Origin of the sequence: Nisaea sp. (genome assembly GCF_017640745.1) — a bacterium.
Taxonomy (GTDB): Bacteria; Pseudomonadota; Alphaproteobacteria; order Thalassobaculales; family Thalassobaculaceae; genus Nisaea.
Genome location: NZ_JAEPQA010000007.1, coordinates 57,672 through 139,411, shown reverse-complemented (window position 1 = coordinate 139,411; position 81,740 = coordinate 57,672). Strand labels below are relative to the sequence as shown.

The window sequence follows — 81,740 nt, the reverse complement described above, 5'->3', positions numbered from 1 at the left end:
CATGCAGCTCTCGATCAACGGATCCCGCGCCTGCTCGCCCTGCGGCAGGCGATCGTAGAGACAGCCCTCGCGCAGACCGAACGACGAGAAGACGACCTGCCTTGCACGTCCAAGCTCGATCAGCCGCTTCAGCACCAGCGCCGTGATCGGCAGCTTGTCGACGCGCCGCTTGGAGATCGCGTTCAATGCGCGCATGTCCTTGCGGCCCATCTTGGTGATTTCCTCGAGGAACCTGGAGGCCTCGCCCGCGCCGATCGCGTAATTGTGGATCACCTCAAGCGGGTAATCGGTCAGCTCCATATGAGCCCGCGCCAGACTCCGCCAGGCGCCCCCGACGGCATAGAGATCCCGCCCTTCCAGGGCCCCCAGCCACTCGACGCCCTTCAGGATTTGGTCGATCCGGTCGGCCATCGCATCCTGCGTCTGGGCCGTCAGTTCTCCGAGACGGAGCGGCCCGAGAGGGGTCGTCTCGAAGCGGCGCGCCTGCCCGTTCTGCACATCGACCAGTTCGAGACTGCCGCCGCCGAGATCCCCGACCACGCCGTCCGCCTGCGGAAAGGCGCTGATGACGCCCAGCGCGGAGAGCCGCGCCTCCTCGTCACCGGAGAGCACCGTCACCCGGTGCCCAAACCGCTCCTCGATATCGGAAACAAACTCGTCGCCGTTGGTCGCGTCCCGGACGGCGGCGGTGGCGAGTACGCTGATGTCCTCCACGCCCATACCGCGGGCGATGGTGAAGTAGCGCTCAAGGTTTTCCATCGCCGAGCGGACGCCCGGTTCCGAAAGATGTCCCGTTTCCTGCAGACCGGCTCCCAGACCGCAGAGGGCCTTCTCGTTGAAGAGCGGGATCGGCATGCGCCCGTCGGCCTCGAAAACCACGAGCCGGACCGAGTTCGATCCAATGTCGAGAACGCCGACAAGGCCGGGATGATCGATATGGATCCCGGCTTTCCACTCAGGGGAGAATGTCTCTGACAAACGTTATTCCGCGCCGCTCAGCTTCTTGGGCATCTCGTTTGACCGCTTCAGGGCACTGCCGCGGCCGGACAGGCTCGGATTGGTCATGAAGTAATTGTGTGCCGAGAAGGCGCCCGCATCCGCCGCCACGCGGACATAGCGTCCATCCGGCTGCGCGATCCAGGAATTCGTCTCGTCCTTCAGGTTCGCGACCATGATCTGGTCGAGCACCTGCCGGTGCACCGTCCGGTTCTCGATCGGGACGAAATGCTCGACCCGCCGGTCCAGGTTGCGGGGCATCCAGTCGGCGGAGGAGATGTACACTTTCGCCTGATCCGAGGGAAGCTTCCGTCCGTTGCCGAAGCAGAAAATCCGGGAATGCTCGAGGAAGCGCCCGACGATGCTGCGGACCTGGATATTCTCCGACAGCCCCGGCAGTCCGGGTCTGAGGCAGCAGATGCCGCGGATCACCAGATCGATCTTCACCCCGGCACTGGAGGCCTTGTAGAGCATGTCGATCATGTCCGGATCGACCAGCGAGTTCATCTTGCCCCAGATCGCAGCCGGCTTGCCTTCCTGTGCGAAAGCGATCTCCGCTTCGATCAGGTCGTGCAGCTTCTGGCGCATGGTCAGCGGCGAGAGCGCCAGCTTGTCCATTTGCTGCGGCGTCGCGTAACCGGTCATGTAGTTGAACATGCGCGCGGCGTCGCGGCAGAGCACCGGATCGCAGGTGAAGAAGGAGAGGTCCGTGTAGATCTTCGCCGTGATCGGATGGTAGTTGCCGGTTCCGAAATGCACGTAGTTGCGGAGCCCGTTGCCTTCGCGGCGGACCACCAGCGAGATCTTCGCGTGGGTCTTGAGATCAACGAAACCGTAGACCACCTGGACGCCGGCCCGCTCCAGATCGCGCGCGAGACGGATATTCGCCTCCTCGTCGAACCGGGCCTTCAGCTCGACCATCGCGGTCACGGTCTTGCCGGATTCCGCAGCCTCGATCAGCGCACTGACGATCGGGCTCCCCTTCGAGGTGCGGTACAGCGTCTGCTTGATCGAGACCACCGCCGGATCGGCCGCCGCCTGACGCAGGAACTGCACGACGACGTCGAAACTCTCATAGGGATGATGGACGACGATGTCCTTGGCACGGATCGCCGCCAGGCAATCCCCGCCGAAATCGCGGATCCGTTCCGGGAAACGCGGGTTGAACGGCTTCCAGAGCAGGTCCGGCCGTTCGCCGACGATGAGCTGGGAGAGATCCGCCAGCCCGACCATCTCGTCCAGCGTGAAGAGATCCTCCGGCGCGACTTTCATTTCCTCGATGACGAAATCGCGCAGGAAATCGGGCATGTCCCGGTTCATCGAGAGCCTGATGACGTTGCCTCTCCGGCGCCGCTTCAGGGCGGATTCGAAGGACAGCACAAGATCTTCGGCCTCTTCGTCGATCTCCATCTCGCTGTCGCGCAACACGCGGAAGATACCGTGGCCGGAGACCTCGAAATTCGGGAACAGCTGATCGGTGTATTTGATGATCACCTGTTCGATTGCGATGAAGCGGATATCGTCGCCCGGAAGCCGCACGAACCTGTTGACCTGGGCTGGCAGCGGCAGCAGCGCTTCCATGTCGATCCCGTTCGACGGGTTGGTCAGCTGCAGCGCGAGACAGACGCCGCCGTTTGGCAGGAACGGAAACGGATGCGCAGGGTCGATGGCGAGCGGCGTCAGAAGCGGGAAGATATGGTCGATAAAATGTGTATCGAGCCATTTGGTGTCCGCCGCCGTCAGATCGTCGGCGCCAATCAGGTGAAAGCCCGCCTGCCGCAGTTCGCCGAGCAGCTTGGTGAGATACTTCTGCTGCACGGCGATGAGTTCGGCGGCCTTTTCCGCGATTGCTATGAGCTGGTTGCCCGGCGACAGACCGTCGGCGCTCGTGGTCGCTACACCGGCATTCACCATGCCCTTCAGACCGGCGACACGGACCGTATAGAACTCGTCCAGGTTCGACGCGGAGATCGAGACGAAACGCAGGCGTTCAAGCAGCGGGTGGGCCGGATTGTCGGCCTCCTCGAGCACACGATGATTGAAGCCCAGCCACGAGAGTTCCCGATTGAAGAAACGCTCGGGCGACGCGGCATCGACAGGCACAATGTTTTCCGGCTGACTCTCGCTCACGAAATCGCCTCCTGGTCTTCACAGCCTCGCGGGACCTGACAGCGCAAGCAGCGCTTCAATGCTGTCTTAACACAGGTCGGCCCGGGATATGGAATATCCCGGGCCGGAAACTAGTCACGTCATGTTGCAGTTCGATGACGGTTTTCCCCTTCTCCCGGGGAAAGCCGCCCCGCTCCTAGAGCGTGCTGCGGAAGGCGCCGCCGTCCATCAGCAGGTTCTGACCGTTGATGTAGCCGGCATGGGCGCTGCAGAGGAAGGCGCAGGTCTGGCCGAACTCTTCCGGCGTACCGAACCGGCCCGCGGTGTGCTGGGCCGCCTGCTCTGCATAGAAGGACTCGAAATCCTTGCCGGCCTTCTCTGCCTGCAGCTTCATGTTGCCCCGCAGCCGGTCGGTGTCGAACGGGCCCGGCAGCAGGCCGTTGATCGTGACCCCGTCCTTCGCGACCTCACGGGCGATGCCGGCACAGAAGCCGGTCAGGCCGGCGCGGGCGCCGTTGGAGAGGCCGAGGATCGCGATCGGCGACTTCACGGCACCGGAAGTGATGTTCACGATGCGGCCGAACTTGCGCTCGATCATGCCGTCGACCGTCGCCTTGATCAGCTCGATCGCCGTGAGCATGTTGGCATCGACCGCCTTGATCCAGTCGTCGCGGGTCCAGTCGCGGAAATTGCCCGGCGGGGGACCGCCCGCATTGTTCACCAGGATGTCGAGCTGCGCGTTGAACGGCGCCAGCGCCTTCTCGCGGCCTTCCGGTGTGGTGATGTCGCAGGCCACCGCATGCACGGTGACACCGGTCGCAGAACGGATCTCGTCCGCCGCGGCCTCGATCGCTTCCGGCGTGCGCGAACAGATGGTGAGGTCCACCCCGTTCTCAGCCAGCGCCATCGCCGACGCCTTGCCGAGACCTTTGCTCGACGCGCAGACGAGCGCTTTCTTCCCTTTGATTCCCAGATCCATGGATAGTGCTCCGTTTTGAGTGTTTTTCTTGTTCCCGTCGGGCGCTAGCGCGCTCCCCGAGCCTCCAGAACCCGGCGCGCGAGCGGCAGCGTGATCCGGCGTCCTTCGGCAAGCGACATGGCATCGATGGCTTCCACCATCGCCTGCGCCTCGAGGAATGATCGTTCCATGCGCCCGACCAAAAAGGCCAGAACCTCTTCAGCAACGAACAATTGCCTGTCACGAAAGAGTTTGTCCATCACGCCGGTGATCAGCGCATCGTCCGGATCGCTGATCGCGACTGCCGGCAGGGCGGCGAAACGCGACTTCACGTCCGGCGGCGTCAGTGCCATCCGGGACACCGGCGTGCGGGACAGCACGAGCAGGGCGCCGCGGCGCTCCACGATCATGTTGTAGAGGTGGAACGCCGGCACGCCGGGCAAGCTCTCATCCACATTGTCGAGCACGGCATAGCGGTTGTCGCCCAGCAGCGCAGGCAGCACGGCGACATCGAGATCGGATGGCCGCAGCATCACGGCTTCCGCCTTGCGCGCCCAGACCTCTGCAAGGTGCGATTTTCCGCAGGCCGCCGGACCGTGGACATTCAACCCCCAGGTGGCGTCGGGCCAGGCCGGCCAGGAATCGATCCAGGCCGTCGCCGCCTCGTTACAGCTCGAGACGAGATACTCCCCCCGGTCATAGGCCGGGCGATGCTCGAGCGTCAGCGGCAGCTGTCCGCCCTCGCCGCCCACGAGGCGCGATATTTGATTCCGTTCCGTCATTCTGTCCCGCTGGTCCGGTCAGTGGCCGTCGTTGCCGGTGTCGTCATCCGCCGGCGGTATGCCATGTAGATGGAGTGGACTGGTGAGATATCTAGAGAGCGCGAACCGGGTCAGCACCCCGATGACCGCCGCGACAGGCACCGCGATCAGCACGCCGAGGAAGCCGAAGAGCGCCCCGCCGGCAAGCAGAGCGAACATCACCCAGACGGGATGAAGGCCGACCGCGTCGCCGACAAGATTCGGGGTAAGGAAATTTCCTTCGATCGCCTGTCCGATTACGAAAACCCCCGCGACGATGGCGACCGGCGTCAGGCTGTCGAACTGCAGCGCCGCGAGACCGATGCTCAGAAGCCCGCCGAAAATCGATCCGACGAACGGAACGAAGGAGATCAGTCCGGCGAAGAGGCCGATGATCACACCGAAATCGAGCCCCGCGACCGTCAGGCCGACCGCATAGAAGCCGCCGAGGATCAGGCAGACCGAGCCTTGCCCCCGCACAAAGGAGGCCAGCGTCCGGTCGATGATGCTTGCCTGCTCCCGGATCGTTTGCGCCTGCGCCCGCGGAAGCCAGCCGTCGACCGCCGCCACGATGTGATCCCAGTCCCGGAGCAGATAGAAGGCGACGATCGGGGTGATGACCAGAAGCGACAGCAGGTTGGCGACAGCTGCGCCGCCGCTGAGCAACTGCCCCGCGAAACTCAGCATCCATTTCCCCGCCTGAGCCGCGATCGCCGGCAGATCGAGGCTGTCCGCCCCGCCATTGCCGAGCCAGGCCCGCGCCATGTTGAGCAGAGGTTCCGCGGTAACGGAGAGCCGTTCGAGATAGTTCGGAAGGGTCTTCGCGAGTTGCACCGCCTGGGCCTGGATCAGCGGGATCAACAGAAGCAGAAGCCCTGTACCGGCGAAAAAGAAGCCGAGCAGGACGACGGCGGTGCCGACTGTCCGCGACATCTTCAGCCGTTCGCACCGGTCCACCAGAGGATCCAGAAAATAGGCGATCGCCATGCCCGCCGCGAACGGCACCAGCACACTCTTCAGAAAGTAGATCGCCAGCAGAAAGGCGGCGAGCAGGCCTGCCCAGAAGGTGAGCCGTTCACGCTGGGTCATGGCGCGTTCCGATGCGGCAGGAAGGAATACCGGGCGAGAGACAGGGCATCACTGCACCAGAGGCGGGAGAATGAGCGGTTGCGCCGGAGCGGGCGCCGGCTCGGGGGACGGCGGCAGAACCGGCTGCAGCTGTTGCGCCGGGCGGTATTTCTCCGGCAACTCCGTTCCTTCCTTATAGAGGATCCAGTTGTCGCTTATTTCCTCGAGTGCAAAGCCTCTCTGCTTGAGGGCCAGTGCCAGCTGGTCCGCGTCGCCATTGATCCAGACGTCGATCAGGGCTTCCGTGCGGGATATCCGGAGCATTTCGCGGCGCGAGATCGAGGAGACACCGTCCAGCCCCTTGCGGACCTCCAGCCAGTAGTCGAAAGACGACACCGGAACCAGCACCGTCACCCGTGTCTCCAGACCCGGACTAATGAGGTTCTCGGTTTTCCAGGCTTCCTGAATTTCCGACGCGGCAGCCTTCGCGGCAGCCGACAGAAGATCCGACCCGGCAGCACCCGCATCCGGCGCAACGGTGCGGATCAGCGACTGACCGTCCGCAACTCCGCCGACATAGATCAGGTTCAGCTCAACCGCCTGGGCGCCTGCATCCGTGGTCACGGTCCTCGCATTGGCGATAACCGCCTGCGCCGCACCATAGCGAGCCCCAATGGTCTGGATTGCTTCCCGGTCGACAAGCACGGCCTGCACCGCCGAAATGTCCCTGATGTCGGCGAGATCGCCGTAGGGGACGGTGATCGGAACCAGGCCGTCCCCGCTTCCCCGGTCGAGCCAGGCGGCAAGCCAGGGGCTTTCCTCTTCCCAAAGCAGCGGCTTGCGGCCGTCGTTATAGACCGGAAGGATCAGTACCGGACGTGAGGCAACCTCCGCATAGGCGATGCCCCGCGCCGCGAAAAACTGCCGCACGGCGACCGGGTTGAAGCGGAAATTGAGCGATCCGAGATAGCGCACGTCTGACGTGCGTTCCCGCGCGACCTCATAGCCCACCGTAAGCCCGAGAAGCTCCTCGTCCGACAGGACCGGAAGCTGAGCGGCATTGCTCTTCGGAACGAGGCGGTCCACCAGCCGCCGCCAGGCATCCCGGCGGCCCTGGATGATCGCCTGTGCCTGGGCATCGGCAGCCGTCGCGGCCTGGACATCGACGGCGACACCGCGCACTTCGAAGACCCTGTCGTCATCCGACTGCGCCCGCGCCCCGGCCACTGCTCCACTCACCAGGAGCGCTGCCAACGCCAGCATCCCGATACATCGCCGCGTGGCCTCGCCCGCTCCCGCCGGAAGCCGGCGCCAGTGCATATTCGTGATCAGCTCAAACATCCCTGAACTCTCTGGCCTGCAGCCAAATCCGCTTGCGGTCCAAGCGCCCCCGTCATAAACCCTCACCCGGGCAGAAAAATGGCACCCGGCACTGCCCGAGTCTTATACCGGATGGCTGAGGAGGAGACCATAACAGGCCTCGACAGATCCAACCGCCCCCTGACCTACAAGGATGCGGGCGTCGACATCGATGCGGCGGACCGGCTCATCGACTTCATCAAGCCGCTGACGAAATCCACGCGACGGCCCGGCGCGGACGGATCGATCGGCGGATTCGGCGGTGTGTTCGATCCGAAGGCCGCCGGCTTCAAGGATCCGGTCTTCGTCGCCGCCACCGACGGCGTCGGAACGAAGCTTCGTCTCGCGATCGACACCGGAATCCATTCCGGCGTCGGCATCGACCTCGTCGCCATGTGCGTGAACGATCTCGTCGTGCAGGGCGCTGAACCGCTGTTCTTCCTCGACTATTACGCCACCGGCAAGCTGGACGTCGAGGCGGCGCGCGCCGTGGTCGCCGGCATCGCCGAGGGCTGCCGCGAGTCAGGGTGCGCGCTGATCGGCGGCGAGACCGCCGAGATGCCCGGCATGTACGAGGACGGCGATTTCGATCTCGCCGGATTCGCCGTCGGCGCCGCCGAACGCGAAAACCTGATCCTGGAGCCGCGTGCGGAAGCCGGCGACATCATGCTCGGACTCGCCTCCTCCGGCGTGCATTCGAACGGCTTCTCTCTTGTACGCCGCATCGTCGAGCGCTCCGGCCTTGTATGGTCCGACCCGGCGCCGTTCGATAAAGCACGCTCGCTCGGCGAAGCGCTGCTCGAGCCGACCCGGATCTATGTGAAATCCTGCCTCGCGGCCCTGAAGGCCGGCGGCGTCACGGGTTTCGCCCATATCACCGGCGGCGGCCTGCTGGAAAACCCGCCGCGCTCCTATTCCGAGGCCATCGCCGCCGAGATCGACGTGACGGCCTGGGACCTGCCCCCGGTCTTCCGCTGGCTGGCCAAAACCGGCGGCGTCCCCGCCGCGGAACTCGCCCGGACCTTCAATTGCGGGATCGGCATGACTATCACCGTCTCGCCGGACAAGGTGGACGCCGTGACCGAGGCCCTGACCTCAAATGGCGAGACCGTCTACCGGATCGGCCGCCTGGTCGAGCGGGCGGAAGGCACGCCGCCCGTCGCCATCGCCGGTCTCGGAACCTGGCCCGCGTGAGCAAGGCGCGGCTCAGGGTCGGCGTTCTCGTATCGGGCAGCGGCAGCAACCTGCAGGCGCTGATCGATTCCTGCGCCGCCCCGGACCATCCGGCGGAGATCGTCACGGTGATCTCGAACCGGCCGGGCGTGAAGGCAATCGACCGGGCCGAAGCGGCCGGCATCGAAGCGGTGACCGTCGATCACAAGGCCTATCCGGACCGCGAGAGCTTCGATGCCGAAATGCAGCGCGCGCTGGATGCCGCCGGAGTCGAGTTCGTCTGCCTCGCCGGATTCATGCGGCTGCTGACGACCGGCTTCGTCGAGCACTGGGCCGGCCGGATGATCAACATCCATCCCTCCCTGCTGCCGTCCTTCAAGGGACTGAACGTACAGCAGCGGGCGATCGATGCGGGCGCGCGCTTTTCCGGCTGCACCGTGCATTTCGTGACCCCGGAAATGGATGTCGGCCCAATCATCCAGCAGGCGGTCGTGCCGATCCATCAGGACGACAGCGCAGAGAGCCTTTCGGCGCGCATTCTGGAACAGGAACACCGGATCTATCCGGCCAGTCTGCGCTGGATCGCGGAAGGCCGGATCCGGATCGAGGGCGAGCGGGTGCTGCTCGACGGCGCCGCGCATCCGGCCTCATCGATGCTCAACCCGGCGCCGGAGACTGCAAGATAGGGCCTTGGCGCTCACGGCGCGGTGATTTATACAAATTTCTGAACAAGCGAACCGGGCCACGTGCCCGGCCGGGTATCCCAACGGAGGTAACATGGCTGGAAGCAACGCGCAGTCCGATGGCGACTACATCGAACACAAGCAGAATTACGAAGGTTTCATCACCCTGCTGAAATGGTCGACCGTCAGCGTCGTCATTCTGCTGATCCTGATGGCGATCTTCCTCGTCTGAGGAAACTTCCTGCCGAATCAAAAAGGGCCGGTCGAACTGACCGGCCCTTTTCGTTTGCCTGATACCAGGATCAGCCGACGATTTCGTTGCCGCTGAAGAACTGGGCGATCTCGATCGCGGCGGTTTCCGCGGCGTCGGAGCCGTGCACGCTGTTCTCGCCGATGGACTTCGCATAGGCCTTACGGATGGTGCCTTCGGCGGCTTCCGCCGGGTTGGTCGCGCCCATCACTTCACGGTACTTGGCGATCGCATTCTCGCCTTCGAGCACCTGCACGACGACCGGACCGGAGGTCATGAACTCGACGAGCTCGCCGAAGAACGGACGCTCCTTGTGCACCGCATAGAAGGTCTCGGCCTGATCCTGGGTCATCCGGATTCGCTTCTGCGCGACGATGCGCAGGCCGGCTTCTTCGATCATTTTGTTCACGCCGCCGGTCAGGTTCCGCTCGGTGGCGTCCGGCTTGATGATGGAGAAAGTGCGCTGAATGGCCATCGTGTCTCTCTTCTGGTTCCGCCGGGAGGCCGGAGCCGCCCGCGAGATGCGATTGAATAAGCTAAACGGGCGCAAAGGCGCCCGGCGCGCGCCTTATAGCGGGCCCGGCGAAACGGGGCAAGCCGGGCGATGGCCCGCCTCCCCCCGGAAATGCCGATTATTTGCGGCGTTTCGCGACCGCGCGCTCGATACGTTCCAGCGCTTCGGTGAGGATGGACCGCGGGCAGGCGATGTTGATGCGCTCGAAGCCGTCGCCTTCGGAACCGAAGACATAACCCTCGTCGAAGAGGACTTTCACTTCCTCGTGCATCATTGCTTCCAGCTCGAGCTTGTCGAGCCCGAGGCCACGGCAGTCGAGCCAGACAAGATAGGTCCCTTCCGGATGGATCACCTTGATCTCGGGGATGCGCTCGGCGACGAAGCTCTCAAGGAAGTTCGCGTTCCCGCTCAGATAGTCGAGCACCTGGGAAAGCCATTCCTCGCCCTCGTTGTAGGCGGCCTTGGTCGCCTCCAGGCCGAAGGTGTTCATGCCGCCGATACCCGACGCCCCGATCTCCTTTACCAGCGCTTTGCGGTGCGCCTCGTTGGAGACGATCATGTTGGAAGTGTGCAGGCCGGCGAGGTTGAAGGTCTTGGACGGCGCGGTGCAGATCACCGAATTGTCCATGAACGCGCGGCCGAGCTTGCCGTAAGGCACGAAAGTCGAGCCGTTGAGCATCAGGTCGCCGTGGATCTCGTCGGCGATGACCACCACGCCGTGCCTGTTGCAGATCTCGCCGAGGCGCCGCAGCTCCTCTTCGGTCCAGACCCGCCCGACCGGGTTATGCGGGCTGCAGAGGATGAGGAGTTTGGTCTTCGGATCTGCCGCCTTCGCCTCCAGATCGGCGAAATCCATGCGGTAGACGCCGTTCTCCATCACCAGCGAGTTGGAGACGACCTCGCGGCCGTTGTTCTCGATCGCATAGGTGAAGGGATAATAGACCGGACGCTGGATCAGCACCTTTTCGCCGGGCGCGCTGAGCGCGCGAACAAGCAGGTTCAGTGCCGGCACCACGCCCGGCGTGTTGACGATCCAGTCAGGATCGACCTTCCAGCCGTGCCGGCGTTCCATCCAGCCGGTCACCGCCTCGTTGTAGTCCGGGGTGCGGACGACATAGCCGAAGATCGGATGGTCGATGCGCTTGCGCATGGCGTCGAGGATCGGCTGGGCGACCGGGAAGTCCATGTCGGCAACCCACATCGGCAGGGTGCGGTCGTCGCCGAGGGACGGGTCGGTGCCCTCCCAGAGCTCGCGCTTGTCGCCGCGCCAGTAGATCTGCCATTTGACCGAATGAGTACCGGTCCGCCGGATTTCCTGATCGAAATCGTATTTCACCTGTTGCTCCAGGGTTTCTGGTTGTCGTTTCTGCCGGCGGTCAGCCGGCCTTTTCCCATCCGCCGGCATCCGTCTGCCGCCAGTAGGCAAGCGTGTGACCGGAATCCTTGTAACTCTTCCAGCGCGTGCGCGCCGCCGCGACCGCCTCGTCGTTGCGGCCGTCGAAAAGTTCGAACACGCGCTCGAAATTCCCGACATGGCCCGACGTTGCCCCATCGGTCAGGAAGAGGAACCGGGCGCCGTTCGGATTTTCGTCCTCGACGGTCAGCCAGACCGGCTGGTCCGCGGCATGGCCGTCCTTCTCGCTGCCATGCGGCAGCCAGCTGTCCGGATCGTAGGACCAGAGATGGGCATTCAGATCGGCGACCCGTTCCTCGCTCGAGGCCATCACGACGACGCGCGCCTCTGCCTGAAGCGACTTTTCGAGCAGCTTCGGCAGAGCCCATTCAAGGGGACGCGCGGTCAGATGGTAGAAATTGATGTCCGTCATCGGAGCAAGGATCGAAGCCGTCAGGCCTCGTAATTCGCCCGGACCATTTCGTCCAGCAGACGGACGCCCCAGCCGGTGCCGCCTTTCGGGACGGTCGGGGAATCCTTCTGGGACCAGGCCATGCCCGCGATATCCATATGGACCCAAGGCAGATCGTTGACGAAGCGCTCGAGGAAACAGGCGGCGGTGATGCTGCCGCCCCAGCGCGCGCCGGCGTTCTTCACGTCGGCGATGTCGCTGTCCATCATCTTGTTGTATTCCTCGCCGAGCGGCATCCGCCAGATCTTCTCGCCAGAGGCTTTCGACGCGGCCTCGAGCTTCGCGACCAGTTCGTCATTGTTCGAGAAATAGCCGCAATTGACCTGCCCGAGCGCAACCATCATGGCGCCGGTCAGGGTGGCGAGATCGAGCATGAACTGCGGCTTGAAGCGATCCTGCGTGTACCAGAGCGCGTCGGCCAGCACGAGGCGGCCTTCCGCGTCGGTGTTGATGATCTCGATGGTCTGGCCGGACATGGAGGTCACCACGTCACCCGGACGCTGCGCGTTGCCGTCCGGCATGTTCTCGACCAGTCCGACGACGCCGATGACGTTCGCTTTCGCCTTGCGGCCGGCGAGCGCCTTCATCAGGCCTACGACGGTGGCCGAGCCGCCCATGTCCCACTTCATGTCTTCCATGCCGCCGGCCGGCTTCAGCGAGATACCGCCGGTATCGAAGCAGACACCCTTGCCGACGAACGCGATCGGCTGCTGCTTCTTCGGCCCGCCTTCCCAGCGCATGACAACGAGACGGCTCTCGCGCTCGGAGCCCTGACCGACGCCGAGCAGCGCGCCCATGCCGAGCTTGGCCATCTGCTTCTCGTCCAGCACCTCGACCTTCACGCCGAGCTCTTTCAGTTCCTCGCAGCGCTTGGCATAGGAAACCGGATAGAGGACGTTCGGCGGCTCGCTGACGAGATCGCGGGCGAGGAACACACCCTCGGCGATCGCTTCCAGAGCTTCGGCGGCTTTTTTCGCCTCAGCGGCCTGATTGGTCAGCACCGTCAGCTTCTGCAGGACCGGCTTGTCTTCCTTCTTCAGCTTGGTCTTGTACTTGTCGAACCGGTAGGTCCGCAGCAGGCCGCCGAAGGCGAGACGGGCGGCACGGTCCGCGGCCTTCTCATCCGCCTTGCCGTCCGCGGTGTGCGGTTCGAACAGCACCGAGACTTCCTTGTCTCCGGCGGCGAGGATCGCCGCGACGATGGCGCCGCCCGCATTCTCGCACCAGAGCTCGTCGATGCCGCTGCCGTCGCCGAGACCGTAGAGCAGGACGGTGCCGTTCTCCCCGAAAACCGAGAGCGTCTGCTTCGCCTTGCCGGTGAATTTGTTGGCCTTCATCGCGCGGGACAGAAGCCCGCCAAGCTGCTCATCGAGCTCCGCGCCGAGCGGCAGGAGCTTGCCGCCTTCCATGACTCCGGCGACGACAGCGCCCTTTTTCGGCAGTGCCAGTTTCTGAAACCCGATCTTCATTCCGATTCTCTCCCGGCCAGGTCAGCCTCCCGAACAGTGCCCTCCGGTCTCCGACCGGGGCAGAAGGCCGCCGCAATCACAATGTCGCCGCGAAACCCTGCATGCTCGGGAACAAGCCTGTGCTGCTTCACATCCTGAATAAGTTGGTGATTGGAAACACTTGAAACATCGCTATCATGCGCCTTTAAACGCGGGTTGCGCAAGGACCCGCCGGAGCGGCTCCGGCCAAACGGAACAATCCAGTCGAACGGGACCATGAGGATCGACCGCTACGTCATTCGCCAGATTTTGGCCGCGATGATCATCGTGGTGGTGTCGCTGACCTGCGTCATCTGGCTGAGCCAATCCCTGCGCTTCATCGACATGATCGTGAACCGCGGACTGCCGCTCGCGACCTTCATCTATTTCACCGTTCTGCTGATGCCGACCTGGCTGTCGCTCGTGCTGCCGATCGCATGTTTCGCGGCGACCATGTTCGTCTACAGCCGGATGTCGAGCGACCGCGAACTCGTGGTCCTGACCGCATCCGGCCTCGGACCTATGGGGCTCGCCCGCCCGGCCCTGATCGTGGCGCTCGGCGTGACCCTGCTCGGCTACCTGCTCAGTCTCTATCTCGTCCCCGTCTCCTACCGCGGCTTCAAGGAGCTGCAGTTCCAGATCCGGCACAATTACACCAACGTGCTGTTGCGCGAGGGCGTGTTCAATTCGATGGGGGACGACGTGACCGTCTTCGTCCGGGCACGGCAGCCGAGCGGAGAGCTGTCGGGGATCATCGTCCAGGACGACCGGGAGAATGACGAGTCGGTCACTCTGCTGGCGGAGAGCGGCGCCCTGATCCTCGACGACACCAGCCCGAAGGTCCTCATGGTCAACGGCAACCGGCAGGCTCGAAACACCGAAACCGGCCGCATCAGCATCCTCTATTTCGATCGCTACACAGTCGATCTCGGAGGCTTGCAGGAAGCCGTGCAGCGGACCACGCGCGACCAGAACGAACTTTTTATCGACGAACTCCTGAATCCGACCGAACAGATCACGCAACCGAGGAATTTCGGCAAGTACATGGCCGAGGGCCATAGCCGGCTGGTAACCCCGCTGCTTGGCCTCGCCCTCCCGCTGATCGGCCTCGTCGTGGTGCTGCGCGGAGAATTCAGCCGCCGTGGACGGAGCAGCCGGCTGGTGGCCGCCGTGCTTCTGGTCGGTCTCGTCCAGGCCGCGGTCCTCGGTTCGAAGTACCTTGCGGCGAAAGAGCTCGGTCTGATGCCGATAATGTATGCCTCGGCCATTGGCCCGATCCTGCTTTGCCTCCTCCTGCTCGCACGGCAGAAGATGCGGCGTCCGAAACCCGGAACTCTTCCGGCCGAGGGGACCCCGGCATGAAGCTTTCCGGAACCCTCTCGCTCTATTTCGGAAAGCAGTTCCTGCTCTGGGTGCTCGGCACTTTCCTCGCGATCATGGCCATCGTGTTCCTGCTCGATTCCATCGAACTGCTGCGCCGGGGTGCCGACAGGGAAGACGCGACGCTCAGCCTGATGCTGCAGATGGCGGCATTGAAGGCACCACAGATGGGCCAGACCATCCTGCCTTTCGCGACCCTCTTCGGCGCCATGCTCGCTTTCACCCGCATGACCCGGACGAACGAACTCGTGGTGGCCCGCGCCGCCGGGGTCTCTGTCTGGCAGTTCCTGCTGCCGGCCATCACCATCGCCTTCCTCATCGGCATCTTCAAGATCGCGGTCTTCAATCCGGTGGCCTCGGTGATGACGGCAAAGTACGAGGCGCTGGAAAACCGCGTATTGCGCGACAAGGGCAATTTCCTCGCCCTGACCGACGGCGGTCTCTGGCTCCGGGAGCAGACGAGCACCGGTCACTTCGTGCTGCATGCCACCGGTGTAGCAGCCGACGGCGCGAGCCTCTCCGGTCTCACCATCCTCTTCTTCCTCGGCGAGGACCGCTTCGAAGCCCGCGTCGACGCCGAGGAAGCCATGTTGCGGTCAGGCTTCTGGGAAATGCAGAACGCCGTACTCACGACAAAGAACGCAATTCCCGAAGTCCGCGAGATCTATCGTTTGCCGACCGCCCTTACCCTCGACAACATTCAGGACAGCTTCTCGCCGCCCGAGACCATGTCGTTCTGGGAGCTGCCGAAATTCATCGCGATCCTCGAGAGCGCGGGTTTCTCCGCGGTTCGGCACCGGCTTTACTGGCACGCTCTGCTGGCCTCGCCGCTGCTGCTCTGTGCGATGGTTCTGATAGCCGCCACCTTCTCCCTCCGGCTCACACGGCGCGGTGGAACCCTGGTCTGGGTCAGCGCCGGACTGTTCTCTGGCTTCTTCCTCTATTTCGCGTCCGACCTCGTCTTCGCGCTTGGCCTTTCGGCCCGTATTCCCGAGGTACTCGCCGCCTGGACACCGGCGACCGTCACGGCACTGCTCGGATGTGCCAGCCTGCTGCATCTTGAGGATGGCTAACAGATGAAATCAGGTCGCAATTCATGGAGGCGGGCAGAAGGCCGGCAAGCGGGGACCGCCTGGAAAGTCCTGATAGCCCTGGCCGCGGGAATTGCCTGCCTGCTGACCTCCGCCGAGCCTTCCGACGCCCAGGAACGCGGGATCAGCGACGAGCCGGTCCTGATGGTCGCGGACCAACTGGTGCATGACGAGACCCTGGGCACGATCACCGCACGCGGCTCCGTCGAACTCTCCCAGGGCGAACGCACGCTGCTTGCCGACAGCGTGACATACAACCAGCGCGAAGATACCGTGATCGCCGCCGGAAACATTTCCCTGCTGGAGCCCACCGGCGAAGTGATCTTCAGTGACTATGTCGAGCTCCATAACGAGTTGAAGACCGGTTTCATCGACAATCTCCGCCTGCGCATGACCGACGGCTCCCGCCTCGCGGCAAATCGCGGCCTGCGGACCGAGGACAACCGGAAGATCCTGTCCCGCGCCGTCTTTACACCTTGCGACAGCTGCAAGGAAGATCCGAACCGCCCGCCGCTCTGGCAGCTGAAGGCCCGCAAGATCGTCCATGACGAGAAGGCCAGGGACATCATCTACAACGATGCGACGCTGGAGATGTTCGGGGTTCCGGTTCTCTATACGCCGTACCTTTCCCATCCGGATCCGACCGTCGACCGGCGCAGCGGTTTCCTCGCGCCGACGATCGGATACTCCGACGAACTCGGCGCCATTTACGGCCAGCCTTATTACCAGGTCATCGACGAGTCCCGCGATCTCGAGGTCATGCCGATCGTTTATTCCTCCGACGGCGGTATCCTCAAGGGTCGCTACCGGCAGCACTTCACGCAGGGCAAAATAGACTTTCAGGGAACCGCCGGCGTGCTCGACCAGCGCGAGAACGACCGCGAAACCGGCGACAAGGATTTCGAAGGCAGTGTCGACCTCGAAGCCCGGTTCGATTTCGACCGCACCTGGCGCGGCGGATTGGATTTCGAGCAGGCAAGCGCACGGACCTATTTGCGCCGGTACCGTCTCGACAGCCGGGAAGTCCTGACGACCCGGGCCTTCACAGAAGGCTTCCGCAGCCGCAACTACGCTTCGGTCGAAGCCCTGAAGTTCCAAGGCCTGAACCCCGGTGACTCCCGGGACAAGTCCCCGACGGTCGCGCCGTTGATGGAGTACAGTTTCGTCGGAGAGCCGGACCGCGCCGGGGGCCGCTTCCAGATCGACTCGTCGGTCATGTCGCTGACCCGCCAGACGGGGGCCGACAGCAAGAAAATCGCGGTCCGAAGCGGTTGGTCTCTACCTTACACCGCTCCCGCCGGCGACATTTATACACTCAACGCAACGCTCGATACCGACTACTTCCACAGCGATGGCCTGGAGAGCGGCAACAACGGAGACACCGGCCGGGTCTTTCCCCAGCTAGGTCTGAACTGGCGCTATCCGTTCGCGCGCGCGGGTGAGAACTACCACCAGATGGTCGAGCCGATCGTGAACGTGGTACTCGCCCCGGACTGGGGCAACCCGGACGAGATTTCCAACGAGGACAGCCAGTCCTTCCTGTTCGACGATACCAACCTTTTCCGGATGAACCGCTTCACCGGCAGTGACCGGGTGACCAGCGGCAGCCGTGTCGACTACGGTTTCAAGACCGGGGTTTACGGGAACGGCGGCGGGTCCTCCAGCCTGCTGTTCGGACAGAGTTTCCGGTTCTACGGGGACGGTCCCTTCGAGAAAGGATCCGGTCTGGAGGACGATCTATCGGATTATGTCGGACGTGTGAGCGTCAGCCCGAACGACAACCTCGATTTCCTCTTCCGCTTCCGGCTCGACAAGGACGATTTCACCCCCCGGCGGAGCGAAATCGGGATGCGCTATTTCCACCCGCGCTTTTCGCTTATCGCCGATTATGTACTGCTCGACGATCAGACGAATTCGGATAACATCGCCGGTGCAGCATCATTCCTCGAACGGGAGCAGCTCGATCTCTCGGGAAGCGTCAATCTGAGCGAGTTCTGGAGCGTCAACGGGCGGGTCGTTCAGGATTTCTCCGACGATGCGAACCGCACGCTGATCGCGTCGACCGGGCTGGTCTATTCCGATGAATGCTTCACTTTCGGTCTCGTCTATGAAAGAAGCGAGCTCGAAGATGACGACATTGAACCGGAGCAACGCGTCATGCTGCAGATCGCCTTCAAGCATCTCGGCGGATTTGCGAGCAACTAGCGGGCTACGCTTTCAAGGCATATATGTAGGCTTATGGCGAGATCTCGATTGAGTTCCATCAAATTGCACTTCCCGGTCCTGCTGCGGGTGGGCTTGGCGCTGTGCATCCTGACGATCTGGACAGCCGGAACGCCCCACCGCGCGGATGCTCAGAACGCTCTTCGCATCGCGGCCATCGTGAATGACGACGTCATCACGGTGCGCGATCTGGATGCCCGCGTGCGCATGGTGGTCCTGTCCTCGAATCTGCCGCGCAATCAGCAGACCTATCAGCGCGTCTGGCCGCAGGTCCTAAGGGGGCTCATCGACGAGCAGTTGAAACTCCAGGAAGCCGAACGGCTCTCGATAGAGGTTACCGATGACGACCTCAATCGGGCGAAGCGGAGCATGGAGCAGCGCAACAAGATGCAGCCGGGAAGCTTCGACCGCCAGCTTGAAAAGGAAGGCATCCCGCTGGAAACCGTGATCCGTCAGATCCGCGCCGATATCGCCTGGGCGAAACTCGTCCGCCGCCGCTTCCAGAGCACGGTCGAGGTGACGATCGACGAGATCGACGATGCGCTGGACCGGCTGGAGCGGAACAAGGGCGCGCCGCAGTACCGTCTGAGGGAAATCGTCATCGACTCGGACGATCCGGCTGCGGATGAGGAGGAAATCGCGAAGCGGCTGGTGCAGCAATTGCGTTCCGGCGCCCAGTTCGATGCTATCGCCCGCGAATTTTCCCAGGGAGCGACGGCGGCGACCGGCGGAGATATCGGCTGGACCACGAAGGAACAGCTCACCCCGGAAGTCGCCGAACTGGTCGACCGGATGCAGCCGGGCGACATCAGCGATCCGATCAAGACAATCTTCGGCTACCAGATCATCCAGTTGAGCGATCGGCAGATCCTCAGCGGTCCCGACCCGCTGAAATCCGAAGTCACCCTGAAGCAGGTCTTTCTCCCGGTGCCGCCCGATGCCGGAGCGGATGCCGAAAGCAGCCAGAAAAGCATCGCCACGGCGGTATCGGAAACGGCGCAGAGCTGCGATGACATGGACGTTCTCGCATCAGAGCTGAACTCGCCGGCAGGAACCGACCTGGGCACCCTCAAGATCGGCGAGCTATCGCAGCAGCTGCAAGAAGCTGTGGCCGGCCTGAACGAGGGCGAACTGACAAAACCCATCCGCCTGCCCTCCGGGTTCAGCACCATCATGGTCTGCAAGAAGGTCGAACCCGAGAGCGACCTTCCGGGACGCGAGGAGATTGCCGAGCGGCTGCGCGCGATCAAGTTCGAGACCTTCGCTCAGCGCTATCTGCGGGATATCCGCCGGGATGCCTTCATAGACACGCGCATCTGAGGCATTGGAGAGATGTCCGACAGCGCCGCCGCGCCCCTTGTCCTGACGCCGGGAGAACCAGCCGGAGCGGGAGCCGAGATCGCTCTCAAGGCCTGGGCCACCGCGCATAACCGGCTACCGCCGTTCTTCCTGTTGGAAGAACCTGACCGTCTGACCGGCCTCGCCAGCCGGCTCGGCATCGATACCCCGATCATCGAGATCAGCGCCCCCGAAGCGGCCCGCGATGCGTTCGAAAACGGCCTCCCGGTCCTGCCGATTTCCTATGCCGTCCCGCCCGAAGCCGGCCGGCTGGATCCGGCAAACAGCCCTGCGGTAATCGACGCGATCGAACGCGCGGTCCGAATGACGGCAGAAGGGAGCGCCTCTGCGGTCGTCACTCTGCCGATCCAGAAAAGCGTGCTCTACGAAGCAGGGTTCCGTTATCCGGGACACACCGAGTTCCTCGCCGCCCTCGCGGGCCCTGACGTCACGCCCGTGATGATGCTGGCCGCCCCGGAGCTTCGGGTCGTGCCCGTCACCATTCACATTCCGCTGAAGCGGGTGCCGGACGTGCTGACGACGGAGATGATCGTCGCAAAGGCGCGGATCACGGCGGAGGCGCTGAAGCGGGACTTCGGCTGCGCGCGGCCGCGGCTCGCCCTCGCCGGCCTCAACCCGCATGCAGGAGAGGACGGCACAATCGGGACCGAAGACCGGGATATCGTCGCCCCTGCCGTTGCCGCGCTCCGCGCCGAGGGGGTCGATGCGGTCGGACCGCTTTCCGCCGACACCATGTTCCACGCGGAAGCGCGCAAGAGCTACGACGCGGCGATCTGCATGTATCACGACCAGGCGCTGATCCCGATCAAGACGGTCAATTTCTGGGGCGGTGTGAACGTGACCCTCGGCCTGCCTTTCATTCGGACTTCGCCGGATCACGGAACCGCGCTCGAGCTCGCCGGAACCGGCAGGGCCCATGCGGACAGCCTGATTGCCGCCCTCGTCATGGCCGGCGAGATGGCGAAGGCGCGGGCCCGCGCATGACCGATCCGGTGATCCAGGCGATCGAGGCTCTGCCGCCGCTGCGCGATGTGATCGGCCGCTACCAGCTCTCGGCCAAGAAATCCCTCGGCCAGAACTTCCTGTTCGATCTGAACCTGACCCGGCGCATCGCCCGGTCGGCAGGCAACCTCGCCAACGGAACCTGCATCGAGGTCGGACCGGGTCCCGGCGGCCTGACCCGCGCGCTGCTGCTGGAAGGCGCCCGAAAGGTGATCGCCATCGAACGCGACCGCCGGGCGATCGAAGCCATTCAGGACCTCGTTGATGCCGCCGATGGCCGGCTGGAGATCATCGAGGCGGACGCCCTCGACATCGATCTCGCCAGTCTCGGGGATGCTCCCCGGCGGGTGGTCGCGAACCTGCCTTACAATGTCGGCACACCGATGCTGCTTTCCTGGTTGAAGCAAGCCGAGGCGTTCGAGAGCTTCACGCTGATGTTCCAGAAGGAAGTGGCCGAGCGGATCGCCGCCTCACCCGGAACGGAGCATTACGGCCGGCTCAGTATTGCGGCCCGCTGGCGGGTGGAAATCTTCCCGCTTTTCGACATCCCTCCGCGCGCCTTTACGCCGCCGCCGAAGGTCACGTCTCAGGTGATCCAGCTCCGTCCGCGGTCAGAGCCGCTTGCCGAAGCCGATCCGGACGTGCTGGAAAAAATCACCGCGGCCGCCTTCTCCCAGCGCCGCAAGATGCTGCGCGCCTCGCTGAAGAGCTTCGGCGGGGTCGAGTTCCTCGAAGCCGCAGGGATCGATCCGACGGCGCGGCCGGAAACCCTGAGCGTCGAGCAGTTCTGCGCCCTCGCCCGGGCCGTGGCCCGTAAGTAGCGCCTCAAACGAAACGGGGCGGCTGACGCCACCCCGCTCTCTCAAAATAAGCCCTGGACCATCAGGACGGGATCAGCCGGTTCCACCAGCCGCCGCGGCGCGGTTTGTCCCCCGTCGGCTTGTCGTCGACATTGACCACTGTCTCGCCAGCACTTTCGGCGGGGCTGACCGGAGCCGGTTCCTCGACCTTGTCCGCAGCACTGCCGGACGATACCGGCTGCGGCGCGCTTTCGGCCGCCGCTGCGGCTTCCGGTGCAGCCTCCTCGGCCGGAGCCGCGGGCTCGGTCGTGGCGGTTTCCGGTTCGGCCTTGGGTTCGGCTTTCTTCGCACGGCTGCGGCGGCGCGGCTTCGGCGCAGGCGCCTCTTCCTTTGCTTCCGCACTGTCGGCTACCGCCTCTTCAGTGGCAGGAGCTTCCGCCTCGGCGTCGGCTGCCTTCTTGCGCCGGGTGCGCGGCTTGCGCTTCGGCTTGGCCTCTTCGGCAGCCGCCTCTTCGGGCTGAGCTTCCGCCGGCGTTTCGGCGGTCACAGGTTCCTCGGCAGGCGTGGAGCTTTCACCCCCCACATCCTCATCCGACGCGGCAGCCTGGTCGGCCGGCTGCTCGGCGTCGTCCGCATTTTCCTGCGCCGCTGCACCTTCCTCGCCATTTCCGCGCCGCGAGCGGCGCCGTCCACCGCGCTTGCCGCGCCGGCGACGCTTCCGGGCACCGTCTTCGTCCTCGCCGCCTGCGGGTGCGTTCTCGCCGCCCGCAGCCTCAGCCGCGGCCTCATCGCCGGTCTCGGCGTCCTCGGAGACACTGTCGCCCTGATCCTGCTGCTCCGCGGCGCGCTTGTCGCCGCCACGGCGGCGGCGGCGGCGGGAACGCTTGGAACGGCGTTCGTCGTCCCGCTCCTCGGAAACCTCGTCCTCGTCCTCATCGTAAGTCGGCGCAGCCGTAATCGGCGCCGCGAGGTCGAGCTTTTCGCTGGCCGGTTTCGGGATCATCCGCTCGATCCGCATGTCCGGCGGGATCAGAGTGTCGTCGGCCTCGAGGAAGACCCGGAAACCGTAGCGCAGCTCGATCGCCGCCAGTGCGTCGCGCTTCTTGTTCAGGATGTAGAAACCGACCTCGGACGGCACGAAGACAGCGATCTCGTTCGATTTCTGCTTGATGCCCTCTTCCTCGATCGCGCGCAGGACATGCAGCGCCGTCGAGTCGGTGGAGCGGACGCGGCCGCTGCCGCTGCACTGCGAGCAGACCTGGGTCGAGGCCTCAAACACGCTCGGACGCAGCCGCTGGCGCGACAGTTCCATCAGGCCGAAATGGCTGATCCGGCCGAGCTGGATGCGCGCCCGGTCGTTCTTCATCGCCTCTTTCATGCGACGTTCGACGGCATGCTGGTTGCGCGACTCGTCCATATCGATGAAGTCGATGACGACCAGACCGGCCATATCGCGCAGCCGGAGCTGGCGGGCGACCTCGTCGGCGGCCTCGAGATTGGTCTTGAGCGCCGTCTCCTCGATATTGCGCTCGCGCGTCGCGCGGCCGGAGTTGACGTCGATGGCGACCAGCGCCTCGGTCTGGTTCATCACCAGATAACCGCCGGACTTCAGCTGCACGACCGGATTGTGAATCGCGTCGAGCTGCCCCTCGATCTGGTAGCGGTGGAACAGCGGAACCGTCTGTTCCTTGTAGGGCTGCACCCGCTTGGCATGGCTCGGCACCAGCGTGCGCATGAAATCCTTGGCGATCCGGTAGCCGTCCTCGCCCTCGACCAGCACTTCGCCGATATCGCTCGTATAGAGATCACGGATCGAGCGCTTGATCAGGTTCGCTTCCTCGTGGATCAGGCACGGGGCCGACGAGGTCAGCGTCTTCTCGCGGATCTGGCTCCAGAGCCGGAGCAGATATTCGTAGTCGCGCTTGATCTCGGTCTTGGTGCGCTGGCTCCCCGCCGTGCGCACGATGACCGCCATGCCTTCCGGCACGTCCAGCCCCTCGACCACCTGCTTCAGACGCTTGCGGTCGGCGACATTGGTGATCTTGCGGGACACCCCGCCGCCCCGCGCCGTGTTCGGCATCAGCACGCAATAGCGGCCGGCGAGAGAGAGATAGGTCGTGAGGGCCGCGCCCTTGTTGCCGCGCTCCTCCTTTACGACCTGCACCAGCATGATCTGGCGCCGGGTGATGACTTCCTGGATCTTGTAGCGCCGGGAAAGGTTCTTCCGCGGGCGTTCGTCCTCGGCGTCGTCGGTATCGTCGCCGCCGACGCTTTCCGGCGGAGGTGCCGGCGGGGCGTCTTCGTCATCGTCGTCGCCGGCGGCGTCGACCGGAACGTCGGGAACCTCGGCAACGGACTCGTCGGAAGGCTCCTCGGCAGGCGCACCGCCTTCCCGCTCCTCGGCGAGCAGGGCTTCGCGGTCCTCGACCGGGATCCGATAATAGTCGGGATGGATTTCGCTGAAGGCCAGGAAACCGTGACGGTTTCCGCCATATTCAACGAAGGCCGCCTGCAGCGAAGGCTCTACCCGGGTGACCCGGGCGAGATAGATATTTCCCTTAAGCTGCTTGCGTGATTCGGTCTCGAAGTCGAAGTCTTCGACACGATTGCCACTGAGAAGGACCACCCGGGTCTCTTCCTCTTGGGTGGCATCGATCAACATGCGTTTGGACATTAAAAGGTGACTCCTGGGCCACGCGGGTCGCGCGCCGCATCGCGAGATTCACTCTCCCGATCGATACCGGCGCCGCGTTCGCGGGCATGTTCTGTGAGGGCGAAACGTGCTGGGGAGCAAGTGAGGCTCCGGCATCGCGTTTCCGTTCGGTGGTCGAGATCCTGACCGTCCGGCCCAGTCCGTCATCCTCGCGCCCGCCGTCACCCGGCAATGCCGCAGCGCGGCACCGAGCAGGAACGGACAGATTTGAGCGAGTGTGGATCACGGTCGGAACAGGTCCCGTTGTGTAGAATAAGGCGCAATCCCGCGCCAAATGGGGAGCCTCATATCCGCGTTTCCGAAGTATCTGAGGCGGAAATCCGCGCTGACCGCAACGGTCCAGCACTCGCGTAACATAGTCACTTTGTATTTTCGGAACAATCATTTCCTGCAGGCACGGCCAAATTCATGTGACGCTCAAAAACCATGCTGCAATTGTCTGATTCGCCGGGATATTATTGCAATCTCGTTCGTCCGCCGCTAAAAATAGTGGGAATTGCGGCATCGACGCTCAGCGGCAGCGACGCGTCAACCGGGTGTAGCTCGTGATACAACGCCTGTTCATCCTCCTGACGCTCCTGCTCGGCGCCATTGCGGCGCCGCAGCATGCAATGGCCGTCGACGGCGCGGTGCGGGACATCCGAATCGGCCAGCATCCGGACAAGATCCGCTTCGTGATGGATCTCTCGCAGGATCTGGATTTTACCGTCTTCAGCCTTGCCGACCCCTATCGCGTGGTGATCGATCTACCGGAAGTGAAGTTCGAGCCGGGCGCCGGGCCGGACAAGACACGTCCGGCCGAAATAAAGGGATTTCGTTTCGGCCTGTTCCGTCCGGGAACGTCGCGTCTGGTAATCGATACCGCAAAACCGTTCTCCGTTGCCTCCGCCTTCAAGCTGCCCGCCAAAGAGGGGTACGGTCCGCGGATCGTGATCGATCTGAAGCCGACAACGCGGGCCGCCTTCCTCGAGGAGTCGCAGAAGTCGGTCGCCGCCTTCCAGGCGAAGAGACAGCCGCGGCTCACGGCGCCGGAGTCTGCCGCACCGCCATTGCTGACACGGCCGCCACGCCTTGTGAACGAGAAGATCATCGTCGCCATCGATGCCGGACATGGCGGCGTCGACCCCGGCGCCATCGGCGTTTCCGGGATCTATGAAAAGGAAATCGTGCTGAATGCCGCCCGCGTGCTGAAGAGCGAGCTGGAGCGGACCGGGCGCTACGAGGTTGTTCTGACCCGCGACCGGGACGTCTTCCTGCAACTGCGCGAGCGTATCGCCATCGCCCGCCGGGAAGGCGCCGACCTGTTCCTCTCGCTCCATGCCGATTCAATTCCGAACCGCAACCTGCGGGGCGCCTCCGTCTACACCCTGTCCGAAACCGCCTCGGACAAGGAAGCGGATCTGCTGGCGCAGAACGAAAACAAGTCGGACATCATCGCCGGCATGGATTTCGGCACCGAAACTCCGGAGGTCACCAGCATCCTGATCGATCTCGCCCAGCGCGAGACGATGAACCATTCGGCCCGCTTCGCCGGCATGCTGGTGCGGGAGATGCGCGGCGAGGTCAAATTGCTGAAGACAGCCCACCGGTTTGCCGGATTCGCCGTGCTGAAAGCCCCCGACATCCCGTCGGTCCTGATCGAACTCGGGTTTCTCTCGAACAATCACGACGAGAAGCTGCTGCGCTCGAACGCGCATCTGACACGCGTCGCTGCCGCTTTACGGCGGGCCATCGACGACTATTTCGATCTTGTTCAGTCGGCCGCCCGCGCCAATTGAACAATAACGCGTGTTCGGACGTTATGATGGGCATCGTCTGCATGACATCGCGCACAATCATGACACATTGATCGTGATATTGTACGCCCGTTCCGCCGCCCGATCGCGGCTCAACCGGAGACTCTGACCTCCCTATGCGCTGGCTTCTGATCCTGTTCTCGACCGTTCTGCTCGGCGGCCTTGTCGCCGTCGGCGGCGTGCTCTGGGGCCTGCACCATTTCGGGCGTGGGCTTCCGGACTACAAGCAGCTGGCGGATTACGAGCCTCCGGTAATGACCCGCGTGCATGCCGGCGACGGCCGCCTGCTCAGCGAATATGCCCGTCAACGCCGGGTCTTTGTGCCGATCGAGGCAATGCCGCGACGCGTGATCAAGGCGTTCCTCTCGGCCGAGGACAAGAATTTCTACAGCCATCCGGGGATCGACTTCTTCGGCCTCGCCAAGGCGATGATCGACAACGTGCGTAACCTTGCGCAGAACCGCCGGCCGCGTGGTGCCTCCACGATCACCCAGCAGGTGGCGAAGAACTTCCTGCTGACCAACGAGGTCTCGATAGAGCGGAAGGCGAAGGAAGCAATCCTCGCGCTCCGCATCGAACGCGCGATCAGCAAGGACCGGATCCTCGAGCTCTATCTGAACGAGATCTATCTCGGCCTGCGCTCCTACGGCGTGGCGGCGGCAGCGCTGAATTATTTCGACAAGAGCCTGGACGAACTGACGATCGCGGAGAGCGCCTATCTCGCGGCCCTGCCGAAAGCGCCGAACAACTATCATCCGGTGCGCCAGCACGATGCCGCCCTCGCCCGCCGCAACTGGGTCATCGGGCAGATGGAGGAGAACGGCTTTATCAGTGCCGAGGACGCCGAACAGGCCAAGGCCGAACCGCTGACGATCCATGAGCGCTCCGTCACCGAGGTTGCGGAGGCGGATTACTTCGCTGAGGAAGTCCGGCGTTGGCTCGTCGACCGTTTCGGCGAGGACGGGCTTTACGAGGGCGGTCTTTCGGTACGGACGACACTCGACCCGAAACTACAGCGCATCGCCGACGAGGCCCTCCGATGGGGTCTGATGCATTACGACCAGCGTCACGGCTGGCGCGGCGCGCTCGGCAGGATCGAGATCGTCGCCGGCTGGGGCGATGCGCTGGACGCCTTCGCGGTTCCCCCGACCGCGCCGACGGAATGGCAAAAGGCCCTTGCGCTGATCGTCGAGGACAAACGCGTGCAGATCGGCTTTCCGGACGGCTCGTTCGGGGAGATCCCGCTCGCCGAGCTGACCTGGGCACGCCCGTGGCGGGAAGAACAGCGCCTCGGCCCGAGCGTGAAGAAGGCATCCGACGTGCTGCAGCCGGGCGACGTGATCTTCGTCGAACCCGTCGCAAAGGACGACGAGGGGAAACCGTATCCGGACGGCACCTTCGCGCTGCGGCAGATCCCGAATGTCGACGGCGGCATTGTCGCAATGGACCCGCATACCGGCCGCGTTCTGGCCCTCTCCGGCGGCTGGAGCTTCAAGGAGAGCCAGTTCAACCGGGCGACCCAGGCGAACCGGCAGCCGGGCTCATCCTTCAAGCCCTTCGTATATCTGGCCGCGCTGGAGAACGGCTTCACCCCGGCAACCCGCATCCTCGACGCGCCTTTCGTGATCGATCAGGGCCCCGGCCTCGGCAAGTGGAAGCCGGCCAACTATACGAAGGAGTTCTACGGCCCGAGCCCGATGCGCCTCGGCATCGAGAAATCGCGCAACCTGATGACCGTGCGCCTGGCCCAGACCATCGGCATGGATCTGGTGACCGACTATGCCCGCCGTTTCGGGATCGACGACAACATGCCGAAGCATCTCTCCATGGCGCTCGGCGCGGGCGAGACCACCCTGCTGAAGATGACCACCGCCTATTCCATGCTGGTCAATGGCGGCAAGCGCGTGGTGCCGAGCCTGATCGACCGGGTGCAGGACCGCAACGGGCGGACCATCTATCACCACGACACCCGCGAATGCGCCGGCTGCGTCGCCGCGCGCTGGCGGGGCGAGCCCGCGCCCACGATTCCGGACACCCGCGAGCAGGTCGCAGATCCGGCGTCGGCCTACCAGATGGTCAGCATGCTGGAAGGCGTGGTACAGCGCGGCACCGGCCGGCGGATCTCCGAAATCGGCAAGCCGCTCGCCGGCAAGACCGGCACCACCAACGACAATATCGACACCTGGTTCGTCGGCTTCACACCCGATCTCGCAGTCGGCGCCTTCGTCGGCTTCGACCAGCCGAAGACCCTCGGCCCGCGCGATACCGGCTCCAACGTCGCCGCGCCGATCTTCAAGAAGTTCATGGAGGAAGCGCTGGTCGACAAACCATCGATTCCATTCCGGATTCCGCCGGGCGTCCGCAATGTGCGGATCAATGTGGCGACCGGCGCGCTGGCCCAGCCGGGCGACCGGGACGTCATGGTCGAGGCCTTCAAGGCCGGCACCGAGCCGACCGGCGAGAGCGAGATCGTGTTCGGCGGCGACGCGGCCGGCTGGGACGCCCGGGGTCCCGGCAACACCGCGCCGGTTGCGGGACGCGGCTCCGGGCTTTATTAAGAGCGCCCACGGATTTTCCAACCCATCGAGGGAGTGCGTCGGCAATGCGTGCCGAGATCACCCAGACCGCCGAAGAGATCAAGCAGTCGATCGAGCTGCTGAGGAGGCATCTTTGACTGGGATGCCGCGCAAGTCCGCCTTTCCGAGCTGAACGCCCTCGTCGAGGACCAGAGCCTCTGGGACGATGCCGAGCGCGCGCAGAAACTGATGCGCGAGCGCACCCAGCTCGAAAAGAGCCTGAACGACGTCAAGCAGCTCGAACAGGACCTCGCCGACGCGCTGGAACTGATCGAGCTCGGCGAGATGGAAGAGGACCAGGGCGTCGTCGACGAGGCCGAGAAGTCTCTCTTCGCGCTGAAGGAGATCTGCGAGAAGCGCCAGATCGAGAGCCTGCTCTCCGGCGAGGCCGACGGGTTCGACTGCTATCTCGAAGTCCATGCCGGCGCCGGCGGTACGGAGGCGCAGGACTGGGCCTCGATGCTGCTGCGCATGTACACCCGCTGGTGCGACGCGCATGGCTACAAGGTCGACTGGCTGGAAGAGAGCGAGGGCGAAGAGGCCGGGCTCAAGTCGGCCACCATCAAGATCAACGGTCACAACGCCTATGGCTGGCTGAAGACCGAGAGTGGCGTGCACCGCCTGGTCCGGATCTCGCCCTATGACAGCGCCGCGCGCCGCCATACCAGCTTCTCCAGCGTCTGGGTCTATCCGGTGATCGACGACAGCATCGACATCGTGATCGAGGAAAAGGACCTGCGCGTCGATACCTACCGCGCCTCCGGCGCCGGCGGGCAGCACGTCAACCGGACGGACAGCGCGGTGCGTATCACCCACATCCCGACCGGGATCGTCGTGCAGTGCCAGAACGACCGCTCGCAGCACCGCAACCGGGCGACCGCCATGGACATGCTTCGCGCCCGTCTCTACGTAGCGGAACTGCAGCGCCGCGAGGAAGAGGCGAACGCGGTCGAGGCCACCAAGTCCGATATCGGCTGGGGCCACCAGATCCGTTCCTACGTCCTGCAGCCCTACCAGATGGTGAAGGATCTCCGCACCAGCGTGGAAACCTCGGCGACGGGGGCCGTGCTCGACGGCGATATCGACCTGTTCCTCGAAGCCTCGCTGGCGCAGAAGCTCGGGGACGGGGACAAGGCCAAGGCCGCGGGGTAAGCCACGCCAATATCCGTCACCCCGACGCAGGCCGGGATGACGGCGAAAGAGACGGGAGGAGCTACCCCTATCAGCGCTTTCTTCGAGGAACTCGATTACCGTCCGACCCCGATCGGTCCCGTCAGCCTCCGGCGGCGGCGCGAGCTCCGGCTCGATGTCGATGTCTTCGAGATCATGCTCGGCGACGAACATCTGATGTCGAGCCTGTTCACCGCGTCCGAAATCGCTCTCGCCGACCTGGGGATCGCGGCGCTCGGCGGAGACGGGCTCGAGGTCCTGGTCGGCGGCCTCGGCCTCGGCTACACGGCCGAGGCCGTTCTCGCACACGACGAGGTCGGCGCTCTGGTCGTGGTGGACATGCTGGAGCCGGTGATCGACTGGCACCGCACCGGCCTTGTCCCCATGGGATCCAAGCTCGCGGACGATCCGCGCTGCAGACTGGTGCAGGGAGATTTCTTCGCCGGTGCGGACAGTGAAAACGGCTTCGATCCGGATATGGCCGGGCGCCGGTTCGATGCGATCCTGGTGGATATCGACCATTCGCCAGAAGTGCTGCTGAACGAACGGAGTTCCGGTTTCTATCGCGCCGAAGGCCTCCAAGCTCTCTCCGCCCATCTGAAACCCGGCGGCATATTCGGCCTCTGGTCAGACGACGACCCTGATGGTGCCTTCACCGAGCGTCTCAAAAGCGTCTTCACGGAAGCCTGGGCGGAACCGGTGACCTTTCACAATCCGCTACAGGACCGGCCATTTACACAGACGGTCTATCTCGCGCGGAAAAGCTCCTGACAAAGCCTCTGTCGGGCGAACGGTCTTGTTAAACCAGCCCCTCCGCCCCCTTCGTCTTCCCGACGAAGGTCGGATGACGGCCAAGAGAGGATAATTCGCACCATAGCGTGTGCCGCGACACAGGGAAGCAGTCAGTTCTCGCCCTTGGCTTTGCCGAACGGCGTGACCTTTCCATCAGGGTCCGACGTTTCATCGGCTGTCTCGCTCTCGGGCTCCACCGTCCGCTGCAGCCGCAGATAGGACCGGTAGCTGAAGGGCAGCGAGACCAGATACGAGAACAGCAGGGCCGCGAAGAACTGCCAGGGCGCGCTGACCAGCCACGCGACGCAGATCCCGAAGACGATCAACAGCGGCAGCACCAGCTTCTGCGGCACGCGGGCGCCCTTGAAGCTGTAGGTCGGGACCTGCGAGACCATCAGCAGACCTACCACGACCTGCCAGACGGCAAGGAAATGCGGCTGGTGCAGGAACGCGAAATCCGCCTCGAAGCTGAGGATCAACGGCAGCAGGCCGAGGCCGGCCGCGGCAGGCGCCGGAACGCCGGTGAAGAAGCGGTAGGTAAAGGGCGGCAGAGTCGGATCATCCGCCTTGGTGTTGAAGCGGGCGAGCCTGAGCGCCATGCAGGTCGAGAAAAACAGCGCGGCCATCCAGCCGAAGCTTTTCAGGTCATGGGTCGACCAGAGGAACAGGATCAGCGCCGGCGAGACGCCGAAGCTGATGAAGTCGCCGAGCGAGTCGAGCTCGGCGCCGAACTTGCTCTGGCCTTTCAGCAGGCGCGCCATGCTGCCGTCGAGCGTATCCAGAATAGCGGCGACGGCGATCGCGCCGACCGCCAGCGACCATTGCTCATTGAGCGCGAAGCGGACGCCCGAGAGGCCGGCGCAGAGCGCCATGACCGTGATCATGTTCGGGATCAGCTTGCTGATCGAAATCACCGGAAGCCGGCGCCGTTTGCCCCTGATCATCGTCTCTTGTCCGTTTCCCGTTGCCGTGTCCGGCGTGCCCCTAGCGGACCTCGCCCCTGCGTGCCGCCTCCGTCGCCTTGAGGTCGGCGATCACCGTTTCACCGGCCACCGCGCGCTGACCTACCGTCACCAGCGGATTGACGCCTTCCGGCAGATAGACGTCCACCCGGCTGCCGAAGCGGATCAGGCCGAAGCATTCGCCGGCGCGTACCGGCTGGCCTTCCTGAAGGTAACAGATGATGCGGCGGGCGACCAAACCGGCGATCTGCACGAAGGCGACCTTGCGCCCGTCCTTCATCTCGACCGAGACCAGCTGGCGCTCGTTCTCCTCGCTCGCCTTGTCGAAGGCGGCGTTGACGAACTTGCCGGGGACATAGGCCAGCTTGGCGACCTGCCCGTCGACCGGGATCCGGTTCACGTGGCAGTCGAAGACGTTCATGAAGATGGAGACCCGGCACATCGGCTTGTCGCCCATCTCAAGCTGCTTCGGCGGCGGCGCGTCGACGATCATCTGCACCACGCCGTCGGCGGGCGTGATCACCAGCCCCTCGCGCACCGGCGTCACCCGGTCCGGATTGCGGAAGAAATAGACGCACCAGAGCGTCAGCACCACGCCGACAAAGCCGAGCGGCTCCCAGACCGCGTAAAGCAGCAGCGTGAGGACCGCGAAGGCGGCGATGAAGGGATATCCCTCGCGCGCAACGGGGACCAGAACGCCTTTCAGAACGCCGTCGTCCTGCTGATTCAACATTGCTTGTCCGTCCGATTGAGTTGAAGGCGGCTTAGTTCAGGGCCGGCAGACCGAATACCTGGCCAGGATATATCAGGTCCGGATCGCGGATCTGGTCGCTGTTCGCCTGATAGATCTCCGTGTAGCGGAAGCCGGAGCCGTAGACTCGGCTCGCGATCCGCCAGAGATTGTTGCCGGGCTGTATAATGACAACGGAATCCTCGGGCAACCCCGTGAAGGGCACGGCCCGGACGAAAGGCAGTTCGATCCGCGCCAGGACCTGTCCGTCCGTGGACACCTTGTCGACCCGGACCTGGTGGGTGCCGGCCACGATGTTCTCTTCCGGCTTTACCGACCAGGAACCGTCGGGGCCGGATCGGGTCCGTGCCGCGAGCTTGTTGTCGACATAGATCTGGACCTCGGTGTCAGGCTCGGTCTTGCCACTGAAGACCACCGCGCCCTTCTCGTCGTAATCGATCACGTCCAGCGACACGCCGGCATTCGCCGAAGCTGTCTTCTCCGGAAATGACTGCGCGTTCGATGCGGGTTCCGCTTCGGCCTTCGCGACCTCGGCCGCCGGGGCCGGAGCCTGCAGGATCTTCGTCGGCTTGCTCGGTGCCTGTTCGCGCGGCACGACCATCGCGAGCGGCTTCTGGGTCTCTGTATTGTCCCGGCCGGCGATGTCCTTGCCCTTCTCGGGGATCACGACGACGACCGCATTGCCGGACTTCTTGGCTTCCTTGTCGCCTTCGGCGGGCGTCTCAAGCGTCAGGACGCTGCTCCCCGACGGCAGCTTCTCTTCCGGCAGGAAGACCCAGTCGCCCTTGTCGTCGGCCTTGACCTCGCCGATCTGCTTGTCGCCGTCCATGATCCGGACGGTCGCGTTCGGCAGAGCCTTGCCGGCGATGACCGTGTTGCCCTCCGGATCGACGCGGACGACGTCGAAGCTCGGCTGGGAGAGATCGGGCTTGTCGTCACCGCTCTCGGCGGCCGCCACCGGTGGTTCGGCTGGCGCGGGAGCCGGAGTTTCGGCGCTCGGCGCGGGAGCTGCCGGTGCGGGCGCCTCTTTCGGCGCCGCCGCGGTCTCGACCGGAACCGGCCGGACGTCTTCTTCCGATGTCAGGTAGAACAGCCCGCCAGCCATAGCCAGCACCAGGACTCCGGCGGCGCCAATGAGGTATGGCTTAGTCAGCATGTTCTCGGGGCTCCAATACGCGCTCGGTCGACAATAAACCCTTACAAACCCGTGCGCAATGCAGCGGGAACCGCCCTTTTTAGCCGCTTGACCGGACCCCGGCGTGGTGGGATAGACGAGCGCATGAGCGAGAAAAAATCCATCTGCGTATTCTGCGGCTCCTCCGGCAAGGTCGACCAGGCCTACCGGGATGCCGCGACCAAGTTCGGCAGCCTGATCGGCGAGCGCGGCTACAACCTCGTCTATGGCGGCGGGCGCGTCGGCCTCATGGGCCTGACCGCCGACGCCGCTCTGGCGGCCGGCGCCTCTGTCACCGGTGTGATCCCGAAGTTCCTCGAGGATTACGAGGTCGGGCACCAGGGGCTGAACGAGCTGATCATCACCGACAACATGCATGACCGGAAAAGGATCATGTACGAGAAGGCCGATGCCTTCGTGATCCTTCCGGGCGGGCTCGGAACCATGGACGAGACCTTCGAGGTCGTGACCTGGACCCAGCTTGGCCTGTCGAAGAAGCCGGTGGTCCTTGCCAACGTGAACGGCTTCTGGGACCCGCTGATCGGACTCGTCGACCATCTCGTCGCGACCAGCTTTGCAAGGCCGGAAAACCGCAACATCATTCAGGTCGCGAACACGCTCGAGGACGTGTTCCCTTTCCTGACGGCAGCGCCGGTCACCCACGGCAAGGTCGAATCCAAATGGGTCTGACGGGCTGATTTTACCCGTCTGCCCGCGGCGTCAGGAGATCTGTGCCGCGCGCACATCTTGCATTGCCGCGCCCACCTGATATTTTGCCGCCCGCTGCTCACAAGATTCCATCCACAAAGGAGCCAGGAAGATGGCCAAGATCAAGGTCAAGAATCCTATCGTCGAGCTCGACGGCGATGAGATGACGCGGATCATCTGGAAGATGATCAAGGAAAAGCTCATCCTCCCGTACCTCGATGTCGATCTCAAGTATTACGACCTCGGCATGGAAAAGCGCGACGAGACGGATGACCAGATCACCATCGACTCCGCGAATGCGATCAAGAAATACGGCGTCGGCGTCAAGTGCGCGACCATCACGCCGGACGAGGCCCGGGTCGAGGAATTCGGTCTTAAGAAGATGTGGCGCTCGCCGAACGGCACGATCCGCAACATCCTCGGCGGCACCGTGTTCCGTCAGCCGATCATCTGCAACAACGTCCCGCGCCTGGTGCCGGGCTGGACCCAGCCGATCGTCATCGGCCGTCACGCCTTCGGCGACCAGTACCGCGCCACCGACATGGTGGTGAAGGGTCCGGGCAAGCTGACCATGACCTTCCAGCCGGCCGACGGCAGCCCGGCGATCACCCACGAGGTGTTCGACTTCCCGGGCGGCGGCGTCGCCATGTCGATGTACAACCTCGACGATTCCATCCGCGGTTTCGCCCGGGCCTGCATGAACTACGGCCTCGATCTCGGCTGGCCGGTCTATCTCTCGACCAAGAACACCATCCTCAAGGCCTATGACGGCCGCTTCAAGGACTTGTTCCAGGAAGTCTTCGAGGAAGAGTTCGAGGCGAAGTTCAAAGCCAAGGGCATCATCTACGAGCACCGCCTGATCGACGACATGGTCGCGGCCGCGATGAAGTGGTCCGGCGGTTTCGTCTGGGCCTGCAAGAACTACGACGGCGATGTGCAGTCCGACACCGTGGCCCAGGGCTTCGGTTCGCTCGGCCTGATGACCTCCGTGCTGATGACGCCGGACGGGAAGACGGTCGAAGCGGAAGCCGCCCACGGCACCGTGACCCGTCACTACCGCCAGCACCAGCAGGGCAAGGAAACCTCGACCAACCCGATCGCCTCGATCTTCGCCTGGACCCGCGGCCTCGCCTACCGGGCCAAGTTCGACGAGACGCCGGAAGTGCTGAAGTTCGCCGAGACCCTGGAAAAGGTCTGCGTCGACACTGTCGAGGCCGGCGACATGACGAAGGACCTGGCGCTGCTGATCAGCCCGGACCAGCCCTGGCTCACCACCCAGCAGTTCCTGTCCAAGCTGGACGAGAACCTGCAGAAGGCGATGAGCTGAGAGCACACCCACATGTGATCTTCGAACGGGCCGCCTTCGTGCGGCCCGTTTTCGTTGGGGGCCCGATGACCGAATATGCAGTAAAATGGTCATTCAGAATGGGCCACGTTTGGCGGCAATCGAACCGGATTTGGGGCGAAGTCACAAATGTCGATCGAAACCGTAATCTGCACTGCCTCAAACAAGAGCTTCTCATCTCTCTTGGTTCAGCTTCTGCAATCGATCCGCACAAAGCCCCGTGGCGGCGAAGTTGCGATCGGTGTCCTCGATCTGGGCTTGCCCGCCGACAAGCGCGCGGAAATCGACAAATTCGCAGATCACATAGTTGAACCGGTTTGGGATTTTTCATTTCCACTGATCGTGGATGGTGTGCCGCGTACTGCGGACGAAAAGTTCCTTGCAAATAACCGAGGATACATGGCGATGACCGCGCGCCCGTTCCTCAACGACCACTTCCCTGGATACAAGACATACATCTGGATCGATGCGGATTGTTGGCTTCAGGATTGGACGACAATGGAATGGTTGATAGACGGAGCTGCAGACGGGTCTCTTTGCATAGTCCCTGAAATGGATCGATCCTATGTTCACACCTACGATCACGGCGCGATGAACCGTTGGTTCAACAAGAATATTCAGGCTTTCTTCGGCAAGGAGACGGCGCGTCAGATGTGGAATTTTCCGCTGCTCAATTCCGGCGTTTTTGCGCTGCTCGGCAATTCACCGCTTTGGACAAAATGGCGAGCCGCCCTTTCCGAGGGGCTGCATAAAGCCACCGATTTCTATGCCGAACAATTCGGCCTTAACAAGGTCGTCTACGGAGAAAACTTTCCCCGCAAAATCCTGCCGGCTACCTGCAATTGGCTGGTCAACCGGGGACAGCCGCTCTACGACGCGGAAAACGGATTGTTTGTCGAACCGAATCCTCCCTATCGGCCGCTTGGCATCGTTCACCTTTCGGGCGATTCAAAATCCAAGGTACATAGCCTGCGAGCTCTGCGTTCAAACCGAATTCTACAAACGCATCTGCGATACGACCCGAAGCGCTACGACCTGAAGGTCAAAGGCTAGTTTGATGGATTTCTACCACATCTACTGCGATCTGAAGCCCGAAGTGAAGGATATCGAATTTGCGGATTCCGTCCAAAGCTACTTCGCCTATCTGAAGGACCAGGGCCTGATCGAAGACTCCCGCATCACCCGGCGCAAACTCGGGCTCGGACCCGCGGACGGAACCGAGTTCCACATGTGGCTCGAGACCCGCGACCTCGCCCAGCTCGACGCCGCCTTCGCCCATGTCTCGAGCCGGAGCGAGCCGGTCGAGAGTTTCCATCACGCGGTGAACTCGAAAGTCCAGAACGTCCGCTTCACGCTCTACCGCGACTTTCCCGACGCGCAGCGCGAGCGCGGCCAGGAGAAGTTCTAGCGGTAGACATAGATCGGGCTGGTCCAGGCCCTGGTCCCGTCCTCCTGCTCGACCCGGATGAAGATCGGGTTATCGCCCTCGGGCTTCAGGTCGATCTTCCGGGTGAACGAGAAGGAGGTATGAGGGTTGTTATCCGGCAGCCGGGTGAGCTTCAGGAAGCGCGGCAGCTCACCCGAGGCGTCGAAGATTCTATCCTCATAACCGATCCCCGAGACCAGCACTTCCGTCTTCACAAGTGGCGTGTCGATCCTGAGACTGCCGGCCTTCCGCTCCCTCAACCGGATGTCCGCTCCCCCGAAATTACCGGTGGTCAGCGCCTTCCAAGCGAGCGCGGTCTCGCTCACGCGATCGAATGTCTTGTCCCGGTTAAAGAAGTTCACCGGCGTTACGCTTTCCACGGCGTTGCCTGATATTTCCGCCGTGCCGTCCCAGATCACCTCGCGGAAACGGCCTCGATATTCCGCGCCCTCCCAGTGCAGTCGGATGCGTGATCCGAGATCCGTCTCCGCATAAGGCCGTACGGTCTCGACCAGTTCGAGACCGTTGAAGATATCGACCCGGATGATCGGAGAGTTGCTGTCGACAGCGACGGAGAGCTCCATCCCGCCTTTCGGCAGATGGACGATATCGCCCATGGAGGCCTCGTGGGTGAGGCTCGGGGCGCTGTCCATGATCTTGGGATCGTCATGGTAGAGCGCGCCCTCCCCCTCGAACCAGCCCTTGAGACGGATCACCATCCGCCCTCCGTCGCCACCGGTCGTGCCGTAATGCCGGCGCTTGCGCATGCAATCGAGCAGCGCCTCCCGGCTGAGCTCCGCGGTGCTGAAGCAGGTCAATCCTCCGATTGCGCCGAATTTGCCGGCACCGGGATAGCTCGCCCCTGGACGGCCCTTGTGGCCGTCCGAATTACAGACCACGCCGACCCGATAGCCGAGCCTGAAGGCATCGTCCAGCAGCCATTCGAACGTGCCCCAGGAGGAATGCACCTCAACCGACTTTTCGAACCGTCCGTCATGGGCGACGGCGATATCGGCATAGCGCCCGCCACAATGGGCGTAGCAGACCACGTCATGCTCGCCATGCTCATGGAAGGCCTCGAACAGCCTGGCCGCCGTCGTACAGTCGTGGTGCGCCGTGCTGCGGTCCTCGATCAGCGCGTGGGAGGACCGGCGAATGGTGCGTCCTTCGTTCGGAAAGAAGACATTGCGGTCACCACCGAGCGCTGTATTGCCGGACCATTCGTAGCCCGGCATGGCGACAAACCGTCCCGGCTCGTCGAACTCTGCGGTGATCCGGTTCAGCTCGGCCCAGAATTCGTCGGTGATCTGGAAATCGTTGCCCTGGTGCCCGCAGGCGTCGACCCAGGCCTTGTCGCGCGCGAAGGCGAAATAGTCCCGCGCGCTGCCGGTGCCGATGGTCTCCTCCGACTGCCCGTGCAGATCGGCCCAGTAATGCACGAGATCGGTCTGCTCGACGATCAGCGGATTGGTCCGGGCGACGACCCGGCCCTCCCGGTTCCTGACCGCAACGGAAACCCGACCGGGCGCCGTCACGCGGAGACCGGAAACGGTGGTGGTGAAGCTGCCTTCCACCATCTCGACCGTCTCCGGCAGTCCCTCGATGTCGCCTTCCGCCTCGAGACGGAAGGTGCCGGAGCATCGGTCCGACGGATTGCCCCACCTGTCATTGCCCTTGAGCTTCAACTCGAAGCGTTCTCCGGGACGGCGCAGGGTCGGCAGCGCGGCGGAATAGCTTTCCGGCGCACCGGGCACGATCGCGATTTCCGGCTGCACCGGAAGGGTCTGGAAGTTGAAGGTCGCGATCGGGTCGACCAGCACGCGGAACTCGAAACTTTTCTCGCAGAAGGTCTGCAGCCGCATCCCCGGCCCACCATGGTCGGTCACGCCGAAACGGATGGTGATGGTGTCGCCTTCCTTCAGGTAGCCCTTCACGACCTTGATCCAGAGCGTGCGGTCCCAGGGCCGGACATTCGCTTTTTGGTCCCAACGGACTTGCAGCACCGCGCCGTTCGAGGCCTCGACCGTGCAGTAGTTCGCGCCCATCGGATCGTCGAACTGCGGATTGCCCTGATCCGAGGCGAAGCGGAAGCAGACGCGCAGACTGCCGGAATCGTCGATCCCGAAAGTTCCCGCCGTGTAGACCAGCGTAAAGGAGGCGTAGGAGCCCGCCTCGAAACTTCCGGTCGGCGAAAGTTCGGCCCGGCCGAGATCGCTTTCGGCGATCGGCGCCAGGATCACCCCGCTGTTCATATCCTCCCAGGGACGGTTGCCATGCCCTGCCGTCGCTGCCTGTTCGTTCATCGCAAGCCTCTTTGATGATGGGCCACCTCGACACCGGTCCCGGTCGACCGGAGCTCTACAGCGTAGCAGAACCAAGGCAAGCGGCAGCACCCGTTTAGCGGACGGTTCTGATGCCGCTCCGCGACCTATCCGTCCCGCCTTTCCACCAGCCGGTCAACGCAATGCTGGCAGGTCCGGCGGTCGCGTCCTACAAGGACGGTCCCGTCCCCGTTCCGGCATGTCCGTGGAGCGCCCCTGACCGTGGAACACGAACTCGCCTACTACGCAATCGTCGCCCTCGGCGCTTTCGCCGGTGCGCTGGCGACCGGTCTCGCGGGATTTGCCTTCGGCATCACCTCGCTCGGGATCTGGGCCCATGTGCTGAGTCCGGCCGAGGCGGCGCCGATGGTGATCATCTGCTCGCTGCTCATCGTGCTCGGCACCATCGGCGCGATCTGGCGGGCGATCGATTTCCGCTCGGTCTGGGTCTTCCTGGTCGGCGGCCTGATCGGCGTGCCGGGTGGCGTCGCGCTCCTGCCTTATGCCGATCCCGGGCCGTTCCGGATCTTCGTCGGCGCGACGCTCATTCTTTATTGCGCCGCCTTCATCATTTCCGGGCGCATGCCGGCGATCACCGGCAGATACCGGGTGATCGACGCTCTGGTCGGCTTCGGCGGTGGGGTGATGGGCGGCTTTTCCGGTCTCTCCGGCGTATTGCCGACGATCTGGTGCAGCCTGATGAAATGGCCGAAGGACCGCCAGCGCGGCACCTTCCAGCTTTTCAACGGTGCAATGCACAGCGCCAGCCTGACGCTCTACATCGCGCAGGACCGTCTGCCGGAGAATATCCTGACCCTGCTCGGCGCCTCGGCGCCGGCGATGATCGTCGGCACCGGCATCGGCTTCGCGCTCTACCGCCGGATCAACGACGCCCAGTTCAAGAAGATCCTGCTCTGGATGCTGGGCGCGTCCGGGATCGGTCTGCTCATCCCGGCGCTCTAGGACGGGACGGCATCCGGCGCGTACTGGGCGAGAAACTCCGCGCTTGGCGGGATCGGAGTGATGACGTCGATCAGCACCCCGTTCGGATCCTGCGTGATGAAATGGCGCTGCCCGAACGGCTCGTCACGGAGCGGCAGGAGAACCGGCAACCCCGAAGCCTCCGCCCGGGCATATTCCGCATCCACGTCCTCAACTTCGAAATTCAGGATCAGTCCGGCCGTGCGCCCTCTTCCGCTTTCCGGAACGGTTTCGTGATCGCCTTTCAAAATGGCAAGGTTCACGCCTTCGTCCTCCGCGGACTGAAGATGGACATACCAGTCACTCTCAAACGCGGCTCGGAAGCGAAAACGATCCCTGTAGAATCGCGCGGTTTCCGCGACGTCGCCGGTCAGGATCACCGGATAGAACTGCGTGCATTTCATGGCTTTGTCTCCGATCGGTTTTTACATACACTGTGCATGTAAATTCAATAAACATACAGGCTGTATGTATGCAAGATAAATCCGGACGACGCTCCAACCGCGAACGCACGGAGGAAACCCGCGCGGCTCTGCTCGCGGCGGGACGGGGGCTTTTCGTCGAGCAGGGCTATGCCGGGACAGGCACGCCCGAGATCGTGAAAGCGGCGAACGTCACCAGGGGCGCGCTCTATCATCACTTTCGGGACAAGGAGGACCTGTTCCGCGCCGTCGTCGAGCAGGAGGCGAAGACGGTCTCCGCGGAGATCGAACGGTCCGCAAACCGGGCAAAGTCGCCGCTGGCCGCCCTGAAGGAAGGCTCCAAGGCCTATTTCGACGCCATGGCCGCGCCCGGCCGGGCGCGCCTTTTGTTGCTCGACGGCCCCGCCGTGCTTGGACCGGAGGAAATGTCGTGCATCGATAGGGAAACCGGCGGCGGATCTTTGCTGGACGGGCTAGCGGCACTTTTTGGAGAAGCCGCCGACGGAAAAATGGAAGCCCTGGCGGACATGCTTTCCGCCGCCTTCGATCGGGGCGCCCTCGCGATTGCCCATGGCCGATCCCTCAGCGACTACGAGACCGCCATGAACCGGCTGCTCGATGCCCTGGCCGGGACCAGCCCTAGGGCTTGATCAGCCAGAAACGGTACATCTCGGAAAAAGCCCAGGGCATGCCACGTTCAAAGGCGTCGACCTTGTCCCAGTCCCGTACCTCCACATCTTCAGGAAACTGCGTCCGGTAACTCGCCCTCCGGTCCGCCTGCAGCTCGAAGCCGAGCAGCTCGAGACCGGCCCCCTCCACCAGCGCGTGCAGGCCCGGAACGTCGTACTGATGCTCCTGCACGTGAAAGATCAGGTCGCGGCAGGCGGGACGCGAATAGAAATCCGGCGAGACGAAAAGACCGCCGAGATCCGGCCGGCTCTCCCGAAGCGCGAAGAGGCGCTGGCGGGCGTCGCGAATGCCCTCTGGCGTCGGCTCCAGCCCCCATTCCGCAATCATCTCGCGCGCGGCATTGACGGCGACCCGGCCTCGCCGGCTGTAAAAACCGAGATGCATCACCCCACCCGGACGGAGCAGAGACGCCAGAACCCCGAGCCCCTCCTCGGGATGCTCCATATGGTGCAACACGCCCACCGACTCGATGAAATCGAAATCCGTTCCCAGTTCCGCGAGTTTAAGGATGTCGGCCTGTCCGAAACGGATGTTCCGGAGCCCGAATTCCTCCGCCTTGCAGCGCGCGTAACCGAGGCTCGCCCGGCTGAGATCGACCGCGGTGATAGCGGCATCCGGGTAGCCGGCGGCAAGGGCGCAGGCCTCCTGACCGGTCCCGCAACCTGCGATCAGCACGTCCGGAGTCTCCAGAGCCGCCACAAAGGCCTCCGCCCGGCTCGGGGCCAGCGCCCGCAGGCGCGCGCGCAAGGTCACCGAGCCTTGTGCCGGCGGGCGGGTCCAGCGCGGATAGGGATCTTCCTCATACTGCCGTCCGACCGCTTCTGAGACGCCGGGCGAAAGATCCGTCAGGCGATCCATGCTCTCGGCTGCCGCCCGGACCCGGCGCGGGAAGTCGATATGTCTGTCCCGGAACGCTGCGCAGCCCTCTGGCAGCGCGGGACGCCCGGTCCAGAGCTCGGCGACCGGTTCGTAGCAGGCGAGCAGCATCAGCAGCTCGGGAGCATCGCCCGAGACGGCCGCCACGCGAAGACCTGCACGCACCTGCTTTTCAGCAGGGCTCTCCGCGAGACTGTATTCGTGCAGCAGGCAATGCGCGGCGAGAGCCTGAACCATGTCCTCCGCACCGTCCGGAAACCCGCCATCGGCCCATGCTTCGAGCAGACGCCGGCGAAACGCCGTCAGAAAAGCTTCGAGGCGTTGGTCCGGCAGGATCTCAAGGCCCATCAGTCGCGGCAGGCCGGTTTCCCGGATCAGATCACAGATTTCCTTGAGCGCTCCGTCCGCGCCCGCCGCAAGCAGCATCTCTGCCCGCAGGCAGGTCGGCTCACGCAGGATCAGGGTCGAAAGGGCGCGGACCAGCCCCCTCGGCCGGATCGTCAATGTCTCGACGAGGCCCAGCAGGTCACGGCGGAGCGGACTGTCCTGCCGGTCGGGAACGCCGCCCCGGACGGCGTCCGAGAGTGCGGCGCGCGGGAGCTGTTCCCCCGGAGCGAGGCGCATCGCGCGCCGCTGCCAGCGTATGGCACCCGCACTCTCCCCGGCATCCGCGAGATCGATCCCGGTCTGGCAGGCGAGCTGCCAGTTTTCCGGCACCAGCAACAGGGCCCGTCGGAGCGCCCGGCCCGCCCCCGCCCGATCGCCCGCGTCCCGGCAGAAATGGGTGCGCGTCAGCCAGGCCGCCGCATTCATCGGCGCGTGCCTGAGGCAACGGTCGAGCATCCGGAGGGCGCCATCCCGATCTCCGGCGAGCCAGTGATATTCGGCGGCACCGCGAGCGAGTTCATCCTGTTCCGGCAGAAGGGCTGCGGCACGGCCGTAGGCGCGTGCCGCACAGTGATTGCGTGCCAGTGCGGCAAGAACACCGGCATGACGCACGAGAATGTCGGGAACCGACGGCAGGAAGCAGCAAAGACGTTTGAGATCCGACTCCGACCCGCCCAGCTCTCCAGCCGCACGACGCTGTTCCGCACGCTGCCAAAGGCGGGCGATTTCAAGGCGTTCTCGTTCCGGCAACGTGTCCAGCATGATGCGGCTGAAGATGCACCGGCCCGCCCGGAGCGGCAAGCTTGGTCAGTGGAAATCCCGGCTGACGACGCGCAGGTCCGGCTTCATGTTGCGGGGATGGGTATGCAGCGGGCGCGACGGCTTGATCTGTTCCGGATTGGGTTTCGGAGCAGGCGGCAGTTTCGGGCGCGGCGGCTTCTGACGGTAATCCTCCTGTCCGCGCGCGACCTCGTCGGCATTGGCGATCGCACCCTTGAAACCGGCCTCGTCGACCGTCCCGTCGGTCAGCCAGCCGAGGCGCCAGGTCAGGTCCTCCAGTTTCTCGACCACGACATGCACCACCCGTCCCTCGCGCTGCACCAGGCCGGTGACGCCGAGGAACTTGGCGCCGAGCACGATACGCCGGAAGGCCTCGAACTTGTCCGGCCAGACGATCAGGTTGGCGACCCCGCTCTCGTCCTCCAGCGTGATGAAGATCACGCCCTTGGCGGTGCCCGGCCGCTGGCGCACCAGCACGAGGCCGCCGAGCCGAATCCGGCGCCCGTCGCGAGTGCGCTCCAGATCCTCGCAGCGGATGCAGCCGTCGCCGTCGAGGCTCGGCCGCAGCAGGGCGACCGGATGGGCCTTCAGGGAGAGATGGAGCGCGGCGTAATCCTCCACCACCTGCTCGCCAAGCGGCGCCTCCGGCAGCAGCACCGCCGCCTCCCTCGGGGTGAAAAGCTTCTGCTCCCGCGCCTCGGCGGCGAGGAAGAGCGGCAGCCCCTCGCGGTCCCGTTCGGCCCGTACAGGGCCGGTCACGGCCCGGGCAAGGCCGCGCACAGCCCAGAACACCTCGCGCCGGGCGAGCCCCATGGAGGCGAAGGCGTCGCCGCGCGCCAGCACCTCCAGTACCGCGGGTGTGATCCCGGCACGGCGCCAGAGTTCGCCCGGATCGCCGTAGCCCCGCCCCCGGCAGGCGACGATCAGCTCCGCCTCCTCCTGCCGCATCCCCTTGATCTGCCGGAGCCCGAGGCGGAGCGCCTGCCCCCCCCTGCCGTCAGGTTCGAGATCGCAGTCCCAGCCGCTGCGGTTCACGTCCGGCGGCAGCACGGTGACGCCGTGCTCGCGCGCGTCGCGGACGATCTGCGCCGGGGCATAGAAGCCCATCGGCTGGGAATTCAGCAGGGCCGCAGCGAAGACGGCGGGATAGCGCCGCTTGAACCAGCTCGAGACATAGACGAGGAGCGCGAAGCTGGCGGCATGGCTTTCCGGAAAGCCGTAATTGCCGAACCCCTCGATCTGCCGGAAGCAGCGCTCGGCGAACTCGCGCTCGTAATTCCGCGCGACCATGCCCTCGATCATCTTGCCCTGGAACTGGCCGATCTGGCCGGTCTTCTTGAAGGTCGCCATGGCGCGCCGCAGCCTGTCCGCTTCCGACGGGGTGAAGCCGGCGGCGACGATGGCGATCTTCATCGCCTGCTCCTGGAAGAGCGGCACACCGAGGGTCTTGCCGAGCACGCCGCGCAGTTCCTCGGATGGGAATTCGACCGGCTCGATACCGTCGCGGCGGCGGAGATAGGGATGCACCATGTCGCCCTGGATCGGTCCCGGGCGCACGATCGCCACCTCGATCACGAGGTCGTAGAAGCAGCGGGGGCGGAGCCGCGGCAGCATCGCCATCTGCGCCCGGCTCTCGACCTGGAAGACGCCGAGACTGTCCCCCCGGCAGAGCATGTCGTAGACGCCCGGATCCTCCGGCGGAACGGTCGCGAGGTCGTGGGCGATGCCGTAATGCCGCTGCAGCAGATCGAAGGCCTTCTTCACGCAGGTGAGCATGCCGAGCGCCAGCACATCGACCTTCAGCATGCCGAGCGCATCGAGATCGTCCTTGTCCCATTCGATCACGGTGCGGTCCTGCATTGCTGCATTCTCGATCGGCACCAGTTCGTCGAGCCGGCCACGGGTGATGACGAAACCGCCGACATGCTGGGAGAGATGACGCGGGAAGCCCATGAGCTGACGGGTGAGGTTCATGGTCATGGCGAGGCGCCGGTCGGCAGGGTCGAGCCCCACCTCGCGGATCCGCTCGTCCGCCACCGCGTCGCCGTGCCGGCCCCAGACCTGGGAGGAGAGCAGGCCGACGACGTCTTCGGAGAGCCCCATCGCCTTGCCCACGTCGCGCAACGCGCTGCGCGAGCGGTAGCTGATCACAGTCGCCGCCAGCCCGGCCCGCTCGCGGCCGTATTTCCGGTAGATGTACTGGATCACCTCCTCGCGCCGCTCGTGCTCGAAATCGACGTCGATATCGGGTGGCTCGCCGCGCTCCTCGCTGACGAAACGCTCAAACAGCAGATCGGCGCGCGAAGGGTCGACCGCGGTGATGCCGAGGCAGTAGCAGACCGCGGAATTGGCCGCCGAGCCGCGCCCCTGGCAGAGAATGTCCTGGCTGCGGGCGAAGCGGACCATGTCGTAGACGGTGAGGAAGTAGGGCGCGTAGTTCAGCCGCGCGATCAGGCCGAGTTCGTGACGGAGTTGGGCCTCGACCTTCGGCGGCACGCCGTCCGGATATCGCTCCCCCGCGCCCTCGAAAGTGCGCAGCTCCAGCTCCTCCTGCACGGGGCGGCCGTCCGGCGAGATCTCGTCCGGATACTCGTAAGCCAGCTCGTCGAGCGAGAAGCTGCAGCGCCCGGCGATCTCCACGGTTCGGGCGATCGCCTCCGGCCGGTCCCGGAAGAGCCGCGCCATCTCTCCCGGCGGTTTCAGGTAACGCTCCGCATTTGCATCGAGCCGCCAGCCCGCCTCGTCCACCGAGCAATGCTCCCGGATGCAGGTCAGCACGTCCTGCAGCGGGCGGCGCTCCGGCAGGTGGTAATGCACGTCGTTGGTCGCGACCAATGGCAGTTCCGCCGCGGCGGCGAGTGCGGCGAGGCGCCGGAGTCGTCCGGCATCGTCCCCGTGATAAAGCAGCGTGGCGGCGAGCGAGACGCGGCCGGGGAAGCTCTCCGCCCAGAAGCGGAGATCTTCCGGACGGATAGCGGCCAGATCCTTCGGCGGGATCAGAACCAGATCGTGTCCTTCGGCATAGTCCACCACATCGGCGCGGCGGAGCAGGCAGGCGCCCTTTTCCGCCCGGCGTTTGCCGAGGCTGAGCATCCGGGAGAGCCGGGCATAGGCGGCACGGTCGTGCGGGAAGGCGAGCAGTTCCTCGCCCTCCTCCAGCACCAGCCGGGCGCCGATCAGCAGCCTTATGCCGTGGTTTCTGGCCGCGATATGGGCGCGGACCACACCGGCGAGACTGTTGCGGTCGGCGATGGCGATAGCGGCATGGCCGAGCCGGGCCGCCATCTCCACCAGTTCTTCCGGGTGCGAGGCACCCCGGAGAAAACTGAAATTGCTCGTGACCTGGAGTTCGGCATAGCCCTGCATGGCGCCATCGCGGATCTCTGGCCGGTCGGGATCAGGAGAAGATCCCGTGCAGGAACCAGCCCGGCGCCTCGCCCCGTTCGGCGAGCCCGTCCCGGTAGAGCCAGAACCGGCGGCCGTCCCCGTCCTCGACGCGGAAATAGTCCCGGGTCGACATCGAGGCATCGTCGCTGCCGTCGCGCCACCATTCCGGCGCCAACCGTTCCGGTCCCGCGGCATGGGCGACGCGATAGTCCGCACCGCGCCAGCGGAAGCGGGCCGGCGGATGATCCGGCAGCAGCGCCGTCGCCTCGACCGGCTCCGGACGCCGCATCAGGCGCACCGGACGGGCCGCCCGCTCCGGTGCCGGAGGACGCACATTGGTCCAGGTCAGCGCCTTGCGGCCCGGCCGGCCCACGCTGCGCTTCTCGGCCCGTTCGGGCAGATGGCTCTCGACCGGTTGCAGGCGGTGCACCGCATCGGCGCCCAGCCGGTTCGCGAGCCGGTCGCCGAGATCGATGACCGCGTCCCGGTCCCGCATCTCTGTGCTGCCGAGAGCCGCCTGCACGCCTTCCGCGCGGTCGCCCTCGAGCATCTCCGCCAGCACCATGTCGATGCCGAAACCCGGATCGAGCTTGTCGAAATGCTGCGCCAGCAGCCGGAACAGCGTGTCTGCGTCGCGGCAGGCCCGACTGGTCCCGGCGCTGACCTGCAGCACCTCCCCGTCGACCCGGAAGAAGCGCAGGCGCACCCGCCGGGCGCCGGCCTGTTCGCGCTCCAGACGGCGGCAAAGCGCACCGAGCGTGCGCCGTGCGGCGCCCTCCAGATCCTCGCGGAGCGCGATCGGTTCGGCGAAGGCGATGCGTTCCTGGAACGGCTCCTCCGGCAGCTTCATGTCGAGCGCCGTTGCCCGGTCCCCGAGGGCGCGGTCGAGCGCCTCGATCAGCCCCATGCCGAACCGGCTGGCGAGCGGGGCCCGCGGCTGGTCGAGCAGTTGCGCGATACGGCGCAGCCCGACCCGGTCCAGCGCCTCCACGGTCGCCGGAGAAAGTCCGAGCGCCGCCACCGGCAGTGCCTCGAGGGCCAGCCGGAGCTTTCCTTCCGGCACCAGAGTAAGCAAGGGGGCGGAGAAGCGGGCGACGGCCCGGGCGGCGAGAGGGGCGTCCGCCACCGCGAGCCGTGCACTGAAGCCGAGCCGGTTCAGGGCTGCGAGGCAATCGCGCCCGAGCGCCTGCTCCTCCGTTGCGAGATCCGCCGCGCCCTGGCGGCGAAAGAGATGGGCACATCCGGTGATATCGAGCGTAAGGCCGGCGCTGCCGCCGTCGCCCGCGAAGGGCGCGGCCGTGCTGTCGACGGCGACCATCGGCGTGTAGCGCTGGCACCAGGCGGCCAGGCGTTCCAGCCGCTTGCGGTCCGCCGCGGGATCCGCCTCCGTCACGCCAAGATCCGGAACCATGGCGCGGGCATCGGCCAGCGGACGGCCGACCGCGATCCCCTGGAGCGCCGCCGCCTGATTGACCGCCGCGACGGTCTCCGTGCCGACGAGGCGCCGGGTCAGAACCGCGGGCCGGACATCGCCTGCCATTACAGCCGCAGTATTCCCGTCCGCCTCCCGGCGGCGCCAGTCGAAGGAAAAATCCGGAATGTAGAGATAGAGGAATCGCCGTGCCATTATCCGTCTCCCGCTATGAGCCAGAACATGATGTTCTTGTTTTGTTCTTATTGTCAACACAGCATTGAAACGCGTGCTCAAACCTCTGGAAAGACGGGATTTTCAGGCGCCGCTCAGGCCGAACTGCCAGACCAGCCAGAGCGCGGCGAGGAGACTGCCCCCGACGACGCCCCAGAGCGCCAGCTTGCGCAGCAGGATCCGGCGTCTGGCATCGCGCTGCTGGCGCTCGATCCGCTCGCGCCGCTCGGCCTCGATGGCGCTGAGAAAGCGCAGCAGGGTATCGATGGACTCGCCCTCAAGCGAATGGAACTGGGCGGCAAAACGCCCCCCCTCGTCCGGCCGTCGCACGATATCCGCGCCGAAGGAAAACTCGATCGTCTCGCGCACGCCGCGCCAGTAGATCGTCCCCTCAATCGGCGAGCTCACATGCCCGCCCTCGTCGGGCAGACGGGCGAAAAAGCCGCCGATGGAAATATCGATGAGCGGAATCTTGCGGCCCTGCACGGCGGCATAGGCACCGCTGACGGACCAGCGTCCGTGCCTCCGCCTCTCCTGCCCGATCGCTGCCTCGGCGACAGCACTCATTCCCCAGCCTCCGTTTGCCTCGGCGACAGTCTACACCATCGCCGCCGAGAAAACTGCTGGCGATGATCTTTGCCACATCCCGGAAAGGAAACAGCCGCACAGCATTTTTCAGCACAGAATCAATAGTTACGGCAGATGAAGCCAAATGTACATATGGGGTTACGCGGCAGCGCTTCGTCCCGCCGCGGGCCTCGTTTCCGGCACCTCTTCCGGCACCGGAACGAACTCTTCGGCGTCGCGGAATCGGCCGCCACATGCGTCCCAGAGCAGCTGCCAGGCACCGGACCTGCCACCGCGCAGACGCTCGAGCGAAACCGACCAGGAGGGTTCGAGACTCCCGCCCGAGGGGGCGGCAGAGATGCGCCAGCGGCTCTCCGCCGCCCCGGTCGTGACCGTGCCCGCAAGTGGACGGAGCAGGAAGCCGGTGACACCGCTCGCCTCGGCAGCGAGCTGCAGGCGCCGCTCCGCCACCCTCCCGGCCTCTCCCGGACGCGCCGGACCGAGTTCCGCGACGACGGCGGCGAGCCCGCCGCAGCGCAGCCCCTCCTCCATCGCCCAGAGCCGGTCCGCCTCGTCCCGCGCGCGGACGAACAGTACGCGCTCCGGGTCGAGGCCGAGGACCTTCAGGCCCCAGCCGTAGGGCGTGCCGCCGAACATGTTGGCATCCCGCGCGCACCAGAGGATCTCCCCGCCCCGGCAGGCCGCCGGAGAGGCCAGCAGACGTGTCAGCAAAGCGGCCGCGAAGCCGAAGACGCTGCCGTCGCGCAGCTCGCTGCGGGTCTCGCCGACAAGCTCGTGCACCCGGCCCGCGGGCAGACCGCCGTCCAGATGACCGTCCAGCGCGGCATGGCCGAGCGGAAAGCGCGTCCCCCGCCCCTCCTCGGCGCCGCCGCGCTCAATGGCCCGGACCCGCGCACGCAGAGATGCCAAATCGGCCCGTTGCCCTGTTTCGTCCCTGTGCTTAGGATCGCCCATCCAATCACCTGAATGTTCTTGATTTGTTCTAGGATATCCCTGCTCATGAGTCAATCGGCCGACGTGACCGCCCCGTCCCTCGAAACCATGCTGGGCTTCAACGCCGATATCGGTTTCCGCCTGACCGAATGGGCCGACGGCTACGCGAAACTCGAACTCGACCTGACGGAAAAGCACCTCAACCGCAGCGGCATCCTGCATGGCGGCGTGGTCGCGACGATGATCGACGCGGTCGGCGGCTATTGCGGCGTCTGGGTTCCGGAAGGCTCGGAAAAGAAACGTGCCCTGACCCTCTCTCTCACGACGAGTTTCATGGGCACGACCAAGCAGGGCCGGATCTACGCGACGGCCAAGCGCCGCGGCGGCGGCCGCTCGGTCTTCTTCGCCAGCTGCGAGGTCTACAGTCCCGAGGGAACTCTCATCGCGATGGGCGAAGGGACCTACAAGGCACTCGCCAGCAAGGTGACATCCGCCGGCTGAACCCGCGGGAGTGCACTACTTCGCGAAGGCGACATCCCGGCCCGGCGCGGCGGCGAGCAGCGTGCGGGTATATTCGTGCTGCGGGTTGGCATAGACCTTTGCGGTCTCGCCCTCCTCCACCACGACACCGTTCTGCATCACCATGATGCGGTCGCAGATCTGCGCCGCGACCCGGAGATCGTGGGTGATGAAAAGCATCGCAAGGTCGTAGCGTTCACGCACGTCGTCCAGCAGGTCGAGCACCTGGGCCTGCACCGAGACGTCGAGCGCCGAGACCGCCTCGTCCGCGATCAGCACCTTGGGCTGCATGGCGAGCGCGCGGGCGATGCAGATGCGCTGGCGCTGGCCGCCCGAGAACTGGTGCGGGAAGCGGTCGAGCGCCTCGGCGCTGAGGCCGACGATCTCCATCAGCTCCTTCGCCCGCGCCTCAGCCTCCGCCGCGGAGACGCCGAAATTCATCGGCCCCTCTACGATGGACTGACCGACCGTGCGGCGCGGATTGAGCGAGCGGTACGGGTCCTGGAAAACGATCTGGATGTCGCGCCGGTGCGGCCGCATCGCGCTTTCCGAGATCGTCGCGATATCGGCGCCCTCCACCTCGATATGGCCGGACGTCGGGTCCTGCAGGCGGACGATGCAGCGCGCCAGCGTCGACTTGCCGGAGCCTGACTCGCCGACGACGCCAAGGGTCTCACGCCGGTGCACCACCAGGTTCACGTCCTTGTTCGCATGCACCTCGCGCGATTTCCGGAACAGGCCAACGCCGCCGTAGGTCTTGTTCACCTTCTGCGCGATCAGGGCCGGCGCCGTCTTGTCGATCTCGGCCCGATGGCTCGGCTCCATCGAGGGGACCGAAGCGATCAGCATCTTCGTATAGGGGTGCTGCGGGCGCAGCAGGATCTCGTCACGCGTGCCCTGCTCGACCACCTTGCCTTTCTGCATCACCACGATGCGGTCGGCGATCTCCGCCACCACGCCGAAATCGTGGGTGATGAAGAGCACGCCGGTGCCGTGGCGCTGCTGAATATCCTTGATCAGCTCAAGGATCTGCGCCTGCGTCGTCACGTCGAGCGCGGTCGTCGGCTCGTCGGCGATCAGCAGACCCGGCTCCAGGGCGAGCGCCATGGCGATCATGATGCGCTGGCGCTGCCCGCCCGAAAGCTGATGCGGGTAGCTGTCGTACATCTTCACGTGATCGGGCAGGGAGACGTCTTCCATCACCTCGAGCACGCGGGCCTTCTGCTCCGCCGGAGAAAGCTCGGTATGGATCTCCAGCATCTCACGGATCTGCTCGCCGACCTTGATCACCGGGTTCAGCGCCGTCATCGGTTCCTGGAAGATCATCGCCATCTTCTCGCCGCGGAGACGGCGCATCTCCGCGACGGACTTCTTCAGCAGGTCCTCGCCCTGGAGAATGATCTCGCCCTTGACGGCCTTCACCTCCTTCGGATTGAGGCCCATCGTGGTGAAGGCGGTGACGGACTTGCCGGAACCGGACTCGCCGACCACGCAGACGATCTCCTTCGCCCCGACGGTGAAGCTGATGTCCTCCACCGCGAAGGGACGGTCGGCGCCTTTAGGCAGGGCCACCGAGAGATTGCGGATTTCCAGAACGGGAGTGGAGCCGGTCATGCGCGCATCTTCCTCGCAATACGGGGATCGAGCGTGTCACGCAGCCCGTCGCCGACGATATTGACGGCAAGCACGGTCAGCGCCAGCGCGACACCGGGATAGAAAATGATCCAGGGGGTGAGCTGGAAGTAGGTCCGGCCCTCCGACATGATGTTCCCCCAGCTCGGGATTTCCGGCGGGATGCCGGCCCCGAGGAAGCCCAGGATCGATTCCGTCAGCATCGCCGCACCGCAGATATAGGTCGCCTGCACGATCATCGGCGCGATGGTGTTGGGCAGGATATGACGGATCAGGATGAAGGGCAGCCGCGTCCCGGCAGCGATGGCGGCCTCGACATAGGGCTCCTCGCGGACCGTCAGCACGACGGAGCGCACCAGACGCACGACGCGGGGTACTTCCGGGATGGTAATGGCGACGATGACCGTGGTCAGCGTCGCACCCGAGATCGCGATCATCGCGATGGCGAGCAGGATCGCCGGGATCGCCATGAGCCCGTCCATCACCCGCATGACCGGGGCATCAAGCCAGCGGATATATCCCGCGATCATGCCCGTCACCATACCGATGGCTGTGGCGATCAGGGCGACCGAGATGCCGACGACAAGCGAGATCCGCCCGCCGTGAACCACGCGCGAGAAGACGTCGCGGCCGAGGAAATCGGTCCCGAACCAGAAGGCCGAGGACGGCGCCTTGAGCCTGCTCATCACGTTCTGCTCGGTCGGGGCGACGGTGAAGAACGGACCGATGATCGCGATTGCGACCATCGCCAGCAGCAGCAAGCCGCCCCAGAAGACGGCCTTGTTGCGCAGCACCAGCCTGAGGGTCGAGGGCTGCGTCTTTTCGGAGAGGTCCGCCTCGGCGGAGAGCTCGGGTGTCTCTGCGGCAGCCATCAGTACCGGATCCTCGGGTCGAAGAGCGTGTAGGACAGGTCAATCAGCAGGTTGATCAGGATGTAGATGAAGCTGAAGAACAGGATCAGCCCCTGGATCACCGGATAGTCGCGCGCCAGCACGGCATCCAGCACGAGGCGCCCGAGCCCGGGTATGTTGAAGACCGACTCGGTCACCACGACGCCGCCGATCAGGAGTGCGATGCCGACGCCGATCACGGTGACGATCGGCACCGCCGCGTTCCGGAGTGCGTGATGAATCAGGATCTTCCATTCCGACTGCCCCTTGGCGCGGGCGGTGCGGACGTAATCCTCTTCAAGCACCTCCATGACGGAAGCGCGGGTCATGCGCGCGATCAGGGCGATGAAGATCACGGAGAGCGCCATCACCGGCAGCACCATGTGCCTGAGGAAGGTCAGCAGGCCGTGGTCAAAGGGCGATTTGTAGCCCTGTACCGGTAATATCTTCAGCCACATCGCCAGCACATAGATCAGGCAATAGGCAAGCACGAAGACGGGAACCGAGAAGCCCCCGACGGAAAACAGCATGACCACGCGGTCGACGATCGAGCCCGATTTCCAGGCTGCAATGGTGCCGAGCGGCACCGCCACGGCGACTGCGAAGACGATGGTGCAGAGCGACAGCAGCAACGTCGGCTCGATACGCTGGCCGATCAGTTCGACCACGGATTTCTTCGAGAAGATGGCGGTCCCGAGATCGCCCGAGGCCAGCTGCATCAGCCAGTGCCAGAGCTGTACCGGGATCGGATCGTTGAGGCCGAGCTGGGTGCGGATCCGCTCCACATCCTCGGCCGTCGCGTAGTCACCGGCGATCACCGCCGCCGGATCGCCCGGCGCGAGGCGCAGCAGCATGAAGACGAGGACCGCGACGATTGCCATCACCGGGACGGTCGAGAGCACGCGCTTCAGCACATAGGTCAGCATGGAGATGCTCACTCCTCAAAGCCGTCGCGCGAGATCCGCCCGGAAAGGCGGCCTCGCGGAGGCATTGCAGAGGGGCCGCCCGGGATCAGGCCCGGGCGGCTCCTTCAGATGGGGTATCAGTCGACCGACAGGTTCCAGAAGAACTGGACCGGCGACTTGATCAGGCCCTTCACATTGTTCCGGTAGGCGACCGGAACGAAGAACTGACCAAGCTGACCGGACGCACCGATCTTCCAGAGGCGCTCCTGCACCTTGTGGCCGGCGGCGATCTTCTCTTCCTGGCTCGAGGCGTTGGCGAAGGCGGCGCGCGCCTTTTCCAGTTCCTCGTCCGTCGGCCAGCCGAACCAGCCCTTGGCCGGGTCGCCGGAGAAGGCGATGGCCATCGGGTCGATCACGTCGGCACCGATCCACCAGGTGTGGAAGATGTTCCAGCCGCCCTCGGAAACCGGATCGCGCTTGGCCCGGCGGGAGGTCAGCGTGGACCAGTCCATCGCCTGCATGTCGACATTGAAGCCGGCCTTGCGCAGCTTCTCGCCGGTGATCAGCGTGAAGGCGGAGAGCACCGGGATGTCGGTCGGATGCATGATCACGACCGGCGTGCCGTCATAGCCCGCGGCCTTGAGTGCGGCGGCGGCCTTCTCCGTGTCACCGGTCTTGATGTTCTCGGCGGCGACTTCGGACGCCAGCGGCGTGCCGCACGGATAGACCGAGTAGCAGGTCTTCCAGAACTGCGGATCGCCGATCGCACCCGCCAGGTAGTCTTCCTGCTTCATGGCCATGATCGCAGCCTGCCGGATCTCGACCTTGTCGAACGGCGGCAGCAGGTGGTTGAAGCGCGCGAAGCCGATATTGCCGAGCGGGTCATTGACCTCGACGGTCACGCCTTCCGCCGCGGAAAGCAGCGGCATCAGGTCGGTCGAGGGCTGTTCGAAGTAATCGATCTCGCCGGCGATCAGCGCGTTCATTGCCGTGGTCTGGTCCGGGAAGTAGGTCCAGATGACCTTGTCCACCTTGGCGATCTTGCCGCCGGAGGCCGCGGACGGCGCTTCCTTGCGCGGGACGTAGTCCGCGAACTTGGTGTAGACGACCGTCGAGCCGGGCACCCACTGGTCGGCCTCGAACTTGAACGGGCCGGAGCCGATATGCTCGGAGATCTGCTCGAACGGGTCGGTCGCAGCGATGCGTGCCGGCATGATGAACGGCACGTTGGAGGAAATCTTGCCGATCGACTCCAGAACCAGGCCGTAGGCGGTCTTCAGCTTGAACTGGAAGGTCTTGTCGTCGACCGCGACCATCTCGTCCATCTGCTCCATGAGCTTCTGGCCCATGCCGTCTCGCGCGCCCCAGCGCTTCAGGGAGGCGATCACGTCCGTCGAGGTCACCGGTGCGCCGTCATGGAACTTCAGCCCGTCGCGGAGCTTGAAGGTCCAGACCTTGCCGTCCGAGGAGGTCTCCCAGGTGTCGACCATCTGCGGCTGCGGCTTGAAGTTCTCATCCATCGCGAAGAGCGTGTCATAGATGAGATAGGCATGGTTGCGGGTGATATAGGCCGTCGTCCAGATCGGATCGAGGTTCTTGAGGTCCGCGTGCGGGATGACCCGCAGTACCTTTTCAGCGCTTGCCAGCGTCGGCGCGCCTGCCAATGGCAGGGCCATGGCGACGAGAGCCAGAAGGCTGCGTCGTGTCCAACCAATCATGTTTTTATCCCCTGTTCTGATTTTTACTCGGAGAGCGCGGGGTTGGCCCCGTCTTTACCGGTTAGTGACAATATTTTTTGCATCGCACCATCACCGAGTCAATGAAACCCGGGGTGTCCAAGCACACGTAAAGCGGAAATAGTCTGATCGCGCACAAGCAGCACGAGACACGGATCAGGCCTCCACAGCCCGCATTTCTCCGACGCCCTGGCGGATGATCTGGAACGAGGACCAGCAGAACAGACCGGCCATGATTCCGGCGACGATCAGATCGGGCCAGCCGTTTCCGGTCTGCCAGACACCGGCCGCGGCCAGCACCACGGCGATGTTGCCGATCGCGTCGTTGCGCGAACAGAGCCAGACCGAGCGGACATTCGCATCCCCGTCGCGGAACCGGAACAGCAGGCCGACGCTCGCCATGTTCGCGACGAAGGCGAGCACGCCCACCGTGCTCATGATCGCGGCTTCCGGCACCCCGACCACCAGCACCTGATAGGCCGTCGAGCCGAACACCCAGAGCCCCATGCAGGCAAGCGAAACACCCTTGAAGAGAGCCGCGCTGGCGCGCACTTTCGCCGCCTTGCCGATGACATAGAAGCTGAGCGCGTAGGTCGCGGTGTCCGCGAGGAAGTCGAGCGCGTCCGCCTTCAGCGCCATAGAGCCCGCGCCGAACCCTGCCGCCATCTCGATGACGAACATGGCACCGTTGATCAGGATCACCGCCCAGAGCGCGCGCCGGTAGGCGGGCGACATGCCCTCGAAAACCACATTGTCATGATCGTGACCGCAACAGCCGGACATCGGTCCGCTCCTCGACTTTTCCTTCGATGGGTCCAATATGGGAGCTACAGCGACTGTAGGTTCAAGAGGGAAATCCGCCATGACCCACACCGCCCCGCATTACCCGATCGGCGATCTGGCGAAGCGCACCGGCACCAAGGTGCAGACGATCCGCTATTACGAGAGCATCGGCCTGCTGCCTGAACCGGCCCGGACCTCGGGGAACCAGCGGATCTACGGGCAGGACCAGCTCGACCGGCTGGCCTTCATCAAGCATGCACGCGATTTCGGCTTTCCGCTGGACGCGATCCGCGAACTGCTGGAAATGACCGACCGGCCCGCCGCCTCCTGCGCCGAGGCGGATGCCATCTGCCGCCGGCACCTGACGGAAGTCCGGCGGCGCATCGGCCGGCTGCAGGCGCTGGAGGGAGAACTGAAGCGGATGGTCGAGACCTGCTCGCACGGCACCGTCGCCGATTGCAGGGTGATCAGCGTGCTGTCAGATCATGAGAAATGCTGCGCCGAGGAGCACGAGCCCGTGGAGACCATGCCCTACAAGGCCACGGCCTAACGCTCGTCGTCGGGATCGATCTCGCGCTCGTCGTAGCCATGCTTCGAACTGTAGAAGGCGAGCCACATCAGACCACCGCCGAGCAGCAGCGTGAACACCGAGCCTAAAGCGAGCGCGATGAAGCCATGAATGCTCATCACCGCCTCGCCATCGACCGAGAACCAGAGCTCCCACACACCCCAGAGCGAGAAGCCGAGCAGCGCGAAGAGCGAGACCGCGAGAAGGATGATGTTGCGCATCGTCCGAGACCCTTACGGATTTGACCGATATCAGTTCCGGGCGCACTCTCGCCCGAAACAGCGAAAACGGGAACAGGTCATGACGTGGTCTATCGTCGCACGGGAACCGGAGACAGGCCGGTTCGGCATCGCCATCTCCACCTGCGCCTTCGCCGTCGGCGCGATCTGCCCCTGGGCGCGGGCCGGAACCGGCGCACTCTCGACACAGGCCCATACCAATCCGATGCATGGCGCGCTCGGCATCGAGCTGATGGCAAAAGGCCTGCCGGTCGGGGACGCGCTCCGGATGACCCTTGGCCATGACGAAGGCCGGGATATCCGGCAGGTGCACGGGGTCGACGCGCGTGGCGACACTTTCACCCACACCGGAGCCGCCTGCGTCGACTGGTGCGGACACGCCTCGGGCGAGAACGTCACCGTCGCCGGCAACATGCTGGCCGGCCCGGCGGTCGTCGCCGAGACACTCGCGCGCTACGAGGCCTCCGCCGGCCAGGAATTCGGCGACCGCCTGCTGACCGCGCTCGAAGCCGGCGAGGCCGCCGGCGGCGACAAGCGCGGCAAGCAGTCCGCGGCACTCATCATCCAGGGCAGCGAGCCCTACCGGGAGGCCGACATCCGCGTCGACGACCATGCGGAGCCGATCGCCGAACTGCGCCGGCTGTTCACGATCTACGCCGACACGCGGCGCGCCTATATGCAGACCATGGGCAGGACACAGGATTTCGCCGGGATCGTGGATCATGCTGAGCGCGAAAGATTCGTACTGGCGCACCGCGGTCGCTGAGATTCCCCTCAGTTCTTTGGATAGCCCGAATATCCCCGTACCCGATGCGTCACCGAATGGTCCCGGTCGATCTCGCCGAGCGGGCAGATATCCCAGTTCCAGCTTTCCCCGCCCTCCGGCAAGGGAACCTCGTGGAGCGCAGAGACCGTTCCGCTCACGGCGCCAGAACGGTCGCGGATGATGCGGGCCTCATCGGTGATCAGCGCCACCGGGCAGGCGAAGGACCCGAGATAGTCGAGATGGGCGCGCACCAGACCCCGGCCCAGGTCCTCGCCCGCCGCCTCGCTCTGGGAAAACCTGCGTTCAAGATACTCGTTCGGCACGATCGAGAGCTGGGAGAGCACGTTCGCGGAGACGACAAGGGAGATCGACGGGTCGTCGAGATAGGCCGTCGGCACCGACAGATCCCTCCTGCCGTCCGCAAGCGCATCCAGGGAATTGGTCACGTCCAGCGTCGCGAGTTCCAGCCGCGGATTGCTCCTGGCCGCACGTCTTGCCGGCCCCATGAAAAGCAGGTCCGCCAGAACGATCCTGTCGAAACGCCCGAGTAGAGCGGAAAGCGGGATGTCGTAGAGCAGCCCGGCGCCGAAGATGAGAACCGTGTCCCTCGTTTCGCACCGCTCGGCCGCAGCGAGAATCAGCTTCCGGCTCCGATCGAGATGCGGCGCCCACGCGTCCCGGTTTCGCCGGTAGCGGCTCTCGATCCCGACGCATTCGGTGAGGAACCCCATGCGCCGATAAGGCTGCGGACACGGGGTCGTCAGATAGGTGAAAGCTTCGCGCAGCATTCGCCAATGCTAATGCGGAGGGCGCGGCACTCCAAGCCGGATCAGGCCCTCAGCACCTCGCCCTTTTCCTCGTCCCAACGCCAGGCCGAGCGGCCCGGGCGGATCTCGACCCCGCCGACCCAGCGCACACCGCGCTGGATCGAGACGTAATCCTCCTCGCCGGCGAGCACGCGCCGGCCCGCATCGCGTAGGGAGAAGACCCGCTTCGGCCAGGGCTGACCCGCGCTCTCCGGGTCCATCAGGATCACCGGATCGGTGCTCTTCGCGAGTTCGGTCAGCACGTGCCAGAACATCAGGTCGCCGAGGAACGGCAACGGCTCCCGCCGCGCCATCAGGATCTGGAAGATCTGGCCGGCCGGCATGTCACCGAGGTCATCCAGGATCGACAGGGTGATCCGCTGGGTCATGCCGAGCCCGGTTTTGGGGGCCGGAAGCTCCGCCAGGTGGCGCCGGAGCGCCGGCGCCATCAGTTGCAATGCCGGGGTCCCGGCGGCGGCGATCTCCGCCAGCGCCGACGGACTCGCATCGGTCACCGCGTCCCAGACCCGCGCGCCGAGCGCGAGTTGCTCCTCCGTCACCGGACGCTGTTCGTATTCCCAGAGCCAGAGCAGCACTTCCGGGTGAAGCTGGCCGAGGCCGACGAAGTCCTGCACGCCCGGCACCTGACCGACGCAGATCATCTTCAGATCCGGCCGCGTCTCCGTCCGGTGGAAGGACGAAAGAAGACGCGCCAGAATCAGCTGATCGTAATGGTCATGCTCGAACCAGAGCACCGCCGGCGCGCCCTCCGCCAGCTTCTCTACGGCGGCGTATTCGGCCTTTAGGCGGGCCTCCGCTTCTTCCTGCGCGCGGCCGTAGGCTCCCGCGATGAAGTCCGCCCGGCGCGAAATGAACTCGGCCTGCGGCACCCGCGGAACAGGCCCCTGGCAGTAGGGATCGGAGAATTCGAGGAAGCGTCCCTTGAAGCCTCCGACCTCAAGGCTGTGCCGGATATCCTCGCCGCAGCGGATATGCGTCGTCTCGGGCGTATCGGGCAGATCCGGCTTGCCCGCCTCGATACGAAGCTGGTCGAAGCGGAGGCGCTCGATATGCGCCTTCATGCGCGGCCAGCTGAGGAACCCGTTTTCCCGCGCGATCACGAGTTGCGCCTCGGCGAGCTTGAAGTCGTCGATGTTTGCGTTCGGGTGATGGGTATTGACCCGGCCGCAGGCCTGCGGGTCGCCGTCGCGCACGAGTTCCAGCAGCTCTTTCGCGCACTTGCGCTGCTGTTCGAGATTGAGCCGTCCGCCGAAAAACTCGCGCGGACCGGCGGAGGCCGGTGCGTTGGAAGCTGTCATACGATTCCCTCGTCATCTACCGCCTGTGTCCGCCTGACAGGCGAGGAAATCGATCAGATGACGATCACTCGGATTTGGGCGCAGCCCTTTCCGCGGACAGGACGCCGTGAGGCGATGCCCACATTGTAACTACAGGTTCTGTTAATGCAAGTACTTGAAAGATAGGGATCAATCTTCCGGATAAAGCGCGGACCTGTAGGCGAAGAGCCCCGGCAGGCCGCCGGTATGGATGTAGAGGACATTGTCCATCCCCGCGAAGGTTCCGGCGCGGGTAAGACCGATCAGGCCGGCGAGGCTCTTGGCCGTATAGGTCGGGTCGACGATCAGGGCCTCAAGGCGCCCGGCGAGATCGATCGCCTCGCGGGTGCTGTCGACCAGCTTGCCGTACCCAGGACCGAGCCAGTCGTCGCGGCAGATCACCTCGTCGTCCTCGACGATCCTGCCGCAGGAGAGCATCTCCTCGGCGAGCCGGAGGATGGAGCGCACCCGCTCGGACTGGCTGGCAGCGTCACGCCGGACGCAGATTCCATGCACCGGCCCCTCATAACCCGCGAGCCGGAGGCCGAGCAGCGTCCCGACATGGGTGGCCGCACTGCCTGTCGGCACGACCACCGCGTCGAAGGCAATCTCGTCCGCGGCGGCCTGTTCCAATAGCTCGACCGCCCCTTGCATGTAGCCAAGTGCTCCGGTCGGCTTGGTGTCAGGGGAAAGAGTGAAGAGATACGGCTTCCGGCCCTCCCCTTTCAGCCGCTCGGCGATGCGCGCCAGGTTGGTGTCGGCCGCCTTCTCGTCCTCGCCGAGGGGGAAATGATGCATGCGGGCGCCGAAGATCCGGTCGAGCAGGACGTTGCCCGACTTGTGGTACTCCTCGCCCATGCCCTCCACGCGGTTCTCGAGCTGAACGTGGCACTCCATGCCGAGTTTCGCCGCGAAGGCGGCGGCGGTGCGCATGTAATTGGACTGCACCGCGCCTGTGATCACCGCCGTATCGGCGCCTGCGGCTTTCGCAGCGCCAAAGGAGTATTCGAGCTGGCGCACCTTGTTGCCGCCCGTGGCGACGCCGGTGCAATCGTCCCGCTTCACCCAGAGCGCGGGGATCTTGCGGCCGAGTTCTTCAGAGAGATGGGCGCCGAGCCGCTCCATCTCTTCCAGCGGGGTCGGAAAATGCCCGAGGCGGACCCGCGGAAATCCGTTCAGACGGTGCCGCAGCGCCTCGGGCGTCCGCATCACTCCATGGCCTCGAGTTCGGTGATGAAGCCGTCGATGACATCGAGCCCTTTGGACCAGAACGCCGGATCGCTGGCATCGAGCCCGAAGGGCGCGAGCAGTTCCTTGTGCCGGAGCGTCCCGCCGGCGGACAGCATCTCCAGGTACTTCTCCGCGAAGCCTTCCTCCGCGTCCTGATAGACCGCGTAGAGCGAGTTCACCAGGCAATCGCCGAACGCGTAGGCGTAGACGTAGAACGGCGAGTGGATGAAGTGCGGGATGTAGGACCAGAAGCTCCGGTAATCCTCGTCGAACTTGATCGCCGGGCCGAGGCTCGCCTTCTGGGTCTCGATCCAGATGTCTCCGAGATCGTTCGGCATCAGCTCACCGTCCTGGCGCGCCGCATGCACCTTGGTCTCGAACTGGTGGAAGGCGATCTGCCGGACCACCGTGTTGAGCATGTCCTCGACCTTGCTCGCCAGCATCGTGCGGCGCTGTTTCGGGTCGGTCTTGCTCTTCAGCACCGCGCGGAAGGTCAGCATTTCGCCGAAGACCGAGGCGGTCTCGGCAAGAGTCAGTGGCGTACCGGAGAGCAGCTGTCCCTGCTTGCCGGCAAGCACCTGATGCACCCCGTGCCCGAGTTCGTGCGCCAGCGTCATCACGTCCCGCGTCTTGCCCTGGTAGTTCAGCAGCAGATAGGGATGCGCGCTCGGTACCGTCGGGTGGGCGAAGGCGCCCGACGCCTTGCCGGGACGCACCGGCGCGTCGATCCAGGCATTGTCGAAGAAGCGCTTGCCGACCTCGGCCAACTCCGGCGAAAAGGCGCCGTAGGCATCCAGGACCGTCTTCGTCGCCTGGTCCCAGGTGATCGTGGTGTCGTCATCGTCCGGCAGCGGCGCGTTGCGGTCCCAGTAGTTCAGGGCCTCGACGCCGAACCATTTCGCCTTCAGCGCGTAATAGCGGTGCGACAGCCGGTGATAGCTGCCGGTGACCGCGTCCGAGAGCGCCTGCACCACCTCGCCCTCGACCTGATTGGCGAGGTTGCGCGACGAGATGGGCGACTCGTAGCCGCGCCACTTGTCCTCGATCGCCTTGTCCTTGGCGAGCGTATTGGTGATGAGCGCAAAGAGCCCGATATTCTGCTTCAGCACGCCGGCAAAGCTCTTCGCCGCCTTCTCGCGCACCGTGCCGTCCTTGTGGCTCAGCTTGTCGAGCACCTCGGCCGAGGTCAGCTGCTTGCCGTCGAACGGGAAACGCAGGCGCGCGAAGGTCTCGTCGAACAGCCGGACCCAGGCGGATTTCCCGGTCACGGACTTCTCGTGCAGCTTCTCCTCGATCTCGTCGGAAAGCTGATGCTCGCGGAAGGCGCGGACATCGCGCAGCCACGGCTTGTAGAAGGCAAGCTCCGCTGCCTTCAGCCGTTCCTCGATATCCGCTTCCTCGATACGGTTGATCTCAAGCGTGAAGAACAGCAGGTCGGTGCCGGCAGCGTTGACCTTTTCCTGCATGGACTGGAAGAAGCGGCCGTTCTCGGCGCTGCCCATATCACCCGCATAAACGAGATAGGCGTAGGACATGATGCGCCCCATGACCTCGTCCATGCGCTCGTAAGCCTGCACCGCCTTGCCCAGCTCGCCGCCGTCCAGTCCCGCGATCTTTCCTGCATAGCGCGCCTTGAAAGCCTTCGCGTCCGCGGCCAGTTTCTCGAGATCTTGCTTCAGAGCGTCGGAGTCGGGGCCGGGATAGAGATCGGAGAGATCCCATTCAGGGAGAGCGCCAAGTTCGGATTGTGCGGCTTCGGCCATATCGGTATCCATTCAAGTAACTGAAGAGCGAACAGCTCATCCATGTCGGTCGCCGGCATGTCGTTTCCAGCCCCGTGCGACAATTCGGGGCGGAGGGAGGAGACCTGATTTAATGGACTACAAGGCAGTTCGTAATCTCGCAACTTTGTTCTTCGACCAGTCCTCCCGTCTGGCGGACCGCCCCTTTCTCTGGGCGAAACGCGACGGGGTTTATCAGTCTCTCACCTATGGCGAGACCCGCGCTGAGGTCGCGCGCTGCGCCAAGGGTCTGCGCGCGATCGGTATCGGCAAGGGCGACCGGGTCCTGCTGCTCTCCGAGAACCGGCCCGAATGGGTGATCGCCGACCTCGCGATCATGGCCGTCGGCGCCATCGCGGTCCCCGCCTACACCACCGCGACGAGCGACGACATACTGTTCGTGCTGGACCATAGCGGTTCGAAGGCCGCCATCGTTTCGACCGACCGGCTTGCAAAGAAACTGATGCCTGCCGCCCGCAGCTCCGATGCCTGCGAGACCGTTGTCACGATCGAGAATACCGGCGGCGCGACCCAGGCCGGCGTCAATGTCGTCGGATGGGAGGAGCTCTGCAAACGCGGGGAGAGCGTCGAGGGAAATCCCGCGGATTGGGCTGCGGAGCTGAAGCGCGACGAGGTCTGCAGCCTGATCTACACTTCCGGCACCGGGGGACGTCCGAAAGGCGTCATGCTGACCCACGGCTCCCTGCTGACGAACTGCGACGGCGCGCACGACCTGCTCTCGGAACTCGGCCTGGAGCACGAGGTCTTCCTCTCGCTGCTTCCGCTGTCGCACTCCTACGAACATGCCTGCGGCCTGCATTTCCCGATCTCGATCGGCGCAGAGATCTATTATGCGGAGGGGCCGGACAAGGTCGCGCAGAACCTGGCCGAGGCGAAGCCGACAATCATGACCGCGGTCCCCCGGCTCTACGAGGTCCTGCATGACCGGATCCGGCGCGGAGTCGATGCCAAGGGCGGGCTCAGCGCCAAACTGTTCCATCGCGCGGTCGAGCTCGGCACCAAGGCTTACCGCGATCCAGCCAGTCTTTCGCTCCGGGAAAAAGCGGAGAACTTGTTGCTGGACGCGCTCGTGCGCAAGAAGGTCTCGACTCGCTTCGGCGGGCGCCTCAAGGCCTTCGTTTCCGGCGGCGGCGCCCTCAATCCGGATATCGGCACCTTCTTCCTCGCCCTCGGTGTCCGCATCCTGCAGGGCTACGGCCAGACCGAAGCCTCCCCGGTCGTAAGCTGCAACCGTTGCAAGCTGGTGAAGATCCACACCGTCGGCCCGCCACTGAAGGATGTCGAGGTCAAGATCGCTGCCGATGGCGAGATCCTGGTGCGCGGCGAGCTGCTGATGAAGGGCTACTGGCTCGATCCTGAGACCACCGCCAAGACGATTGTCGACGGCTGGCTGCATACCGGCGATATCGGGAAGATCGACGAGGACGGCTACATCGTCATCACCGACCGGAAGAAAGACATCATCGTCAATTCCGGCGGCGACAATATCTCGCCGGCGCGGGTCGAGGGCCAGATCACGGTCGAACCGGAAATCGCCCAGGCGATGACATATGGGGACAAGCGCCCCTATCTCGTCGCCGTTCTGGTCCCCGACCAGACCTTTGTCGAGGAATGGGCCAAGACCAACGGCGCGGCACCCGACCTGGCGGAGCTTTCCGGCAACGAGGACTTCATCAAGGCGATCGCCGCCGCGATGGACCGGGCGAACGGCCGGCTGTCGCAGATCGAGAAGGTCCGCCGCTTCATGCTCGCCGACGGCCCGTTCACGACCGAGAACGCGATGATGACGCCGACCCTGAAGATCCGGCGCCACAAGATCCGCGAGGCCTATTGGCAGCGGCTCGATGCGCTCTTCGGGCGGAGCTGATCTCGCACCTGAACAACACCGCTCGACTTTCTCGGCGAAACACCCGGAACCAAGGCTTTGCCTGTGACTGACCTCTGGACGTTGCTGAGTTCGACCGCTCTACTATGACCGGATCGCGGATCGAATAGATTGGAACGCGCTTTCCGGAGCGGACGGCAGATTGATGAACAGTTCTTCAGAAGCGGCGACGGACGCCCTGAGAAATCCTGATCGTCTGTTCAGAGAGGCGCTCTCTCTTCACGAATCCGGCAAGCTTGAGGCGGCGCGGCCGCTATATGAATGCCTGCTCGACAATATTGGCCCCAATCCAGATATTCTCCACCTGTACGGGACGCTGCTGTTTCAGTCGGGAGTTGCTTCTCTCGGGGCACGCTGCATCTCCAAGGCCATTCTCCAGCGTCCGGACGCGGGCAGTTACTACGACCATCTCGGCAGCGCGGCTCGGGCAATGGGCAGAGCTCCCAGGTCGATGTGGGCCTACGAACGCGCCTGCATTGTAAACCCTCAGTCCGGCACGGCATTCCTGAATGCGGCGATCGTTCACCTGGAAAGCGATCAGGCCGACATCGCCGTCAAACGGGCGAGGCGGGCCACCGAACTCTTGCCTCAGGATCCGGCGACCTGGCTACGGTTGGGAAGCGCTCTCCGCAAAGCGGGCAGACTTCAGGAAGCGCTTCCTGTCCTTGAAATCGCCCGGGCCCGCGCACCGGATCTGATCGAGACCTATTTTCATCTGAAGGAAGTGCAGAGCGCTCTCGGCGCAACCCGCGCGGCCGATACCGCCTCCAAGCGCGGGATCATGCTGGCGCCGCAACAGCACGAGTTTTACGCAAACTTCCGCGATGGCGACATCTCCGACGTCACCCGCTGGCGCGGAGAAACACCGAGGCGTCTGGCCGTCGTGCTCCAGCCTGCCGCCCCTCGCGGATGGGACCAACTCGCCTCCTCGCGATACGGCAATCTCGATTATCCGGGAGCATTGAGCGCCGCCAAGCACGCGATCCTTTTGGCGCCGGAACTGGCACCACCCTACAATTCGCTGGGAACAGCAGCTTTCCATCTCGGCGATTTCACGGGCGCCATTCGCGCGGCGAGGTACGGCCTGGCTGCCGATCCGAACTTCGGAGACATCGGGTACAATCTGTCACTTTCGGCTTTCAGTGCCGGAAAAATTGAGCTGGGCTGGCGCTTTTGGGGCCACCGCCTGAAAATGCGGAAGATCCCGGGACGGATTGCAATGCCACCGCGCTGGACACCTGAAAGGGGTGAGGCGCGGCACCTCCTTGTAGCATCGGAGCAGGGCATCGGGGACGATATCGCGTTCCTCAGCTGCCTGCCTGATTTGCTTGGTCGAGCCGAGAAACTGACCGTCGAGACCGATACACGGCTCCACCCGCTGCTGAAACGCACCTATCCCGAGATCGACCTGATCGAAAAGCAACTCCGGGCATCTCAGGATGGATCGCCCGCCTACGATTATTCGGTTGTTTGCAGCGAGAGAGATTTCTCTCACGCTGTCTTCAGCGGCGATCTTCCCGCCTTCTTCCGCAGGGATGCAAGCGCGGCTCCCGCGCCCACCGGAGCATTGCAGCCGGACCCCGAACTCGTCCGTGATTGGAAGAACCGCCTCGGGACACTCGGGCCGGGCCCGTATTTCGGGCTTTGCTGGCGCAGCGGGACGCTCCTGACCGGCCACAGACGAACCGGTTACCTGACCGCGGCCGAATTGGTCGGGGCGATCCCGAACCGCACATTTACCCTGATCAACCTGCAATATGGCGACGCCACAGAGGAGCTTCTCGAAATCCGCGAGACGATGGATGTGACGGTCCATGATTTCGCCGATCTCGATCAGGTCAGGGAACTCGACCGCGTTGCCGCCCTGATGTCCTGCCTGGATCTCGTTGTGGCCCCGGCGACGGCTGCACTCGCACTCGCCTGTTCCGTAGGCGTCCCGGTTATCGGTCTTGAGAAATCCTATTTCCGGTTTGGCGACGGCTGGGATCCGCTGTTCGGAAACCTGTTGCCGGTAAGAAAGCCCTCGGAACCCACCCTCACGAACGGCCGCGCAGCGAGAATGGGCGCCGCCGTTCGACATTTTATCGAAACCGGATCGCTCCCGATCAGGAAACCCTGATCCGGTTTACATGGCCCATCTTGCGGCCGGGACGCGCTTCGGACTTGCCGTAGAGATGCAGTTTGGCATCCGGCTCCGCGACGATCGTCTTCCACTGCTCGACCTCATCGCCGATCAGGTTCTGCATCACCGTCGGAAAGCGCACATCGACCGGGCCGAGCGGCAACCCAGTCACGGCGCGGACGAATTGCTCGAACTGGCTGGTGGCGCAGCCGTCCTGGGTCCAGTGACCGGAATTGTGCGGCCGGGGCGCAACCTCGTTGACAAGGACCTTGCCGTCGGAGGTCACGAACATCTCCACCGCGAGCAGACCGACGAGATCGAGACGCTTCGCAAGCGCTTCCGCGACCGAACGCGCTGCGCTTTCAGTCGCCGGGGCGATCGCCGCGGGGACTGTGCTGGTGCTCAGGATATGGTCGACATGATGGTTCTCGGCGACCGGAAACGCGCGCGAGGTTCCATCGACACCGCGCGCGACGATGACGGAAATCTCCTTCTCGAAGTCCACGAACCCTTCCAGGACCGCGTCGTCCGTGTTCAGCGATCCCCAGGCTTCCGCGAGGTCCGTCTCCGCCACGATCTTAACCTGCCCCTTGCCGTCATACCCGAAACGGCAGGTTTTCAGGACCGCCGGACGGCCGATCTCCTCGACCGCCGTGCGCAACTGCTCAAGGCTGGTGACATGCCTGTAAGGCGCCGTTCCCGCCCCCGCATCGCGCGCGAAGTCCTTCTCCGCGACCCGATGCTGTGAGACCGCCAGCACGCTCGGACGCGGCCGCACGGGAGCCAGCTTCGAAAGCCGCTCCACCGTGTCGACAGGAATATTCTCGAACTCGTAGGTGATGACATCGACGCTGGCGGCGAACGCAGAGAGCGCAGCTTCGTCGTCGTAGGACGCGACCGTCGTGCGTTCGGCGACCTGCGATGCCGGGCTGTCTTCTTCCGGGGTGAAGATATGGCAGCGGTAGCCGAGGGGAGCAGCGGCAAGCGCCGTCATCCGGCCGAGCTGCCCTCCGCCGATGATTCCGATGACGGCTCCGGGCGCCAGAACCTCAGGCATCAGGAATCCACCGGAACGTCGCCGACCGAGTCGGTCTGGGCTTCCCGCCAGGCCGCGAGACGGGCGTGCAGGGCGTCGTCTTCGTTGGCCACGATCGCCGCCGCCAGAAGGCCGGCATTCTTGGCTCCCGCCTTGCCGATCGCGAGCGTGCCGACTGGAATACCGCCCGGCATCTGCACGATGGAGAGCAGGCTGTCCATGCCCTTCAGCGCCTTGCTTTCGACCGGCACGCCAAGCACCGGAAGCGTCGTCTGCGCCGCGACCATGCCCGGCAGATGCGCCGCGCCACCCGCGCCGGCGATGACGACCTTGAGACCCCGTTGCTTCGCCGTTGCCGCGTAGTCCGTCATGCGCGCCGGCGTGCGATGTGCGGAGACGATGCGGGTTTCGTGCGGAACCTTCAGGGCTTCGAGAATGAGGGCGGCTTCCTTCATGGTTTCCCAGTCCGACTGGCTTCCCATGATAATGCCGACCAATGGTGTCGCGGCCTCGGCCATATGCGCCATCCTGCTTCCAACGGCCCCGCGTCTGCGGCGGAGCGGGTCAAAGAAGCGCGGCATTATAGGAGCGAAGCTTTCAGTTACAAGCGCGGACTGACGGCTTTTGTCGGGGCGCGCTTTGTGGTTGAGTCGTAAGGGAGTAAGCAGAAGGGAACGGTTCGTGACTGAGTCCATCAGCAGACGGGATGCCGCCGCGTTTCTTCATCAGGCGGGCTCCACCCCGGTCGCTCATGCTTTCGCCTCTTGCCGGGGCGCCTGGGCGGTGGACGAGACCGGTCACCGCTTCCTCGATCTCCACGGCAACACTTGCCACAATATCGGCTACGCGCACCCCCGCATGGTTGCGGCGCTGAAACAGCAGCTCGACACGCTGACCTTCACCCCGCGGCTCTTCACCTCGGAGCCGGCGGTCGAACTCGCGGAGATGCTGGCCGCGCGATGGCCTTACGGAAATGCGCGCGTTCTGCTCGGCGTATCCGGCACAGACGCTATCGAGATGGCGCTCAAGCTCGCCTATGTCGCAACGGGACGCACGAAGACGATCGCTTTCGACGGCAGCTGGCACGGCGCGGCACTCGGGGCGCTTTCGGTCGGTGGCACCGCTGCGGAGCGGGAGGAATTTCCCGCTCTCGAAGGCTGCCATCACGTCCATGCCTTCTGGCCACGGAACATCGGGGAAACCGCCGAGGCGGCGGCGCAGACCGCGTTCGAGGCGCTGGAATATTATCTCGCGGCACGCGACATCGCGGCCATCCTCTCGGAGCCGATCCGCGCGACACCCCATCTGCCGCCCGACTGGTTCTGGCCGGAGGTCCGGGAACTCTGCGACCGCACCGGAACATTGCTCATCTTCGACGAGATCCCGACGGGTCTCGGCAAGACCGGCCGCTTTTTCGCCAGCGAGCATTTCGAAGCCGTGCCGGACATCACCGTGCTTGGCAAATCGCTTGGCGGCGGCATCCTGCCCCTATCGGCCGTGATCGCCAATGCGGAGCTCGACGTCGCGCAGCATCTCGGGATCGGTCACTACACCCACCAGAAAAATCCGATGCTGGCCCGCGCGGGGATCGAGACGCTCAGGATCATCGATGACGAGAAACTTGTCGAAAGATCCGCAAGCATGGGCCGTTGGGCGCTCGGAGAACTGAAGTCGCTCTCGAATAAACTCCCCGTCTATGCGGGCGCACGGGGCATTGGCTGCGCCATGGCGGTGGAGTGCGCGGATCACGACAACCTGTCAGCACTGAAAAACGGCTGCTACAGGCTGGGGCTCAATACAGGTACCGCGGACGGCCGCTATCTCACCCTCTCCCCGCCGCTGAACATCTCGCAAGAGGACTTCCGGTTCGCCATCGGCATCCTTGCAGAAGCCGGGTCCGGTTTCATTTGACCGTGGCCTTCTTCCGCCGCCGAGGATCGTAGAAGAGCCGCGATTCCATCGTTTCCTCGCGCCCGACCAGCGCGATCCTCTGATTGGCGAGCTTGGTATTGCCGGTCAGATGCAGGACCCCGATCGGGCGATGGGGGATATCGGGCTCAACGAACTCACCGGACTCGGGATCGAAGGCTGGAAGCGCCATGTTGGCAATCCAGTTGAAAGTCGCTGGCAAGAAGCACCGTGGATGGTCGGAACTGTAAACAGCGTAATTGAGCGCCATCTGTTCAACATGAAAACTGACGTCACGCGAAAGCGCCTCTGCCAGCGCCTCCCGCCAAATACTCCAGATTCCGTGCGCAGCGGGCATGGCGAACACACCGCTATTCAGAACAGGGCTGTACCCGAAGCGCCGCGCAACATCTTCGCCGAAATAGGTCTTCTGCTTCTCGAAGATCCAGCGCACGTAAGGTTTGATCTCGAAACAATGTTTGTAGGCACGGTCCAGTTCCGGCGCGATGCAGAGCCGGCCGCCGGAAGCGCCATTCTGGAGCCACTCAATCGCCCACCAGTTCTGAACCCAGGCGTCCGCGTCGATCCAGATATAAATCTCGTATCCGGGGAAGTGGTCGCGCAGGAACGGGCGTGAGACCATCGCCTTGAAACCGGCCCCGATCGTCGATCGATCACCGCTCTGTGGCGCGAAGTCGATGTCCCAGCCTGGTAAGGCGATTTCCGGCGCAAACTTTGCCAGGGTCTCTCGGTTCTCCTTGGACAATCCGAGATCGAGATAGCCGATGTCGATATCGGCGCTCTGCTGATCCCTGATCGAGCGCAGAAGGCTGAGCGATACCTGAAAGAAGCGGTCGTCGCTTGCCGTACAGATGATGGTTCTGGCGGACACCGGACGCCGGGGCCCGCTCAGGCGATGATGTCTGGCAGGAGCTCGCTCTCGAGCCGGATGATCTGATCCTTCAGCAGGAGCTTGCGCTTCTTGAGACGCTGGATCTGGAGCTGGTTGAACGGGCCGTCTTCCGCCAGGCGGGCGATCACGTCGTCAAGATCGCGGTGCTCCACCTTGAGCTCTTCGAGCCTGCGTGACAGTTCTTCGCGGTCTGCTTCCAACGCGGTGTTCCGTAGCCGTCCATATGCTGAATAGATTTGTCATATCGCAAAGCGATCCCGTTTGGTAGGGCGCTTTTGCATGCTAGGCATGACCAATGTGCGCACTCGACAATCCGTTCTGGACCTACTCCCTCACGACCTACGCCAGGGACGGCGCGGCTGCCGCATGCCTCGATCTGCAGGACCAATACGACGTCGACGTCAATCTCCTGCTGTTGTGCTGCTGGCTCGGGACCGAAGGCGTCGCACTCGATTCCGAGACGGTCCGGCGGGCGATCCAGCTTGCCGATGAGTGGGCCGGACCCGTCATCGCGCCTCTGAGAGCGGTCCGGCGCCACCTGAAGCCGCTCGCTGTGGACTCGGAAATTGCCGCGTTCCGTGAGCAGGTCGCTGCCCTCGAACTGTCCGCGGAACAGATCCAGCAGGCGCGGCTTCACGCGGCGTTTGAAGGGCTGTCCGGGAGCGGAGACGACCCTGTCCGAGCGGCAGTCGGCAATCTGCGGCTCTACCTTTCGCTTGCGGCGCCGGGCGCCGGAGATGGAATTCAAGACAGTCTTTTGAAACTCGTTCGCGCCGCCTTTCCCGGCGCGGCGGAAGCGGATATCGTTTCCGCTCTCGCCGTTCCGGCATCCGACCAGACCAGATAGGGAACCAGATCATGCGCGACGGCGCCCATGTCACGCTCCGCTTCGAAAAACCCGACGGCGGAATGCTCGCCGTCAGCGTCTCAAACCTGGTTGTCGGCGGCTGGAGCGGCCGGGATGCCGAAGCCCTGCAACACCATATCGACGAGCTGAAGGCGATCGGCGTCGCACCGCCGAGCCAGACGCCCCTCTTCTACCGGAACGCGGTCAATATTCTCATGCAGGACGATGCGATCCAGGTGGTCGGAACCGAGACCTCGGGAGAGGTCGAGGCGGTCCTGATCGCCAGCGACGAAGGGCTATGGGTGACCGTCGGCTCCGACCATACCGACCGCGCCGCCGAGGCCTATTCCGTCGCCGCCTCGAAACAGATGTGCCCAAAGGTGCTGGCCCGAGAGGCCTGGCCGCTGGAGGAACTGCTGGACCATTGGGACCAGATCCGGCTGCGCTCCCGCGTCGTGATCGGCGGCGAGGAAGTGCTCTACCAGGACGGGACCCTCGGCGCGATCCACCGGCCGGAGACCATGATGGAAAAATACGCGAAGGGCGACCTCGCCCCCGGGACCGTCATGCTGCTCGGGACTTTCGCCGCGATCGGCGGCATCCGCCCGGCGGACCGTTTTTCGATGGAGATCGAGGACCCGGTGCGCGGGGCGAAGATCTCCCATGCCTACGACATCCATACCCTTCCACTTGTGAGTTGAGACCATGTTCGCCCCCCTCAAAGACCTCGCCGCCGACCTCGCCGCCGGCAAGACGACCTCCGAGAAACTGACCGAAGAAGCGCTGGCGCGGATCGAAGACCCGAAAGGCGAAGGCTCCCGCACCTTCACGAGCGTTTTCTCCGACGCGGCGCGGGCCGAGGCCAAGGCGAGCGACGCGCTCCGGGCCACCGGCATTGTTCCCTCGCCGCTCGCCGGCATCCCGATTTCCGTGAAGGACCTGTTCGATATCCGCGGCAAGGTTACGATGGCAGGTTCCGTCGCCCGCAAGGACGAACCCGCCGCCACCGCGGACGCGCCGGCTATCGCCCGTCTCAGGGCCGCAGGCGCGGTCATCGTCGGGCTTACCAACATGACCGAGTTCGCCTTCTCCGGCCTCGGGCTGAACCCGCATTACGGCACCCCGAAGAACCCCTATGACCGTGCGACGGGCCGGATTCCGGGCGGCTCCTCCTCCGGCGCCGCGATCTCCGTCACTGACGGCATGGCGGCGGCCGGCATCGGCACCGACACCGGCGGCTCGGTCCGCATCCCCTCGGCTCTGAACGGGCTCACCGGCTTCAAGCCGACGGCGCGCCGGGTCCCGACCGAAGGCGCCTTCCCACTGTCCTGGAGTCTCGATTCCATCGGCCCGCTCGCCCGCTCGGTCGCCTGCTGCGCCCTGCTCGACGCCATCATGGCGGGCGAGACGCCGAAGCCGGTCAAGCCGTTCCCGGTCAAGGGCATGCGCCTTGTCGTGCCGGGCACGCTCGTGCTCGACGATATGGACGAGCATGTCGCGAAGACATTCGAGGCCGCGCTCGACCGGCTCTCCAAGGCAGGTGCGATCCTGGAAGAGAAGAGTTTCGAGTGGCTGCTGGAGATCCCGGCCTCGAACCGGGCCGGCGGTTTCGCCCCGACGGAGGCCTATGCGATCCACCGCGATTTGTTGTCGCGCAAGGAAGCGGATTACGACCCCCGGGTCGGAACACGAATCCAGGGCGGCGCGAAGATGCTGGCGGCGGACTATGTGATCCTGCAGCGCCGCCGGGCGGAGATCCAGGCCATCGCGAACGCCGCGACGCGGGACTACGACGCGGTGCTGATGCCGAGCGTACCGGCCGTCGCGCCGAGCATCGCCAGCCTTGAGGCGGACGAGCACCTCTATCACACCACCAACATGCTGATGCTGCGCAACCCGTCGCTCGGCAATTTCCTCGACCGCTCGGCCGTTTCCCTGCCCTGCCATGAGGCGGGCACGGGTCCGGTCGGGCTTATGGTCGTCGGCGAGACGATGGGCGACGCGAAAACGCTGGCGGTCGCCGCCGGGATCGAAGCGGCTCTGGCGGGCTGAGGCCTACCGCGCGCCGGCGAAAGGACGCCGTTTCGGGGCGCAGGTCTTCAGCGCCTCGAACGGGTTCTTTACCTTTTCGGCCGCTTCCTTCAGACGCCCGGTCAGCTTCGGTATGGCCATGACGTTGCGGATCCGCCGGTCGAGGAAGTCCCAGGTCTCGACATGGTCCTCGGAACTGTCGTTCAGCCAGAACAGCAGGGTCGAACTGTAGACCGCCGCGAGCAGCCCGCGCTTGGTATAGAAATTGTAATCGGTCGAGGTATCGCCCGCCGCCTTCCAGATCGCATCCACGGTCCGGTAGAGGCTGCGGGTGCCGAGACCGCCCTGCCCCGGAACCGCCATATAGGCCAGCGTGCGGCGCACCGCGTCCTTATGCGGCTCGGCCTGCTCGAGACGGATACGGACTGCGGCGGCGATCCGGTCGCGGATCTTCATCTGCGACGGATTGCGGCGCTGGAATTCCCGCACCATCTCGCGGTCGGCGCGGTCGAGAAAATGCCCGATGCAATCGCCGACGCCCGCCGGGAACAGCCGGTCGAGCTCCGAGGCCGAAATGCTGGCATCCTCGGCGCCGTGCTTCAGCGCCTTGCGGCTCCAGCCGTCGAACATGACGTGCGGGAGGATGCTGTCCAGCACCCGGTCGCGCTCCGCCTCGCGTTTGTCGAGACCGGTATCGTCGCTCATCTGCCGTCTCCTTCTTCTTCACGCGCCGGGATGTCCGCCGCCGCGCGCAGCAGCTCCTCGCCATAGCCGAATCGCCGTATGTCCGTCATGCGCTCCGGATAGAGAATGCCGTCCAGATGGTCGACCTCGTGCTGGATCACACGTGCGTGGAAACCTTCCGCCTGGCGCAGTACCTTCTCGCCGTTCAGATCATAGCCCCGGTAAAGGATCTTGCGATAGCGCGGCACTTCGCCCTTGAGGCCCGGAATGGAAAGGCACCCCTCCCAGCCGAGCTCCAACTCGCCAGAGAGCGGCTCGATCACCGGGTTGACCAGAACCTGCAGGTCGAGCGGCCCGTCATTCGTCTCCGCAGTCGCCCGTTCGGCCGGGACCTTGAAGACAATGATCCGTTTCGAGATACCGATTTGCGGTGCCGCGAGGCCGACACCGCCGGCGGCGGCCATCGAGTCGGCCATGTCCTCCGCGAGCGCGGAAATCTCTTCCGCGGCAGGATCCGCAATCTCCTCCGCCCGCCGGCGCAGGACCGGATCTCCCATCCGAACGATCTTTTGTGCTGTCATGTCTTCGATATAGAGCGCTAACATCGCAGGGTAAACCGCGCTTCGGGCTTTCGACCTTCACCCGGGCGGCATCAGGGGCTGTGCAAAGCAGCTCTGCAGATAACCGCGCGATTTATGCAAACCCGGGCTTTGCAAGTCGCGAACGGTTGTGATACATACCCGCCTCCTGCCCATGGGGAGCGCAATCCCTGGGGGCACTTTGTGTTCTGAATTCGCACAGTTGTTTTGGAGGTCGGGTTTCGTGCATGTAACGGTCCGCGATAACAATATCGATCAGGCCCTGCGCGCGCTGAAGAAGAAGATGCAGCGCGAAGGTGTCTTTCGGGAAATGAAGCTGCGTCGCAACTTCGAAAAGCCGTCCGAAAAGCGGGCGCGCGAGAAAGCCGAAGCGGTGCGCCGCTATCGCAAGCTCATGCGCAAGCGCATGGAGCGCGAAGGCTTCTAGAGCCCTCGGGGCTTTTGCCGCTTCGGCGGTATCTACCCAGTCCAAAACACGGAACCGCCCTCGCATACCGAGCGGCGGTTTTTGTGTTTTCCCATAGTGCCCCCGTCACTTCTCTTCTTTCGGCATCAGCCGGGCGAGCGACATCGCCAGCTCCGCGATCGGCTGCGTCTGCACGATGACATGGCCGGGGCCGGTCACGTGGGTGACGAAGATCCCTTCGCCGCCGAACACCAGATTGCGGATTCCCTTCTGGAAGGCGATGTCGTAGTCGCAAGTACCCGAGAAGCCGACGAGGCATCCGGTATCCACCGTGATCCTCTGTCCCTCGCCGAGTTCCCGCTCGACCAGGGTGCCGCCGGCATTGAGAAAGGCGAACCCGTCGCCCTCGAGCTTCTGCAGGATCAGCCCCTCGCCTCCGAAGAACCCCGCGCCGAGCTTGCGGGTCAGCGCGATCGAGACATCGACGCCGCGGGCGCTGCAGAGATAGGCGTCGCGCTGGCAGTAGAAGAGCCCGCCGTTCTTGCTGAGATCGATGGGGCGGATCTGTCCCGGCATCGAGCCCGCGAAACAGACGTCCTGGCGCTCGTCCGCCTCGTTGATGAAATAGGTGAGGAAAAGGCTCTCGCCGGAGAATTTCCGAAACAGGCCGCCCAGCAAACCGCCGGTGAGCTCGGTCGTCATCCGGATTCCCTGATCCATCATCACCATCGCTCCGGCCTCGGCCTGCACCGCCTCGCCCGGATCCAGCGTGACGGTCAAGAGCGGGGCGTGATCCCCCTCGATCCTGTAGTCGATGACGTCCGCGGCCATGGGAACTCCTGTCGCTCGAAAATGGTTCGGTCCACGACACTTGGTGTCGCCCACCGGGCAATCAACGCGATTGCATTTCGCTATTGAGCTCCATATTGCTGCGCCGACGCGCCATTGCCAATTGCAGGCTTGCCCCATGACCGATCTGCTCTCCGAACTCCTCGCCGAAAAACCCTGGCTGCTGACCGACGGCGCGACCGGCACGAACCTCTTTGCGCGCGGCCTGCAACACGGCGACGCACCGGAGCTCTGGAACCTTGAGGAGCCGGAGAAGATCCGTGCGCACTACCGGGACTTCATCGAGGCCGGCAGCGACATCGTGCTGACCAACACTTTCGGCGGGACGGCGAACCGGCTGAAGCTGCACAAGGCGGAAGACCGGGTCTACGAGATCAACAAGGCCGCCGCCGAACTGCTGGCAGCCGAGATCGCGGAAAGTGGCCGCAAGATCGTCAATGCCGGCAGCGTCGGGCCGACCGGAGATCTCTACCATCCGCTCGGCCCGCTCACCGTCGAGGACGGCAAGAACAGCTTTGCAGCGCAGATGCGCGGCCTGAAGGACGGCGGCGCGGACGTCGCCTGGGTCGAGACCATCTCCTCCGAGGAAGAGCTGACCGCCGCGCTCGACGCTGCGGACGAAGTCGGGTTGCCTGCGGTCTGCACGCTTTCCTTCGACACCAACGGCCGCACCATGATGGGGATGACACCGCAGCGCCTCGTGGAGATGGTCCACGCCCGCCCGGTCCGCCCGCTTGCCTTCGGCGGCAATTGCGGCACCGGCGCCTCGGACCTGCTCGTCGGCCTGCTCAGCATCGCCGGCAAGCTGGACGAAGGTGACGTGCTGGTCGCCAAGGCCAATTGCGGCATCCCGGTCTACGAGGACGGCGAAATCCGCTACACCGGCACACCGGAACTGATGCAGGCCTGCGCCCGGCTCGCCGTCAATCTCGGGGCCCGGATCATCGGCGGCTGTTGCGGAACCACGCCGGCACATATCCGCGCGATGCGCGAAGCGCTCGACGCTCACACGAAGGGCGACGCTCCCGACATGCCGGCGATCATTGCCGCCTGCGGCACGCTCACCGGCTCGACGGCGGAGCTTCTCGGCGGCGGGGAGGGCAAAGAATCCACTCGTCAGCGCCGGGGCCGGAGACGGAATTGATCCGACGACAGCCGATCCGGGAACGGTTCGGTTTATTTGACTTTCCAGCCTTTTCAATGCGTTGACCCTGCAAATCCCGATCCCTACCTTCATCCTCGGAAGGGGTGATCCTTCCCGCGGGATTTGACAGGGCAGCTTGCATCCGCGTCACCAACTGCTAAAGCGCCACGGGGACGTTCCCGTGGGCCCGAACCGAGTGGCGGGCATGACGCGCGAGACGCGATCTTGCATGACCTTGACGATGGCGAGGCGGACGAAAGTCCGTCAACGGGCAGCCCTGCCCGATCGTCGGGGACCGCCCGCGAGCGACGCGGAATGGATAAAGGATCATGGCGCAAGCGATCGAACGGGTAACGACCGGCGGAAGATACTCATACGTCCGCCACGACAGTGACGAAGACGAGACGGCAGCACTTCACCGCAGGCTTGTCGAGGAATATTCAGGTCTGGACGAGGCCGCATTGCTGCACGCCCTGACCCAGGATGTTTTTCCCGGACGGAGCGCGGTGATCGCCTCCTTCGGAACGGAGTCCGCGGTTCTGCTGGACCTTGTTGCCGAGGTCGACAGAAGGATTCCGGTGATCTTCATCGACACCGGGAAGCATTTTGCCGAGACGCTGGCCTACCGCGACGAACTGGTTGCGCGGCTGGGCCTGAAAGACGTGCGCAACGCGACGCCTTCCACAGCCCTGATCAAGCGCCAGGACCGGGACGGCACGCTCTGGCAGAGCGATCCGGATGCCTGCTGCAATCTGCGCAAGGTGTTGCCGCTGCGCCAGGCGATCACACCGTTCGGGCTGATCGTCACGGGGCGGAAGCGGGCGCACGGCGATGCGCGCCTCAACATCGAGCCGATCGAGCAGTTCGGCGACCGCATCCGTCTCAACCCGCTTGCTCTTTGGGACGAGGCCCGGATCGATGCCGAATTCACGGTCCGGGATCTGCCACGGCATCCACTGCAGACGGCCGGATACCGCTCGATCGGTTGCGCACCCTGCACCGACCCGTCGGCGGCGGACGGCCCGAAACGGGCCGGTCGCTGGGCCCGGCTCGAGAAGACCGAATGCGGCATTCATTTCGACGAGAACGGCGCCGTGCGGCATTCGCCCGGCCCCGGCAGTCAGGCCGCCGCCTGAATCCTTCCAGCAATGCGTCATCGCGACAAATGCGAGACCAATCGCCGCGCAGGGCATGGAAAGATTGAACCGAAAGGCCGCCGGGGATAGAAAACGGCGGTCGCTAGCCCAACCTTAGGGCCGTTGACCTCAACCGCCGCCCGGACCGGGCGGTGCCGGCCGAGGCGCCGGACCTCTCAACAGGAGAGCAGGTACAGTGAATATGATGGACAGTCACGCCACGATCGCGGAGAGCGCGGAAGCGCGCGGCACCGGAGGATTTCCGGTCCCGGACGGAGTCTTCGCCGAGACCGTCACCGAGGTGCAACACTATACGGACCGGCTTTTCCGGTTCCGCATGACGCGCCCCCAGAGCTTTCGCTTCCGCTCCGGCGAATTCGTCATGATCGGCCTGCCGAACGCCGAGAAACCGGTCTATCGCGCCTATTCCATCGCCAGCCCCGCGTGGGACGAGGAGCTCGAGTTCTATTCGATCAAGGTCCAGAACGGCCCGCTGACCGAACATCTGCAGAAGATCCAGCCGGGCGACACCGTGCTGATGCGCAAGAAGCCGACGGGCACGTTGGTCAACGACGCTCTGCTTCCGGGCAAGCGCCTCTACATGTTCTCCACCGGCACCGGGATCGCGCCCTTCGCCTCGGTGATCCGCGACCCGGAGACCTACGAGAAGTTCGACGAACTCATCCTGACCCATACCTGCCGCGAGGTCGCCGAACTCACCTATGGCAAGGAACTGGTCGCATCGCTGAAGGAGGACGAGGTTTTCGGCGAACTCGCGGGACCGCAGCTCACCCTCTACTCGACCACGACGCGCGAACAGAGCGGGCAGATGGGCCGCATCACCGATCTCATGGAGAGCGGCAAGCTCTATGAGGACCTGGGCGTTCCGCCGCTCAATCCGGAAACCGACCGGGCGATGATCTGCGGCTCCATGGCGATGCTGAAAGACGTGAAGGAGCTCTGCGAGAAAGCCGGGCTGATCGAAGGGGCGAACAACAATCCGGCCCAGTTCGTTGTCGAACGGGCATTCGTCGGCTGATCTCTGGCCTTTCAGCGGTCCACTTCCAAACAAGGTTCCAGGATTCATTCCCGGTTAAAGGTTTTGTGGCAAACTCCTTAAAAACTTCGGGTGCTTCGGGTGCAATGCCACGAATATCGGCAAGCTCCCGAAGGAAGCTGGTGGAAAAGGCATCAACTTCGGAAGCCGGAATGTGGAGGCAGGCTGCATGAAATACCTTCTGGGAACGCTACCGGAACGGGCAATCTCCGGCCCTCGTGCCATGCGGCTCCTCGGGCTGTCCGGACAGATGTGCCAATCCACCACCGGCAGCGCTTCCGAGGACAGCGACGAGCTGGTCTTCGCCGACGAAGACGAGTCGGACAATCACGCTGCTCCGGACAACCAGATTCCGTGGCGCATCCTTATCGTCGATGACGATGCCGATGTGCATCAATCGACCCTGTTCTCGCTTGGTGGCGAGACCGTTCTGGGCCGGCCGCTGCATTTCCATCACGCCTATTCACGGGCGGAAGGTATCGAAGTACTGAGCAAATGCCCCGGCATCGCCCTGGTGCTGCTGGACGTCGTAATGGAAACGCCCGAAGCCGGGTTCGAGCTTGCGCGGCACATTCGCGAGGAAATCGCGAACAGCGACATCCGGATCATAATCCGGACCGGGCAGCCAGCCATGTTGTCCGAAAGCGATGCGACAAACGTCAAGGATATCAACCGTTTCATCCTGAAGTCGCAGCTTACTCACAGCATGCTTCTGGATGTCGTGACCTCCGAAATCCAACAGTTCCAGGACCTGACCTCCTAACCGCGTTCCACATCCGGAACTCTCCAGCATCACAGCCGGTCCGCCAGACACGTGGCGCTGACGGAAACCCTTCGCTTCCGTCCGTGAGGTAACCTTACTGAAATCTTCGCACTTGCGAAGCGCGCCGGGAACTTGCTCTAATCTGCGGCATGGGAGACGGCAAAAACGATTATGATGAGATGTTTGGCGGCGACGGAACAGTCCGGGACGCCTATCGCGAATATCACAACTGGATCGATGCCGAAGATCCGGCCCAGCTTCTGAAAAAATCCGCCGAGGCAGAGACCTTCTTCCGGCGCACCGGAATTACTTTCAACGTCTACGGCGACTCGCAGAACACGGAGCGGCTGATCCCATTCGACGTGGTCCCCCGCATTCTCTCTTCGCGGGAATGGTCGCGGCTCGCTCGCGGCATCGAACAACGCGTCCGGGCGATCAATGCCTTCCTGCACGACATCTATCACCGCCAGGAGATTATCCGGGCGGGACGTGTACCGGAACGGCTGATCTCCGAGAACAGTGCGTTCGAGCCGAAGATGATCGGCGTCTCGCCGCCGGGCGGCGTCTATACCCATATTGTCGGCATCGACCTCGTGCGAACCGGCGATAACGAGTTTTTCGTGCTCGAGGACAATGCCCGCACGCCGTCCGGCGTTTCCTACATGCTGGAGAACCGGGAGACGATGCTGCAGATGTTCCCGGAGCTGTTCTCCAAAATTCCGGTACAAAGCGTCAGCGATTATCCAAAGGCCTTGCGCCGTGCCCTCGCCCGCTCCGCCCCAAGCGTGTGCAGCGGACGGCCGGTCATCGCGGTCCTGACGCCCGGAATCCACAACTCCGCCTATTTCGAGCATTCCTTCCTTGCCGACCAGATGGGAGCGGAACTCGTCGAGGGTCACGATCTTCGAGTCATCGACGGACGTGTTGCGATGCGGACGACGAAAGGCTACGAGCCGATCGACGTGATCTATCGCCGAGTCGACGACGAGTTCCTCGACCCGCTCAACTTCAATCCGGACTCGATCCTTGGCGTGCCCGGGATCATGGACGTCTATCGCGCCGGCGGCATCACACTGGCCAATGCACCCGGCACCGGGATCGCGGACGACAAGGCGATCTATTCCTACATGCCGGAAATCGTCCACTTCTACACCGGAGAGACGCCGATCCTTAAGAACGTGGAGACCTGGCGCTGCAGCGAACCAGACTCTCTGGCCTACGTCCTCGACAATCTCGAGCATCTCGTCGTGAAGGAAGTTCATGGCTCGGGTGGCTACGGAATGCTGATCGGACCGACCGCGAGCAAACGGGAAATCGCGCGGTTCCGGAAGCTGCTCAAGGCCAAACCGGGCAACTACATCGCCCAGCCGACGCTCGCGCTCTCGACCGTTCCGATCCTGACGAAAGCCGGCCTCGCGCCGCGCCATGTGGATCTGCGCCCCTTCGTTCTGGTTTCGCCGGACAGCATCGACATCACGCCCGGCGGTCTGACCAGGGTCGCGCTCAAGAAAGGCTCCCTGGTGGTCAATTCCAGCCAGGGCGGCGGAACCAAAGACACCTGGGTGCTGGACGACTGATGCTGGGGAAATCTGCAGGCGGCCTCTACT

The 81,740-nt window shown here is 64.3% G+C and carries 73 protein-coding genes (1 of these 73 only partly in view); 35 read left to right on the top strand and 38 right to left on the bottom strand.

Annotation, left to right across the window (positions count from 1 at the left end):
- The 6 genes from JJ959_RS07495 to JJ959_RS07470 all read right to left on the bottom strand — a co-directional run.
- A partial coding sequence (locus JJ959_RS07495; protein ID WP_292881596.1) for a Ppx/GppA family phosphatase occupies positions 1-978 on the bottom strand: 978 nt, incomplete at its 3' end.
- Positions 979-981: 3 nt separating this feature from the next.
- A complete protein-coding gene (locus JJ959_RS07490; protein WP_292881594.1) occupies positions 982-3,126 on the bottom strand; it encodes an RNA degradosome polyphosphate kinase in 2,145 nt (714 codons plus the stop codon).
- 175 nt (positions 3,127-3,301) lie between these two features.
- Positions 3,302-4,084, bottom strand: a complete 783-nt coding sequence (locus JJ959_RS07485) for an SDR family oxidoreductase (RefSeq protein ID WP_292881592.1) — start codon at positions 4,082-4,084, stop codon at positions 3,302-3,304.
- Between the two features lie 44 nt (positions 4,085-4,128).
- Positions 4,129-4,845: a DnaA/Hda family protein gene (locus JJ959_RS07480; RefSeq protein WP_292881590.1), complete on the bottom strand. Its 717-nt coding sequence runs from the start codon at positions 4,843-4,845 to the stop codon at positions 4,129-4,131.
- 18 nt (positions 4,846-4,863) lie between these two features.
- The gene (locus tag JJ959_RS07475; RefSeq protein WP_292881588.1) at positions 4,864-5,952 is read right to left on the bottom strand and encodes an AI-2E family transporter; all 1,089 of its coding nucleotides are present in this window, start codon (positions 5,950-5,952) and stop codon (positions 4,864-4,866) included.
- Positions 5,953-6,000: 48 nt separating this feature from the next.
- Positions 6,001-7,272, bottom strand: a complete 1,272-nt coding sequence (locus JJ959_RS07470) for a DUF2066 domain-containing protein (RefSeq protein ID WP_292881585.1) — start codon at positions 7,270-7,272, stop codon at positions 6,001-6,003.
- Between the two features lie 111 nt (positions 7,273-7,383).
- Between JJ959_RS07470 and purM the strand changes: the two genes are divergently transcribed.
- The 3 genes from purM to JJ959_RS07455 all read left to right on the top strand — a co-directional run bounded on the left by purM (position 7,384) and on the right by JJ959_RS07455 (position 9,378).
- Complete coding sequence (gene purM / locus JJ959_RS07465) at positions 7,384-8,484, top strand: phosphoribosylformylglycinamidine cyclo-ligase (RefSeq protein ID WP_292881583.1); 1,101 nt, start codon at positions 7,384-7,386, stop codon at positions 8,482-8,484.
- On the top strand, positions 8,481-9,149 hold the full coding sequence (gene purN / locus JJ959_RS07460) for a phosphoribosylglycinamide formyltransferase (RefSeq protein ID WP_292881581.1): 669 nt from the start codon (positions 8,481-8,483) through the stop codon (positions 9,147-9,149). Before purM ends, purN begins: the two co-directional genes overlap by 4 nt.
- A 91-nt stretch (positions 9,150-9,240) precedes the next feature.
- A complete protein-coding gene (locus JJ959_RS07455; protein WP_292881578.1) occupies positions 9,241-9,378 on the top strand; it encodes an aa3-type cytochrome c oxidase subunit IV in 138 nt (45 codons plus the stop codon).
- A gap of 70 nt (positions 9,379-9,448) precedes the next feature.
- Here JJ959_RS07455 and ndk read toward each other — a convergent pair whose 3' ends face one another.
- The 4 genes from ndk to JJ959_RS07435 form a co-directional block, all read right to left on the bottom strand.
- Entirely contained in the window at positions 9,449-9,871 is a 423-nt protein-coding gene (ndk, locus tag JJ959_RS07450) for a nucleoside-diphosphate kinase (RefSeq protein WP_292881575.1), read from the bottom strand.
- 157 nt (positions 9,872-10,028) lie between these two features.
- The gene (locus JJ959_RS07445; RefSeq protein WP_292881573.1) at positions 10,029-11,246 is read right to left on the bottom strand and encodes a MalY/PatB family protein; all 1,218 of its coding nucleotides are present in this window, start codon (positions 11,244-11,246) and stop codon (positions 10,029-10,031) included.
- Positions 11,247-11,286: 40 nt separating this feature from the next.
- On the bottom strand, positions 11,287-11,736 hold the full coding sequence (locus tag JJ959_RS07440) for a DNA polymerase III subunit chi (protein ID WP_292881570.1): 450 nt from the start codon (positions 11,734-11,736) through the stop codon (positions 11,287-11,289).
- A 20-nt stretch (positions 11,737-11,756) separates the two neighbouring features.
- Complete coding sequence (locus JJ959_RS07435; protein WP_292881567.1) at positions 11,757-13,244, bottom strand: leucyl aminopeptidase; 1,488 nt, start codon at positions 13,242-13,244, stop codon at positions 11,757-11,759.
- A gap of 255 nt (positions 13,245-13,499) precedes the next feature.
- Here JJ959_RS07435 and lptF point away from each other — a divergent pair, with 255 nt between their 5' ends.
- From lptF to rsmA, 6 genes are read left to right on the top strand one after another with little or no spacing between them, the layout of a single operon-like run.
- Positions 13,500-14,624, top strand: a complete 1,125-nt coding sequence (lptF, locus tag JJ959_RS07430; protein ID WP_292881565.1) for an LPS export ABC transporter permease LptF — start codon at positions 13,500-13,502, stop codon at positions 14,622-14,624.
- The gene (gene lptG, locus JJ959_RS07425; RefSeq protein WP_292881562.1) at positions 14,621-15,715 is read left to right on the top strand and encodes an LPS export ABC transporter permease LptG; all 1,095 of its coding nucleotides are present in this window, start codon (positions 14,621-14,623) and stop codon (positions 15,713-15,715) included. The genes lptF and lptG overlap by 4 nt, the downstream gene beginning before the upstream one ends.
- Before the next feature lie 3 nt (positions 15,716-15,718).
- Positions 15,719-17,938 (top strand): LPS assembly protein LptD, encoded by a 2,220-nt coding sequence (lptD, locus tag JJ959_RS07420; RefSeq protein WP_292881560.1) that lies wholly within the window; start codon positions 15,719-15,721, stop codon positions 17,936-17,938.
- Between the two features lie 48 nt (positions 17,939-17,986).
- The gene (locus JJ959_RS07415) at positions 17,987-19,276 is read left to right on the top strand and encodes a peptidylprolyl isomerase (RefSeq protein ID WP_292881557.1); all 1,290 of its coding nucleotides are present in this window, start codon (positions 17,987-17,989) and stop codon (positions 19,274-19,276) included.
- Between the two features lie 12 nt (positions 19,277-19,288).
- The gene (gene pdxA / locus JJ959_RS07410) at positions 19,289-20,299 is read left to right on the top strand and encodes a 4-hydroxythreonine-4-phosphate dehydrogenase PdxA (RefSeq protein WP_292881554.1); all 1,011 of its coding nucleotides are present in this window, start codon (positions 19,289-19,291) and stop codon (positions 20,297-20,299) included.
- On the top strand, positions 20,296-21,138 hold the full coding sequence (gene rsmA, locus JJ959_RS07405; protein ID WP_292881551.1) for a 16S rRNA (adenine(1518)-N(6)/adenine(1519)-N(6))-dimethyltransferase RsmA: 843 nt from the start codon (positions 20,296-20,298) through the stop codon (positions 21,136-21,138). The genes pdxA and rsmA overlap by 4 nt, the downstream gene beginning before the upstream one ends.
- A 61-nt stretch (positions 21,139-21,199) precedes the next feature.
- On the opposite strand, the gene JJ959_RS07400 is transcribed toward rsmA, so the two are convergent.
- On the bottom strand, positions 21,200-23,791 hold the full coding sequence (locus JJ959_RS07400) for a ribonuclease E/G (RefSeq protein WP_292881548.1): 2,592 nt from the start codon (positions 23,789-23,791) through the stop codon (positions 21,200-21,202).
- A 584-nt stretch (positions 23,792-24,375) separates the two neighbouring features.
- Here JJ959_RS07400 and JJ959_RS07395 point away from each other — a divergent pair.
- The 4 genes from JJ959_RS07395 to JJ959_RS07380 all read left to right on the top strand — a co-directional run bounded on the left by JJ959_RS07395 (position 24,376) and on the right by JJ959_RS07380 (position 30,143).
- Complete coding sequence (locus tag JJ959_RS07395; protein WP_292881546.1) at positions 24,376-25,608, top strand: N-acetylmuramoyl-L-alanine amidase; 1,233 nt, start codon at positions 24,376-24,378, stop codon at positions 25,606-25,608.
- 134 nt (positions 25,609-25,742) lie between these two features.
- Positions 25,743-28,184 carry a penicillin-binding protein 1A gene (locus JJ959_RS07390; protein WP_292881544.1) on the top strand — a complete coding sequence of 814 codons (2,442 nt, stop codon included), beginning with the start codon at positions 25,743-25,745 and terminating at the stop codon, positions 28,182-28,184.
- Between the two features lie 44 nt (positions 28,185-28,228).
- Positions 28,229-29,354 (top strand): peptide chain release factor 2 gene (gene prfB / locus JJ959_RS07385; protein WP_292881542.1). Its coding sequence is split into 2 segments (ribosomal slippage): positions 28,229-28,297 and positions 28,299-29,354, totalling 1,125 coding nucleotides; the frame shifts between segments, so codons are not numbered across the junction.
- 36 nt (positions 29,355-29,390) lie between these two features.
- A complete protein-coding gene (locus JJ959_RS07380) occupies positions 29,391-30,143 on the top strand; it encodes a spermidine synthase (RefSeq protein WP_292881539.1) in 753 nt (250 codons plus the stop codon).
- 131 nt (positions 30,144-30,274) lie between these two features.
- Here JJ959_RS07380 and JJ959_RS07375 read toward each other — a convergent pair whose 3' ends face one another.
- From JJ959_RS07375 to JJ959_RS07365, 3 genes are read right to left on the bottom strand one after another with little or no spacing between them, the layout of a single operon-like run.
- Positions 30,275-31,108: a phosphatidylcholine/phosphatidylserine synthase gene (locus JJ959_RS07375; protein WP_292881536.1), complete on the bottom strand. Its 834-nt coding sequence runs from the start codon at positions 31,106-31,108 to the stop codon at positions 30,275-30,277.
- A gap of 40 nt (positions 31,109-31,148) precedes the next feature.
- Positions 31,149-31,859: a phosphatidylserine decarboxylase gene (locus JJ959_RS07370; RefSeq protein ID WP_292881534.1), complete on the bottom strand. Its 711-nt coding sequence runs from the start codon at positions 31,857-31,859 to the stop codon at positions 31,149-31,151.
- A 31-nt stretch (positions 31,860-31,890) separates the two neighbouring features.
- Entirely contained in the window at positions 31,891-33,033 is a 1,143-nt protein-coding gene (locus tag JJ959_RS07365; protein ID WP_292881532.1) for a LysM peptidoglycan-binding domain-containing protein, read from the bottom strand.
- A gap of 123 nt (positions 33,034-33,156) precedes the next feature.
- Between JJ959_RS07365 and JJ959_RS07360 the strand changes: the two genes are divergently transcribed.
- The 4 genes from JJ959_RS07360 (at position 33,157) to JJ959_RS07345 (ending at position 36,512) form a co-directional block, all read left to right on the top strand.
- Positions 33,157-33,741: a TIGR00730 family Rossman fold protein gene (locus JJ959_RS07360; RefSeq protein WP_292881530.1), complete on the top strand. Its 585-nt coding sequence runs from the start codon at positions 33,157-33,159 to the stop codon at positions 33,739-33,741.
- Between the two features lie 130 nt (positions 33,742-33,871).
- The gene (locus JJ959_RS07355) at positions 33,872-35,086 is read left to right on the top strand and encodes an NADP-dependent isocitrate dehydrogenase (RefSeq protein WP_292881528.1); all 1,215 of its coding nucleotides are present in this window, start codon (positions 33,872-33,874) and stop codon (positions 35,084-35,086) included.
- 147 nt (positions 35,087-35,233) lie between these two features.
- On the top strand, positions 35,234-36,157 hold the full coding sequence (locus JJ959_RS07350) for a hypothetical protein (RefSeq protein WP_292881525.1): 924 nt from the start codon (positions 35,234-35,236) through the stop codon (positions 36,155-36,157).
- Positions 36,158-36,161: 4 nt separating this feature from the next.
- Complete coding sequence (locus JJ959_RS07345; protein ID WP_292881522.1) at positions 36,162-36,512, top strand: DUF6614 family protein; 351 nt, start codon at positions 36,162-36,164, stop codon at positions 36,510-36,512.
- Here JJ959_RS07345 and JJ959_RS07340 read toward each other — a convergent pair.
- Entirely contained in the window at positions 36,509-38,833 is a 2,325-nt protein-coding gene (locus tag JJ959_RS07340) for a DUF3604 domain-containing protein (RefSeq protein WP_292881518.1), read from the bottom strand. The genes JJ959_RS07345 and JJ959_RS07340 overlap by 4 nt on opposite strands.
- Positions 38,834-39,073: 240 nt before the next feature.
- Here JJ959_RS07340 and JJ959_RS07335 point away from each other — a divergent pair, with 240 nt between their 5' ends.
- Positions 39,074-39,814, top strand: a complete 741-nt coding sequence (locus JJ959_RS07335; protein ID WP_292881514.1) for a sulfite exporter TauE/SafE family protein — start codon at positions 39,074-39,076, stop codon at positions 39,812-39,814.
- On the opposite strand, the gene JJ959_RS07330 is transcribed toward JJ959_RS07335, so the two are convergent.
- On the bottom strand, positions 39,811-40,236 hold the full coding sequence (locus JJ959_RS07330) for a VOC family protein (protein ID WP_292881511.1): 426 nt from the start codon (positions 40,234-40,236) through the stop codon (positions 39,811-39,813). The two genes, JJ959_RS07335 and JJ959_RS07330, sit on opposite strands and share 4 nt — an antisense overlap.
- Before the next feature lie 68 nt (positions 40,237-40,304).
- Here JJ959_RS07330 and JJ959_RS07325 point away from each other — a divergent pair, with 68 nt between their 5' ends.
- A complete protein-coding gene (locus JJ959_RS07325) occupies positions 40,305-40,904 on the top strand; it encodes a TetR family transcriptional regulator (protein WP_292881509.1) in 600 nt (199 codons plus the stop codon).
- On the opposite strand, the gene JJ959_RS07320 is transcribed toward JJ959_RS07325, so the two are convergent.
- The 5 genes from JJ959_RS07320 to JJ959_RS07300 all read right to left on the bottom strand — a co-directional run bounded on the left by JJ959_RS07320 (position 40,894) and on the right by JJ959_RS07300 (position 49,516).
- On the bottom strand, positions 40,894-42,969 hold the full coding sequence (locus JJ959_RS07320) for a methyltransferase domain-containing protein (RefSeq protein ID WP_292881506.1): 2,076 nt from the start codon (positions 42,967-42,969) through the stop codon (positions 40,894-40,896). The genes JJ959_RS07325 and JJ959_RS07320 overlap by 11 nt on opposite strands.
- Positions 42,970-43,014: 45 nt before the next feature.
- Positions 43,015-46,353, bottom strand: a complete 3,339-nt coding sequence (locus JJ959_RS07315) for an error-prone DNA polymerase (RefSeq protein ID WP_292881503.1) — start codon at positions 46,351-46,353, stop codon at positions 43,015-43,017.
- A gap of 31 nt (positions 46,354-46,384) precedes the next feature.
- Positions 46,385-48,001 carry a DUF6504 family protein gene (locus JJ959_RS07310; RefSeq protein ID WP_292881501.1) on the bottom strand — a complete coding sequence of 539 codons (1,617 nt, stop codon included), beginning with the start codon at positions 47,999-48,001 and terminating at the stop codon, positions 46,385-46,387.
- Positions 48,002-48,103: 102 nt separating this feature from the next.
- Positions 48,104-48,586 (bottom strand): PilZ domain-containing protein, encoded by a 483-nt coding sequence (locus JJ959_RS07305; RefSeq protein ID WP_292881499.1) that lies wholly within the window; start codon positions 48,584-48,586, stop codon positions 48,104-48,106.
- 159 nt (positions 48,587-48,745) lie between these two features.
- Positions 48,746-49,516: a hypothetical protein gene (locus JJ959_RS07300; protein WP_292881496.1), complete on the bottom strand. Its 771-nt coding sequence runs from the start codon at positions 49,514-49,516 to the stop codon at positions 48,746-48,748.
- Between the two features lie 90 nt (positions 49,517-49,606).
- Here JJ959_RS07300 and JJ959_RS07295 point away from each other — a divergent pair, with 90 nt between their 5' ends.
- Complete coding sequence (locus JJ959_RS07295; RefSeq protein ID WP_292881493.1) at positions 49,607-50,041, top strand: PaaI family thioesterase; 435 nt, start codon at positions 49,607-49,609, stop codon at positions 50,039-50,041.
- Between the two features lie 15 nt (positions 50,042-50,056).
- Here JJ959_RS07295 and JJ959_RS07290 read toward each other — a convergent pair whose 3' ends face one another.
- The 5 genes from JJ959_RS07290 to JJ959_RS07270 all read right to left on the bottom strand — a co-directional run bounded on the left by JJ959_RS07290 (position 50,057) and on the right by JJ959_RS07270 (position 56,005).
- Positions 50,057-51,673, bottom strand: a complete 1,617-nt coding sequence (locus JJ959_RS07290) for an ABC transporter ATP-binding protein (protein ID WP_292881490.1) — start codon at positions 51,671-51,673, stop codon at positions 50,057-50,059.
- Positions 51,670-52,563, bottom strand: coding sequence for an ABC transporter permease (locus tag JJ959_RS07285; protein ID WP_292881487.1), 894 nt, complete (start codon positions 52,561-52,563; stop codon positions 51,670-51,672). The genes JJ959_RS07290 and JJ959_RS07285 overlap by 4 nt, the downstream gene beginning before the upstream one ends.
- Entirely contained in the window at positions 52,563-53,507 is a 945-nt protein-coding gene (locus JJ959_RS07280; protein ID WP_292881603.1) for an ABC transporter permease, read from the bottom strand. The genes JJ959_RS07285 and JJ959_RS07280 overlap by 1 nt, the downstream gene beginning before the upstream one ends.
- 116 nt (positions 53,508-53,623) lie before the next feature.
- Positions 53,624-55,204 (bottom strand): ABC transporter substrate-binding protein, encoded by a 1,581-nt coding sequence (locus tag JJ959_RS07275; RefSeq protein WP_292881484.1) that lies wholly within the window; start codon positions 55,202-55,204, stop codon positions 53,624-53,626.
- A gap of 174 nt (positions 55,205-55,378) precedes the next feature.
- Entirely contained in the window at positions 55,379-56,005 is a 627-nt protein-coding gene (locus tag JJ959_RS07270; protein ID WP_292881482.1) for a cation transporter, read from the bottom strand.
- A gap of 79 nt (positions 56,006-56,084) precedes the next feature.
- Here JJ959_RS07270 and JJ959_RS07265 point away from each other — a divergent pair, with 79 nt between their 5' ends.
- Positions 56,085-56,555 (top strand): helix-turn-helix domain-containing protein, encoded by a 471-nt coding sequence (locus JJ959_RS07265; RefSeq protein WP_292881479.1) that lies wholly within the window; start codon positions 56,085-56,087, stop codon positions 56,553-56,555.
- Here JJ959_RS07265 and JJ959_RS07260 read toward each other — a convergent pair.
- On the bottom strand, positions 56,552-56,794 hold the full coding sequence (locus JJ959_RS07260) for a hypothetical protein (protein ID WP_292881476.1): 243 nt from the start codon (positions 56,792-56,794) through the stop codon (positions 56,552-56,554). The genes JJ959_RS07265 and JJ959_RS07260 overlap by 4 nt on opposite strands.
- A gap of 79 nt (positions 56,795-56,873) precedes the next feature.
- Here JJ959_RS07260 and JJ959_RS07255 point away from each other — a divergent pair, with 79 nt between their 5' ends.
- Positions 56,874-57,578, top strand: a complete 705-nt coding sequence (locus JJ959_RS07255; protein WP_292881473.1) for a DUF1028 domain-containing protein — start codon at positions 56,874-56,876, stop codon at positions 57,576-57,578.
- 8 nt (positions 57,579-57,586) lie between these two features.
- Here the strand turns inward: JJ959_RS07255 and JJ959_RS07250 are convergent, their stop codons facing one another.
- The 4 genes from JJ959_RS07250 to JJ959_RS07235 form a co-directional block, all read right to left on the bottom strand.
- Complete coding sequence (locus JJ959_RS07250; RefSeq protein WP_292881470.1) at positions 57,587-58,366, bottom strand: hypothetical protein; 780 nt, start codon at positions 58,364-58,366, stop codon at positions 57,587-57,589.
- A 41-nt stretch (positions 58,367-58,407) separates the two neighbouring features.
- On the bottom strand, positions 58,408-59,703 hold the full coding sequence (locus JJ959_RS07245) for a DUF1835 domain-containing protein (RefSeq protein ID WP_292881469.1): 1,296 nt from the start codon (positions 59,701-59,703) through the stop codon (positions 58,408-58,410).
- A gap of 168 nt (positions 59,704-59,871) precedes the next feature.
- On the bottom strand, positions 59,872-60,930 hold the full coding sequence (locus tag JJ959_RS07240; protein ID WP_292881467.1) for a D-cysteine desulfhydrase family protein: 1,059 nt from the start codon (positions 60,928-60,930) through the stop codon (positions 59,872-59,874).
- On the bottom strand, positions 60,930-62,714 hold the full coding sequence (locus JJ959_RS07235) for a M3 family oligoendopeptidase (protein WP_292881465.1): 1,785 nt from the start codon (positions 62,712-62,714) through the stop codon (positions 60,930-60,932). Before JJ959_RS07235 ends, JJ959_RS07240 begins: the two co-directional genes overlap by 1 nt.
- A gap of 112 nt (positions 62,715-62,826) precedes the next feature.
- On the opposite strand from JJ959_RS07235, the gene JJ959_RS07230 reads away from it, so the two are divergent.
- On the top strand, positions 62,827-64,620 hold the full coding sequence (locus JJ959_RS07230) for a long-chain fatty acid--CoA ligase (RefSeq protein ID WP_292881462.1): 1,794 nt from the start codon (positions 62,827-62,829) through the stop codon (positions 64,618-64,620).
- Positions 64,621-64,783: 163 nt separating this feature from the next.
- Complete coding sequence (locus JJ959_RS07225; protein WP_292881601.1) at positions 64,784-66,757, top strand: tetratricopeptide repeat protein; 1,974 nt, start codon at positions 64,784-64,786, stop codon at positions 66,755-66,757.
- Here the strand turns inward: JJ959_RS07225 and JJ959_RS07220 are convergent.
- Together JJ959_RS07220 and purE are read right to left on the bottom strand one after the other, a co-directional pair.
- On the bottom strand, positions 66,744-67,817 hold the full coding sequence (locus tag JJ959_RS07220) for a 5-(carboxyamino)imidazole ribonucleotide synthase (protein ID WP_292881460.1): 1,074 nt from the start codon (positions 67,815-67,817) through the stop codon (positions 66,744-66,746). The genes JJ959_RS07225 and JJ959_RS07220 overlap by 14 nt on opposite strands.
- Positions 67,817-68,314, bottom strand: coding sequence for a 5-(carboxyamino)imidazole ribonucleotide mutase (purE, locus tag JJ959_RS07215; protein ID WP_292881598.1), 498 nt, complete (start codon positions 68,312-68,314; stop codon positions 67,817-67,819). The genes JJ959_RS07220 and purE overlap by 1 nt, the downstream gene beginning before the upstream one ends.
- 163 nt (positions 68,315-68,477) lie before the next feature.
- On the opposite strand from purE, the gene JJ959_RS07210 reads away from it, so the two are divergent.
- A complete protein-coding gene (locus tag JJ959_RS07210; RefSeq protein WP_292881457.1) occupies positions 68,478-69,707 on the top strand; it encodes an aminotransferase class III-fold pyridoxal phosphate-dependent enzyme in 1,230 nt (409 codons plus the stop codon).
- Here the strand turns inward: JJ959_RS07210 and JJ959_RS07205 are convergent.
- Entirely contained in the window at positions 69,700-70,596 is an 897-nt protein-coding gene (locus JJ959_RS07205; RefSeq protein WP_292881454.1) for a hypothetical protein, read from the bottom strand. The genes JJ959_RS07210 and JJ959_RS07205 overlap by 8 nt on opposite strands.
- A 17-nt stretch (positions 70,597-70,613) precedes the next feature.
- Complete coding sequence (locus JJ959_RS07200) at positions 70,614-70,817, bottom strand: DUF465 domain-containing protein (RefSeq protein WP_193188225.1); 204 nt, start codon at positions 70,815-70,817, stop codon at positions 70,614-70,616.
- A 95-nt stretch (positions 70,818-70,912) separates the two neighbouring features.
- Here JJ959_RS07200 and JJ959_RS07195 point away from each other — a divergent pair, with 95 nt between their 5' ends.
- The 3 genes from JJ959_RS07195 to JJ959_RS07185 are packed head-to-tail and all read left to right on the top strand — an operon-like array spanning position 70,913 to position 73,516.
- Positions 70,913-71,464, top strand: a complete 552-nt coding sequence (locus tag JJ959_RS07195; protein WP_292881452.1) for a TIGR02444 family protein — start codon at positions 70,913-70,915, stop codon at positions 71,462-71,464.
- An 11-nt stretch (positions 71,465-71,475) separates the two neighbouring features.
- Entirely contained in the window at positions 71,476-72,165 is a 690-nt protein-coding gene (locus JJ959_RS07190) for a DUF2848 domain-containing protein (RefSeq protein WP_292881450.1), read from the top strand.
- A 4-nt stretch (positions 72,166-72,169) separates the two neighbouring features.
- Positions 72,170-73,516 (top strand): amidase, encoded by a 1,347-nt coding sequence (locus JJ959_RS07185; RefSeq protein ID WP_292881448.1) that lies wholly within the window; start codon positions 72,170-72,172, stop codon positions 73,514-73,516.
- 3 nt (positions 73,517-73,519) lie between these two features.
- On the opposite strand, the gene JJ959_RS07180 is transcribed toward JJ959_RS07185, so the two are convergent.
- Both JJ959_RS07180 and def read right to left on the bottom strand, forming a co-directional pair.
- Positions 73,520-74,200 carry a COQ9 family protein gene (locus JJ959_RS07180; protein ID WP_292881446.1) on the bottom strand — a complete coding sequence of 227 codons (681 nt, stop codon included), beginning with the start codon at positions 74,198-74,200 and terminating at the stop codon, positions 73,520-73,522.
- On the bottom strand, positions 74,197-74,760 hold the full coding sequence (gene def, locus JJ959_RS07175) for a peptide deformylase (RefSeq protein ID WP_292881444.1): 564 nt from the start codon (positions 74,758-74,760) through the stop codon (positions 74,197-74,199). Before def ends, JJ959_RS07180 begins: the two co-directional genes overlap by 4 nt.
- Before the next feature lie 241 nt (positions 74,761-75,001).
- Between def and rpsU the strand changes: the two genes are divergently transcribed.
- Entirely contained in the window at positions 75,002-75,205 is a 204-nt protein-coding gene (gene rpsU / locus JJ959_RS07170) for a 30S ribosomal protein S21 (protein WP_028467376.1), read from the top strand.
- A gap of 105 nt (positions 75,206-75,310) precedes the next feature.
- Here the strand turns inward: rpsU and JJ959_RS07165 are convergent, their stop codons facing one another.
- Entirely contained in the window at positions 75,311-76,015 is a 705-nt protein-coding gene (locus JJ959_RS07165; RefSeq protein WP_292881439.1) for a TIGR00266 family protein, read from the bottom strand.
- Between the two features lie 136 nt (positions 76,016-76,151).
- Between JJ959_RS07165 and bmt the strand changes: the two genes are divergently transcribed.
- The 6 genes from bmt to JJ959_RS07135 form a co-directional block, all read left to right on the top strand.
- Entirely contained in the window at positions 76,152-77,177 is a 1,026-nt protein-coding gene (gene bmt, locus JJ959_RS07160; RefSeq protein ID WP_292881437.1) for a betaine--homocysteine S-methyltransferase, read from the top strand.
- Positions 77,178-77,506: 329 nt separating this feature from the next.
- Positions 77,507-78,313: a phosphoadenylyl-sulfate reductase gene (locus tag JJ959_RS07155; protein WP_292881434.1), complete on the top strand. Its 807-nt coding sequence runs from the start codon at positions 77,507-77,509 to the stop codon at positions 78,311-78,313.
- Between the two features lie 202 nt (positions 78,314-78,515).
- Positions 78,516-79,352, top strand: coding sequence for a ferredoxin--NADP reductase (locus tag JJ959_RS07150; RefSeq protein ID WP_292881597.1), 837 nt, complete (start codon positions 78,516-78,518; stop codon positions 79,350-79,352).
- A gap of 187 nt (positions 79,353-79,539) precedes the next feature.
- Complete coding sequence (locus JJ959_RS07145; RefSeq protein ID WP_292881431.1) at positions 79,540-80,133, top strand: hypothetical protein; 594 nt, start codon at positions 79,540-79,542, stop codon at positions 80,131-80,133.
- 149 nt (positions 80,134-80,282) lie between these two features.
- Positions 80,283-81,710, top strand: coding sequence for a circularly permuted type 2 ATP-grasp protein (locus JJ959_RS07140; protein ID WP_292881428.1), 1,428 nt, complete (start codon positions 80,283-80,285; stop codon positions 81,708-81,710).
- On the top strand, positions 81,710-81,740 hold the 5' portion of the coding sequence (locus JJ959_RS07135) for an alpha-E domain-containing protein (protein WP_292881425.1). Its footprint extends 911 nt past the window's final position; only the first 31 of its 942 coding nucleotides appear in the window; it begins with the start codon at positions 81,710-81,712; its stop codon lies off the right edge, out of view. The genes JJ959_RS07140 and JJ959_RS07135 overlap by 1 nt, the downstream gene beginning before the upstream one ends.

Coding starts and splice junctions, on each gene's coding strand:
- JJ959_RS07485 (WP_292881592.1), bottom strand. CDS start 4,084: ATGGATCTGGGAATCAAAGGGAAGAAAGCGCTCGTCTGCGCGTCGAGC.
- JJ959_RS07480 (WP_292881590.1), bottom strand. CDS start 4,845: ATGACGGAACGGAATCAAATATCGCGCCTCGTGGGCGGCGAGGGCGGA.
- JJ959_RS07475 (WP_292881588.1), bottom strand. CDS start 5,952: ATGACCCAGCGTGAACGGCTCACCTTCTGGGCAGGCCTGCTCGCCGCC.
- JJ959_RS07470 (WP_292881585.1), bottom strand. CDS start 7,272: ATGTTTGAGCTGATCACGAATATGCACTGGCGCCGGCTTCCGGCGGGA.
- purM (WP_292881583.1), top strand. CDS start 7,384: ATGGCTGAGGAGGAGACCATAACAGGCCTCGACAGATCCAACCGCCCC.
- JJ959_RS07455 (WP_292881578.1), top strand. CDS start 9,241: ATGGCTGGAAGCAACGCGCAGTCCGATGGCGACTACATCGAACACAAG.
- ndk (WP_292881575.1), bottom strand. CDS start 9,871: ATGGCCATTCAGCGCACTTTCTCCATCATCAAGCCGGACGCCACCGAG.
- JJ959_RS07440 (WP_292881570.1), bottom strand. CDS start 11,736: ATGACGGACATCAATTTCTACCATCTGACCGCGCGTCCCCTTGAATGG.
- JJ959_RS07435 (WP_292881567.1), bottom strand. CDS start 13,244: ATGAAGATCGGGTTTCAGAAACTGGCACTGCCGAAAAAGGGCGCTGTC.
- lptF (WP_292881565.1), top strand. CDS start 13,500: ATGAGGATCGACCGCTACGTCATTCGCCAGATTTTGGCCGCGATGATC.
- lptG (WP_292881562.1), top strand. CDS start 14,621: ATGAAGCTTTCCGGAACCCTCTCGCTCTATTTCGGAAAGCAGTTCCTG.
- lptD (WP_292881560.1), top strand. CDS start 15,719: ATGAAATCAGGTCGCAATTCATGGAGGCGGGCAGAAGGCCGGCAAGCG.
- pdxA (WP_292881554.1), top strand. CDS start 19,289: ATGTCCGACAGCGCCGCCGCGCCCCTTGTCCTGACGCCGGGAGAACCA.
- rsmA (WP_292881551.1), top strand. CDS start 20,296: ATGACCGATCCGGTGATCCAGGCGATCGAGGCTCTGCCGCCGCTGCGC.
- JJ959_RS07400 (WP_292881548.1), bottom strand. CDS start 23,791: ATGTCCAAACGCATGTTGATCGATGCCACCCAAGAGGAAGAGACCCGG.
- JJ959_RS07390 (WP_292881544.1), top strand. CDS start 25,743: ATGCGCTGGCTTCTGATCCTGTTCTCGACCGTTCTGCTCGGCGGCCTT.
- JJ959_RS07380 (WP_292881539.1), top strand. CDS start 29,391: ATGACGGCGAAAGAGACGGGAGGAGCTACCCCTATCAGCGCTTTCTTC.
- JJ959_RS07375 (WP_292881536.1), bottom strand. CDS start 31,108: ATGATCAGGGGCAAACGGCGCCGGCTTCCGGTGATTTCGATCAGCAAG.
- JJ959_RS07370 (WP_292881534.1), bottom strand. CDS start 31,859: ATGTTGAATCAGCAGGACGACGGCGTTCTGAAAGGCGTTCTGGTCCCC.
- JJ959_RS07365 (WP_292881532.1), bottom strand. CDS start 33,033: ATGCTGACTAAGCCATACCTCATTGGCGCCGCCGGAGTCCTGGTGCTG.
- JJ959_RS07360 (WP_292881530.1), top strand. CDS start 33,157: ATGAGCGAGAAAAAATCCATCTGCGTATTCTGCGGCTCCTCCGGCAAG.
- JJ959_RS07355 (WP_292881528.1), top strand. CDS start 33,872: ATGGCCAAGATCAAGGTCAAGAATCCTATCGTCGAGCTCGACGGCGAT.
- JJ959_RS07350 (WP_292881525.1), top strand. CDS start 35,234: ATGTCGATCGAAACCGTAATCTGCACTGCCTCAAACAAGAGCTTCTCA.
- JJ959_RS07345 (WP_292881522.1), top strand. CDS start 36,162: ATGGATTTCTACCACATCTACTGCGATCTGAAGCCCGAAGTGAAGGAT.
- JJ959_RS07340 (WP_292881518.1), bottom strand. CDS start 38,833: ATGAACGAACAGGCAGCGACGGCAGGGCATGGCAACCGTCCCTGGGAG.
- JJ959_RS07330 (WP_292881511.1), bottom strand. CDS start 40,236: ATGAAATGCACGCAGTTCTATCCGGTGATCCTGACCGGCGACGTCGCG.
- JJ959_RS07325 (WP_292881509.1), top strand. CDS start 40,305: ATGCAAGATAAATCCGGACGACGCTCCAACCGCGAACGCACGGAGGAA.
- JJ959_RS07320 (WP_292881506.1), bottom strand. CDS start 42,969: ATGCTGGACACGTTGCCGGAACGAGAACGCCTTGAAATCGCCCGCCTT.
- JJ959_RS07315 (WP_292881503.1), bottom strand. CDS start 46,353: ATGCAGGGCTATGCCGAACTCCAGGTCACGAGCAATTTCAGTTTTCTC.
- JJ959_RS07310 (WP_292881501.1), bottom strand. CDS start 48,001: ATGGCACGGCGATTCCTCTATCTCTACATTCCGGATTTTTCCTTCGAC.
- JJ959_RS07305 (WP_292881499.1), bottom strand. CDS start 48,586: ATGAGTGCTGTCGCCGAGGCAGCGATCGGGCAGGAGAGGCGGAGGCAC.
- JJ959_RS07295 (WP_292881493.1), top strand. CDS start 49,607: ATGAGTCAATCGGCCGACGTGACCGCCCCGTCCCTCGAAACCATGCTG.
- JJ959_RS07290 (WP_292881490.1), bottom strand. CDS start 51,673: ATGACCGGCTCCACTCCCGTTCTGGAAATCCGCAATCTCTCGGTGGCC.
- JJ959_RS07285 (WP_292881487.1), bottom strand. CDS start 52,563: ATGGCTGCCGCAGAGACACCCGAGCTCTCCGCCGAGGCGGACCTCTCC.
- JJ959_RS07280 (WP_292881603.1), bottom strand. CDS start 53,507: ATGCTGACCTATGTGCTGAAGCGCGTGCTCTCGACCGTCCCGGTGATG.
- JJ959_RS07275 (WP_292881484.1), bottom strand. CDS start 55,204: ATGATTGGTTGGACACGACGCAGCCTTCTGGCTCTCGTCGCCATGGCC.
- JJ959_RS07270 (WP_292881482.1), bottom strand. CDS start 56,005: ATGTCCGGCTGTTGCGGTCACGATCATGACAATGTGGTTTTCGAGGGC.
- JJ959_RS07265 (WP_292881479.1), top strand. CDS start 56,085: ATGACCCACACCGCCCCGCATTACCCGATCGGCGATCTGGCGAAGCGC.
- JJ959_RS07260 (WP_292881476.1), bottom strand. CDS start 56,794: ATGCGCAACATCATCCTTCTCGCGGTCTCGCTCTTCGCGCTGCTCGGC.
- JJ959_RS07255 (WP_292881473.1), top strand. CDS start 56,874: ATGACGTGGTCTATCGTCGCACGGGAACCGGAGACAGGCCGGTTCGGC.
- JJ959_RS07250 (WP_292881470.1), bottom strand. CDS start 58,366: ATGCTGCGCGAAGCTTTCACCTATCTGACGACCCCGTGTCCGCAGCCT.
- JJ959_RS07245 (WP_292881469.1), bottom strand. CDS start 59,703: ATGACAGCTTCCAACGCACCGGCCTCCGCCGGTCCGCGCGAGTTTTTC.
- JJ959_RS07240 (WP_292881467.1), bottom strand. CDS start 60,930: ATGCGGACGCCCGAGGCGCTGCGGCACCGTCTGAACGGATTTCCGCGG.
- JJ959_RS07235 (WP_292881465.1), bottom strand. CDS start 62,714: ATGGCCGAAGCCGCACAATCCGAACTTGGCGCTCTCCCTGAATGGGAT.
- JJ959_RS07230 (WP_292881462.1), top strand. CDS start 62,827: ATGGACTACAAGGCAGTTCGTAATCTCGCAACTTTGTTCTTCGACCAG.
- JJ959_RS07225 (WP_292881601.1), top strand. CDS start 64,784: ATGAACAGTTCTTCAGAAGCGGCGACGGACGCCCTGAGAAATCCTGAT.
- JJ959_RS07220 (WP_292881460.1), bottom strand. CDS start 67,817: ATGCCTGAGGTTCTGGCGCCCGGAGCCGTCATCGGAATCATCGGCGGA.
- purE (WP_292881598.1), bottom strand. CDS start 68,314: ATGGCCGAGGCCGCGACACCATTGGTCGGCATTATCATGGGAAGCCAG.
- JJ959_RS07195 (WP_292881452.1), top strand. CDS start 70,913: ATGTGCGCACTCGACAATCCGTTCTGGACCTACTCCCTCACGACCTAC.
- JJ959_RS07190 (WP_292881450.1), top strand. CDS start 71,476: ATGCGCGACGGCGCCCATGTCACGCTCCGCTTCGAAAAACCCGACGGC.
- JJ959_RS07185 (WP_292881448.1), top strand. CDS start 72,170: ATGTTCGCCCCCCTCAAAGACCTCGCCGCCGACCTCGCCGCCGGCAAG.
- JJ959_RS07180 (WP_292881446.1), bottom strand. CDS start 74,200: ATGAGCGACGATACCGGTCTCGACAAACGCGAGGCGGAGCGCGACCGG.
- def (WP_292881444.1), bottom strand. CDS start 74,760: ATGACAGCACAAAAGATCGTTCGGATGGGAGATCCGGTCCTGCGCCGG.
- JJ959_RS07165 (WP_292881439.1), bottom strand. CDS start 76,015: ATGGCCGCGGACGTCATCGACTACAGGATCGAGGGGGATCACGCCCCG.
- bmt (WP_292881437.1), top strand. CDS start 76,152: ATGACCGATCTGCTCTCCGAACTCCTCGCCGAAAAACCCTGGCTGCTG.
- JJ959_RS07155 (WP_292881434.1), top strand. CDS start 77,507: ATGGCGCAAGCGATCGAACGGGTAACGACCGGCGGAAGATACTCATAC.
- JJ959_RS07150 (WP_292881597.1), top strand. CDS start 78,516: ATGATGGACAGTCACGCCACGATCGCGGAGAGCGCGGAAGCGCGCGGC.
- JJ959_RS07145 (WP_292881431.1), top strand. CDS start 79,540: ATGAAATACCTTCTGGGAACGCTACCGGAACGGGCAATCTCCGGCCCT.
- JJ959_RS07140 (WP_292881428.1), top strand. CDS start 80,283: ATGGGAGACGGCAAAAACGATTATGATGAGATGTTTGGCGGCGACGGA.